General features: G+C 69.1%; 102 protein-coding genes, 6 tRNA genes and 3 pseudogenes (1 of these 111 only partly in view). 35 read left to right on the forward strand and 76 right to left on the reverse strand.

The features are described from left to right. Window positions 1–1,381: phosphate acyltransferase (locus HV701_RS13495; protein WP_254595174.1), on the forward strand; the 1,381-nt coding region annotated here is incomplete at its 5' end. A 98-nt stretch (window positions 1,382–1,479) separates the two neighbouring features. On the opposite strand, the gene HV701_RS13500 is transcribed toward HV701_RS13495, so the two are convergent. The 3 genes from HV701_RS13500 to HV701_RS13510 form a co-directional block, all read right to left on the reverse strand. Further along, window positions 1,480–1,854: a hypothetical protein gene (locus tag HV701_RS13500; protein WP_175133534.1), complete on the reverse strand. Its 375-nt coding sequence runs from the start codon at window positions 1,852–1,854 to the stop codon at window positions 1,480–1,482. A gap of 195 nt (window positions 1,855–2,049) precedes the next feature. Next, a complete protein-coding gene (locus HV701_RS13505; protein ID WP_175133535.1) occupies window positions 2,050–2,409 on the reverse strand; it encodes a DUF4148 domain-containing protein in 360 nt (119 codons plus the stop codon). Window positions 2,410–2,762: 353 nt separating this feature from the next. Then, window positions 2,763–2,981 carry a SlyX family protein gene (locus tag HV701_RS13510; protein ID WP_175133536.1) on the reverse strand — a complete coding sequence of 73 codons (219 nt, stop codon included), beginning with the start codon at window positions 2,979–2,981 and terminating at the stop codon, window positions 2,763–2,765. Window positions 2,982–3,156: 175 nt separating this feature from the next. On the opposite strand from HV701_RS13510, the pseudogene HV701_RS13515 reads away from it, so the two are divergent. Further along, window positions 3,157–5,212, forward strand: a pseudogene (locus HV701_RS13515) (TonB-dependent receptor domain-containing protein). Window positions 5,213–5,231: 19 nt separating this feature from the next. Here HV701_RS13515 and HV701_RS13520 read toward each other — a convergent pair. Next, the gene (locus tag HV701_RS13520) at window positions 5,232–5,834 is read right to left on the reverse strand and encodes a nitrogen fixation protein NifQ (protein WP_175133537.1); all 603 of its coding nucleotides are present in this window, start codon (window positions 5,832–5,834) and stop codon (window positions 5,232–5,234) included. Window positions 5,835–5,996: 162 nt separating this feature from the next. Here HV701_RS13520 and HV701_RS13525 point away from each other — a divergent pair, with 162 nt between their 5' ends. Next, window positions 5,997–8,513 carry an ankyrin repeat domain-containing protein gene (locus HV701_RS13525; protein ID WP_254595175.1) on the forward strand — a complete coding sequence of 839 codons (2,517 nt, stop codon included), beginning with the start codon at window positions 5,997–5,999 and terminating at the stop codon, window positions 8,511–8,513. 176 nt (window positions 8,514–8,689) lie between these two features. On the opposite strand, the gene cyoD is transcribed toward HV701_RS13525, so the two are convergent. The 11 genes from cyoD to HV701_RS13580 form a co-directional block, all read right to left on the reverse strand. After that, window positions 8,690–9,040: a cytochrome o ubiquinol oxidase subunit IV gene (cyoD, locus tag HV701_RS13530; RefSeq protein ID WP_175133538.1), complete on the reverse strand. Its 351-nt coding sequence runs from the start codon at window positions 9,038–9,040 to the stop codon at window positions 8,690–8,692. Next, window positions 9,040–9,654, reverse strand: coding sequence for a cytochrome o ubiquinol oxidase subunit III (gene cyoC / locus HV701_RS13535; protein ID WP_175133539.1), 615 nt, complete (start codon window positions 9,652–9,654; stop codon window positions 9,040–9,042). Before cyoC ends, cyoD begins: the two co-directional genes overlap by 1 nt. Before the next feature lie 3 nt (window positions 9,655–9,657). After that, the gene (gene cyoB / locus HV701_RS13540; RefSeq protein WP_175133540.1) at window positions 9,658–11,634 is read right to left on the reverse strand and encodes a cytochrome o ubiquinol oxidase subunit I; all 1,977 of its coding nucleotides are present in this window, start codon (window positions 11,632–11,634) and stop codon (window positions 9,658–9,660) included. After that, entirely contained in the window at window positions 11,634–12,545 is a 912-nt protein-coding gene (cyoA, locus tag HV701_RS13545; RefSeq protein WP_175133541.1) for a ubiquinol oxidase subunit II, read from the reverse strand. The genes cyoB and cyoA overlap by 1 nt, the downstream gene beginning before the upstream one ends. Window positions 12,546–12,803: 258 nt before the next feature. Further along, window positions 12,804–13,358 carry a response regulator transcription factor gene (locus tag HV701_RS13550; RefSeq protein ID WP_419761601.1) on the reverse strand — a complete coding sequence of 185 codons (555 nt, stop codon included), beginning with the start codon at window positions 13,356–13,358 and terminating at the stop codon, window positions 12,804–12,806. A 1-nt stretch (window position 13,359) separates the two neighbouring features. Then, window positions 13,360–14,562 (reverse strand): ATP-binding protein, encoded by a 1,203-nt coding sequence (locus HV701_RS13555; protein ID WP_175133542.1) that lies wholly within the window; start codon window positions 14,560–14,562, stop codon window positions 13,360–13,362. Between the two features lie 243 nt (window positions 14,563–14,805). Then, entirely contained in the window at window positions 14,806–15,294 is a 489-nt protein-coding gene (locus HV701_RS13560) for a copper chaperone PCu(A)C (RefSeq protein ID WP_175133543.1), read from the reverse strand. Window positions 15,295–15,322: 28 nt separating this feature from the next. Next, window positions 15,323–15,940 (reverse strand): SCO family protein, encoded by a 618-nt coding sequence (locus tag HV701_RS13565; RefSeq protein ID WP_175133544.1) that lies wholly within the window; start codon window positions 15,938–15,940, stop codon window positions 15,323–15,325. 59 nt (window positions 15,941–15,999) lie between these two features. Beyond that, window positions 16,000–16,437 carry a DUF2946 family protein gene (locus tag HV701_RS13570; RefSeq protein WP_175133545.1) on the reverse strand — a complete coding sequence of 146 codons (438 nt, stop codon included), beginning with the start codon at window positions 16,435–16,437 and terminating at the stop codon, window positions 16,000–16,002. 35 nt (window positions 16,438–16,472) lie between these two features. Beyond that, the gene (locus HV701_RS13575; protein WP_175133546.1) at window positions 16,473–17,990 is read right to left on the reverse strand and encodes an acyl-CoA-binding protein; all 1,518 of its coding nucleotides are present in this window, start codon (window positions 17,988–17,990) and stop codon (window positions 16,473–16,475) included. Continuing rightward, window positions 17,980–19,263, reverse strand: coding sequence for an MASE1 domain-containing protein (locus HV701_RS13580; RefSeq protein WP_175133547.1), 1,284 nt, complete (start codon window positions 19,261–19,263; stop codon window positions 17,980–17,982). Before HV701_RS13580 ends, HV701_RS13575 begins: the two co-directional genes overlap by 11 nt. A gap of 256 nt (window positions 19,264–19,519) precedes the next feature. Between HV701_RS13580 and HV701_RS13585 the strand changes: the two genes are divergently transcribed. After that, a complete protein-coding gene (locus tag HV701_RS13585) occupies window positions 19,520–20,221 on the forward strand; it encodes a peptidoglycan DD-metalloendopeptidase family protein (RefSeq protein ID WP_175133651.1) in 702 nt (233 codons plus the stop codon). An 81-nt stretch (window positions 20,222–20,302) separates the two neighbouring features. Here the strand turns inward: HV701_RS13585 and HV701_RS13590 are convergent, their stop codons facing one another. From HV701_RS13590 to HV701_RS13600, 3 genes are all read right to left on the reverse strand, one after another. Then, on the reverse strand, window positions 20,303–21,064 hold the full coding sequence (locus HV701_RS13590) for an amino acid ABC transporter ATP-binding protein (RefSeq protein WP_175133548.1): 762 nt from the start codon (window positions 21,062–21,064) through the stop codon (window positions 20,303–20,305). Beyond that, entirely contained in the window at window positions 21,061–21,741 is a 681-nt protein-coding gene (locus tag HV701_RS13595) for an amino acid ABC transporter permease (protein ID WP_175133652.1), read from the reverse strand. The genes HV701_RS13590 and HV701_RS13595 overlap by 4 nt, the downstream gene beginning before the upstream one ends. Before the next feature lie 81 nt (window positions 21,742–21,822). Continuing rightward, window positions 21,823–22,608, reverse strand: a complete 786-nt coding sequence (locus tag HV701_RS13600) for an amino acid ABC transporter substrate-binding protein (RefSeq protein ID WP_175133549.1) — start codon at window positions 22,606–22,608, stop codon at window positions 21,823–21,825. 189 nt (window positions 22,609–22,797) lie between these two features. Between HV701_RS13600 and HV701_RS13605 the strand changes: the two genes are divergently transcribed. After that, window positions 22,798–23,886 carry a P1 family peptidase gene (locus HV701_RS13605; protein ID WP_175133550.1) on the forward strand — a complete coding sequence of 363 codons (1,089 nt, stop codon included), beginning with the start codon at window positions 22,798–22,800 and terminating at the stop codon, window positions 23,884–23,886. Between the two features lie 153 nt (window positions 23,887–24,039). Then, window positions 24,040–24,663 carry a PAQR family membrane homeostasis protein TrhA gene (gene trhA, locus HV701_RS13610; protein WP_175133551.1) on the forward strand — a complete coding sequence of 208 codons (624 nt, stop codon included), beginning with the start codon at window positions 24,040–24,042 and terminating at the stop codon, window positions 24,661–24,663. A gap of 17 nt (window positions 24,664–24,680) precedes the next feature. Here trhA and HV701_RS13615 read toward each other — a convergent pair whose 3' ends face one another. Then, complete coding sequence (locus HV701_RS13615; protein ID WP_175133552.1) at window positions 24,681–25,154, reverse strand: Lrp/AsnC family transcriptional regulator; 474 nt, start codon at window positions 25,152–25,154, stop codon at window positions 24,681–24,683. Window positions 25,155–25,292: 138 nt separating this feature from the next. On the opposite strand from HV701_RS13615, the gene kynU reads away from it, so the two are divergent. Further along, complete coding sequence (kynU, locus tag HV701_RS13620; protein ID WP_175133553.1) at window positions 25,293–26,543, forward strand: kynureninase; 1,251 nt, start codon at window positions 25,293–25,295, stop codon at window positions 26,541–26,543. A gap of 58 nt (window positions 26,544–26,601) precedes the next feature. Beyond that, window positions 26,602–28,008: an amino acid permease gene (locus HV701_RS13625; protein ID WP_175133554.1), complete on the forward strand. Its 1,407-nt coding sequence runs from the start codon at window positions 26,602–26,604 to the stop codon at window positions 28,006–28,008. A 120-nt stretch (window positions 28,009–28,128) separates the two neighbouring features. On the opposite strand, the gene HV701_RS13630 is transcribed toward HV701_RS13625, so the two are convergent. From HV701_RS13630 to HV701_RS13645, 4 genes are all read right to left on the reverse strand, one after another. Next, window positions 28,129–28,551, reverse strand: a complete 423-nt coding sequence (locus tag HV701_RS13630) for a VOC family protein (protein WP_175133555.1) — start codon at window positions 28,549–28,551, stop codon at window positions 28,129–28,131. Between the two features lie 99 nt (window positions 28,552–28,650). Next, complete coding sequence (locus HV701_RS13635) at window positions 28,651–29,343, reverse strand: helix-turn-helix transcriptional regulator (RefSeq protein WP_175133556.1); 693 nt, start codon at window positions 29,341–29,343, stop codon at window positions 28,651–28,653. A gap of 145 nt (window positions 29,344–29,488) precedes the next feature. Further along, window positions 29,489–30,352, reverse strand: coding sequence for a hypothetical protein (locus HV701_RS13640; protein WP_175133557.1), 864 nt, complete (start codon window positions 30,350–30,352; stop codon window positions 29,489–29,491). A gap of 139 nt (window positions 30,353–30,491) precedes the next feature. Beyond that, window positions 30,492–30,959, reverse strand: coding sequence for a CopD family protein (locus HV701_RS13645; protein WP_175133558.1), 468 nt, complete (start codon window positions 30,957–30,959; stop codon window positions 30,492–30,494). 174 nt (window positions 30,960–31,133) lie between these two features. On the opposite strand from HV701_RS13645, the pseudogene HV701_RS13650 reads away from it, so the two are divergent. The 7 genes and pseudogenes from HV701_RS13650 to HV701_RS13680 form a co-directional block, all read left to right on the forward strand. Next, window positions 31,134–31,601, forward strand: a pseudogene (locus HV701_RS13650) (sigma-70 family RNA polymerase sigma factor); the annotation flags it as partial. Window positions 31,602–32,066: 465 nt separating this feature from the next. After that, window positions 32,067–32,279, forward strand: a pseudogene (locus tag HV701_RS13655) (hypothetical protein); the annotation flags it as partial. Between the two features lie 68 nt (window positions 32,280–32,347). Then, window positions 32,348–33,406, forward strand: a complete 1,059-nt coding sequence (locus HV701_RS13660; protein WP_272909294.1) for a hemin-degrading factor — start codon at window positions 32,348–32,350, stop codon at window positions 33,404–33,406. Window positions 33,407–33,416: 10 nt separating this feature from the next. Further along, window positions 33,417–34,250 carry a heme/hemin ABC transporter substrate-binding protein gene (locus HV701_RS13665; protein WP_175133559.1) on the forward strand — a complete coding sequence of 278 codons (834 nt, stop codon included), beginning with the start codon at window positions 33,417–33,419 and terminating at the stop codon, window positions 34,248–34,250. Beyond that, complete coding sequence (locus HV701_RS13670; protein ID WP_175133560.1) at window positions 34,234–35,232, forward strand: FecCD family ABC transporter permease; 999 nt, start codon at window positions 34,234–34,236, stop codon at window positions 35,230–35,232. Before HV701_RS13665 ends, HV701_RS13670 begins: the two co-directional genes overlap by 17 nt. Then, window positions 35,229–36,017, forward strand: a complete 789-nt coding sequence (locus tag HV701_RS13675) for a heme ABC transporter ATP-binding protein (RefSeq protein ID WP_175133561.1) — start codon at window positions 35,229–35,231, stop codon at window positions 36,015–36,017. The genes HV701_RS13670 and HV701_RS13675 overlap by 4 nt, the downstream gene beginning before the upstream one ends. A gap of 81 nt (window positions 36,018–36,098) precedes the next feature. Next, entirely contained in the window at window positions 36,099–36,581 is a 483-nt protein-coding gene (locus HV701_RS13680) for a YajQ family cyclic di-GMP-binding protein (protein WP_006386723.1), read from the forward strand. 102 nt (window positions 36,582–36,683) lie between these two features. On the opposite strand, the gene HV701_RS13685 is transcribed toward HV701_RS13680, so the two are convergent. Next, window positions 36,684–38,132, reverse strand: coding sequence for an AlkA N-terminal domain-containing protein (locus HV701_RS13685; protein ID WP_175133654.1), 1,449 nt, complete (start codon window positions 38,130–38,132; stop codon window positions 36,684–36,686). A 145-nt stretch (window positions 38,133–38,277) separates the two neighbouring features. Between HV701_RS13685 and HV701_RS13690 the strand changes: the two genes are divergently transcribed. Beyond that, entirely contained in the window at window positions 38,278–38,829 is a 552-nt protein-coding gene (locus HV701_RS13690; RefSeq protein WP_175133562.1) for a methylated-DNA--[protein]-cysteine S-methyltransferase, read from the forward strand. Between the two features lie 58 nt (window positions 38,830–38,887). Here HV701_RS13690 and HV701_RS13695 read toward each other — a convergent pair whose 3' ends face one another. From HV701_RS13695 to urtA, 10 genes are all read right to left on the reverse strand, one after another. After that, complete coding sequence (locus tag HV701_RS13695; protein WP_175133563.1) at window positions 38,888–39,493, reverse strand: phosphatase PAP2 family protein; 606 nt, start codon at window positions 39,491–39,493, stop codon at window positions 38,888–38,890. Window positions 39,494–39,584: 91 nt separating this feature from the next. Then, the gene (arsC, locus tag HV701_RS13700) at window positions 39,585–40,013 is read right to left on the reverse strand and encodes an arsenate reductase (glutaredoxin) (RefSeq protein ID WP_175133564.1); all 429 of its coding nucleotides are present in this window, start codon (window positions 40,011–40,013) and stop codon (window positions 39,585–39,587) included. 74 nt (window positions 40,014–40,087) lie between these two features. After that, complete coding sequence (locus HV701_RS13705) at window positions 40,088–41,623, reverse strand: PepSY domain-containing protein (protein ID WP_175133565.1); 1,536 nt, start codon at window positions 41,621–41,623, stop codon at window positions 40,088–40,090. An 8-nt stretch (window positions 41,624–41,631) separates the two neighbouring features. Beyond that, the gene (locus tag HV701_RS13710; RefSeq protein WP_175133566.1) at window positions 41,632–43,833 is read right to left on the reverse strand and encodes a TonB-dependent receptor; all 2,202 of its coding nucleotides are present in this window, start codon (window positions 43,831–43,833) and stop codon (window positions 41,632–41,634) included. A gap of 158 nt (window positions 43,834–43,991) precedes the next feature. Then, window positions 43,992–44,390, reverse strand: a complete 399-nt coding sequence (locus HV701_RS13715; RefSeq protein WP_175133567.1) for a DUF2946 domain-containing protein — start codon at window positions 44,388–44,390, stop codon at window positions 43,992–43,994. A gap of 25 nt (window positions 44,391–44,415) precedes the next feature. Beyond that, window positions 44,416–45,114, reverse strand: coding sequence for an urea ABC transporter ATP-binding subunit UrtE (gene urtE, locus HV701_RS13720; RefSeq protein ID WP_175133568.1), 699 nt, complete (start codon window positions 45,112–45,114; stop codon window positions 44,416–44,418). Window position 45,115: 1 nt separating this feature from the next. Then, a complete protein-coding gene (gene urtD / locus HV701_RS13725; RefSeq protein WP_175133569.1) occupies window positions 45,116–45,955 on the reverse strand; it encodes an urea ABC transporter ATP-binding protein UrtD in 840 nt (279 codons plus the stop codon). Beyond that, window positions 45,952–47,079, reverse strand: a complete 1,128-nt coding sequence (gene urtC, locus HV701_RS13730; protein WP_175133570.1) for an urea ABC transporter permease subunit UrtC — start codon at window positions 47,077–47,079, stop codon at window positions 45,952–45,954. Before urtC ends, urtD begins: the two co-directional genes overlap by 4 nt. Then, complete coding sequence (gene urtB / locus HV701_RS13735) at window positions 47,076–48,701, reverse strand: urea ABC transporter permease subunit UrtB (protein WP_175133571.1); 1,626 nt, start codon at window positions 48,699–48,701, stop codon at window positions 47,076–47,078. Before urtB ends, urtC begins: the two co-directional genes overlap by 4 nt. Window positions 48,702–48,722: 21 nt before the next feature. After that, window positions 48,723–49,976 carry an urea ABC transporter substrate-binding protein gene (urtA, locus tag HV701_RS13740; protein ID WP_175133572.1) on the reverse strand — a complete coding sequence of 418 codons (1,254 nt, stop codon included), beginning with the start codon at window positions 49,974–49,976 and terminating at the stop codon, window positions 48,723–48,725. 403 nt (window positions 49,977–50,379) lie between these two features. On the opposite strand from urtA, the gene atzF reads away from it, so the two are divergent. From atzF to HV701_RS13755, 3 genes are read left to right on the forward strand one after another with little or no spacing between them, the layout of a single operon-like run. Beyond that, window positions 50,380–52,209, forward strand: coding sequence for an allophanate hydrolase (gene atzF, locus HV701_RS13745; RefSeq protein ID WP_175133573.1), 1,830 nt, complete (start codon window positions 50,380–50,382; stop codon window positions 52,207–52,209). Between the two features lie 26 nt (window positions 52,210–52,235). Beyond that, entirely contained in the window at window positions 52,236–55,871 is a 3,636-nt protein-coding gene (gene uca / locus HV701_RS13750; RefSeq protein ID WP_175133574.1) for an urea carboxylase, read from the forward strand. A gap of 2 nt (window positions 55,872–55,873) precedes the next feature. Next, window positions 55,874–56,593, forward strand: coding sequence for a GntR family transcriptional regulator (locus HV701_RS13755; RefSeq protein ID WP_175133575.1), 720 nt, complete (start codon window positions 55,874–55,876; stop codon window positions 56,591–56,593). Between the two features lie 126 nt (window positions 56,594–56,719). Here HV701_RS13755 and HV701_RS13760 read toward each other — a convergent pair whose 3' ends face one another. The 5 genes from HV701_RS13760 to HV701_RS13780 form a co-directional block, all read right to left on the reverse strand. Then, window positions 56,720–57,535 carry an anti-sigma factor family protein gene (locus HV701_RS13760; RefSeq protein ID WP_175133576.1) on the reverse strand — a complete coding sequence of 272 codons (816 nt, stop codon included), beginning with the start codon at window positions 57,533–57,535 and terminating at the stop codon, window positions 56,720–56,722. Between the two features lies 1 nt (window position 57,536). Next, window positions 57,537–58,049, reverse strand: coding sequence for an RNA polymerase sigma factor (locus HV701_RS13765; RefSeq protein ID WP_175133577.1), 513 nt, complete (start codon window positions 58,047–58,049; stop codon window positions 57,537–57,539). 30 nt (window positions 58,050–58,079) lie between these two features. Next, the gene (locus tag HV701_RS13770; RefSeq protein ID WP_175133578.1) at window positions 58,080–58,448 is read right to left on the reverse strand and encodes a COG4315 family predicted lipoprotein; all 369 of its coding nucleotides are present in this window, start codon (window positions 58,446–58,448) and stop codon (window positions 58,080–58,082) included. Between the two features lie 166 nt (window positions 58,449–58,614). Further along, window positions 58,615–59,079 (reverse strand): GNAT family N-acetyltransferase, encoded by a 465-nt coding sequence (locus HV701_RS13775; RefSeq protein WP_175133579.1) that lies wholly within the window; start codon window positions 59,077–59,079, stop codon window positions 58,615–58,617. A 9-nt stretch (window positions 59,080–59,088) separates the two neighbouring features. Continuing rightward, window positions 59,089–60,018, reverse strand: a complete 930-nt coding sequence (locus tag HV701_RS13780) for a LysR family transcriptional regulator (RefSeq protein ID WP_175133580.1) — start codon at window positions 60,016–60,018, stop codon at window positions 59,089–59,091. A 61-nt stretch (window positions 60,019–60,079) separates the two neighbouring features. Between HV701_RS13780 and HV701_RS13785 the strand changes: the two genes are divergently transcribed. Both HV701_RS13785 and HV701_RS13790 read left to right on the forward strand, forming a co-directional pair. Continuing rightward, complete coding sequence (locus HV701_RS13785) at window positions 60,080–61,213, forward strand: 4-oxalomesaconate tautomerase (protein ID WP_175133581.1); 1,134 nt, start codon at window positions 60,080–60,082, stop codon at window positions 61,211–61,213. Window positions 61,214–61,351: 138 nt separating this feature from the next. Then, window positions 61,352–62,320, forward strand: a complete 969-nt coding sequence (locus tag HV701_RS13790; RefSeq protein WP_175133582.1) for a Bug family tripartite tricarboxylate transporter substrate binding protein — start codon at window positions 61,352–61,354, stop codon at window positions 62,318–62,320. Here the strand turns inward: HV701_RS13790 and HV701_RS13795 are convergent. The 7 genes from HV701_RS13795 to HV701_RS13825 form a co-directional block, all read right to left on the reverse strand. Next, complete coding sequence (locus HV701_RS13795; RefSeq protein WP_175133583.1) at window positions 62,277–63,677, reverse strand: DUF1501 domain-containing protein; 1,401 nt, start codon at window positions 63,675–63,677, stop codon at window positions 62,277–62,279. The two genes, HV701_RS13790 and HV701_RS13795, sit on opposite strands and share 44 nt — an antisense overlap. After that, window positions 63,674–65,236, reverse strand: a complete 1,563-nt coding sequence (locus HV701_RS13800; protein ID WP_175133584.1) for a DUF1800 domain-containing protein — start codon at window positions 65,234–65,236, stop codon at window positions 63,674–63,676. Before HV701_RS13800 ends, HV701_RS13795 begins: the two co-directional genes overlap by 4 nt. 154 nt (window positions 65,237–65,390) lie before the next feature. Next, complete coding sequence (locus HV701_RS13805; protein WP_175133585.1) at window positions 65,391–66,095, reverse strand: SDR family oxidoreductase; 705 nt, start codon at window positions 66,093–66,095, stop codon at window positions 65,391–65,393. A gap of 91 nt (window positions 66,096–66,186) precedes the next feature. Continuing rightward, window positions 66,187–66,639 (reverse strand): azurin, encoded by a 453-nt coding sequence (gene azu / locus HV701_RS13810; RefSeq protein ID WP_175133586.1) that lies wholly within the window; start codon window positions 66,637–66,639, stop codon window positions 66,187–66,189. Between the two features lie 191 nt (window positions 66,640–66,830). After that, the gene (locus tag HV701_RS13815) at window positions 66,831–68,156 is read right to left on the reverse strand and encodes a PQQ-dependent sugar dehydrogenase (RefSeq protein ID WP_175133587.1); all 1,326 of its coding nucleotides are present in this window, start codon (window positions 68,154–68,156) and stop codon (window positions 66,831–66,833) included. 72 nt (window positions 68,157–68,228) lie between these two features. After that, window positions 68,229–69,563 (reverse strand): ferredoxin reductase family protein, encoded by a 1,335-nt coding sequence (locus HV701_RS13820; RefSeq protein ID WP_175133588.1) that lies wholly within the window; start codon window positions 69,561–69,563, stop codon window positions 68,229–68,231. 10 nt (window positions 69,564–69,573) lie between these two features. Then, window positions 69,574–69,894: a PepSY domain-containing protein gene (locus HV701_RS13825; RefSeq protein WP_175133589.1), complete on the reverse strand. Its 321-nt coding sequence runs from the start codon at window positions 69,892–69,894 to the stop codon at window positions 69,574–69,576. A 194-nt stretch (window positions 69,895–70,088) separates the two neighbouring features. Between HV701_RS13825 and HV701_RS13830 the strand changes: the two genes are divergently transcribed. From HV701_RS13830 to HV701_RS13840, 3 genes are read left to right on the forward strand one after another with little or no spacing between them, the layout of a single operon-like run. Continuing rightward, window positions 70,089–70,436: a PepSY domain-containing protein gene (locus tag HV701_RS13830; protein ID WP_175133590.1), complete on the forward strand. Its 348-nt coding sequence runs from the start codon at window positions 70,089–70,091 to the stop codon at window positions 70,434–70,436. Then, the gene (locus HV701_RS13835; RefSeq protein WP_175133591.1) at window positions 70,436–71,098 is read left to right on the forward strand and encodes a response regulator transcription factor; all 663 of its coding nucleotides are present in this window, start codon (window positions 70,436–70,438) and stop codon (window positions 71,096–71,098) included. The genes HV701_RS13830 and HV701_RS13835 overlap by 1 nt, the downstream gene beginning before the upstream one ends. Then, window positions 71,095–72,477, forward strand: coding sequence for an ATP-binding protein (locus HV701_RS13840; protein ID WP_175133592.1), 1,383 nt, complete (start codon window positions 71,095–71,097; stop codon window positions 72,475–72,477). Before HV701_RS13835 ends, HV701_RS13840 begins: the two co-directional genes overlap by 4 nt. A gap of 28 nt (window positions 72,478–72,505) precedes the next feature. On the opposite strand, the gene HV701_RS13845 is transcribed toward HV701_RS13840, so the two are convergent. From HV701_RS13845 to HV701_RS13860, 4 genes are all read right to left on the reverse strand, one after another. Then, window positions 72,506–72,934: a universal stress protein gene (locus tag HV701_RS13845; RefSeq protein WP_175133593.1), complete on the reverse strand. Its 429-nt coding sequence runs from the start codon at window positions 72,932–72,934 to the stop codon at window positions 72,506–72,508. Window positions 72,935–72,944: 10 nt separating this feature from the next. Continuing rightward, entirely contained in the window at window positions 72,945–73,370 is a 426-nt protein-coding gene (locus tag HV701_RS13850) for a universal stress protein (RefSeq protein ID WP_175133594.1), read from the reverse strand. 134 nt (window positions 73,371–73,504) lie between these two features. Further along, window positions 73,505–74,308: a glutamate racemase gene (murI, locus tag HV701_RS13855; protein ID WP_175133595.1), complete on the reverse strand. Its 804-nt coding sequence runs from the start codon at window positions 74,306–74,308 to the stop codon at window positions 73,505–73,507. 57 nt (window positions 74,309–74,365) lie between these two features. After that, window positions 74,366–75,316: a LysR family transcriptional regulator gene (locus HV701_RS13860; protein ID WP_175133596.1), complete on the reverse strand. Its 951-nt coding sequence runs from the start codon at window positions 75,314–75,316 to the stop codon at window positions 74,366–74,368. Window positions 75,317–75,450: 134 nt separating this feature from the next. Between HV701_RS13860 and HV701_RS13865 the strand changes: the two genes are divergently transcribed. From HV701_RS13865 to HV701_RS13875, 3 genes are read left to right on the forward strand one after another with little or no spacing between them, the layout of a single operon-like run. After that, entirely contained in the window at window positions 75,451–76,029 is a 579-nt protein-coding gene (locus tag HV701_RS13865) for a chromate transporter (RefSeq protein ID WP_175133597.1), read from the forward strand. Then, the gene (locus HV701_RS13870) at window positions 76,026–76,550 is read left to right on the forward strand and encodes a chromate transporter (protein WP_175133598.1); all 525 of its coding nucleotides are present in this window, start codon (window positions 76,026–76,028) and stop codon (window positions 76,548–76,550) included. Before HV701_RS13865 ends, HV701_RS13870 begins: the two co-directional genes overlap by 4 nt. Window positions 76,551–76,582: 32 nt before the next feature. Then, on the forward strand, window positions 76,583–77,272 hold the full coding sequence (locus HV701_RS13875; protein WP_175133599.1) for a DUF1345 domain-containing protein: 690 nt from the start codon (window positions 76,583–76,585) through the stop codon (window positions 77,270–77,272). Window positions 77,273–77,327: 55 nt separating this feature from the next. Here HV701_RS13875 and HV701_RS13880 read toward each other — a convergent pair whose 3' ends face one another. From HV701_RS13880 to HV701_RS13910, 7 genes are all read right to left on the reverse strand, one after another. Further along, entirely contained in the window at window positions 77,328–78,458 is a 1,131-nt protein-coding gene (locus HV701_RS13880; RefSeq protein ID WP_175133600.1) for a methyltransferase, read from the reverse strand. A 151-nt stretch (window positions 78,459–78,609) separates the two neighbouring features. Next, the gene (locus HV701_RS13885) at window positions 78,610–80,277 is read right to left on the reverse strand and encodes an OFA family MFS transporter (protein WP_175133601.1); all 1,668 of its coding nucleotides are present in this window, start codon (window positions 80,275–80,277) and stop codon (window positions 78,610–78,612) included. Window positions 80,278–80,424: 147 nt separating this feature from the next. Beyond that, a complete protein-coding gene (locus HV701_RS13890; RefSeq protein ID WP_175133602.1) occupies window positions 80,425–80,682 on the reverse strand; it encodes a formate dehydrogenase subunit delta in 258 nt (85 codons plus the stop codon). Between the two features lie 18 nt (window positions 80,683–80,700). Beyond that, on the reverse strand, window positions 80,701–81,531 hold the full coding sequence (gene fdhD / locus HV701_RS13895; protein WP_175133603.1) for a formate dehydrogenase accessory sulfurtransferase FdhD: 831 nt from the start codon (window positions 81,529–81,531) through the stop codon (window positions 80,701–80,703). 20 nt (window positions 81,532–81,551) lie between these two features. Next, window positions 81,552–84,428 (reverse strand): formate dehydrogenase subunit alpha, encoded by a 2,877-nt coding sequence (gene fdhF, locus HV701_RS13900; RefSeq protein WP_175133604.1) that lies wholly within the window; start codon window positions 84,426–84,428, stop codon window positions 81,552–81,554. A 13-nt stretch (window positions 84,429–84,441) separates the two neighbouring features. After that, window positions 84,442–86,013 (reverse strand): formate dehydrogenase beta subunit, encoded by a 1,572-nt coding sequence (locus HV701_RS13905; protein WP_175133605.1) that lies wholly within the window; start codon window positions 86,011–86,013, stop codon window positions 84,442–84,444. Next, window positions 86,010–86,567, reverse strand: a complete 558-nt coding sequence (locus tag HV701_RS13910; protein WP_175133606.1) for a formate dehydrogenase subunit gamma — start codon at window positions 86,565–86,567, stop codon at window positions 86,010–86,012. Before HV701_RS13910 ends, HV701_RS13905 begins: the two co-directional genes overlap by 4 nt. 160 nt (window positions 86,568–86,727) lie before the next feature. Between HV701_RS13910 and HV701_RS13915 the strand changes: the two genes are divergently transcribed. From HV701_RS13915 to mobA, 3 genes are read left to right on the forward strand one after another with little or no spacing between them, the layout of a single operon-like run. Beyond that, window positions 86,728–87,804: a substrate-binding domain-containing protein gene (locus HV701_RS13915; protein ID WP_175133607.1), complete on the forward strand. Its 1,077-nt coding sequence runs from the start codon at window positions 86,728–86,730 to the stop codon at window positions 87,802–87,804. Between the two features lie 35 nt (window positions 87,805–87,839). Next, the gene (gene moaA, locus HV701_RS13920) at window positions 87,840–88,934 is read left to right on the forward strand and encodes a GTP 3',8-cyclase MoaA (protein ID WP_175133608.1); all 1,095 of its coding nucleotides are present in this window, start codon (window positions 87,840–87,842) and stop codon (window positions 88,932–88,934) included. Further along, entirely contained in the window at window positions 88,927–89,550 is a 624-nt protein-coding gene (gene mobA, locus HV701_RS13925) for a molybdenum cofactor guanylyltransferase MobA (protein WP_175133609.1), read from the forward strand. Before moaA ends, mobA begins: the two co-directional genes overlap by 8 nt. Here the strand turns inward: mobA and HV701_RS13930 are convergent. The 5 genes from HV701_RS13930 to moaC are packed head-to-tail and all read right to left on the reverse strand — an operon-like array spanning window position 89,535 to window position 92,472. After that, complete coding sequence (locus HV701_RS13930; RefSeq protein ID WP_175133610.1) at window positions 89,535–90,740, reverse strand: molybdopterin molybdotransferase MoeA; 1,206 nt, start codon at window positions 90,738–90,740, stop codon at window positions 89,535–89,537. The two genes, mobA and HV701_RS13930, sit on opposite strands and share 16 nt — an antisense overlap. 5 nt (window positions 90,741–90,745) lie before the next feature. After that, a complete protein-coding gene (gene moaB / locus HV701_RS13935) occupies window positions 90,746–91,267 on the reverse strand; it encodes a molybdenum cofactor biosynthesis protein B (RefSeq protein ID WP_175133611.1) in 522 nt (173 codons plus the stop codon). Then, window positions 91,264–91,746 carry a molybdenum cofactor biosynthesis protein MoaE gene (locus HV701_RS13940; RefSeq protein ID WP_049075647.1) on the reverse strand — a complete coding sequence of 161 codons (483 nt, stop codon included), beginning with the start codon at window positions 91,744–91,746 and terminating at the stop codon, window positions 91,264–91,266. The genes moaB and HV701_RS13940 overlap by 4 nt, the downstream gene beginning before the upstream one ends. Before the next feature lie 5 nt (window positions 91,747–91,751). Then, on the reverse strand, window positions 91,752–92,003 hold the full coding sequence (locus tag HV701_RS13945; RefSeq protein WP_175133612.1) for a MoaD/ThiS family protein: 252 nt from the start codon (window positions 92,001–92,003) through the stop codon (window positions 91,752–91,754). Then, a complete protein-coding gene (gene moaC / locus HV701_RS13950) occupies window positions 91,984–92,472 on the reverse strand; it encodes a cyclic pyranopterin monophosphate synthase MoaC (protein WP_175133613.1) in 489 nt (162 codons plus the stop codon). Before moaC ends, HV701_RS13945 begins: the two co-directional genes overlap by 20 nt. Window positions 92,473–92,800: 328 nt before the next feature. On the opposite strand from moaC, the gene HV701_RS13955 reads away from it, so the two are divergent. Together HV701_RS13955 and HV701_RS13960 are read left to right on the forward strand one after the other, a co-directional pair. Further along, window positions 92,801–96,325 (forward strand): DUF748 domain-containing protein, encoded by a 3,525-nt coding sequence (locus HV701_RS13955; protein ID WP_175133614.1) that lies wholly within the window; start codon window positions 92,801–92,803, stop codon window positions 96,323–96,325. 61 nt (window positions 96,326–96,386) lie between these two features. Further along, a complete protein-coding gene (locus tag HV701_RS13960) occupies window positions 96,387–97,271 on the forward strand; it encodes a dienelactone hydrolase family protein (protein ID WP_175133655.1) in 885 nt (294 codons plus the stop codon). A gap of 229 nt (window positions 97,272–97,500) precedes the next feature. Here the strand turns inward: HV701_RS13960 and HV701_RS13965 are convergent, their stop codons facing one another. Continuing rightward, window positions 97,501–97,926 (reverse strand): hypothetical protein, encoded by a 426-nt coding sequence (locus tag HV701_RS13965; protein ID WP_175133615.1) that lies wholly within the window; start codon window positions 97,924–97,926, stop codon window positions 97,501–97,503. A 227-nt stretch (window positions 97,927–98,153) separates the two neighbouring features. On the opposite strand from HV701_RS13965, the gene HV701_RS13970 reads away from it, so the two are divergent. Both HV701_RS13970 and HV701_RS13975 read left to right on the forward strand, forming a co-directional pair. Further along, a complete protein-coding gene (locus tag HV701_RS13970; RefSeq protein WP_175133616.1) occupies window positions 98,154–98,657 on the forward strand; it encodes a peroxiredoxin in 504 nt (167 codons plus the stop codon). A gap of 81 nt (window positions 98,658–98,738) precedes the next feature. After that, window positions 98,739–100,157: an MFS transporter gene (locus tag HV701_RS13975; RefSeq protein WP_175133617.1), complete on the forward strand. Its 1,419-nt coding sequence runs from the start codon at window positions 98,739–98,741 to the stop codon at window positions 100,155–100,157. Between the two features lie 12 nt (window positions 100,158–100,169). Here the strand turns inward: HV701_RS13975 and HV701_RS13980 are convergent, their stop codons facing one another. From HV701_RS13980 to HV701_RS14020, 9 genes are all read right to left on the reverse strand, one after another. Then, entirely contained in the window at window positions 100,170–101,054 is an 885-nt protein-coding gene (locus HV701_RS13980) for an EamA family transporter (RefSeq protein WP_175133656.1), read from the reverse strand. Window positions 101,055–101,056: 2 nt separating this feature from the next. Further along, window positions 101,057–102,082, reverse strand: coding sequence for a biotin synthase BioB (bioB, locus tag HV701_RS13985; RefSeq protein ID WP_175133618.1), 1,026 nt, complete (start codon window positions 102,080–102,082; stop codon window positions 101,057–101,059). Between the two features lie 235 nt (window positions 102,083–102,317). Further along, the gene (locus HV701_RS13990) at window positions 102,318–103,817 is read right to left on the reverse strand and encodes a helix-turn-helix transcriptional regulator (RefSeq protein ID WP_175133619.1); all 1,500 of its coding nucleotides are present in this window, start codon (window positions 103,815–103,817) and stop codon (window positions 102,318–102,320) included. 231 nt (window positions 103,818–104,048) lie between these two features. Next, window positions 104,049–104,125: transfer RNA gene (locus tag HV701_RS13995), tRNA-Asp, on the reverse strand. A gap of 77 nt (window positions 104,126–104,202) precedes the next feature. Continuing rightward, window positions 104,203–104,278 (reverse strand) — tRNA-Glu (locus HV701_RS14000). Between the two features lie 45 nt (window positions 104,279–104,323). Continuing rightward, window positions 104,324–104,399: transfer RNA gene (locus tag HV701_RS14005), tRNA-Ala, on the reverse strand. 103 nt (window positions 104,400–104,502) lie between these two features. Further along, window positions 104,503–104,579: transfer RNA gene (locus HV701_RS14010), tRNA-Asp, on the reverse strand. Between the two features lie 61 nt (window positions 104,580–104,640). Beyond that, window positions 104,641–104,716: transfer RNA gene (locus HV701_RS14015), tRNA-Glu, on the reverse strand. 47 nt (window positions 104,717–104,763) lie between these two features. Continuing rightward, window positions 104,764–104,839: transfer RNA gene (locus HV701_RS14020), tRNA-Ala, on the reverse strand. A gap of 419 nt (window positions 104,840–105,258) precedes the next feature. Between HV701_RS14020 and HV701_RS14025 the strand changes: the two genes are divergently transcribed. After that, entirely contained in the window at window positions 105,259–106,314 is a 1,056-nt protein-coding gene (locus tag HV701_RS14025) for an aldo/keto reductase (protein ID WP_175133620.1), read from the forward strand. A 92-nt stretch (window positions 106,315–106,406) separates the two neighbouring features. On the opposite strand, the gene lnt is transcribed toward HV701_RS14025, so the two are convergent. The 4 genes from lnt to HV701_RS14045 all read right to left on the reverse strand — a co-directional run. Beyond that, entirely contained in the window at window positions 106,407–108,035 is a 1,629-nt protein-coding gene (gene lnt, locus HV701_RS14030; RefSeq protein ID WP_175133621.1) for an apolipoprotein N-acyltransferase, read from the reverse strand. After that, complete coding sequence (locus tag HV701_RS14035; RefSeq protein ID WP_175133622.1) at window positions 108,032–108,922, reverse strand: HlyC/CorC family transporter; 891 nt, start codon at window positions 108,920–108,922, stop codon at window positions 108,032–108,034. Before HV701_RS14035 ends, lnt begins: the two co-directional genes overlap by 4 nt. 154 nt (window positions 108,923–109,076) lie before the next feature. Next, window positions 109,077–109,550 (reverse strand): rRNA maturation RNase YbeY, encoded by a 474-nt coding sequence (gene ybeY, locus HV701_RS14040; protein WP_175133623.1) that lies wholly within the window; start codon window positions 109,548–109,550, stop codon window positions 109,077–109,079. Then, window positions 109,540–110,412: the 3' portion of a PhoH family protein gene (locus tag HV701_RS14045; protein WP_175133624.1), read on the reverse strand. It continues 153 nt past the right edge of the window; 873 of the gene's 1,026 nt are visible here — the last part of the coding sequence; its start codon lies beyond the right edge, outside the window — the gene reads right to left on this strand; its stop codon occupies window positions 109,540–109,542. Before HV701_RS14045 ends, ybeY begins: the two co-directional genes overlap by 11 nt.

The raw sequence follows: 110,412 nt of genomic DNA on the forward strand, positions 1-110,412 counted from the left end.
GGTGATGGCGACTGGCCGTTCGGACTACCCGAACCAGGTCAACAACGTGCTGTGCTTTCCGTACATCTTCCGCGGCGCGCTGGACGTGGGCGCCACGACCATCACGCGCGACATGGAAAAGGCGGCGGTCTACGCCATCGCCGAGTTGGCCGAGGAAGAACAGAACGAAGTGGTGGCCGCGGCCTATGGCACCTACGACATCTCGTTCGGCCCCGACTACCTGATTCCCAAGCCGTTCGATCCGCGCCTGATCGTGCGCATCGCGCCGGCGGTGGCCAAGGCCGCCATGGAGGGCGGCGTGGCCACGCGTCCGCTGGCCGACCTGGAAGCCTACGAAGAGCAACTGCAGCAGTTCGTGTACCACTCCGGCGCCTTCATGAAGCCGCTGTTCTCGGCCGCCAAGCGCATCGTGCGCGGCGGCGGCAAATCGCGCATCGTCTTCACCGAGGGCGAAGACGAACGCGTGCTGCGCGCGGTGCAGGTGGTGGTGGATGAAGGCCTGGCGCGCCCTATCCTGGTGGGCCGCCCTGCGGTGCTGCTGTCGCGCATCGAGAAATTCGGCCTGCGCCTGCGCCTGGGCGAGGACGTCGAGGTCACCAACCCCGAATACGACGAACGCTTCCACCAGTACTGGACCACGTACTGGGAGCTGATGTGCCGCCGCGGCATCACCAAGGAAATGGCGCGCGTGGAAATGCGCCGCCGCCTGACCCTGATCGGCGCGATGATGGTGCATCTGGGCGATGCCGACGGCATGGTCTGCGGCACGGTCGGCGCTTACCACGACCACCTGCGCTTCATCGACGAAGTGATCGGCCGCCGTCCTGGCGCCAACGTCTATGCCGCGATGAACATCCTGCTGCTCAACGAGCGCACCGTGGTGCTGGTGGACACGCACGTCAACGATGAGCCCACGGCCGAGCAGATCGCCGAGTTCACCATCGCTGCCGCGCGCGAAATGGGCCGCATGTTCCTGGCGCCCAAGGTGGCGCTGCTGTCGCGCTCGAACTTCGGTTCGGGCAGTTCGGCATCGGGCGCCAAGATGCGTCGCGCGCTGGAGCTGGTGCGCGAGGCTGCACCTGACCTGGAGATCGACGGCGAGATGCACGGCGATTGCGCGCTGGACGAGGCGCTGCGCCTGCGCATCCTGCCGTCCTCGACGCTCAAGGGCGAGGCCAACTTGTTGGTGTGCCCGAACGTGGACGCCGGCAACATCGCCTACAACCTGCTCAAGACGGCCGCCGGCGGCAACGTGGCGGTGGGCCCGATCCTGCTGGGCGCCAATGCGCCGGTGCACATCCTGACTTCCAGCTCGACCGTGCGCCGCATCATCAACATGACGGCCATGACGGTGCTGGACGCCAACCGCATCGAAGGCTGATCGGCGCGCGGTCCCGCGCGGCCGCAAGGCAAAACGCCCGCGTCATCGCATGATGACGCGGGCGTTTTTTCATGGGGCTGACCAGGCCGGCAGGCGACTCAGTTGGCGCTGGCCTTCCAGGTGCCGTCGGATTGCTTGCAGAACCAGAACTTCCAGGTTTCGGTGGTGCTGGTGCGGGCGAAATCGCCTTCCAGCAGGCGACAGGTGCGATCGCCCGCCGTGCTGGTCTGCAGCGGTGTGATCTTGGCGGTGATCGGCGCGGCCTTGCGCTTGGGCGTGCTCGACCAGTTGACGCTGCGGCCATCGGCAGTGTTGTTCAGCGCTTCCGCGACGGCCTGGTGGAACGCGGGCTTGTCGGCCTTGGAAATCTGCGTGATGAGGGCGTTGTTCAGCATCACGGCGGGAGCCGCCAGGACCGGTCCGGAAGCGGCGCCGGCGGCGAGTGCGAATGCGATGAGTCGGATGGTTTTCATTGCGGGGTCCCTCGTTGTTGTCAGGGCTGCGCGCGCAGCCTTTTGATGGTCAGGTACCGATGGTACGCGAAGCCCGCGCTTCTTGTCTCGACCGCCCCGCGACATGCGCCGGCGTGTTTGCGCGGGCACAAAAAAGGCCGCCCGGAGGGCGGCCAAGGTACAACAAGGGGAGGGGTAAATCCGTGCGGCGGGCGCTCAGTTGGCGCTGAGATACACGCCGGCGAATGGCGTGTCGTCGGGTTCGACACCCGAGACTTGGCCGGCGGCCTTGGCGGCGGCCAGGTCGGCCCGCACTTGGGTGCGCGTCAGGCCGGATTGGGGGGCGCCATAAACGCCCTGGAAGGGCATGTCGTTGGGCTCGACGTTCGAGACCTGGCCGGCGATCTTGGCGGTGGCCAGGTCGGCCTGCACCTGGGCGCGGGTCGGGCCTTCATAGGGGGTGCCGTAGACGCCCTGGAAGGGCATGTCGTTCGGTTCGACGTCCTGCCCGGCGTAGGCGCCGGCGCTCAAGGCGGCCAGGGACATCAACAGGGCAGAGGCAAGGGTCTTTTTCATGGTGAATCTCCGATTTCAGAAGCCGGGGAGCGAATCCGGCGGCTTGTCCGTCGTGGTTCGTTGTTGTTTCCCGATGGCTCAATACTGCGCGCAATCGAGATACGGATAAACCCTGATATCGGTAAAAGATTTTTCCATGAATGGAAAGAATTCGCAGGAAGCTGGAATTAGATTCAATCTATGGAATTAATAGCCGTTGCGTGATGGCTCGGCATGCGGGCGGCAAGGCATGCGTCCCCCCGCCCGCGAGGCGCCCATGGCCTGGGTCAGGCGCGCCGTCGCCGGCAGGCCCAGGCCCGCCAGACGCGTCGGCGCGAATCGCGCCAGGACCCTGCCCCTGTTGGGGGGGCGGTTCAGTAGTGCGGCGGCAGCTCGTCGCGCAGGCTGCGCCACTGCGCGCCGCCCTCGGGCGCCTGCTGCTGGCGCAGGTCGGCAAGCTCGCGCTGCAGGCGGTCGATCTGCTGCTGTTGGCGCACGATGATCTGGTTCAACTGTTCCAGCAGGTCGTCGGCGAAACTGGCCTTGACCTCCAGGTCCAGCAACCGGCGTTCGATGTCTTGCGAATTTTCCATGACGCTATTAGAACCCATTGTCCTGCGTCCATTCCCCGCGCGCCGGGCCGTATCGACATTGCCGACGTCCTGTGCGAGGCTGCGGGGCACGGTGGCATATCGGGGAATTCGATTGACGCGGGAGCGATACTGGCGCGGCGCCCTGGCCCGCCCCTTTCTGCATGGCCTGCTGGGCATGGCGCCGGCGGTGACGGCGTTGGCGCAATCCGCGGCGCCGCAGGCGCTGGCGCCGGTGGTGGTGAGCGGTACCCGTATCGGCGTGCCGCTGCTCGAGACGCCGGCCTCGGTCGATATCGTCGACGGCGCGGGAATGCGCCGTGGCCAGCCGGGGATCAACTTGTCCGAAGGCCTGGCCGGCGTCCCCGGCTTGCAAATCCAGAACCGCCAGAACTACGCGCAGGACCTGCAGATATCCAGCCGGGGATTCGGCGCGCGCTCCACCTTCGGCGTGCGCGGGGTGCGGCTATACGTGGACGGCATCCCGGCGACCATGCCCGACGGGCAGGGCCAGACTTCGAACATCGACATCGGCTCGCTCGATCGGGTGGAGGTGCTGCGCGGGCCGTTCTCGGCGCTGTACGGCAATTCCTCGGGCGGCGTGATCCTGGCTTATACCGAAGACGGCGCCGTGCCCTCGGCAATCGGCGCCTCGGCCTGGGCTGGCAGCGGCCACACCTGGCGCTATGGCGCCAAGGCTTCCGGCACGTCCGGCGACATGGACTACGTGCTGGACCTGTCGCGCATGACCACCGACGGCTACCGCGACCACAGCGCCGCGCGCAAGAACCTGGGCAACGCCAAGCTGGGCGTGCAACTGGACGATGCCAGCCGGCTGACGATCGTGGCCAACCGCGTGGACCTGAGAGCCCAGGACCCGCTCGGCCTGACCTACGCACAGTTCCAGGACGCGCCGCGCAGCGCCGGCCTGGCGGCGCAGTACGACACCCGCAAGACCGTGCGCCAGACCCAGGGGGGGCTGGTCTACGAGCGCCACATCGACGGCGCCAACACGCTGCGCCTGATGGTCTACTACGGCCAGCGTGACACCACGCAGTTCCAGGCCATCCCACCCGCGGCGCAGGCGGCCCCGACCCAGTCGGGCGGCGTCATCGACCTGCGCCGGCGCTATGGCGGCGCGGACCTGCGCTGGACCGCGGAACTGGGGCCGGCGGACCGGCCCTTGATCCTGGTCGGCGGCTTTGCCTACGACACGCTGCGCGAGAACCGCAAGGGCTACCAGAATTACACGGACGACGGCGCCACCCGCCAGCTCGGCGTGCAAGGGACGCTGCGGCGCGACGAGACCAATACGGTCTCCAACGCCGATCCCTACCTGCAGGCCTCGTGGCGCGTGGCGCCGCGCTGGACACTGGACGCGGGCCTGCGCTACAGCACGGTCGCGTTCCGTTCGCGCGATCATTACATCGTGCCTGGCAACGGCGATGACAGCGGCGACGCCCGCTACCGTCGCGCCCTGCCGGTGGCCGCGCTACGTTACCAGCCCGACACGCGCACCAGCCTGTATGTGTCTTATGGCCGCGGTTTCGAAACCCCCACGTTCAACGAGCTGTCGTACCGGCCGGGCGGACAGCCCGGCCTGAACTTCGGCCTGGCGCCCGCGCTCAGCGACAACGCCGAGGCGGGCCTGAAGACGGACCTGGCGGGCGGGCAACTGAGCGCCGCCGTGTTCCGGGTGTCGACGCGCGACGAGATCGTGGCGGCCGGCAGCACGGGCGGGCGCGCCACGTTCCGCAACGCCGGGCGCACCCGGCGCGATGGCGTGGAGCTGGGCTGGTCGGCCGGTTTCGCCAGGCACGGGCGAGCGCAACTGGCGTATACCTGGCTGGATGCGCGCTACCGCGATGAGGGCGGCGGCGCGATCCGCGCCGGCAGCCGTATCCCGGGCATCGCGCGCCAGTCGGCCTACGCCGCGCTGGCCTGGGCCCCGCCGCAAGGGTGGCAGGCCGGCATCGAGGCTCGCTATCTCGGCCGTCTGTACGCCAACGATGCCAACGACGCCGCCGCGCCTGCCTATGTGGTGGCGGCGCTGTCGGCCGGCTATGTGAAGCGCCTGGGCAACTGGGAGGTGAATGCCTATGCCCGCGTCGACAATCTGTTCGACCGGCGTTACGCCGGTTCGGTCATTGTCAACGAGAGCAATGGCCGCTATTACGAACCGGCCCCGGGGCGTGGCCTGGGTGGGGGGGCTGGGGGTGACCTACCGGTACTGAGCCGGACGTCCGGGCCCATTCAGCGTTCGCGCTGATCCCCATAGCAGAAGGCGTGGTCCTCGCAGGCGCCGCAACCCGGCGCGGCCTGCGGCGGCAGGCCGGCATGCTCGAAAGCGGAATACGCCAGGAATTGCTTCCAGCGCAGGTTGCGGCTGTTGCGCGCCACCAGGCCGGGGTAGTGGCGGGTCAGCAGCGCGGTGACGTCCTCGCGCCCGCTCAGGCCGAGGTCGCGCCACAGGTGGTCCGGCCGCAGGCAGGCGTGCGCCAGCACGCTGGTGACCCAGGCGGTCGTCATGGCCTGGCCGCTGCAGGCGTCGAGCAGCACGCGCAGCCGCCGCGTGAAATCCGGTTGCGGGCTGGCCAGGCCGCGCGCGGCGTAGGCCGGCAGTTGCGCCCGCAGGCCGGCGCCGGCCGGCGCGCCAGGGAACAGGTTGGCCAGCACCTCGACCAGCTCGGCGGGAGACAGGCCGGTGCGGGCCAGATCGCGGTGCGCCAGGCTCTTGCCGATCACCGTGGCGAAAAAGCGGGCGTCGGGATGGTCGGGCGCGGCCTGCTCCAGCAGGCTATCGGTCAGGGCATCGATGTCCCGGGCGAGCGGGGCGGCGGTCAGGACGGCATCCATGGCGGTTCGCGGCAAGCAAGGTTCTAAGGAATCGTTATATGCCGCAATATATAACGAAGGAGGATACCCCTGTCTGCGATCGGTCAAGGCGGCCGGGCCGGGCAGGGCGGCGGACAAATGGGGGCGGTATCATCGGCGGGCTTCCCACCACAGGTTCATGCGATGCCCCGTCTTGCCCCTCTTGCGGTTCCCCGCCATCTCGGCGCCGTTGCGCTGGCGCTGGCCGGCCTGTTCGCCCTGTCCGCGCCGCCGCCCGCGGCGGCGCACGACATCGGCGCCTTCATCGAGGCCACGCGGCTGGGCCGCTACCCGTTGCGCGAGCCGGAGCGCCGCGTCTGGGGCACCGAAAATGTCAGGGATGCCGTGCTGGTGGGGCAGGTGGAGAACCGGCTGTACCTGTACCACTACCTGCGCCAGGGTGGCGCTGGCACGCCGTCCGAACTGGCATTCCGTTCGCGGCCACTGGTGATCGATCCGGCCGCCTGGAACCCGGCGCGCGAGGAGGATGTCAGCGTGTCGGCGCCGCGCGACGGGCTGGGGTTCTATTGGGTGACCTACACCTATCCCGATGCCGATGGCCGGCAGGCCCACGGCTTCCTGGTGGACGAGAGTGGCGCCGTGGTGACGGTGCGCGCCGATGCCACCCGGGTGGTGGCGACGGCCGAGCAGCCTTGGGACGAGGCGCGCCGCGCCCGGGCGCTGGCCACGCTCAAACCGGCGCTGGCGGGGTTTCCCTGGCGCCTGCCGGCTTTTCCCGCCGATGTGCGTTTCGAGACGCGGCCGCCGGTCGAGACGACCGCGGCCTTCCGCAAGCTGCATCAGGCGGTGCGCGCCATCCCGCGCGCCCGGGCGGCCGACTTCAACCGGGCCTTCGCCGCGCTGCGCCGCTTCGTGCTGGAGCACGACTACCGCGAGATCGATCCGCAGAACAAGGACGCCGAGATGCTGACGGCCCTGAACGACTATGGCTTCTGGCTGGCCGAGGCGGGCGAGGCGGTCGAGGCCGAGCGGGTGCTGGACGAGGTGCTGCGCCGCGATCCGGCACGCACGCCGGCCTACTTGAACCGCGCCGACGCGCGCATCAAACTGCGCGACCGCCAGCGCGAGCAGCGCGATGTGCACGCAACGCGGGCCCAGGAAGACTATCGCCGATATTGCTCGCGCAGGCTGGCGGCCGGCGAGGCGATCCCGGCGAACGTGGCCGCGCGCATCGGCGCGGCGTTGGGCGTCAAGGCGCTCGATGCGGCGGCGTGCCGGCCGCGGTTGGTGATTTTCGAGGCGATCCGCGCTGGCGACCTGAACGCCGTGCGCGCCGAACTGGCGCAGGGCCAGGACCCGAATGGCGTCAACGAGTACGGCGTGTCGGCATTGAGCATTGCCACCCACAACCGGCAACTCGAGATGGTGCGGGCGCTGCTGGCCGCCGGCGCCAAGGTCGATGGCCCCAATCGCGGCGCGCCGCTGCTGGCCTCGGCGCTGCCGCAGGCGCGCGACACCCGTCCGGCCGCCGAGCGCTATGCGCTGGCCGACACGCTGATCGCCGCGGGCGCCTCGCTGGAGGCGCTCGACGCCAATGGCACGCCGCTGCTGCTGCGGCGTGTCTCGTACTACGCCGAGGATAGGGACACGCTCGACTACCTGCTGGCCAAGGGCGCCGATCCGAATGGCCGCGAGAAGAATGGCCGCTCGGTGCTGCACGCGGCCATGAGCAGTCCGTCGAAATTCTGGTTCGCGGAAAAACTGCTGGCCAAGGGCGCGGACATCAATGCCGCCTATATCCGCATGTACTACGGCCGCCAGGCCATGTGGGAAACACCGCTGCTGGAAGCGCTGCGTGAATCGCCCGGCGGCGAGCCCAAGCCGCAGGTGTTTGAGCGCGTGGCGTTCGCGCTGGCCAGGGGCGCCGATCCGGCCGTGGGCGGCTATGGGCCGAAGGCGGGGCAGCAGCGCGCCGGGCTGGACGAAGCCTTGAGCCTGGCGGCGCGGCAGATGTCGCCGGAACTGGTGGACCGGTTGGCGCAGGCCGCCGCCGGCAAGCCGCGCGCGCCGTTGACGACGGCGGCACTGTCGAGCCTGCTGCGGCAATGGAACGAGGTCGAGAACCGCGCCGATGCGCAGGCCAAGGGGGCGCAGTGGGACGATCTGCGGGCGCGCCTGCGCGCCACCGCCGAGCGCCTGCTGGCGGCGGGCGTGCCGCTGGCGTATTCCGGCAACGCCACCGGCGAATCAACTGACCAGATCGCGCCGCTGTCGCTGCCCTGGTTGCCCGACGATCTTTACCAGGCGTGGCTGCTGGCGGGCGCGAACCCGTCGGATCGCAGCGATCGCGGCACGCGGCTGCGTGGCGTGGTGGATGCCGATGCCCTGCCGCTGGTCATCATGCTGCGGCTGGGCAACGACGCCAAGGCGCGCATGCTGTTGGCGCACGACGGCGGCCTGTATGCCACGCCCGCGCGCTGCGGCATGGCGGTGGCGGACATGCTGGCCTGGTGCCTGAGCGACAACGGCCCGCTCGGGCCGTCCGCCGCGCGCGCTTTGCAGCAGGTGCTGGATGGCGCGGCCAAGGCGCCGGCCTGCGACCTGGCGCAGGGGGCGCGGGTGAAGCCGTTCGTCGGGGTCAGCGCGCGCGACCTGGCGCAGCGCGCCGGCGTGACGCTGGCGGTGAAGGCGCCGGGCTGAGGCTCAGGCCGTGCCTGGCCAACTGGCCCGCGCCGCGCCCGCCGACAGGGGCAGGCTCAGCGCAGAATAGACGCGGGCGTCGCGGCGGGCGAAGGGATCTTCGCCCTTGCGCTTGAGAATATGCCAAAAAAACAGGCGCCTCTCGGCGCCTGTCTGTCGTCATGGAATGACGGGTCTTACATGGCGTGGCCCATGTTGACGTTCATGTTGTACAGCACCCAGGCCGAACCCCCGACGATGATGGCGATGATCATCACGGTGAAGACGAACGTGGCCAGGTTGTCACGGGCCGATTTCGAAGCGCCCATGTGCAGGAAGTACACCAGCTGCACCAGCAGCTGGAGCACGCACAGCGCCACCACACCGGCGATGGTGATGGTGTGGGACAGCGCGCCGCTCATCACCAGGCCGAACGAGCCGAAGGTGAGCAGGAGCGAAAGCACGAAACCGATGATGTAGGACTTCACGGTGCCGTGGTCGGCGGCGTGATCGTCGTGGCCGTGGGCGGCCGCAGCGGAGTGCGACATCAGAGGGCTCCCAGAAGATAGACGAAGGTGAAGACGCAGATCCAGACGATGTCCAGGAAGTGCCAGAACAGGCTCAGGCACGCCAGGCGGCGCTTGTTGACCGAGTCCAGGCCATGGCGGCGGACCATGTCGATCATGACGACGATCCAGATCAGGCCGAACGTCACGTGCAGGCCGTGCGTGCCGATCAGCGTGAAGAACGCCGACAGGTAGGCGCTGCGGCCGGGGCCGGCGCCTTCGGTGATCAGGTGATGGAATTCATAGACTTCCATCGCGATGAAGCCCGCGCCGAACAGGAACGTGACCATCAACCAGCCGATTGCGCGGCTCTTGTTGTTGGCGTGGACGTTCAGGTTGGCCATGCCGAAGGTGAAGCTCGAGAACAGCAGCAACAGGGTTTCGACCAGCACGAACTTCAGGTCGAACAGTTCCTTGCCGGTGGGACCGCCCGCGGTGGCGTTGGACAACACCGCGAACGTCGCGAACAGCACCGAAAAGATCAGCAAGTCGCTCATGAGGTAGACCCAGAAACCGAAAACGGTCTTGGATCCATCGTCATGGTGCGCGTGATCGTCGTGACCCGCGTGGGGGTGAGTGGCTACGGCTTGAATCATGGCTCAGGCGGCCTTCTGCATTTTTTCAAAATGGGCGTTTTCGATGCGTTCGACTTCCGCGGCCGGGACCCAGTAGTCGACGTCGCGGTCATAGGCGCGGACGATGAACGAACCGATCATGCCGACGAAACCGACAATCGCCAGCCACCAGATGTGCCAGATCAGGGCAAAGCACATGACCAGGCCGAACGCGCCGATGAAGACGCCGGCGGCGGTGTTCTTCGGCATGTGGATGTCTTCGTACTTGGCCGGGCGCTTGTAGGCCTTGCCGTTCTGCTTGTCTTCCCAGAACTGGTCCAGTTCATCGACGTGAGGAACATGGGCGAAGTTGTAGAAAGGCGCGGGCGAGGCGATCGACCATTCCAGGGTACGGCCATCCCAGGGGTCGCCCGTGATGTCCAGGTTCTGCTTGCGCTGGCGCACCGACACGAACACTTGCTGCAGCAGGAACCAGATGCCCAGCATGATCAGCGCGGCACCGGCCAGCGCCACCAGCAGGTAGGGCTGCCATTCGGGGTTGTCGTAGTGGTTCAGGCGACGCGTCATGCCCTTGAAGCCCAGGATGTACAGGGGCATGAAGGCCAGGAAGAAGCCGACGAACCAGCAGTAGAACGAGTAGCGGCCCAGGCGTTCGTTCAGCTTGAAGCCGAAAGCCTTGGGGAACCAGTAGGTCATGCCGGCGATACACCCGAACACCACGCCACCGATGATGGTGTTATGGAAGTGGGCGATCAGGAACAGGCTGTTGTGCAGCACGAACGACACGCCGGGGATGGCCAGCATCACGCCGGTCATGCCGCCGATGACGAACACCAGCATGAAGCCCAGCGTCCACAGCACCGGCGTGGTGATGCGCAGGCGGCCGCGGTAGATGGTGAACAGCCAGTTGAAGATCTTCGCGCCCGTCGGGATCGAGATGATCATTGTGGCGATGCCGAAGAACGCGTTGACGTTGGCCCCCGCGCCCATGGTGAAGAAGTGGTGCAGCCAGACCAGGAACGACAGCACGCCAATGGCGGCCGTGGCGTAGACCATGGACTTGTAGCCGAACAAGGTCTTGCGGGCGAACGTGGCGACCACTTCGGAGTACACGCCGAAGGCCGGCAGCACCAGGATGTAGACCTCGGGGTGGCCCCAGATCCAGATCAGGTTCACGTACATCATGACGTTGCCGCCCATGTCGTTCGTGAAGAAGTGCGTGCCCAGGTAGCGGTCCATCGTCAGCAGCGCCAGCGTGGCGGCCAGCACCGGGAAGGCGGCCACGATCAGGACGTTGGTGACCAGCGAGGTCCAGGTGAAGATCGGCATCTTCATCAGGCTCATGCCCGGCGCGCGCATGCGCAGGATGGTCACGATGAAGTTGATGCCGCTGAGGGTTGTTCCCAGCCCGGAGATCTGCAGCGCCCAGATGTAGTAGTCCACCCCGACACTTGGGCTGTAATCGAGCCCGGACAGCGGCGGATAGGCGAGCCAGCCGGTCGCGGCGAATTCACCGACGAACAGCGAGATCATCATCAGCGCGACGCCGGCGCCGAACAGCCAGAAGCTCAGCGAGTTCAGGAACGGGTAGGCCACGTCGCGGGCGCCGATCTGCAGCGGCACCACGATGTTCATCAGCCCGGTGATGAAAGGCATCGCCATGAAGAAGATCATGATGACGCCGTGGGCGGTGAAGATCTGGTCGTAGTGGTGCGGCGGCAGGAAGCCGGCGGAGTCGGCCGATGCCACGGCCAACTGGGTGCGCATCATGATGGCGTCGGCGAAGCCGCGCAGCAGCATGATCAGCGCGACGATGATGTACATCACGCCGATGCGCTTGTGGTCGACCGAGGTCAGCCATTCGGTCCAGAGATACTTCCACTTGCGGAAGTAGGTGATGGCGCCGAAGACCGCTAGGCCTCCCAGGCACACGGCGGCCAGCGTAACCATGACGATGGGTTCATGGTACGGAATGGCCTCGAGGGTAAGTTTCCCGAGCATTATTGAGTCAATCCTGCAACAAGATTATTCGACGTGGGGGTGCACGTGGCGTCTTCGACGCCGGCCATCTTGGACATGGTGCTGCCCAGGATGTAGTCGAACATGGACGGCGGCACCGAGGCGTACCTGGCGACCGGGTTGTGTTCGCTGCGCTTGGTCAGTTCCTGGTACACGGCCGGGGTCAGCGCGGTGCCGGAAGCCTTGGCTTGCTTGACCCAGTTGTCGAAGCCTTCCTGGGACGTGGCGATGGCCTTGAAGCGCATGCCGGAGAAGCCGGCGCCGCTGTAGTTGGCCGAGATGCCGGCGTAGGTGCCGGGTTCGCGCGCGTTCAGGTGCAGCTTGGTCTCCATGCCGGCCATCGAGTAGATCTGGCTACCCAGCTGGGGAATGAAGAACGAGTTCATGACCGAGGCCGAGGTGATCCGGAAATTGACCGGGACGTCGACCGGGAACGCGATCTCGTTGACCGTGGCGATGTCGTACTCGGGGTAGATGAACAGCCACTTCCAATCCAGCGACACCACTTCGATGGTGACCGGCTTGTGCTCGGAGACGAGCGGCTTGTAGGGATCGAGCGCGTGGGTGGAGCGCCAGGTGATCACGGCCAGGATCGCCACGATGACACACGGGATGGTCCAGACCACGACTTCGATCGCCGTGGAGTGGGCCCACTTGGGCTGGTAGTCGGCTTTGGTATTGGATGCGCGGTATTTCCAGGCAAACGTCAGGACCATGATGATGACCGGGATCACCACCAGGAGCATCAGACCGGTTGCCGTGAACAGCAGGGTCTTTTCCTGAGCGCCAATATCTCCCTTGGGGGAGAGGATTTCCATGTTGCAGCCGCCAAGCAGCATGACCGCGCCGACGCCAAAAATGCGCGTAAGGGTCGCAAGGAGGGGGTGTTTCACGTACAGCCTTGGATGGAAGGTGGGAAATGCTGCGGAGCAGCAGACTGGAATGCTGCTAGGCAGCAACGTCCATCCTATCGGTTTGACCTGGGTCAAGCGTGCGACGAATGGTCGCATTGCCCTGTGGGCTTTTGCCCTCAATGCGGCCGGTCTAGGGTTTTCCCAGGCGGGAGCGGGCGTTGTGGAGAGGAAGTGGGTGCGACGATATGTCGCACCTGCACAAAAAGAGATTGTTGCGATGTGTGGCGTCCGCGCCAATCAGTCGACCAGGACCTCGCGTTCCGGCCCCGGTTTTTTGGCCAGCTTGCGCTGCAGGGAGCGCCGGTGCATGCCCAGCAGGCGGGCGGCGGCCGAGACGTTGCCGCCGGTCTCGTGCAGGGCCTGGTGGATGTGCTCCCATTCCAGGCGGTGCAAGGGCGTCATGGTGCTCTCGATGGTAACGGATTCCGGCTTCACCAGGCCCAGGGTGCGCAGGATCATGGGCGCGGTGGCGGGCTTGGGCAGGTAGTCGTCGGCGCCGCGCTTGATGGCTTCGACCGCGGTGGCCACGCTGGCGTAGCCGGTGACCAGCAGGATGCGCATGTCGGCGCGCAGGGCGCGCAGGGGGCGGATCAGGGTCAGGCCGGAGTCTTCGCCCAGGCGCAGGTCGACCAGCGCGAAGGCGGGGCGGATTTCTTCGGCCACGCGCAGCGCCTCGGCGATGCTGGTGGCGGTGCGGGTTTCCAGGCCGCGGCGCGACAGGCTGCGCTGCAGGGTGCGCACGTAGAGCTCGTCGTCGTCGATCAGCAGGCCAAGGTCGGTGGGATTCAACATATCAGGTCCCGGAGCTACCGAGAGGTAAATAAAAGCGGATGCGGGTGCCGCCGCCATCGGCGGCCGTCATGGTCATTTCACCGCCCATCTGCTCGACGGTGGCGTGCGACAGGGCCAGGCCGACGCCCAGCCCGCCGGGCTTGCCGCTGTTGAACAGGCTGGTGGCCGGCAGCAGCGTGTGGTCGGGGTCGAAGCCGTGGCCGTAGTCGCGCACTTCCCCGCGCAGGGCGCCATAGCCGTATTCCAGGTGCAGGTCGACGCGCGGCTCGCTGGCGGCCTCGCCGGCGTCGGCCGCGTTGTTCAGCAGGGCCTGCAGCAGGTGGGCGATGGCCGGATCGACCCGCAGGCTGGCCGGCAGTGTGCCCGATCGCCGCAGGTCGATGGTCGGGCGGATCAGGCGCCACTGCCCCACCACGCGCACCAGGTCCACGGCGGTTGGGACCGCCAGATTGCGGATACGTTCCCGGCACAGGGCCAGCAGTTGGCTGAGGGTGGCGACGTCCTGCTTGAGTTCGGGTTCCTTGACCTCGGCGGCGATCTCGTCGGCCAGCAGGGTCATGGTGGCCAGCGGGGTGTTCAGTTCGTGCGCCATGGCCGCGGCGTGGGTGGCCAGCGCGACGATGCCCTCGTTGCGGGTGAAGCGTTCGCGCAGCCGCGCCAGCTCGCGTTCGCGCGCCCGCAGGTCCGCCGCCAGGCGGGTGCTGAACACCAGCACCACCACCACGGAGATCAGGAAGTTGGCGCCCAGGCCCCACAACAGCAGCGTATGGGTGTTGAGGTCGCCGCGCAGCGGCTGGCCGAAGATGGCGGCGGCGAAATAGCCGGAGATGCCCGCCAGCGCCGCCGCCAGCGCCCAGTTGCGCGGCAGCGCCAGCGCCGCCAGGGCGGTGAGGATCAGGAACATCATGCCGAACGGATTGCTCAGGCCGCCGCTCCAGCCCACCATCCAGGCCAGCACCGCCATGTCCACCAGCAGGTGGCCGAAGGCGGTGGCGGGCGACAGGTCGCGGCTGTGGCGCAGGCGCAGGCTGGCGTAGACGTTGAAGCCGATCAGCACGCCCACGCCGATCCATAGCGGTTCGAGCGGCAGGGCCAGGCCGAGCACGGCGCTGGCCACCAGGATGGTGGCAGCCTGGCCCGCGATGGCGAGCCAGCGCAGGCTGCAGAGGGTACGCAGGAAGGAGAAGGCGGAACTACCGGGCATATCCAGACACAGGGTTGCCGGTCTATCGCCGGCGGATCGGGCGCCCGGCTGCGCGGAACGCTGGCATCCAGGGCGGCGTGGGGCGCCGCACTGCCGCCGGGCCCCGGGAGGCCGCCGGCGGCGGATGTGTGCAGGCATTGTATGAGGAATCAGGACGGGCCGCAGGCTGCGGTGCGTCCCTATTATCAAATGCCGGACACGCCGCCAGGGCCCGGGCGGCGGCGCGGTTTCCGTGCGGGGATCTCAGTGTTTGTGGCCGGCGGCGGGAGCGGCGGCCAGCGGGCGGGCCTCGGCCGTCACCGGCACGCGCCGCTGCTTGCCATCGGCGTCCTGCACCAGCAGCGTCAGGGTCACCGGGTCGCCCACGGAGATCTGTTTCGCCAGGTCGATCAGCATGACGTGGTAGCCGCCCGGCTTGAGTTCCACCGGCTTGCCGGCCGGCAGGTCGATGGCGGGCACCTGGCGCATCTTCATGACGTTGTCCTGCATCGCCATTTCGTGCACCTCGGCATGCTTGGCGGCGGCGGATTCGACGCCGACCAGACGGCTCGCGGTCGACGAGGTCAGGCGCATGAAGACGCCGGTGGCATGTTGGTTGGGCACCGTGGCGCGGACCCAGGCGTCCTCGACCTTGAGGGTGGCGTCCTGCGCCGAGGCGGGCGCGCTGGCCAGCATCAGGGCGCCCAGGGAGAAGGCGCAGGCAAGGGACTTGAAGGTGGTGGTCATGGTCATTGGAAATTCCTTTGGAGTTGGCGGGGGATCAGAGCACGGTGCGCAGGTCGGCGGCGCATTCCTCGGCGCTCTGCTGGTGTCGCAGGGCCAGGCGCAGCTTGCCCTGGGCGTCGATGACGTAGGTCAGCGCGGTGTGATCCATGGTGTAGGACGAGCCGGTCGGCACCTTCTGGTAGAACACCTTGAAGGATTGCGCGGCCGCGCGGGTCTGCTCGGCGTCGCCGCGCAGGCCCACGAACGCGGGGTCGAAGGCCTGCATGTAGGCGCGCAGGATGTCCGGCGTGTCGCGTTCCGGGTCCACGGTGATGAACAGCACCTGCAACTTGGCGGCGTCGGCCCCGAGCAGGCTTTTGATTTCCAGCGCGCGGGTCAGCGCGGTGGGGCAGATGTCGGGGCATTGGGTGAAGCCGAAGAACAGCATCACGGTCTTGCCGCGATAGTCGGCCAGTTGGCGCGGATGGCCGTCGGTATCGCGCAGCTGGAAATCGCCGGTGGGCATGCTGGACAGATCCATGCCGTTGATCTTGGGGGCGTCGGGGCCGCAGCCGGCCAGGGGCAGCAGGGCCAGGGCCGACAGCAGGCGGCGCCGATGACGGTCGGGCGCCGGCGGCGCGCCCAGGGGGGCGCGCATGGGAAGAGCATGCATTGAAACCTCGTTGCTTGACGGTTCGCACAGGCGCGGCGGCGCCGCGCGGGAGGGCGGGGTCAGGCGGCGCGAGGCGGGGCGCGCGATCCCAGTGGCGGCCCTTGGGCCGGCTGCACGGGCAGCGCGAGCGGGACCGGCGCGAGCAGGAGCGCGGGCCCGGCAGCGGCGAGCGCCAGCGGCGCCAGGAACGAGGCGGGGGCGGGCGTGAGGTGCGCCAGCAGCCCGAACGGGCACTGCGCGCCGGTATCGGCGCCGGAGTGGGAGCCGGACCCCGCGTCGTGCCTGCCCGCGGGTGACAGCGCCAGCTGCAGCGAGGACAGGTCGCCGGCGGCCGAGCAGAAGGTGACTTCGATCCGGCCATCGTGCAGCGCGCGGGCGTCGGGCATGTACCCCTGCGGCACCGCGGCGCGCAGCAATACCGCCAGGAACGCCAGCCACAGCACGACGCGCACGCTCAGGGCGTTGCGGGTTCGCGGAGGTCGGATCGGGGCGGACATGGCGCGATTGTAGGCCGAGCGGCGGCGAGCGTGCTTCAGGTGTCCGGATCCAGGCGTCGGATCAGGGCGATATAGCGGCGCCGGGCCTGGTCCGCGGGCAGGCCTGCCAGCAGGCGCCAGGCGGCCAGATCGATCCGGGCGCGCAGGGGCGCGTCGGGGGCGTCCTGCGGCGGGGCATCGCCCCGCCGCGCCTGCTGCTCGTAGGCGTGCAGGCGGATGGCGACGTTCAGGGAAGGGGCTTGCGGCAGGGCGCGCAGTGCGATCACCGCAGCCTCGAAGGCGTCTTCCAGGGCGTCGGCCGCGATGGCCTGGGTGGCCGGGTCCATGGCGTCGCCTTCGGGTTCCAGGCCGCTGGCCACGGCCAGCCGCCGCCACAGGGCGTCGGCGGCGGCCGGATCGACGGCCTGCGAGGTGACCCTGGCGATGCTGTCGTTGCGCAGGCGCAGCGTGTGGGTGGCGGCGCCGTGGCAGGGCGTGGCGCCGTCGCGCACCTGGAAGGCCAGCGGCATCGCGAAGCCGCGTCCGGCCGGCGCCGGCGGGCCGACGCTGGCAACCGTGAAGGTATTGCGCGAGTAGTCCATCACGCGCGAGAACAGGTCGATCAATCCGCCGCGGCCGTGGTAGACGCCGCTCAGGGGGTTGTCGCCGCCTTCCTGCCAGACGACGTCCTCGGCAAACAGCGGGAACAGGTCCTCGAAGCGGCCCGACAGCATTGCCTCGCGGTATTGGCCCAGCAAGCGCTCGGCCTGGTCCGCGCTCATGGCGGCGGCGCGGCCCGCACGCGCGGGGGCGGGGGACCGGTCCATGAACTGCAGGATGTCGGCGGCGACCTGATCGCGGTCGTTGTCCACGCAGATCATGTGATAGCTGTTGTCCAGCAGAACCATGCGGCTGTCGGCAATGGCGTCGTTCAGGAAGCGGGCCGACCGCACCGAGGTCAGCTCGTCCTCGTGCGCGTGGATGATCAGGCTGGGGCAGGCGATGGCGTCAAGGCCGCGCTGCACGAAGCGGCGCAGCCGGTCCACCTCGCGGATGCAGGCCAGCGGCACCCAGCGGTAATGGAAATTTTCGCCGCGCTCGAACTTGGCCTTGACGATGGAGCGGACCAGTTCATTCTTGATGCCGTAAGGTTCTTCTTCCTCGACCCGCATGCGCGCCGCCAGGCCTGGGATGCGGTAAACCAGCTTGCGCAGGCCGCGGTACCAGGGGGTGCTCCAGCCGTCGATGAAGACGGGCGCCGCCAGGCTCACCAGTTTGCCCTGGCGGTGCCGCACGCGCTTGCACAACTCCACCGCCAGCAGCGCGCCCAGGCACATGCCGATCACGTGCAGGGTGTCGTGGCGGGCGGCCACTTCGCGGTAGCGGGCGGTGACGGCGTCGATCCAGTCCTCGGCGCGCACCGGCAGCAGATCTTCGGGCGTGGTGCCATGGCCGGGCAGGGTCAGCGTGTGCGTCTCGATGCCGGCGCGCTTGAGGGTCTTGTGCAGCGATCCCAGGTCGTACTGGGTGCCGCCCAGGCCATGGATGAGCAGGGCGCCCGTGCTAGTGGACATCGGCCTGCTCGATGTCACCGAGACGCCACATGCCCGCCACCACGGCCACGCTGCCGTCGAAATCCTCCAGCGGCGAGCCGCGGTCGCTGACCACGCGCCAGCCGCCGCCGGCATGAGCCATGCGGAACAACAGCGGCGTGCGGTCTTGGGCGCCGGCGCGGCGCGCGGCCCAGTGCAGCGTCAGGCGCGCGCGGTCGTCGGGGTGCGCGAGGGCCAGCAACGCATCCAGGTTGGCCAGCGCGGCAGCCTGCACGCCGAAGGCGCCCTGCACATCGCCGGCCAGTTCGAGCGAGCCGTCAAACGGGCTGTAGCGGTACATCAGCTGGTGGCTGCCCGCCAGCGCCAGGTCGAAGCGGCCGCGCCACTGCTCGGCGTTTTCGAGTTCCTGCGCGCGGGCGCCGCGCAGGGTGTTGACCAGCAGGATCAGCAGCGCCGTGACCACCAGATAGACCTGGGTGGCCAGCAGCACGTGCCAGGGGTCATTGGCCTCGACGAAAGGGCCTTCGCCCTGCGCGCTCTGGTACAACGCCATCCCGGTCAGGGTGACGACGGCGAGGGTGCCGCCCAGCGGCCCCCATACCAAGGCGGCCAGCACCGCGAACACCAGCGGCAGATAGGTCAGTTCGAACGTGACGACATAGGGCAGGTTCCTGATCATTTCGCCGTCGAAGGTCATGAAGGTCGATACGATCAGGCCGGTGTAGGCGATCACGCCCAGCGCCAGGTCGCGCATGCGCGGGCCACCCGAACGGCGCGGCCGGAAATGGGCCCACCCGGTCAGCGCCGGCGCCAGGATCAGGATGCCGGCCAGATAGGCCGCGACCCAGGTGCGCAGCCGGACCAGGGCGTCGCTGGCCTGCGTCAGCCAGAGCCAGCCGCCGCCCAGCAGCGCCGAGAGCGCGGCGCCGGCCACCGCGCCGGCCAGCAGCGCCGCCACCAGTCCCAGTCCGCCTTCGCGCGGCGTCAGGCGCCGGACTGTCCAGGCCGCCAGCAGGCTGGACACGCTGGCGTTGATGGCGAACACCAGCGCCGTGGCGGGCTGGCCCCGAGTGAAGCTGGTGAGCGCCAGCTGGGCGCAGAAGAAGGCGGCCAGCAGCAGCGGCCAGTTCTGGCGCCGGGTCAGCAGATAGGCGCCGACGGCCACGCCCGGTGGCAGCCAGACGAATACGGCATGGCTGACCGGATCGTTGAGCAGGCGCGAGAAGACCCCGCACAGCAGATACGGGACGGCCCATAGCAGGCAGTATGGATTTCTTCGCGGTGCTTGGGGCATTCCCATATGGTTCCTTGCAGACGCTGTGGCACAGGGCGAGCCGGGGCTCGCGGCGATCAGCGGGTTATACACGGCACCGCCCGGTCCGCGAAAGCTGGCGCGCGCGTACCGCCATCCGAAAATCTTGGTACCCTTGGACGCAGTCGATTCCACTCCGTTCCAGGACTCAGTGCACTCCTTGCCCGCCCAGACCCTGCCCGCCTTCGATTCCACCGCCGTTTCCGGCCTCGCCCGGGCATGTCCGCCCGCCCGCGGCATCCTGCGCCGGGTCCGGCTGGTGTTGCTGGCCGCATTGCTGGCATTGCTGACGGCCTGCGGCACGACGCCCAAGGTCCAGCCCGGCTATTACCGGGTGCAGTCGGGCGACACGCTGACGCAGATCGCGCGCAAGCACGGCACCAGCGTATCCAACCTGGCGCGCTGGAACAAGCTGTCGAACACCAATGCCATCGAGGTCGGTCAGATGCTGCGGGTGGCGCCGCCGGCCGGCCAGGCCAGCGGTTCGGCACGCTCCAAGTCACGTCCCAAGGCCTCGGGCGGGTCGCGCGCGTCGGCGTCGTCCATGGGCAAGCGGCGCACCGCGCCGCCAGGGGCGATCTCGCTGGTGTGGCCGGCGCAGGGCAAGGTGACGCGCGGCTACGACGGGTCGGGCTCGAACGGCATTGTCATCTCCAATGCCTCGGGCACGCCGGTGGTGGCCGCCGCCGCCGGGACCGTCGCCTATTCCGGCAGCGGCCTGCGGGGCTATGGGCATCTGGTGATCGTCAAGCACAACGCCAGTTTCCTCAGCATCTATGCGCACAATCGCAAGCTGCTGGTCAAGGAAGGCCAGCGGGTGAGCCAGGGCCAGAAGATCGCCGAAATGGGCAACAGCGACAGCAAGCAGGTCGGGCTGTACTTCGAGTTGCGGTACGACGGCCAGGCGGTCGATCCGGCGGGATCCCTGCCGGGGCGGTGATAGGCCCCCACGCGGCGCGCGCGTTGCGCGCTTGCTGCCCCCCGAGGGGGCTGCCCGGCCTTCGGGCGGCCGGGCGCCGCCTCAACCGATCTGGCCGGTCTCCTGCGTCAGCGTCGAGATGAACGTTGCGGTGCGCGGGTCGCGCGGCCGGGTGAACAGGTCGCGCGAGGCGCCGGATTCGACCACGTTGCCATCGAGCAGGAACACCGCTTCGCGCGAGACGCTGGCGGCCAGGCGCAGGTCGTGGGTGGCCATCAGCATGGTCATGCCCTCGGTGGCCAACTGCCGCAGCACGTCCACCACTTCGGCCGCCAGGCCGGGGTCGAGCGCCGAGGTCGGCTCATCGCACAGCAGCACGCGGGGGGCGGGCGCCAAGGCACGGGCGATGGCCACGCGCTGCTGCTGGCCGCCCGACAGGTTGGCGGGCCAGGCTTCGGCCTTGTCCAACATGCCGACCTTGCGCAGCAGTTCCTCGGCGCGCGCGCGGGCGCGGTCGGCCGGCCACTTCTGCACCGTCACCAGCCCTTCCATCACATTGCCGATCACGGTCTGGTGCGGGAACAACTGGAAGTTCTGGAACACCATGCCGGTCTGCTTGCGCACCCGCTGCACCTGGTCGCGCGCCAGCTTCAGGCCGGGTTCGAAATCGACCCGCTCGGGGCCGATTTCGAGCGTGCCGCGGTCGGGCACTTCCAGCAGGTTGACGCAACGCAGCAGGGTGCTCTTGCCGCTGCCGGACGGGCCGATCAGGGCGGTGACGCTGCCCTCGGCGATGGCCACGTCGACGCGCTTGAGCACCAGGTTGCCGCCGAAGGATTTTTCGATCTGTTCCAGGCGGATCATCGGTTGTTCTCGGAAAACACCGCATGCCGGCCGAAGCGCCGTTCCAGGCGCACCTGGGCGGCGGACAGCGCCGAACTGAACACCAGGTAGATCAGCGCGGCCTCGGTGTACAGGATCAGCGGTTCATAGGTGACGGCGGCGATGCGCTGGGCCGCCTGGAAGATCTCGGGCACCGTCAGCACGGCGGCCAGCGAGGTGTCCTTGACCAGGGCGATGAAGGCGTTCGACAGCGGCGGCACCGCCACCCGCGCGGCCTGCGGCAGCACGGTGCGGCGCAGGGCCTGGCCGCGCGTCATGCTCAGTGAATAGGCGGCTTCCCACTGGCCCTTGGAAATCGACTCGATGGCGCCGCGGATCACTTCGGAGTTGTAGGCGCCGACGTTCAGGGTGAAGCCGATCAACGCCGCCGGCAGCGGGTCGAGCACCACGCCGACGCTGGGCAGGCCATAGAAGATCACGAACAACTGCACCAGCAGCGGCGTGCCGCGGATCAGCCAGACGTAGAAGCGCACCAGCGCCACCAGCGGCGCCGGTCCGAACAGCCGGATCAGCGCCACTACGAAGGCCAGCGCCAGCCCCAGCGCGAACGACATCAGCGTCAGCGGCACGGTGAACACCAGCCCGGCGTGCAGCAGGGGCCAGAACGAGTCGGCCATCAACTGCACCCAGGCCGGCACCGTCAGGGCGTCGAGCTGGGCCAGGATCCAGTCGGGCAGGGCGTCGCGCAGCCAGATGGGGAGCGTCATGGAACGGCCCGCTTATTGCTGCGCCGACAGGTCCGTGCCGAAGTACTTGACCGAGATGGTCTTGTAGGTGCCATCGGCCTTGATGTCGGCCAGCGCCTTGTTGATGGCGGCCACCAGTTCGGGATTGTTCTTGCGCAGCAGCACGCCGGAGTTGCTGAATTCGGCGGCCTTGTCGGTGGCGGCGATCCTGACCTTGGCGTTGGGCTTGTGCTTCTTGAAATCCAGGAACGACAGGTTGTCGTTGACGGTGGCTTCGACGCGGCCCGAGGTCAGCAGGTCGATGGCTTCGTTGAAACCCTGCACCGCGACCACCTCGGCGCCGTGGCGCTGCGCCAGCTTGCCGAAGTTGCTGGTGAGCGTGTTGGCGGACTTCTTGCCCTTGAGGTCGGCGAATGACTTGATGGTGGTGTTGTCGTCGCGCACGATCAGCACCGCGGCCGACGAGATGTAGGGGTCGGAGAAGTCGTACTTGGCGCGGCGCGCGTCGGTGATGCCGACCTGGTTGATGACGGCGTCGTAGCGCTTGGCGTCGAGCCCGGCGATCAGGCCGTCCCACTTGCCTTCGACGAATTCGGCCTTGACGCCCAGGCGCTGGGCGATGGCGCGGCCGATGTCGACGTCAAACCCGGTAAGCTGTCCGGAGGCGTCGTGGTAGGTGAAGGGCGCGTAGGTGCCTTCGGTGCCGATCTTGAACACGCCGGCGGACTTGATCTGGTCCAGCCCCGACTGGGCATGGGCGGCGGACAGGGCGGCGGCCTGGATCAGGCCGGCGATGAACAACGAGCGCAAGAGTTTCATGGCAATGCTCCACGGATGAGAGATCACTGCGAAAGGCCCGCGCAGCGCGCCGCCTTCCGGTGTAGCCGCACTCTAACAACGCGTCTATTTTTCCACAAAGCATAAGGAATAGTAAAAATATAGCGGCAAGTCATATGCGGCATTCGCGCCCCGGGCCGCCTGGCCCGGGGGCATCCAGGTGATATCCAGATGGAGACAGGCGTGCAACAACAATGGAACAGGCGGGCTTTCATGATGGCGGCGGCGGGCGTCGCGGCATCCGCGGGCGTGATGCCGGCGCAGGGCGCCAGCGGTTTGCGCCGGGTGCCCGGCGGCGGCAGCATTACCGACGTGGCCGGCCTCAAGGTGGGGCACTACACCGACACCCGGCGGCCGACCGGCTGCACCGTCATCATCGCCGAGGCGGGGGCCACCGGGGGCGTGGATGTGCGCGGCGCCGCGCCCGGCACGCGCGAGACCGACCTGCTCAACCCGGTCAACATGGTGGAGAAAGTGCACGCGGTGATGCTGGCCGGCGGCAGCGCCTTTGGCCTGGAGGCCGCCACCGGCGTCATGCGCTATCTGGAAGAGCGCAAGATCGGCTTCGACGTGGGCGTGGCGCACGTGCCGATCGTGCCGGCCGCCATCCTGTTCGACCTGGGCGTGGGCGACGCCTCGATCCGGCCCGACGCGGCGGCCGGCTACCAGGCCTGCAAGGCGGCCAGCGCCAAGCCGCCGCAGGAGGGCAATGTCGGCGCCGGGGCCGGCGCCACGGTCGGCAAGCTGTACGGCGCCAAGCGCGCCATGAAGGGCGGCCTGGGCAGCGCTTCGCTGACCGTGGCGGGCGTCACCGTGGGCGCGATCGTGGCGGTCAACGCGGTCGGCGACGTGGTCGATCCGGCCACTGGCCACGTGCTGGCCGGCGCCCGCAGCGCCGACGGCAAGACCTTGCTGGACACGCGCGCGGCGATCCTGGCGGGCGACCTGCCGACCTCGATGCGCGAGGGCGCGGCCACCACCATCGGGCTGGTGGCGACCGATGTCAGGCTGACCAAGGCCCAGGCGCAGAAGATGGCGCAGAGCGCGCATGACGGCCTGGCGCGCACCATCAACCCGATCCACACCATGCTCGATGGCGATACCGTGTTCGCGCTGGGCACGGGCGCCGTCAACAAACCCGCCAACATGATGCTGCTGGGCGTGATGGCGGCCGAGGCCATGGCGATCGCGGTGCAGCGCGCCATCCTGGCGGCGCGCGCGCTGGAAGGCTACCCGGCGGCGGTCGACTTCATCGCCTGAGCCGCCGCCGCTTCGCGGCGCCGCGCCCGGATGACGCGGCTTTTCACGCCGCGTCTGGCGGCGCCCCTCCCGGACCCCTGACCCCAGGCTGTCACATGGCGTGGGCAAGATGGAAAGCGTCGGCGCCACGCCTGCGCGCGGGAGAGGGACAGCATGTACCAGGGAGAGCGTTTCAACGGGGCCACGCATCTGGCCGGCCTGGCCTTGGCGGTGGCCGCCTCGGCCGCGCTGATCGCCCGGGCCGCGGAACTCCGGGTGGACGCGCGCCAGATCGCGGCCTGCGCCGTGTTCGCGGCGTCGATGATCGCGGTCTACGCGTCCTCGGTGCTGTATCACTGCTCGCGCGGGCGCCGCAAGGCGCTGTGGGCCAAGGCCGACCATTGCGCTATTTATCTATTGATCGCCGGCACCTATACGCCGCTGGCCTTCGTCCCGCCGGAACTGGGATGGGGCGCCGCCATGGCGGTGGCGATCTGGCTGCTGGCGCTGTATGGCATTGGCCGCGAATTGTGGTGGGCCCGCGGCGCCCCGCCGGCCCTGCCGCTGTACCTGGCGATGGGCTGGCTGGGGGTGATGTGCGCCGCGCCCATTGCCGGCGCGCTGTCGGGCGCCGGGCTGGCCTGGCTGCTGGCCGGGGCCGCGCTCTATACGGTGGGCACGGTGTTCTACGCCAATGACAAGCGCTGGCGCCATGCCCATGGCATCTGGCACCTGTTCGTCATGGGCGGATCGGCCTGCCATTTCGTCACGGTGTTCGGCTTCCTGCGATACGCCTGAACGCCGCGGGGGGGCCGTCAGCGCCAGGGCGCCAGCGGCAGCATACCGCCGCGATCCTTGATCTTGCGCATGACGATATGCGAACACAGATCGCGCACGCCGGCGAGCTTGCTGAGCTTGTCCTCGACGAACTGCGAGAACGCCGCCAGGTTGCGGGTGCGCACGGTCAGGATGTAGTTCGAGGCGCCCGTGACGATGCTGGCTTCGGTGATTTCGTCATGCAGGGCGATGCCGGCCAGGAATTCCTCGTGCCAGCCCGGCCGCGACTGGTCCAGCGACACGTGCACGATGGCTTCCAGTTCGAAACCCAGCCGTTCGGCGTCGAGCACGGCGCGGTAGCCGCGCACGAAGCCACCTTCTTCCAGCGCCCGCACCCGCCGCAGGCAGGCTGAGGGCGACAGGGCCACCTGCTCGGCCAGGTCCTGGTTGCTGAGCTGGCTGTTCTCCTGCAGGCGGTAGAGGATGCGATGGTCGATGGTGTCCAGCTGCATGATGCAATCCAATTCTGAAAAATGGCCGATGGCGCAATTTAATGCGAAATTCCAGGGTAAGTCACGCCTGATTTTGCAAGTTTTCGGCTGGTTCACGCTGATAGTATGTAGCCAGCCCATTGCCTCAAGGAGCCGTGAATGAACACCCGCGAAGCCTGCGTCGCCGCCGACCGGCAGGACCCCCTTGCGCCGCTGAAGGCGCGTTTCGATCTGCCGCCCGGCGTGCTGTACATGGACGGCAACTCGCTGGGCGTGATGCCGCGCGCCGCCGCCGCGCGCGCCGCCGAAGTCATCACCCAGGAATGGGGCACGGGCCTGATCCGCAGCTGGAACACCGCCGGCTGGTTCGAGCTGCCGTCGCGGCTGGGCGACAAGCTGGCCGGCCTGCTGGGCGCGAAGGAAGGCGAGCTGGTCATCACCGACACCACCTCGCTGAACATCTTCAAGGCGCTGGCGGCCAGCCTGCGCATCCAGCAGAAGCGCCACCCCGAGCGCCGCGTGATCCTGTCCGAGCGCGACAATTTCCCCACCGACCTGTACATGATCCAGGGCATGATCGACCTGCTGCAGCAGGGCTACGAGATGCGCCTGATCGACGACGAACTGCCGCTGGACCGCGCCCTGGACGAGGACGTGGCGGTGGTGCTGTTGTCGCACGTCAACTACCGCAGTGGCCAGATGCACGACATGGCGGCGGTCACGCGCCAGGCGCACGCGCGCGGCGCGCTGGTCATCTGGGACCTGGCGCACGCCGCCGGCGCGGTGCCGGTGGACCTGAACGGCGCCGACGCCGACTATGCCGTGGGCTGCACCTATAAATACCTGAACGGCGGCCCGGGCTCGCCGGCCTTCATCTGGGTCGCGCCGCGCCATATTCCCGACTTCTGGCAGCCGCTGTCGGGCTGGTGGGGCCACCAGCGGCCGTTCGACATGACCGTCGCCTATGAACCCGCCGGCGGCATCCGCCGCTACCTGTGCGGCACCCAGCCGATCGTGTCGCTGGCCATGGTCGAGTGCGGCCTGGACGTGGCGCGCGAGGCCGACATGGCCGAGGTGCGCAGGAAGTCGCTGGCGCTGGGCGACCTGTTCATCGCCCTGGTCGAGGAACGCTGCGCCGGCCATCCGCTGACGCTGGTGACGCCGCGCGAACACGCCGCGCGCGGCAGCCATGTCAGCCTGCGCCATCCCAACGGCTACGAGGTCATGCAGGCGCTGATCGCGCGCGGCCTGATCGGCGACTACCGCGAACCCGAGGTGCTGCGCTTCGGCCTGACGCCGCTGTATTTCGGCTATGCCGATGTCTGGGACGCGGTGGAAATCCTCAAGGATGTGCTCGACAGCAAGGCTTGGGACACGCCCGAGTTCAAGCAGCGCTCGGCCGTGACCTGACCCGCCGCGCACCGGCCCAAGCGACATCCAGCAAGAGCGCGCAGTACCGGAGGAGACAATGAATCAACAACAAGGCTTCGGCAAGATCGCCGAACGGGAGCAGGGGCTCAAGCGCCGTCTGACGTCCGGCCAGATGAGCATGATCGCGATCGGCGGGGCCATCGGCACCGGCCTGTTCCTGGGCAGCAAGTTCGCGATCGGCTTTGCCGGCCCCAGCGTCATCATCAGCTACGCCATCGGCGGGCTGATCACGCTGCTGCTGATGGGCTGCCTGGCCGAGATGACGGTGGCGCATTCCACCTCGGGCTCGTTCGGCGCCTACGCTGAGCACTACATCGGCCCGCTGGCGGGCTTTCTGGTGCGCTACGCGTACTGGTCGTGCGTGGTGCTGGCGGTGGGCACCGAGGTCACCGCGGTGGCCGAGTACATGAAGTTCTGGTTCCCGGCGGTACCGGGCTGGCAATGGGTCTGCCTGTTCTCGGCGGCGCTGATCTTCATCAACGCCATGAGCGTGAAGGCGTTCGGCACCATCGAATACGGGTTCTCGACCATCAAGATCAGCGCCATCGTGGCGTTCATCATCCTGGGCGCCTATGTGGTCTGGGGCAACCCGCAGTACGGCGCGGCGCAGTACACGGCACACGGCGGCTTCTTCCCCAACGGCGTGTGGGGCATGTGGATCGCGGTGGTCATCTCGATCTTCAGCTACCTGAGCGTGGAGATGATCGCGGTGGCGGCGGGCGAAGCCGAAGACCCCGAGCGCGCGGTGAAACAGGCGTTTCGCGCCACCATCGTGCGGCTGGTGGTGTTCTACCTGCTGACGCTGGCGCTGATCCTGGCCATCGTGCCGTGGGACCAGGCCGGCAAGGGCGGCAGCCCGTTCGTGACGGTGATGGCAGCGGTGAAGGTGCCGTACGCGGCCGGCGTCATCAATTTCATCGTGCTGGTGGCGGCGCTTTCGGCCATGAACAGCCAGCTGTATATCACCACCCGCATGATGTTCAGCCTGTCGCGCGCCGGCCATGCGCCGGCGGCGCTGGGCCGGCTGACGCGCAGCGGCACGCCGCTGAACGCGCTGCTGCTGTCGACCAGCGGCATCGCCATCGCCACCGTGCTGAACGTGCTGTATCCGGAAACCTCGTTCACGCTGATGATGGCGATCTCGATGTTCGGCGCGCTGTTCACGTGGATGATGATCTTCGTCACGCATTACTTCTTTCGCCGCCGCTGGGCGCGCGAGGGCGGCGCCGCGCTGTCGTTCCGCATGCCGGGCTTTCCGCTGCTGACGCTGCTGGGCGCCGGCGCGATGCTGGCGATCCTGGTGACGACCTCCTTCACTGGCGTGTTCAAGATGACGTTGGTGTTCGGCGTGCCGTTCCTGCTGGTGCTGGCGGCGTTGTACCTGCTGCTGTTCCGCAAGCGCGCCGCGGCGGTGGTGCTGCAAGCGCGCGGGCAGCGCTCCTAGTTCACGGAAAGCGCATCGCGCAGGCCGGCAGTCGGCCGCCGCGTCGGCGCCGCCCTGCGCAACCGGCGCATGCCGTGGGGGCCGGCCACGTTCGTGGCGCTGGCTGCGCCGGCCCGGGGATCAGGCCCCTGGGAAGGCCGGGATCGTGACCGGTTCGTCGGCGGCGGGCACGGTGTCGGGCGCCGGCGAGAACACGCGCAGGCGATGGCCGTCGGGGTCGAGCGCGACGAAGGTGCGGCCGAAGTCCATGTTGGTGGGGGCCTGCAGGATGGCCAGCCCGCGCAGGCTCCAGTCGCGATGGCATTGGCCGAGGGCTTCGGCGTCGGGGACGGTGAAGGCCAGTTCGGTGCAGCCGCCGCGGCCGGCCGCCGCCGGCTCGACGGTGTGGCGCGACCACAGCCCCAGCATCAGGCCGGAGTCGAGCGCGAACAGCGCGAAGGTGGGCGAGCTTTCGACCGGCGGACGGTTCAGCAGCGCGCTATAGAACGCCGCGCTGGCCTCGGGTTTGTCGACGTAGAAGATGACGAAGTTCTTGGCGGACATGATGCGCTCCTGGTTGAATGAGCGCTCATCTTAGAGAGGCATGCTGTCAGATTTTGTCAGTAGTCCGCGCGCCGATGTCGCACCGCGCCGGCGGCCGCGTCAGCAGCCGTCGCAATGAGCCGCATTGATGACGCGCCACTCCTTGAGCAGGGCATGGCGGCGGCGCGGGTAGCGCGGTCCGGGGTCGAGCGTGGCGATGCGGTCGGTGCGGAAATGGCGGTAGTCCTGGCGCAGCTCGCACCAGGCCATGACGATACGCACGCTATCGAAGAACCCCAGCGCGAACGGCCAGATGACGCGTTGCGAGTCGGCGCCCTTGTCGTCGCGGTAGGTGATGGCGATTTTCTGTTCGCCGCGTATCGCCTGGCGGATCTGGGACAGGTCGACCCGGTCGGCCACCGCCCAACTGCTGGGGCCGACCAGCAATGGGATGGCGTCGAGTTCGTCGCGCAGTTCCTGGGGCAGGACCGCGCTGATCTTGGCCAGCGCGTTGGCCGCAGCCTGGCCCAGGCGCGGGTCGGAGCGCCCGGCGACCCAGCGCGTGCCCAGCACCAGCGCTTCGATCTCTTCGGTGCTGAACATCAGCGGCGGCAGCATGAAGCCGGGCCGCAGCACGTAGCCGACGCCGGGCTCGCCCTCGATCCCGGCGCCCTGGGCCTGCAGCGTGGCGATATCGCGGTACAGCGTGCGCAGGCTGATCCCCAGGTCGGCCGCCAGGCGCTGGCCGCTGATGGGCAGGCGATGGCGCCGCAGGATCTGCAGCAGGTCGAGGAGTCGTTCGGCGCGGGACATGGGACGGGGCGGAGAGGGCGGCGGGCGGGACGGCCCAATGCTGCCACGGAATGGCAGCAGCGGGAAGTCTCGCCCGCCGCCCTCTCCGCCCCGCAGGCCGCGCCGCCAGTCAGACGCGCGCGGCCCGCGGGGCGAACCGTCCGGCTCAGCGGTTGACCGGCTTGCCGCTGGCCACGTCGAGGGTCGAGCCGTCTTCCAGGCTGACACGGTAGATTTCGCGCAGCACGTTACCGGCAAAGCCGATCTCGACGATGGACACGTCCTTGAACGTGGTGGCGATGCCGTCGGGCAGCGCGGCGTTGAACTTGGCGGCTTCCTGTTTCATGGCGTCGGCCAGGCGTTCGTCATACCGCGCCATGCTGTAGACCAGCGTGGTGTGCGGGTTGTGGGCGCGCACTTCCTGGCCGTCGCGCATGACGTTGACGCCGCTCACGCCGACCGACTTGACCAGGGCGCGGCCGGCCTCCGACATCTTGGCGTAGACCGGGCCGGTCACGCGCGGCAGCGGGCCGTCGCGCAGCGGCGCCAGGGCAGCGGTGGCCACGGTGTTATAGGCCATCATGGCCTCGAAGCCCGGGCCGCTCTTGACCACGCCCAGGTCCAGCCACCACGGATGGCCCGCGCCCTTGGCGGCTTCGGTCGGATAGAAGCCCTTGAGCGTGATGGCCAGCGGCGCCGGCGGTTTGGGCAGCGCCTGCAGCATGCGTTGCGGGGTGGCGGGGTCGGCGCTATGGATGTGGACCACCGTGACGTGGGGCATGTTGGGCGTTTCGGCCTCGGTCTTCAGGCCCAGCGCCAGCAGGTCCTGTTTGAGCGTGGCGTTGACCTTGGCGTCCAGCACGGCGTTGACTTCCTGGGGCAGGCGGTACACCACGCCATAGGTGGCCTTGTGCGGGCGGAACGCGGATTGTTCCAGCGCGCTGTTGTCGATGGGGGCGGCGGCGTGGGCGGCGGCGAGGGTGGCGAAGGACAGGCCGAGGGCGGCCAGGGGCAGGATACGCTTGATCATGGATTTTCCTTTTATGTGGGACCCGCGAGAGTCCGCTCAAGTGTCGCCACGCCGGATGTAAGGCGTATTGCACCAGTCCAAAGAAATCCGATAGCCAACCCCGGTTGGCCGATAGCTGCGACGTAGGCGGCCGATACCCCTAGAGCAGGAAAACGGCCGCGACGATGGCCAGCCCCAATAGCAGATTGACGCCGACCCAACGGCGGATGCTGGCCATGGCCAGGCCGCCGCGCGGCCATTCCGAAGCGGCCACCGCCGCGCGCAGGCGCGGATAGAGCGCCGCGCGGATGTAGGCGTAGATGGCCGTCATCAGCAGCCCGCCCGCGGCCATCACGGTCCACGCGCGCGGCATGAAGAAGGCGCCGCCACTGCGCGCGGCCTGGGCCGCCTCCTGGCCGATCATTGCCGCGCCGGTGGCAAGAATCAGTACGACGGCGGCCAGCACGGCGTTCAGGAATGGGCCCAGCACTGCGTTCATCAGCCGTAGCCGTTGCGGCGGCTCCAGTTGCGCCGCCGCCGGCCGCAGGAAACAGTGGGCGAACAGCATGCCGCCGACCCAGAGGATCACGGCCAGCAGGTGGATGAGCTTGAAGGCGCTATAGGACATGGCAGGGAACCGTTGATATTGCGGGGGGCCGGCACGGGCCGGGGCCGGCCGCCGCTCGCGGCGGCCAAGTCCGTCCCCATCATATCGTCAAGGCGGCGCTTGACCTGCGGCCGGATTTTCCATTTAGAATGAGATTGATTTGTATTTGTGATCGAGCCTGTTCGGGAGTCCACCGTGTCCAACCTTGCGCCAGCCTCCGGCGACGCTGTCCACTTGCTTTACCGCGCGCACCACGGATGGCTGCACAGCTGGCTGCGGAGCAGGCTGGGCAATCCGTCGGATGCCGCCGACCTGGCCCAGGACACCTTCGTGCGCGTGCTGCGCCATCGCCACGAACTCGCTGCGTTGCGCGAGCCGCGCGCCTACCTGACCACCGTCGCCAAGCGGCTGGTGCTGAACCTGTACCGGCGCCGCTCGCTCGAACAGGCCTACCTCGACGCGCTGGCCGCCATGCCCGAGGCGCAGGCGCCGTCGCCGGAGCAGCGCCTGCTGATCCTCGAGGCGCTCCAGGAAATCGACGCCATGCTGGCGGGCCTGCCGCGGCCCGCGCGCGTGGTGCGCACGCGGCAGGGCGACATCCAGGCCCAGGCGGCGCGATTCTGCGTGCAGGAAACGGGCGCGGCCTGCCGGGTCAGCGTGCAAGAAGGCCGTGTGATGCTGGGCCGGGCCGATACCTGGGCGGCGCTGTCGGCCGGCGAGCAGGCCTGGTTGCGCGGCGATGATGTGCCCCGCCCCGAGCCCGCCGATCCGCACGCCGCCGACTGGACGCGCGGCGTGCTGCACGCCAGCGCCTGGCGCCTGGACGCATTCGCGGCCGAGCTGGGCCGCTATCGGCCAGGGGTGTTGCGTTGCGACCCGGAGGTGGCCGGGCTGCGGATCTCCGGGGCGTTCCAATTGCACGACACCGACGCGGTGCTGGCGGCCTTGCCGTCCACGCTGCCGGTACAGGTGCGCTACCGCAGCGCGTATTGGGTGACGATCCTGCCGCGCGCGGCTATTCACTCGACCGAGAGGCCCTATGCCGACTGACCCGCCTGGCCCTGGCGCTGCGTATTGCCACCGCACTGGCCGCCCCGGCCGTGGCGCTGTGGCCGGCCGCCGCCGCCGCCGGGCTATGGCGTGGTGGACCTGATGGGCTACTGGCGCCCGGCCTCGGTGAAGGGCCTGCAGGTGCAGGCCGGTGTGTTCAACCTGTTCGACAAGAAGTACTGGGAAGCCATCAATGTGCCGACCGCCGGCGCCACGGCGCTGCCGCGGCCGGTGGACGAGTACACGGAACCGGGACGCAGCCTGCGCGTCTCACTGACGTATCAATATTGACCCGCGCTGCCGCCGCCGCGCGCCAGCGGTGGCAGCCCCGATTTTCCTTTCCGGCCGGAGAGCCCGCGATGAGCAACGAAGTGAAGCAACCCGATTTCGACACCCGCGCCGCCGAGCTGCGCGCCCGCCACGAAGCGCTGGCAGCGTCCCATCCCGGCCTGCGCGCCCGCAACCTGGCCCGGGAACTCGGCGTGTCCGAGGCCGAATGGCTCGCCGCCGGCAGCGGCGGCGTCAAGGCGATCGAGCTGCATGGCGAGCCGCAGGCGATCTTTCGCGAACTGGGCACGCTCGGACGCGTGATGGCCTTGACGCGCAACGACTGGTGCGTGCACGAGCGCCATGGCGCGTACCTGGACATCCAGGCCGATGGCCCGGTCGGCCTGGTGCTGGGGCCCGACATCGACCTGCGGGTGTTCTTCTCTTGCTGGAAGTCCGCCTGGGCGGTCGAGCAGGACGGCCGTCACAGCCTGCAGTTCTTCGACGGCGCGGGCGTGGCGGTGCACAAGGTCTACCGTACCGAGGCCACCGACGTGGCCGCGTACGACGCGCTGGTGGCCCGGTTCGCCGGCGCCTCGCGCTGGCCCGAGACCACGCCCTACATGCCCGCTGACGAAGCGCCGCGGGTCGAGGACAGCGCGCAATGGCGCCAGGCCTGGCTGGGCATGCAGGACACGCACGAGTTCTTTCCGCTGCTGCGCAAGTTCAAGGTGTCGCGGCTGGCGGCGCTGGCCGCGGCCGGCGAGGACCTGGCGCAGACGGTGCCGGCCGACTCGGTGGAACGGATGCTGGAGTCGGCGGCGGCCAGCGGCCTGTCGATCATGTGCTTCGTGGGCAACCGCGGCATGATCCAGATTCACACCGGCCCGGTGCGGCAGCTGCGCCGCACCGGCCCCTGGTTCAACGTGCTGGATCCGGCCTTCAACCTGCACCTGGACACCAGCGCCATCGCTTCGGCCTGGGTGGTGAACAAACCCACCAGCGATGGCTGGGTGACGTCGCTGGAACTGTACGCGTCCAGCGGCGACCTGATCGCGCAGTTCTTCGGCGAGCGCAAGCCGGGCAAGCCGGAACTGCAAGGCTGGCGTGCGTTGATGCTGGGCCTGTGCCGCGTGCCTTTGGCCGCGTGAGGACGAAACCATGAAGAAATGGCTGATGGTGGTGGCGGGATGGCTGCTGGTGGCGGGCGCGCAGGCGGCGCCGCCCACGCGCGTGGTGACCCTGGGCGGCACCGTGACGGAGATCGTGTACGGCCTGGGGCAGGGCGACCGGCTGGTCGGCGACGACCTGTCCAGCCTGTATCCGGAGGCCGCGACCCGCCTGCCGCGGGTCGGCTATTACCGCGCCGTGCCGGTCGAGGGCGTGCTCGCGCTCAAGCCGGATCTGGTGCTGGCCTCGGAGCAGGCCGGTCCGCCCGACGCGCTCAAGCGGTTGGGCGAGGTCGGCGTGCGGGTGGTGAGTGTGCCGGACGCGCCGTCGGTCGATTCGCTCAAGGCGCGCATCCGCGCCGTGGCCGCGGCGCTGGACGCAGCGCCGGCGGGCGAGCAGATGGTGCGGGACGTGACGCGCGCGCTGGCCAAGGCCGAGGCCATGCCGGCCACGCGCGCGCGGGCGCTGCTGCTGATCAACCGCAGCGGCGCGCCGCAAGGCGCGGGGCGCGGCACCGCGGCGGCCGAAATCATGCATTTGGCCGGGCTGGACAACGTGCTGGACGCGCAGCAGGGCTACAAGCCGCTGTCGCCCGAGGCCATCGGCGCGCTGGCGCCCGACCTGATCATCGTCACGCGCGAATCGGTGCAGGCCAGCGGCGGGCTGGAGGGCTTCGCGCGACTGCCCGGTATCGCCGTCACGCAGGCCGCGGCCAAGCAGCGCATCATCGTGATGGACGATCTGCTGATCCTGGGCCTGGGCCCGCGCCTGCCGCAGGCGCTGGCCCAGCTCAAGCAGGAGGCCGCGCATGCCATGGCGCGTTAGGACGCCGTGGGCGCTGGCGCTGCTGGCCGTGGCGCTGCTGCTGGCGATGGCGGCGGCCAGCGCCAGCGGCGCGGTGTCGATTCCGTTGCGCGACTTGCCGTCGCTGTTGTGGGGCGCGCCCGCGCCCGAACAGGCCTTGTGGCGCAACGTGCTGATCGACATCCGCCTGCCGCGCGTGCTGCTGGCGGTGGTGATGGGCGCCGGCCTGGCGATCTCGGGGGCGGCGTTGCAGGCGCTGTTCCGCAATCCGCTGGCCGAGCCGGGGCTGATCGGCATTTCCGCCGGCGCTTCGCTGGGCGCGGTCATCGCCATCGTGATGACGCAAGGCGGCTTCTGGTACACGGCGCCGGGCGCCTTCATCGGCAGCCTGGCCGCGACGCTGTCGGCCTATCTGGTCGGCCGGCGGGTGCCGGGCGTGGCGGGGCTGTTGCTGGCGGGAGTGGCGATCACAGCCATCGCGTTCAGCCTGATCGGCCTGTTCACCTTCATGGCCAGCGATGCCCAGCTGCGCGACCTGACCTTCTGGAACATGGGCAGCCTGGCCGGCGCCAACTGGAAGCTGCTGGCGTTCCTGGGACCGTGGGTGCTGTTGCTGTCATGCTGGCTGTTGCGGCAATGGCGCGTGATGAATGCGCTGCTGCTGGGCGAGCGCGAGGCCCAGCACCTGGGCTATTCGCTCGGGCAGGCGCGGGCCCGGCTGGTGCTGGCCTGCACCTTGATCGTCGGGCCGCTGGTGGCCGCCAGCGGCACCATCGTGTTCGTCGGCCTGGTGGTGCCGCACCTGGCGCGCATGACGCTGGGCGCCAACCACCGGCTGCTGTTGCCGGCCTGCCTGCTGGGCGGCGCGCTGGTGATGACGCTGGCGGACTGGCTGGCGCGCATCGTGGTGGTGCCTGCCGAATTACCGATCGGCCTGGTGACCGGGCTGGTGGGCGGTCCTTTCTTTCTGTGGCTGCTGGCGCGCGGCCGGAGGCATGGTTGATGCTGGCCGCCGAGAACCTGACGTTGGCGCGCGGCGGCAAACGCATCCTCGACCGGGTGTCGCTGGCGATCCCGGCGGGCGAGGTGGTGGGCCTGCTGGGCAGCAATGGCGCGGGCAAGTCGACCCTGCTGGGCGCGCTGTCGGCCGAACTGGCTGCCGACAGCGGCAGCCTGACGCTGGATGGCCGCCCGCTGGGCGCGATGCGGCCGCGCGAGCAGGCGCGCAAGCGCGCGGTGCTGCCGCAGAAGCCCGGGCTGACCTTCGACCTGGGCGTGCGCGAAGTGGTGGCGATGGGCGCGTATCCGTTTCCGGAGCTGTCGCCGGATGCGGTCGACGAACTGGCGCGGCAGGCGCTGGCGTGGGCCGATGCCGGCCACCTGGACGGGCGCCGCTATCCGCAACTGTCGGGCGGCGAACAGCAGCGGGTGCAGTTCGCGCGGGCGCTGGTGCAATGCCGCGCGGCGCGCGCAGAGGGCGAGGCCCGCTACCTGCTGCTGGACGAACCGACCGCCAGCCTCGATCCCAAGCATCAGGCCGAGTTGATGCGACGGGCGGCGCACCTGGCGCACGAGGGCAACACGGGCGTGCTGGTGATCCTGCACGACATGAATCTGGCGGCACGCTGGTGCGACCGCCTGTTGCTGCTGGGCAGTGGCCAGGCGATCGCGCAGGGCACGCCGGCGCAGGTGCTGACGCCGGCCAACCTGTATCTGGCCTACGGCATCGAGGCGCGGGTGATGCCGCATCCGTTGCAGGCGGACCGGTTGCTGGTGCTGATGGCTTGATGGGCGCCAGCCCCGGTAAAATGGGGCAATCCGCGGCGGCCGCGGCCGCCTTTTTTTTCTCTATCGACAGGACCCAGTGTCATGCCTACTTTCGACGTCGTCTCCGAAGTCGACAAACACGAACTCACCAACGCCATCGACCAGGCCAACCGCGAACTCGCCACCCGTTTCGATTTCAAGGGCACGGATGCCAAGTTCGAGCTGGAAGGCTTCGTGGTGACGCAGGTGGCGTCGAGCGCGTTCCAGCTCAAGCAGATGCTGGACATCCTGCGCGGCCGGCTGTCGGCGCGCGGCATCGATGTGCGGTGCCTGGATGTGGCGGACCCGCTGGAGAACCTGGGCGGGGCGCGGCAGAAGATCACCGTGAAGCAGGGGATCGAACAGCCGGTGGCCAAGAAGCTGATCGCGGCGATCAAGAACGCGAAGCTCAAGGTCGAGAGCCAGATCAACGGCGACAAGCTGCGCATCAGCGGCAAGAAGCGGGATGACCTGCAGACGGCGATTGCGTTGCTGAAGAAGACGGATGTGGACTTGCCGTTGCAGTTCGAGAATTTTCGCGACTGACTTTTGATGCGGCGGGGGGCTTCGCAGGCCGCCCGTTGCGCGGGGGGCCGGGCGGGGCTGAGAGGCGCGCGCCGCGGCATTGCGTAACGCCATCCGGCTGACTCAATACGCTGCCCACAGATGCTGGGCCGCATACGCGCGCCAGGGGCGCCAGGCTTCGGCGCGGGCCAGGAGCTGGGCCGGGGTGTATGCGCGGTTTTCGAGTTTTTCCAGGGCGCGGATCAGGCCGATGTCGGAGGCGGGGAAGGCATCGGGTTCGCGCAGTTGGCGCAGGGCGATGTACTGGGCGGTCCATTCGCCGACACCGCGGAGGGCACGCAACCGAGTGACGGCGCTGTCCAGGTTGTCGCTGGCTTCGAACCGCTGCGGGTCGGCCAGGGCCGCGGCGGCGACGGCGCTGAGCGTGGCGGCGCGGCTGCGGGGCATGCCGAGGGGGGCGAGGTCGACGGGGGCGATGGCGGCCGGTGTCGGGAACAGGTGGCTCAGGTCGCCGTCGGGCTGGTCCAGCGGCTGGCCGTGGGCGGCGACGAGTTTGCCGGCCAGCTTGATGGCCGCGCCCACCGTGATCTGCTGGCCGAGGACGGCGCGCAGGGCGAGCTCGAAGCCATCCCAGGCGCCGGGCACGCGCAGGCCGGGGCGGGCGGCGGTCAGCGCGGCCATGACGGGATCATGCGCCAACTGGGCGGCGAGCGCGGCGGGATCGCTGTCCAGGTCGAAGACGCGCCGCAGCCGGGCGATGAGGGCGGGCAGGGCGTGCAGCCGGGGGAACCGCAAGGTGGCTTGCAGCGCGTTGCCGGCGCCGGGTTCGACCCGCACGGTGCCCTGGGCGCCGTCCAGGCCGATGGTGCGCGTGTAGCGGTTGTCCGTGACCCGTTCGATGCCGGGAATGGCGCGCACGCGCAGGAAATCCAGCATGGCGGGCCAGTCATAGGGCGGGCGGTAGCGCAGCAGCAGCCTGATTTCGCCTTGCGGGCCGGCCGAGACGTCGGGCTTGCCGGAACGGCGCAGTTCGCCCGGCGCGCGGCCGAACAGGGCCAGGAAGATCTCGTTGAAGCGGCGGATGCTGCCGAAGCCGGCGGCAAACGCGATCTCGGCCATGGGCAGCCGGGTTTCGTGGATCAGCTGCTTGGCCAGCAGCACGCGCCGGGTTTGCGCCACCGCCACGGGCGAGGCGCCCAGGTGCTGGCGGAACTGGCGCCGCAGCTGGCGTTCGCCGACGCCCAGGCGCGCGGCCAGGGCGTCGACCCCGGCGTCGTCGAGCGCGCCGAGTTCGATCATGCCGAGGGCGCGCGCGACACTGTCGGGCAGCTCGCGGGCGCGGCCGGCGGCGGGCGCGGTTTCGGGCCGGCAGCGCAGGCAGGGGTGGAAACCCGCTTCCTGGGCGGCGGCGGCCGTGGGGTAGAAGACGACATTGCGCGACAGCGGCGTGCGCGCCGGGCATACCGGGCGGCAGTAGATGCGCGTGGTCTTGACGGCGGTGAAGAAGCGTCCGTCGTAGCGGGCATCGCGCACGCGGATGGCGCTGTAGCAGGCGTCGTGGTCGAGGTTCATGAGGGTCATGCTAGCGCCGTCGGTCGCCCTGATCTAGCGGATTCCGGACATTGTTGTCACGACGACTGCCATGTCCGGAATCCGCCAGCGAAGGTCCGCCGACGCGCCTATATTGGTCCCGTCACCGCCGCCTCCGGAGCCTGTCATGCCCGTCCAGACTTTCACCCTTGAACGCATCGCCACGCCCATCGGGCAAATGCTCGTGCTGATCGATGCCGGGCAATGCCTGCGCGCCGTCGATTGGGCGGACTACGAACCCCGCATGCATGATTTGCTGCGCCGCCAGTATGGCAAGGGCGCGGTAAAGGTGGAGGACGCCGCGCGCGCCTCGGCGGCCAGCCGCGCCTTGCAGGCGTATTTCGAGGGTGAAGTCGATGCGATCGACCGGCTGCGGGTGGCGCAGGGCGGCACCGATTTCCAGCGGCAGGTGTGGCGGGCGCTGCGCGCTATCGGGCCAGGCGACACGGTCAGCTATGGCGTGCTGGCCGGGCGTATCGGCCGCGCCTCGGCGGTACGCGCCGTGGGCCTGGCCAACGGCGCCAATCCGGTGGGAATCGTGGTGCCGTGCCACCGGGTGATCGGCGCCGATGCGTCGCTGACCGGCTACGGCGGCGGGCTGCACCGCAAGCGTTGGCTGTTGGCGCACGAGGCCCGCTGGCGCGCCGCCCGGGACCGCTCGTTGGCGGGGGCCGCCTGACCCGGCCGCAACGGTAAGGCGATGCCCGCGGCGCATCGGCGCGGGCGGTCAGGCGCGGTCAGGCGCGGATCCAGCCGCGCGCGATGGGCAGGGCCAGCAGCTTGCGGTAGATGCCCTGCAGCAAGGCCGTCAGCGGCGCGCCGACACGGTGCCATACCGGCACGGCCAGTCCGGCGGCCACGGGCGCCAGCAACAGGCCGCCGGCGATGTCCAGCGGGAAGTGCACGCCCAGATAGACGCGCGACAGGCCGACCACGGCCGCCAGCAGCAGCGTGGCGTAGCCCCAGCCGGCCCAGCGCCGGTCGAAGATCAGCGTGAACGCCAGCGTGGCGATGATGATCGTGTGGTTGCTGGGGAAAGACGAGGTCGGCTTGTGGACGAAGAAGGCATGGCCCAGCCCCAACACGAAGGGGCGCGCGTGCGGCCACAGGGCGCCGCACAGATAGCTCAGGCACAGTCCCACGCCAATGCTGGCCAGCGCCTTGAGCGCCAGGCTGCGCTGGGCAGGTCCGCCCCACAGCCACAGCGCGGCAAGCGTGGCGGGCACCAGCAGGATCAGCTTGTTGGCGACCAGCAGCGCCAGGTGGATCTGCCACGCCGGCGTGGCCGGGGCGGCGTTGATCTGTAGAAAAAGAGACTGGTTGAAAGCTTCAAGGAAATCCATGACCTGTCATCGTGGCGTAATAATTGATCAGCCGCGATGGTAATGGGGTTTCCCGTCAGTCCGCTTACAAATCGTGCCTAAAACCCGGCATTTACTTCTGGATGCGTTTGCCCTGCGCATCCACCACCGCTTCGCCGTCTTCCTTGGTGAAGGCGCCCTGCTGCGGCGCCGGCAGGATGTCCAGCACCCGTTCGGACGGGCGGCACAGGCACGCGCCCAGCGGGGTGGTGACGAAGGGCCGGTTCAACAGGATCGGGTGGGCCTCGATGGCATCCAGCAGGGCGTCGTCGCTCAGCGAGGTGTCATCCAGGCCGAGTTCGGCATAGGGCGTGCCCTTTTCGCGCAGGGCATCGCGCACGGTGATGCCGGCGCGCTTGAACAGCGCCTGCAGTTCCGCGCGTGAGGGCGGCGTCTCCAGGTACAGGACGACGCTCGGCTCGATGCCGGCGTTGCGGATCATGGCGAGCGTGTTGCGCGAGGTGCCGCACTTGGGGTTGTGGTAGATGGTGACGTCGGACATGGGCGCTTCCTTGAGGTGTTGCGGGAACAGGGAGGAGCATAGTGCATTCCCGACCAGTCCCCGCCACGCCGGCCTCAGGCGCGTAGCTTGCGCCCCAGCCGGCGCCAGCCGATCACCACGCCGGTCAGGCTGAGCGCCGCGCCACCCAGGCTCAGGAACACCAGCAGGATGTCCCACAGCGGCCGGCGCGCCAGCAGGCCGGTCCAGTCCCAGCTGTGCAGGAAGGCGAACAGCCAGCGGCTGGCGCGGTTGCCCCGGTCCTGCCGGCTCAGCACCTGGCCGGTGCGCGGGTCCAGGTAGATCCAGCTGGCCTGTGGGTCGTCGAACACCAGGCGCCAGGCCGGCAGCGGCTTTTCGATATGGCCCAGCATGGCGTGCTCGTCGCGGCCGTAATAGTAGAAGTCGTAGTGGTCCAGCACCTGCACGTCGGTGAGGGCGGCGCCGGGCAGCAGCCGGGCGGCGGCGGCGCGCAGGGCGGCCGGATCGAGCGTGACCGGCCGCGCGTCGGCGGCCGACAGCAGTTGCGGCGCGCCCGGGCCGCTGCGGGCCAGCACCAGATCCTGGCCGTCCACGCGTTGCCAGCGCAGTTCGCGCGGCGGCGCGAGCAGGGCGCGGATCAGCGCGGCGGGGGACGCTTGCGGCGCGTCGGCGGCGTAGGCGCCGCCGGCGTAGGCCTGTTGCGCCATCGGCGCCGCGTTGCTGCTGAATACCTTCCACGGATTCATCGACATCAATCCGCTGAAAATCCAGGTGAGGGTGATGCCGGCGAACAGCAGGCCGGCCAGGTGATGCCAGCGCATCATGTTCTCGCGGTAGGGCGAGCGGCTGCCGCTGGCGTAGGGACGCGAGAAGCGCCAGCGCAGGATGCCCACCACCGTGCCCGTCAGCGCCACGGCCACGCCAGCCAGCGACAGCCAGACCACGATGTCGTGCCACCACGGATCGAAGACGTTGCCGCGAAACGGGTACAGCCAGTGGATCCAGGCGCCGGCGTAGTTCCACAGCCGTTCGCGGCGGGTGGCGTCCAGCACCACCGCGCCGGTGGCGGACGAGACATACAGCCGCGTGTGGTCGGGGTCGTCCATGTCGATACGGTGCAGCGGCCGGTGCATGTCGAGCGCGCCGGAATGCGTATAGACGTCCTCGCCCACCTCGCCCTGGTAGTGCGCGGCGTAGCGGCCATCGAACCAGGCCGCGGCGCTGGCGGTGGCGACCGTGGCATCGGCGCGCGGCAGCGGCATGCCGCTGGCGGCGTCCACCACTTTGGGCGCGCGGCCACGGCCCATCGGCACCAGGTAGACCGGCGCGCCGCCGCGCAGCGCGGCCAGACTCAGCCCCGCCATGTCGCCCGCGCCGGCTGCCGCCAGCGCCTGGGCCGGCGTGGCCGTGACCCGGGCCGGGTCCAGGGGCGCCAGGTGCGTCATGCGTTCCTGCGGCGTGAGCTTGGGGTAGCCCACGTACATCATCACCACGCCCGAGATGAACCACATGGCGAAGAACAGGCACAGCACGATGCCGGCCCAACGGTGCGTCAGGTACAGCCAGCGCTTGGCGCGGGCGGACCACGGCACGGGCGCGGGCCGGCGGCGGGCGGAGGGGATCGCGTCCATGGCGGTCCTCAGTAGCGCGCCTGCAGCGTCAGTTCGAACGAGCGCGGCGCGCCCAGGTAGAACATCGGCGTGCCGCTGACATTGGCCGCGTACACCTTGTCGGTCAGGTTGCGGACCCGGCCGGTGACGGTGAAGTGGCGGTCGATGCGGTGCGACAGCGCCGCGTCGAACACGGTGTACGACGGCGCCCAGACGGTGTTGGCGGCATCGGCGTAGGCGCGGCCGACGTAGCGCGCGGCGATGCTGGCGTTCCAGTCCGGCAGGAAGGCGTAGTCGATCCAGGCATTGGCCACGCGCCGCGGCGTGTTGGCCGGCACCTTGCCGTTGCGCGATACCGCGACACCGTTGACCGTCTGCGAGAAGTCGTCATACCTGGGATCGACGAAGGCGATGTTGGCCTGTAGCGACAGCGCGCGCGTCAGGCGCAGCCCGCCCGCCAGTTCCAGGCCGCGCGCCGACTGCTGGCCCACGGGCAGGCTGACCCCGGGATTGTCGGGGTCGGGCGTCGCGATGTTCTTGCGGATGATCTCGTAGGCGGCGACGGTGGCCGAGCCGCGGCCGTCCCAGAACTCGAACTTGCCGCCCACTTCCTTCTGCGTGCCAGTGGTCAGTTTGTCGTTGTTGAGCACGTCGGCGAACGAGGCCGTGGCCATGATGCCGGACGGGGGATCGGCGGCGGTGGCGTACTGCGCGTAGAGCGAGGCCTGCGGCGTGATGGCCCAGTTCAACGCCAACCGGCCGGTGGTGGGGGCGTAGCGGCGCGAGGCCGAGGCCGGCGAACTGGCCGTGACCGCGCGGCGGTTGGTCAGGTCCAGGTCGATGAAGTCCTTGCGCAGGGCAGACACGATGGCCACGCCGGGCAGCACTTCGGTGCGGTTTTCCAGCGTAAAGGCCAGCGTGCGGATGCGGTTGTCGCGGTCCGGATTATGGCCGCGCGTCATGCCGGGGATGTCGTAGAAATCGCCCGGCTGGAACGTATACGGATTGACCGCGTCCACCGTGGCCGGCAGGCTGGTGGGGTAGCGGGTCTGCTTGTTCACGCTCAGGTCGGCGCCGAACGACCAACGGCTCGGCAGCCCGGCCAGGGTCGATTCGACCAGGCCTTCGACGCGGTTGCCGATCAGGCTTTGCTCATGCCGTTGCAGCAGCGCGCCCGAGCGCAGCACGCGGCTGTTGGCGGCGTTGTAGCGGTAGGTTTCCAGGTTGCGGAAATCGCGCTCGGCCCGATAGTAGTAGAGCGTGTTCTTGAACGTCACGCCCGGCGCCGCGCGCCATTGCGTCAGCGAGCGGGCCCACAGCACCGACTGCGCGTACTGGCCATCGTCGACGTTGTAGTTCTTGAACCGGGTGCCGCCGCGGATGTGGCCCTCGCCGCTGACCTTGCCGTTCGCGTCCACCGTCAGTGGCGTGCCCCAGTAGGGGCGGTCGACCCGCTCGCGCTGGTATTCGAAGGCCCAGGTCTGGGTGACGTCCTCGCCCAGGTCGGACAGCAGCGAGGCCGCCACCTGCGTGGCGCGCGAACGTTCGCCGTCGACCCAGCCATTGCTGGCGGTGGTATTGGCGTCGATGCGCAGGTAATGGCCGCGTCCGCCGGGCGAACCGGACAGTTGCTGGTTGATGCCGGCCGATGCCTGGCGCGTATCGAACGAGCCCAGCCGCAACTGGCCTTCGTAGAAGGTGTCGCGCTCGGCCAGCTTGGTGACGTAATTGATGGCGCCGCCGACCGCGCCGGCGCCGAACAGGAAGGTCGAGGGGCCGCCGATGGCTTCGACCCGGTCGTAGATCCAGCTGTTGACCGGCCGCGCCGCGACTGCGTCGTACTGCACCGAAATGCCGTTGAACAGTTGCGACACCTGGCTGCCGCCGAAGCCGCGGTAACTGACCGCGCCAGCCATGCCTGGCGGCGAGGCGGCCGTCACGCCCGGGATGCCGCGGGCGATGTCCTGGGTATCGACGGCGCCGCGGGCCTCGATCTGGCGGCGCGAGACCACGGTGACGGAGGCCGGCGTGTCTTTCAAGCTAAGGCCGAGACGGCTGCCGGTGGCGTCGATGCGCGTCAGGTCGAGCGGGCCATTGGGCTGTTCGTCGGCGTCGTCGCCTTCGACCACGGTGGGCGCCAGGGTTTCGATGGCGGGCTCGCTGGTCAGGGCGAGCGCCGGATTGGCGGCGCAGGCGCCGGCCAGCAAAGAGGCTGCGTAGGTTTTTTTCATGATCGGTGCCGGCGCTGGCCGGCATGCACGCTCGCGCCGATGCCGCGATGCAGGGCGGCGAAGGCACGGACGCAGGGTTCCGCGGAGGCGCCGCCAAGGGGCGGACGGCGCCGGTTCTGGCGGGCGCGGCGGCCGTCGCGAGGACGGCGCCAGCGCGGTCAGGCCGCGGGCGGGGCGCGCGGCTGAGGCGCGCGCCAGGCATGGAGCGGATGGGCGGCGCGGTAGAACAGCGCCGGATAGGTGACGCCGCCGGCGGCGGGCGCGGGCAGCACGATCAGGGGCGCGGGCAGGATGCCGGGACCGGCCTGGGGATTGCGGCAGAACGGGCAGTGTGTGCCGTCGCCGTGGTGGGCGGCGTGGTCGCCGGCCGCGTCATCGCCCTGAACCTCGATGGTCAGGGAGGACCGGCCCTCGGGGGCGCAGTAGTCCAGCGTGACCTGGCGGCTGGCGCCGGCCTGGGGAGCGCCATGCGCCAGCGACGGAACCACGGACGCCCACAGGATCGCGATCAGGGCGATCCAGGCGTAGCCGCGGTTCAGGAAGTGGGCAAGGTGCATGACGGCGCATTATATCCAAGCCGTTTCAGACGGAAAGATGGCGCCGCACCTCCTCGCCGTGGATGGTGGCGCGGTCGCCGCTGGCCACCACCTCGCCGCGTGACAGCACCACGTAGCGATCGGCCAGCTCGCGGGCGAAGTCGAAGTACTGTTCGCACAGCAGGATGGCGATGTCGCCGCGCTGGCGCAGCATGTGGATGACGCGGCCGATGTCCTTGATGATGGATGGCTGGATGCCTTCGGTCGGCTCATCCAGGATGATCAGCTTGGGTTCGGCCACCAGCGCGCGGGCAATCGCCAATTGCTGTTGCTGGCCGCCGGACAGGTCGCCGCCGCGCCGCGCCAGCATGCTCTTGAGCACCGGGAACAGCTCGAATACGTCTTCCTTGATGCGGCGCGCGCGCGCCGCCGGCTTGGTCGCCATCCCCATCAGGATGTTCTCTTCCACCGTCAGCCGGGCGAAGATATCGCGGCCTTGCGGCACATAGGCCATGCCGCGCGCGGCGCGCTGGTGCGGCGCCAGCCGGGTGACGTCGGCGCCGTCGAAACCGATGGCGCCGCGCGCCACCGGCAGCACGCCCATCACGCATTTGAGCAGGGTGGTCTTGCCGACGCCGTTGCGGCCCAGCAGCGCCAGGCATTCGCCCTGGTTGACCGCCAGGGACACGCCGCGCAGGGTATGGCTGCCGCCGTAGTACTGGTCGATGGTGTTCACGTTCAGCATGTCAGCGCCCCAGGTAGACTTCGATCACGCGCGGGTCGGCCTGCACCTTGGCCATCGGCCCCTCGGCCAGCACCGAGCCTTCGTGCAGCACCGTCACCTTGCCGTCGCCGGCGATCTGGTTGACGAAATCCATGTCGTGCTCGACCACCATCAGTGAATGGCGGCCGCGCAGTTCATTGAGCAGTTCGCCGGTGCGTTCGGTTTCGGCATCGGTCATGCCGGCCACCGGCTCGTCCAGCAGCAGCAACTGCGGTTCCTGCATCAGCAGCATGCCGATCTCCAGCCATTGTTTCTGGCCGTGCGACAGCAGGCCGGCGGGGCGGAAGGCCTCGGGCCGCAGCCGGATCAGGTCGAGCGTCTCGCCGATGCGGTCGGCCTGCGCGCCGGTCAGGCGCGCGAACAGCGTGGGCCGCACGCGCTTGTCGGTCTTCATGGCCAGCTCCAGGTTCTCGAACACGGTGTGCTGCTCGAACACGGTGGGGCGCTGGAACTTGCGGCCGATGCCGGCGTGCGCGATCTGCGCCTCGTTCAGCGTGGTCAGGTCGATGCTCTGGCCGAAGTAGGCGCTGCCGGCGCTGGGGCGGGTCTTGCCGGTGATGACGTCCATCATGGTGGTCTTGCCGGCGCCGTTGGGGCCGATGATGCAGCGCAGTTCGCCGACGCCGATGTCCAGCGTCAGGTCATTGAGCGCCTTGAAACCGTCGAAGCTCACGGTGATGCCTTCCAGGTACAGGATGGCGCCGTGGCTGGTGTCCAGTCCCTTGGGGCTGACGCGGCCGTAGCCGGCGTCGCCGCTGGGGCCGCCGTCGAGCATGGCGGTTTCGGAATGGGTGCTGGTCATGCGCGTCGCTCCTGATAGCGGGCGGCCAGGCGCCGGGCCAGGCCGACGATGCCGGTGGGCAGGAAGAGGGTCACCAGCACGAAGATCAGGCCCAGCGCGTACAGCCAGAACTCGGGCAGCACGCTGGTGAACCAGGTCTTCAGGCCGTTCACGGCGCCGGCGCCGATGATGGGGCCGATCAGCGTGCCGCGCCCTCCGGTGGCCACCCAGATCACCATCTCGATGGAGTTCTCGGTGGACATCTCGCTGGGGTTGATGATGCCGACCTGCGGCACGTACAGCGCGCCGGCGATGCCGCACAGCACGGCCGACAGCGTCCACACGAATAGCTTGAAGCCGAGCGGGTCGTAGCCGATGAAGCGCAGCCGGCTCTCGGCATCGCGCACCGCCGTCAGCACCCGGCCCAGCTTGGACTGGGTGACGGCGCGCGCCAGCACCAGCGCGCCGGCCAGCGCCGCCAGCGTGATCCAGTAGAGCGCGGCGCGGGTGCCGGGCGCGGTGATATCGAAACCCAGGATGCGCTTGAAATCGGTGAAGCCATTGTTGCCGCCAAAGCCCGTGTCGTTGCGGAAGAACAGCAGCATGGCGGCAAAGGTCAGCGCCTGGGTGATGATGGAGAAATACACGCCCTTGATGCGCGAGCGGAAGGCGAAGTAGCCGAACACGAAGGCCAGCACGCCCGGCACCAGCACCACCAGCAGCATGGCGTACCAGAAGTGGTCGGTGAACGACCAGTACCAGGGGTAGTCCTTCCAGTCCAGAAACACCATGAAGTCCGGCAGGTTGCTCTGGTAGACGCCGTCGCGGCCGATGGCGCGCATCAGATACATGCCGTGGGCGTAGCCGCCCAGCGCGAAGAACAGGCCGTGGCCCAGCGACAGGATGCCGGCGTAGCCCCACACCAGGTCCAGCGCCAGCGCCGCCATGGCGTAGCACATGAACTTGCCCAGCAGCGCCACGGCGTAGGCCGAGACGTGCAGCGGATGGCCGGCGGGAAACACCAGGTTCAGCAGCGGCACCAGCGCCAGCAGCAGCACGCCCGCGCCCAGCGCGGCCCAGGCGCGGCCGTTGAACAAGGGCCGGCGCGCCAGCAGGTTGAGATCGGTCAGCGCGGTCTGTTTCATTCGACGCTCCGACCGCGCGGGGCGAACAGGCCTTGCGGCCGCTTTTGCACGAAAAGCACGATGAGCACCAGGATGGTGATCTTGGCCATGACCGCTCCGGCGTAAGGCTCCAGGAATTTGTTGACACCGCCCAGGCCGAGCGCGGCGATGACGGTGCCGGCCAGTTGGCCGACGCCGCCCAGCACCACCACCATGAAGGAATCGACGATGTAGCCGCGGCCCAGGTCCGGGCCCACATTGCCCAGCTGCGACAGCGCCACGCCCGCCAGCCCGGCGATGCCCGAGCCCAGGCCGAAGGCCAGCATGTCGACGCGTCCGGTAGGTACGCCGACGCAATCGGCCATGCGCCGGTTCTGCGTGATGGCGCGCACGAACAGGCCCAGCCGCGTGTGGTTCAGCAGCGCCCACACCAGGAACACCACGAACAGCGCGAAGCCGATGATGACCAGCCGGTTGTAGGTCAGCACCAGGCCGCCCAGCACGGTGACGCCGCCAGACATCCAGCTGGGGTTGCCCACCTCGACGTTCTGCGCGCCGAACAGCGTGCGCACGCCCTGCATCAGCATCAGGCTGATGCCCCAGGTGGCCAGCAGCGTCTCCAGCGGCCGGCCGTAGAGCCAGCGGATCACGGTGCGTTCCAGCGCCATGCCGACCAGCGCGGTCACCAGGAAGGCCAGTGGCAGCGCCGCCGCCACGTACCAGTCGAGCCAGCCCGGCAGCCAGGCGCGGAAAAAGGTCTGCACCAGGTAGGTGACATAGGCGCCGATCATCAGCAGCTCGCCGTGCGCCATGTTGATGACGCCCATCAGGCCGAAGGTGATGGCCAGGCCCAGCGCCGCCAGCAGCAGCACGCTGCCCAGGCTGAGACCGTAGAACAGGTTGCCGGCCCACTCGATGGTGGCCAGATGGCGGTCGATGCGTTTGACCGCGTTGGCCGCCGCCTCGCGCACCGCGGCGTCCGGTTCGGCGTAGACGCCGTCGCGCTGTTGCGTCAGTGCCAGCAGCGTGGGCCGGAATGTAGCGTTGTCGGTGCGTCCCAGCAGTTCGACCGCATGGCGCCGCACGGCCGGGTCGGTGCTCTTGAGTTCGAGGTTGGCCTGCGCGATTTCCAGCGCGGCGCGCACCGCGGTGTCTTTTTCGGCGGCCAGCGCTTTTTCCAGCAGCGGCAGGCGCGCCGGATCGCCGGTCTGTTGCAGGCGGCGGGCCGCGTCCAGGCGCTCGCGCGCATCCTCGGAAAACAGCCTCGATCCGGCCAGCGCGGCCCCGATCGCGCGCCGCAGCCGGTTGTTGATGCCGATGGTGTCGGCCTGCGGCGGCAGCGCCATGGTCGCGCCGCTGACCGGATCGGTGCCCTGGCCGTTGCCGTCGCCGATCAGCACGCGGCCGTCCGGCAGCGCATACAGTAGATCGTTGCCGAGGGCTTGCAGCACCGCTTGCGCGCCGGGCTGGCGGCCCAGGGCGGCGATGGCCTGCAGCTTGGCGTCGGTGTCGTCGCCGGCCAGGGGCGCCAGCAGCGCCGGGTCCACGCCGGGCGCGGCCGCGTGGGCGGCCAGCGCCGGCGCGGCCAGCAGCCATGCAAGCAGGAGGTGACGCAGGAATTTCGCGATGACCGCATTGAGCATGGCTGCGCTTCCGGTTCAGGTTTAAAGGCCTTGCTTGCTTTCGTTGCCCGGGATGTACGGGCTCCACGGTTGCGCGCGGATCGGGCCCTTGCTCTTCCAGACCACGTTGAACTGGCCGTCCGCCTTGATCTCGCCGATATAGACCGGCTTGTGCAGGTGGTGGTTGGTCTTGTCCATCTCGATGGTGAAGCCGCTCGGCGAATTGAACTTCTGGCCGCCCATGGCCGCGATCACCTTGTCCACATCGGTGGTCTTGGCCTGCTCGACCGCCTGCTTCCACATGTGGATGCCGATATAGGTGGCTTCCATCGGGTCATTGGTGACCACGGTGCTGGCGTTGGGCAGGTTCTTGGCCTTGGCGTAGGCCTGCCACTTCTTGATGAATTCCGCGTTGACCGGATTCTTGATCGACTCGAAGTAGTTCCAGGCGGCCAGGTGGCCCACCAGCGGCTTGGTGTCGACGCCTCGCAGTTCTTCCTCGCCCACCGAGAAAGCCACCACCGGCACGTCGGTGGCTTTCAGGCCGGCGTTGCCCAGCTCCTTGTAGAACGGCACGTTGGAGTCGCCGTTGATGGTGGAGATGACGGCGGTCTTGCCGCCGGCCGCGAACTTCTTGATATTGGCGACGATGGTCTGGTAGTCGGAATGGCCGAAAGGCGTGTAGACCTCGTCGATGTCGCTGTCCTTGACGCCCTTGGAATGCAGGAAGGCGCGCAGGATCTTGTTGGTGGTGCGCGGGTATACATAGTCGGTGCCCAGCAGCACGAAGCGCTTGGCGCCGCCGCCGTCTTCGCTCATCAGGTATTCCACCGCCGGGATGGCCTGCTGGTTGGGCGCGGCGCCGGTGTAGAAGACGTTCTTCTCCAGTTCCTCGCCTTCGTACTGCACCGGGTAGAACAGCAGCCCGTTCAATTCCTTGAACACCGGCAGCACCGACTTGCGCGATACCGAGGTCCAGCAGCCGAACACCACCGCCACCTTGTCCTGCGACAGCAGCTGGCGCGACTTTTCGGCGAACAGCGGCCAGTTCGAGGCGGGATCGACCACCACGGCTTCGAGCTTCTTGCCCATCACGCCGCCGTTGGCATTGATCTCGTCGATGGTCATCAGGGCGACGTCCTTGAGCGACGTTTCCGAGATGGCCATGGTGCCCGACAGCGAATGCAGGATGCCGACCTTGATGGTGTCTTCGGCGGCGAACAGCTGCGGCGTCCAGCCCGACATGGCCAATAGGCTCGCGGCGGTCAATTGCTTGAGGACTAGTCTGCGTTTCATGGTGACTCCTGGATGGGAAGAGGCCGGCGGCGCCGGCGATAACGGTCTCAATGCCTGAACTACATCCAACTACCTCTGCGCGCGGCCCTGCCGGAGCAGGGGCGTGACCAGGACTTCAAAGCAAGAGCCGTGCCAACTGCGTGGCGAGGACGGAGGCGCCGCAGGGAGCCGTGGCGTCAAGAGGGGCGGGACGGCGGCGGGCGGCGTGGCATGGCGTGGTTCAATCTGGTGCCGCGCGCACAAGATCGGTGCGCGGGTTGCCCGTTGGGAGTGCGCGCGCGGCGGCGGTGCGGGCGGCGCCGCCGCCGCGGCGTGGGTGCGCAAGGGGAAGGCGGGCGGCGCGGCGCACATGGCACGCGTATTGCTTGGGTATCCGGACTTGTATACAAGAAAGGATTCCAGCATGAATGCCGTAGCAACGCCGCAGGCCCCTCTCGGTTGGACCATCGCGCAATGGCTGTCCGCCTATCAGGATGGCGCCACGCCCGAAGCGCTGTTGATGCCCCTGGCCGCCGCGCCGGACGATCCGGCCGACAATGCCTGGATCACGCGCGCCAGCGCCGCGGTGCTGGCGCGCCAGCTCGACGATCTGCGCTTGTTGCTGGCCGCGGCCGGCGGTGACCGCTCGCGTCTGCCGCTCTACGGCGTGCCGTTCGCCATCAAGGACAACATCGACGCGGCGGGCTGGCCCACCACGGCGGCCTGCCCGGCATTCGCCTACACCCCGGACGAGGACGCCACCGTGGTGCGGCGCCTGCGCGCGGCCGGCGCCATCCTGATCGGCAAGACCAATCTCGACCAGTTCGCCACGGGCCTGGTCGGCACCCGTTCGCCGCACGGCGCGGTGGCCAACAGTTTCCAGCCCGAGTACATCAGCGGCGGCTCCAGTTCCGGTTCGGCCTCGGTGGTGGCGCGCGGGCTGGCGGCGTTTTCGCTGGGCACCGACACGGCGGGCTCGGGCCGGGTGCCGGCAGGTTTCAACAATATCGTCGGCCTCAAGCCGACCAAGGGGTGGCTCAGTACCGCCGGCGTGGTGCCGGCCTGCCGCACGCAGGACTGCGTATCGATCTTCGCGCTGACGGTGGACGATGCCGAGCGCGTCGCGGGCATCGCCGGCGGCTATGACGCGCGCGATGCCTATTCGCGCGCGCAGCCGGCCGGCGCCGCCGCGCCCTGGCCCGCGACGCCGCGCTTGGCCGTGCCGGACCGGCTGGAGTTCTTCGGCGATACGCAGGCCGCCGCGGCATTCGAGGCGGCGGTGCAGGCGCTCAAGGCCAGTGGCGCCCAGGTCGACAGCATCGACTTCGCGCCCTTTGCCGAACTGGCGGCCCTGCTGTACCAGGGGCCCTGGGTGGCCGAGCGCTTCGCCGCCGTCGAGCCGCTGTGGCGCCGCGATCCCGATGCCATCCACCCGGTGGTGCGCGGCATCGTGGAAGGCGCGGCGCATTACGATGCGCTGGATGCCTTCAAGGCGGAGTACCGCCGCGCCGAGCTGACGCACCGCATCCATCAGTCGCTGCAGGGCTTTGACGCGCTGGTGGTGCCGACCGCGCCGTCGATCTACACCATCGCGCAGTTGCAGGCCGACCCGGTGCGGCTCAATTCGCAATTGGGCATCTATACCAACTTCGCCAACCTCGCCGATCTGTCGGCGCTGGCGCTGCCGGCCGGCATGCGCGAGGACGGCCTGCCGGCCGGCATCACCCTGATCGGCATGGCCTGGCAGGACCGCGCGCTGGCGTGCTTTGGCCGCCAATGGCAGGCGCAGCGCGGGCTGCCATTGGGCGCCACGGGCCTGCCGCTGCCGCCCCAGGGACCGCCGCCGGCCGATCCGGGCTTGCTGCGCGTGGCGGTCGTGGGCGCGCACCTGAGCGGCATGCCCTTGAATCACCAGCTGACCTCGCGCCGCGCGGTGCTGGTCGAAAAAACCCACACCGCCGCCGACTACCGGCTCTATGCGTTGGCCAATACCACCCCGCCCAAACCCGGCCTGGTGAAGTCCGACAGCGGCGCGCCGATCGAGGTGGAACTGTGGGACATCCCGCTGGCGGCGTTCGGCGCCTTCGTGGCCGAGATCCCGGCGCCGCTGGGCATCGGCACGTTGACGCTGCACGACGGCCGCCAGGTCAAGGGCTTTATCTGCGAGCCGCGCGGCCTGGCCGGCGCGCGCGACATCACCGCCTTCGGCGGCTGGCGCGCCTATCTCGCCAGCCTGAACGCCACCCCCCGCTAATTCCAATCGCCCCTGGGAGCCGAACCGTGTTCGATACCGTCCTGATCGCCAACCGTGGCGAAATCGCCGTCCGCGCCATCCGTACCCTCAAACGCCTGGGCATCCGCAGTGTTGCCGTGTATTCCGATCCCGACCGCAACGCGGCCCATGTGCGCGAGGCCGACGTGGCCGTGGCGCTGGGCGGCGAGAAGGCCGCCGACAGCTATCTGCGCATGGACCTGTTGCTGGCGGCCGCGCGCGAGCACGGCGCCCAGGCCATCTACCCTGGCTATGGCTTCCTGTCGGAAAGCGCCGAGTTCGCCGAGGCCTGCGAGGCCGCCGGCATCGCCTTCGTCGGCCCGACGCCGCTGCAGATCCGCGAGTTCGGCTTGAAGCACCGGTCGCGCGAGCTGGCGGCGGCGGCCGGCGTGCCCATGACGCCGGGCACCGGCCTGCTGGCCAGCCTGGGCGAGGCGCTGACGCAGGCCGAGCGCATCGGCTATCCGGTGATGCTCAAGAGCACCGCCGGTGGCGGCGGCATCGGCCTGTCGCGCTGCGACAACGAGGCCGAGCTGACGGTGGCGTTCGACAGCGTGCAGCGCATGGGCGAGCATTTCTTCCGCGACGGCGGCGCCTTCATCGAACGCTACGTGGACAATGCCCGCCATGTCGAGGTGCAGATCTTCGGTGACGGCATGGGCCGCGTGCTGGCGCTGGGCGAGCGCGACTGCTCGGTGCAGCGGCGCAACCAGAAGGTGATCGAGGAAACCCCCGCGCCGCACCTGCCGGCCGCGACCCGCGCGGCGCTGCTGGACGCCGCGGTCAAGCTGGGCGAGTCGGTGGCCTACCGCTCGGCCGGCACGGTCGAATTCATCTACGATCCGGCGCGCGACAGTTTCTATTTCCTGGAGGTCAATACCCGCCTGCAGGTGGAACACCCGGTGACCGAGGCCGTGACCGGCCTGGACCTGGTCGAATGCATGCTGCGCGTGGCGGCGGGCGAGCCGCTGGACCTGGCCGCGATGTCGCGCGCGCCGCGGGGCGCGTCGATCGAGGTGCGGCTGTATGCCGAGGACCCGCTGCGCCAGTTTCAGCCCTCGCCCGGCGTGCTGACCGAGGTGTATTTTCCCGACGGCGTGCGCCTGGACGGCTGGGTCTCGACCGGCACCGAGGTGCCGGCGTTCTACGACCCGATGCTGGCCAAGCTGATCGTGCACGCCGACACGCGCGAGGCGGCGCTCGACAAGCTGGCCGATGCGCTGGCGCATACGCGCCTGCACGGCATCGCCACCAACCTGGATTACCTGCGCCAGATTGTGGCCGACGCGCGTTTCCGCGCCGGCCAGCTGTCGACCCGCTTCCTGGAGAGTTTCGTCTATCGCCCCGCGGCGATCGAGGTGCTGGAGGCCGGCACCTACACCAGCGTGCAGGATTACCCGGGCCGCACCGGTTATTGGGATATCGGCGTGCCGCCGTCGGGGCCGATGGACGATTATGCGTTCCGCCTGGCCAATCGCATCGTCGGCAACGCGCCCGATGCGGCGGGCATCGAGGCCACGTTGGTCGGGCCGACGTTGCGTTTCCATGGCGATGCCATCATCGCGCTGACGGGCGCCGAATGCGCCGCCACGCTGGACGGCGCGCCGGTGCCGATGTGGCAGCCGGTCACGGTGCGTTCGGGCCAGGTGCTGGCCACCGGCCGCGCGCTGTCCGGCTGCCGCACCTACCTGGCGGTGCGCAATGGACTGGACGTGCCGGTCTACCTGGGCAGCCGCTCGACCTTCGCGCTGGGCCAGTTCGGCGGCCATGCCGGCCGCACGCTGCGGGTTGGCGACATGCTGGCGCTGGTTCGTCCAGCGCTGGCCGCCGCGAACGCTGCGGCGCCCGTGAGCGCGCCGCAGGCGGCGCCGGCCGAGCTGATCCCGGCCTATGGCAACACCTGGGAAATCGGCGTGTTGTACGGCCCGCACGGCGCGCCGGACTTCTTCCGTCCCGAAGCCATCGAGGCCTTCTTCGCCGCCGACTGGGAGGTGCACTACAACTCCAACCGCCTGGGCGTGCGCCTGACCGGCCCCAAGCCGACCTGGGCGCGCGAGAACGGCGGCGAGGCCGGCCTGCATCCGTCCAATATCCATGACTGCGAATACGCCATCGGCAGCATCAACTTCACCGGCGACAGCCCGGTGATCCTGACGCGCGACGGCCCCAGCCTGGGCGGCTTCGTCTGCCCGGTGACGATCGCGCGCGCCGAGCTGTGGAAGGTGGGGCAGGTCAAGCCGGGCGACCGCATCCGCTTCGTGCGCATCGACTACGCCGACGCGGTGGCGCGCGAGGCGGCGCAGGATCGCAGCGTGGCGCTGCTCCAGGCAGTGGCGCCACAGGCCACCACGCCGTCGGCGGCGCCGGCCACGGCCTCGGAGACCATCGTCGCCGCCTTGCCGGCGGCTGGCTCGCGTCCGTCGGTGTCCTACCGCCAGGCGGGCGACGGCTATCTGTTGCTGGAATACGGCGACAACGTGCTCGACCTGGCGTTGCGCATGCGCATCCATCTGTTGATGGAGGCGCTGGCGGCGCAGCCGATCGACGGGGTATGCGAGCTGTCGCCGGGGGTGCGTTCGCTGCAGATCCGCTACGACAGCCGCGTGATCCTGCAGCAGGCGCTGATCGCGCGGCTGCTGGAAATCGAGGCGGGGCTGGCCGACGTGGCCACGCTGAAGGTGCCAACCCGCGTGGTCTACCTGCCGATGGCGTTCGAGGATTCGGCCACGCTGGGCGCGGTGCAGCGCTATCAGGAAACCGTGCGCGCCAGCGCGCCGTGGCTGCCGAACAATGTGGACTTCATCCAGCGCATCAACGGCCTGGCCAGCCGCGAGGACGTGCGCCGCATCGTGTTCGACGCCAGCTATCTCATCATGGGCCTGGGCGACGTCTACCTGGGTGCGCCGTGCGCGGTGCCGATCGACCCGCGCCACCGGCTGCTGACGTCCAAATACAACCCGGCGCGCACCTTCACGGCCGAAGGCACGGTGGGCATCGGCGGCGTCTACATGTGCATCTACGGCATGGACTCGCCCGGCGGCTACCAGTTGGTGGGCCGCACGCTGCCGATCTGGAACAAGTTCCTGAAGAACCCGGTGTTCCAGGATGGCAAGCCGTGGCTGCTGCGCTTTTTCGACCAGGTGCGCTTCTATCCGGTGAGCGAGGCCGAACTCGATACGCTGCGCGAGGACTTCCGCGAAGGCCGCGCCACGGTTCGCATCGAGGAAGAAGTGTTCGACTTCGCCGCCCACCAGCGCTTCCTGGCCGAACAGGCCGACAGCATCGGTGCGTTCCAGGCGCGCCAGAAAACGGCGTTCGACGCCGAGGTGGCGCTGTGGAAGCACGAGGATGTGGCGGCGGCGCCGGTCGAGGCTGCGCCGGAAGTGGAGACCGCGCTGCGCGAGGGCGAACGCCTGGTCAGCGCCGACATGTGCGGCAACATCTGGAAGATCCCGGTGCAGGTGGGCCAGAGCGTGGCGGCCGGCGACACGCTGGTGGTGGTCGAGGCCATGAAGATGGAGCTGTCGGTGATCGCGCCGGTGTCGGGCACGGTGACGGCGATCCGCTGCGTGCCGGGCAAGCCGGTGAACGCGGGCGACGCGCTGATCGTGCTGGCCGAGGATGCCACCTGCCCGGTGACCTGATCATGCGCGATTCGGTACGCATCGGGCCGGCGCTGCGGCAGGCGCCGGCGCTCGCGGGGTCGCTGGCGGACCAGGTCTACCAGCGGATCAAGGACGAGCTGTTCGACTTCCGGCTGCTGCCCGGCGACCGCTTCACCGAGGCGGAGCTGGCGCTGCGGCTGGGGGTGAGCCGCACGCCGGTGCGGCTGGGACTGGCGCGGCTGGAGCGCGAGGGCTTCGTGCTGCCCAGTCCGCGCAGCGGCTGGCAGGTGCGGCCGTTCGATTTCGAGCGCTTCGAGGCGCTGTATGACGTGCGCGTGGTGCTGGAGCTGGCGGCGGTGGAGCGGCTGTGCGCGCGTGAGCAGATGGATGAACGCGGGCTGCTGGGGGCGCTGGCGCAGGTGTGGCTGGTGCCGCCGGCGCAGCGCATTCTGGATGGGCGGATGGTGGCGCAGCTGGATGAGGCGTTTCACTGCTCACTGGTGGCGGCGGCGGGCAATGCGGAGATGGCGCTGATCCACCGCGAGGTGACGGAGAAGATCCGGATCGTGCGGCGCCTGGATTTCACCAAGGATTTCCGGGTGGATGCGACGTATGAGGAGCATGGGGCCATCTTGCGTGCGGTGCTTGCCCGGCGAGGGGAGGCGGCCGGGAGGATGTTGCGCGGGCATATCGAGATGAGCAAGGCCGAGGTGAGGAAGATCACGCTGCATATGTTGCATGTGGCGCGGGAGGGTTCTTGAGGCGCGGCGGGCTGCGGCGGATGGCAGGCAGGCGGTTTGCTTGGCGTTCTGCTCAGCGTCGGGGCGGTGGTCGCTGCGCGCGGTGGCGGCGATAAGGGCGCGCCCGCGTTCTCTCTCGCGCCCGGGTCAGCCCTGCAGTTGTTTGTAGACGTCTTCGGAGACGCGTTGCAGTTCTTCGCGGCTGACGGCGCCGGAGAGGGCGTAGCCGAATTGGCCTTCGACCCAGTAGAAGACGCGCACGGGGCCTTCCTGGGTGAACTGGAAGGCGGTCTGGCCGCCGGCGGCTTCGCGGGTGACGTAGAGGGTCAGGCGTTGGCCGTCGGGGGCGCCGTACATGAAGAGGGCGACGGGACCGCTGCCGCCCGGCAGCAGGCGGCCGCCGACGAGGTCGTAGCCGGCCTGGGTCAGCGAGGGGGCGCGCACGGGGGCGCCGAGGCGCTTGGTGAGCCAGGTGACCAGGGCCTTTTCGTTGTCGCCGCTGACTTCGACGGGGCGGCCCATGTCGGGGGCGTAGACGGCGTGGGCGATGGCGGCGCGCTGGGCGTAGCCGCCGGCGGCGCGGTCGGGTGCGGCGGTGGCCAACACGGTCTGCAGATGGCGGGCGTCCAGGGCGCCGCGCGCCAGCCAGGCGCTGCTGGCGCTGATAACGGCGATGGCGATGCCGGCGGCAACGGCGCGCCAGGGCAGGCGGCGGGCGGGCGGCGACAGCGGCAGGCGCAGGGGCAGGGGTTCGTCCAGCACCGGGTCCAGCAGCGCGTGCAGCGCGCGGCGCTGGGCCTGCCAGGCGTGCACGCGAGCCAGGTCCTGCGGATGGGCGGCGAGGAAGGCGTCGACCTCGGCGTGGCGGCCGGGCGGCAACTGGCCGTCGGCGTAGGCATGCAGGTCGGCTTCGGTGATCGGGTTGCCGGCGGTGGGGACGGCGTGGAGGCGTTTGTCGTTCATGTCATTTCACGCGATGGAGCCGGCTGGCGGGTTGCTGGCCTTGCATCAGGGCGCCCAGCCGTTCGCGGGCGCGCGACAGCCGCGACATGACCGTGCCCATCGGCACGCCCAGCACCTGCGCGGTTTCCTGGTACGACAGGTCTTCCACGCATACCAGCAGCAGCACTTCGCGCTGCTCGGCCGGCAGGCCTTGCAGGCAGCGGTCCAGGTCGCGCACCTCCAGGTGGTCGGTCTGCGTGGCGCGCACCGGCACGTCGGGCAGGTCGCCCGCGCCGGCCTGTTCGGCCTGCCGGTGGTTGGCGCGCACGCCGTCGATAAAATGGTTATGCATGATGCCGAACATCCACGCCCGCAATTCGCCGCGCCGCTGCCAGCGCGAGTAGCGGCTCCAGGCGCGTTCGAGCGTGTCCTGCACCAGGTCGTCGGCCCGGTGCAGGTCGCCCGTCAGCCCGCGGGCGTAGCGCCGCAGGCTGGGGATGCAGGCCAGGATCGCGGCTTCGTCGTCGGCGCGCATGGTCGGGCGTGGATGGGCGGCGAACCCGGTTCAGGGCTTGATCACGTGCCAGACGTCCTTGACGTTGTCGCCGGTCTTGTCGCCCGGTTTGGCGTCCTTGGCGAACAGGTAGATCGGCTTGCCCTTGTAGGCCCACTGCTTGGAGCCGTCGTCGCGGGTGATGATGCTCAGGTCGCCCGAGGCCTTGGCGTCGGCGGCGGCCATGACCGGCGGCCAGATCTTGGCGCACTGGTCGTTGCAGGCGCTCTTGCCGCCGGCATCCTTGTCGAAGGTGTAGAGGGTCATGCCGGCGCTGTTGACCAGGATGCCGTTCTGGGTCTTGACGGCCTGGGCGTGGGCGCCGGCCGAGAACAGGGCGGCGCAGGAGAGGGCCAGGGTGGCGGCGATTTGAGTACGCATGTCGTGCCTCGCAGGTAGGAAGGTGGGGAACTGCCGACTACAGACGCCGGGCGAAACGGGAATATTCCGCCGCGGGGAAAAAAAAGTGGAGGGCCGGCAACCGCATATCCGGCCGCGCCGCGCGCCACCCGTGAACGCCCGTGCCCGACGGCGCTGGCGAATCGGGTCAGGCGTGGCCGGCGGCGGGCGGGGCCGGGTCGTAGCGCATTTCTATTTCCTGGGCGGTCTCCTGGACGGGGGTGAAACCCAGCGACTGGTAGAGCCGGCGGGCGGGGTTGCCCTTGAGCACCGACAGGGTCACCGGCGCGCCTTCCTGGTCGGCCTGCCGCAGCAGTCCCGCCAGCAGGCGCCGGCCCAGCCCCTGGCCCTGGAAGGCGGGGTCGATCTGGATCTGCACCACGCGCCAGCCATCCGGATCGCGGTGGGTCTTGAACAGGCCGGCCGGACGCCCGTGCAGCCAGACGATCCGGGCGTCATCGAAGTGATGGCGGATACGGGTCAGGTGATGGGCATCGTCGCGCGGCGCGCCCACGCGCGCCAGGTGCTCGGTCATGGTCGCCTTGCGCAGCGCCAGCAGGAACGGCAGGTCATCTTCGGTGGCGGCTTGCAACGCCAGGGAATGGAGAGTCATGGTGCGGCCTCAGGGTTGCTTGGGGGAAGAACCACGCTTGGCGCTCTTGCCGGTTTGGTGGATAAGGTTATAGAGCTGTTGAGCCGCCGGCGCCAGGGGGCGGCCGCGGCGCGAGATCAAGCCCAGGCTGCGGGTGACGCGCGGATGTTCGAGCTTGACGCCCGCCAGGGTGGCGTGGCCGGCCGGCGGCATCGCCAGCTGCGGCACCGCCGCCACGCCCAGGCCGGCCTCCACCAGCCCCAGCAGGGTCATGACGTGGCTGACCTCGAAGGCGCTGACGGTGCGCTTGCCGCTCTTGGCCAGCGCATCGTCGATCAGCAGGCGGTTGCCGCTTTCCTTGGCCACGGTCATGAAACGTTCCTGCGACAGCTCTTCCCACGATACGCTGCGGCGCGCGGCCAGCGGATGATCGCGGCGCACCGCCAGCACGAAGTCCTCGCGCAGCACCGCCTTGAAGTCCACGTCCGGCTCCTGGGTGCCGAAAAAACTGATGCCGAAATCGGCGCGGCCCGTCACTACGCTGTTGAGCACGGTGTGGGCGGTTTCGTCGATGATGCGCACGCGGATGCGCGGAAAACGTTCGGCGTAGTCGCGGATGATGGCCGGCAGGAAGTAATAGGCCACCGATGGCACGCAGGCCACGGTCACCAGCCCGCCGCGCTGCGCCGCCAGGTCGCCGATGCTGAGCACCGCGCGCTCCAGTTCGTCGATGGCGCCGCGGGCCCGCTCCAGGAAGATGCGGCCGACGTGCGTCAGCGCCACGCGGCGGGTGGTGCGTTCCAGCAGGCGTGCGCCCAGCAGGTCTTCCAGTTTGTCGATGCGCCGGCTCAGCGCCGGCTGCGACAGGCTCAGGTCTTCGGCCGCGGCGCGGAAACTGGCGCGTTCGGCCACGGCCACGAAGGCCTGTAATTCCTGTAAATCGAAATTGATGCGTGCCATGCATTAATCCATCCGTAAGTTGCAATTCAAATAATAGCCGCGTCGTCGCAGAATGCACCGCATGGAAACGATCATCCCTTGCGTACTGATGCGCGGCGGCACTTCCCGCGGCCCCTTTTTTCTGGGCGACTGGCTGCCCGCGGACCCCGCCGAGCGCGACCGGCTGCTGCTGCAGGCGATGGGCTCGCCGCATGCGTTGCAGGTCGACGGCCTGGGCGGCGGCAACTCGCTGACCAGCAAGGTCGCGATCGTGTCGCGCTCGACCTGGCCCGGCTGCGACATCGACTATCTGTTCGCCCAGGTGTCGGTGGACCGCGCCAGCGTCGACACCCGTCCCAACTGCGGCAACATGCTGTCGGGCGCCGCGCCCTTCGCCATCGACGAGGGCCTGATCCCGGCCGCCGACGGCGAGACGTCGGTGCGGGTGCACAACGTCAATACCGGCGCCGTCATCGAGGCGGTGGTGCAGACGCCCGGCGGCCGGCTGACCTACGAAGGCGATGCGCGCATCGATGGCGTGCCGGGCGCCGCCGCGCCGGTGCGGCTGAACTTCCTGGACGCCTGGGGCGCGCTCACCGGACGCCTGTTCCCGACCGGCCTGCGCCAGGAGACCGTGGATGGCGTGGCCGCCACGCTGATCGACGCGGCCATGCCGATGGTGCTGCTGCGCGCCGCCGACTTCGGCCTGCGCGGCGACGAATCGCCGGCCGAGCTGGACGCCAACCCGGCGTTGCTGGCGCGCCTGGAGCGTATCCGCCGCGAGGCCGGCGCCCGCATGGGGTTGGGGGACGTATCGAACAGCGTGATTCCCAAGCCGGTACTGCTGGCGCCCGGGAGCGACCCGGCGGTTCTGTCGGTGCGTTCGCGTTACTTCACGCCGCACGCCTGCCACCGCGCGCACGCCGCCACGGGCGCGGTGGGCGTGGCCGCCGCTTTCCTGATGGCGGGCACCGTGGCGCACGATTGCGGCGGGCCAGCCCCGCGCCCGGGCTATCGTGGCGTGCGCATCGAGCATCCGTCGGGCGGCATGGACATCGACGTCAGGCTGGACCCGGACAGCGGCGAGGTGCGGGCCGCCGGCCTGGTGCGCACCGCGCGCAAGATCATGAAGGGCCTGTTATACGTGCCGGGACGCTACGTGCCGGCGCGGGAGGAACCGGCCATGCGGCCGGCGCACGCCGCGATGGCGGCCTAGACCGGCGTCACCGATTCCACACCCGGAAGCCGTTCACGGCCTGCCGAACCGAAACAAGAAGGCAGCGGGCCGACCCGCTTCCGAACCGAGACACAGCGGTCCACAGAGACCGTCCCCATAACCGTCAGGAGACATGACATGGCTTTCCCCTCTCGCGGCGCGCTGTGCGCCGCCGCGCTTTGCCTGGCCCTGGGCGGCCAGGCCGCGCATGCCGAATTCCCCGAACGTCCCATCACCATGGTGGTGCCCACCGCCGCCGGTGGCGGCAACGACACCCTGGCCCGGGTCATCGGACAGAAGATGGGCGAACTGCTGGGCCAGACCGTCATCGTGGTCAACAAACCCGGCGCGCAGGGGGCCATCGCGTCCGACTACGTGGCGCGCCAGCCGGCCGACGGCTATACGCTGATACTGGGCTACATCGGCACGCACGGCATCAACCCCGCGCTGCAGAAGCTCAACTACGACCCGGTGCGTGATTTCACCGCCATCGGCATGGTGGCCGATTCACCCACGCTCATGGTGGTGTCCAGCAGCATCGGTGTGCAGGACGTGCCCGGCCTGCTCAAGTACGGCCAGGCCCATCCCGACGGGCTGAGCTACGCCACCGCCGGCCCGGGCACCGCGCCGGCGGTGGCGGGCGAACTGTTCAACCGCGCCACTGGCGCCGCCATGCTCGAAATTCCCTACAAGGGATCGGCGCCCGCCATGACGGATACGCTGGCCGGCGTCACCCAGGTCATGTTTCCCAGCCTGTTCAGCGCCTATCCGCACTTGAAGTCAGGCAAGATCCGCGCGCTCGGGGTGGCCGGCGCGCGGCGCGCCAAGGTGCTGCCGGACATGCCGACGCTGGCGGAACTGGGCGTGCAGGGCGTGGACGTGGCGCAGTGGTATGCCGTGTTCGCGCCCGCCAACGCCGATCCTAAGGTCGTCGCCAAGCTCAATGGCGCGCTCAATGGCGCGCTCAATGATCCGGCCGTGGCCGCCAAGATCGACGACCAGGGCGCCGAGGTACGCACCAGCACGCCGGCCGAGCTGGCGGCGTTCGTGCGCGAAGAAGCGGTCAAGTGGAAGCGGCTGGCGTCGACGATCCACGCGGCGCTGTAAACAGCGCCAGCGGCGCGGCGTCGAAGTGGCGCAGGTTCGGAAACACCAGGCGCAGGTCGTCGGCGCTGGCGCCGAACCAGCCGCCCAGCGCCGCGCCTAGTTGTTCCACCGCCAGCGTCGGCAGCAGCCGGCCGTTGTCGACGAAACCGGGGCCATCGGGCGCGATCGCCGGATGCGTGCCGTAGCAGCGGCCGCCGTTGACGGCGCCGCCCAGGACGAAATGGTGCGCGCCCCAGCCGTGATCCGAGCCGTTGCCGTTCGAGCCCAGCGTGCGGCCGAATTCCGATGCGGTGAAGGTGGTGACCTGGCGCGCCACGCCCAGGCCCGCCAGCGCCTCCTGGAACGTGGCCAGCGCCTGGCCCAGTTCCTGCAACAGGGCGGGGTGGGTGTCGTTCAGGCCGGTGTGATTGTCATAGCCATTCTGCGACACGAAGAACACCTGGCGGCGGGCGCCCAGCGCCTGGCGCGCGGCGATGATGCGCGCCACGATCCTGAGCTGCTGCGCCAGCGGCGAGGCGAAGTCGCCGGGCACCGCCACGCCCGCCAAGGCTGCCCGCAGCTGTGTGTCGGCGTCGATCGACTGGGCGGCGATGCGCGACAGTTCGCGTTCCATCAAGTGCTCGCGCGGTTGCGTGATTAGTTGCCGCAGCAGCGCGGTGCAGGCGCTGGAACCATACAGGTCGCGCGTCAGCAGCTCGATGCGGGTCGAGCCGTTCACGCCGACCCGGTAGCCGGCGACATGGCGGCCCGCCAGCAGCACGGTGTTGCCGCCGGCGGTGATGCCGGTGAAGCTGCGCCGCGTGTTGATGCCGGCGTACAGGTCCGTCAGGCGCCCGGCCCAGCCGGACGACGCGCCTTCCGGCGCCAGCGCCTGCCAGTATGACTGCTGGTCGTTGTGCGAGAACAGCTTCGGCGGCAGCGGCACCCGCGCGCCGAGGTAGTCCGCCTTGCTGGTGGGGACCACCAGCGGGCCGACGTTCAGCACCGCCGCCATGTCTGCGCGCGCGAACAGCGGCGCCAGCGGCGCCAGGGACGGGGCCAGCGCGAACGACATGCCGTCGGTGGCGGGCGTCGGGTCGCGCAGCGCCGTGGCCCGCAGCGCCTCGCGCGGCAACGCGATGTCGGTTCGCGCCGCGGCGTAGGCGCGATAGGCGGCCGGATCGAAAGGCACCAGGGTGTTGAACGGGTCATTGCCGCCGTACAGGAAGACGCACACCAGCGCCTTGTAGTCCCCCGGCGGCGCGGACTGCGCCGCCGCCGCGCCCAGCGCCGCCAGGTTCAGCGCCAGCGGCGCCGCCGCGCGGCTCGCGCCCAGGGCGCAGGCGCGCAGCAGGAATTCGCGGCGGTCGGCGTTCATTTCTGCACCAGGTATTCGGGGCTGGCCGCCACCAGCATGATGGCGGCGCGCACGCGGTCGCGGGGCCGCGCGCGCGGCAGGGTGTCGACCGCCTGCGCAATGGCGCGCGCGGTCGTCGCGCTGAAAGCGTCGCCGGCCAGCAGCAGCGACACCCGCGCCACCAGCGCCTCGGCGTCGCCGGCCACGGCGATCTCGGCGTCATAGCGCGTCTGCAGATCCTCCCAGCCGCGATCGACGTAGATGGCCAGGAAGTTCAGATAGCCGGCGACGCTGGTTTCGTCGGTGATCTGCAATTCCGGCGCCACCAGCCCACGCCGCGCCAGTTCGGTGACCGGCGGGGTGTAGCGCGGCCGGAAGAAATTGAACACGCTGGCCGAGCGCATCGGGCTCTGCGCCAGCCGGATCGTGTTGTCGGTGGTGTCGGGCATGGCCCAGGCGCCGTTGGTGGAAGTCGCGCCGAAGGCCCGCGCCCAGCCGGAAAAGCGCAGGATGGGCTCGCGCACCTTGCCCCAGCCGGGCGCCGAAAGGTCGGGATGGCGCGCCTCGTCATCGAGCAGTATGGCGCGCACCACGGCCTTGAGGTTGCCGCGGGCGCCATGGCCGTCGTTGTCGAACACGGCCGCCACCCGGTCGACGTACGCGGGGCTCGGGTTGCTGGTGACCAGCCGCTGGATCAGCTGCGTGCCGAGGAACGGGCCGACATTGGGGTGGGCGCTGATCACCGTCATCGCCCGTTCAAGCGACAGGTAGCCGTCGGTGCCGGGCGGAATCACCGCGCCCAGGAAGCGCTTTTCGGCCAGCGAATGCAGTGCCGGGTTCAGAGCCATCGGACGGCGGTGGAATTGCACGTCGGTCTCCGGTCCGTCCAGGTCCCAGCCGGTGAATACCTTGGCCAGGCCCTGCACGTCGGCGTTGCCATAGGTCTCTACCGGCGCGCCATGCGCCAGCCGGGGGCTGCCGTCGCGATTCAATTCAATCAGGCCGATGCTGAACAGCTGCATCACCTCGCGCGCATAGTTCTCGTCGGGATGGCGGCCGGTGCGGGGGTCTTCCTTGCGGTTGCCGCGATAGGTCAGCATGCAGCCCATCGACAGGTTGCGCGTGACGGCGGTGAGCAGGTCCTGGTAGCGGCCGAAAGCGTGCTCGGCCAGCAAGTCCATGAAGCCGGCCGCGCCGAACAGCGGCCAGTTGGCGGTGATCGACGCCACGCCCACCACGAAGATCTCCGACAGCGCGAACGCCACGCGCGTGCGCACTTGGTCCTCGGCGCTGATGAACTTGCGCCACAGCGTGGATTCGAGCGGCGCATTGATGCCGTTGCCCTTGTAGGCCTCGGTGTCCTTGCCCTGCTGCAAGAGCCAGTCGAAATGGCTTTGTGACGGCGGCAGCGCCAGTTGCGCGTCGAGCCAGGCGGCATAGCCGTCGCGCACCACGGCGTCGATCTGCGCCGGGGTCGGGCCGAAGGTGGCCTGGGCCAGGAAGCGCGAGGCCTGGCCGGGCGTGGGAGGCGGGCGAGGGGAGGAAGCGGCCGGCGCCGCTTCGGACGGCAACGCGGACATGCAGGCAGCCCCGGGGGGTCGAATGCGAGCCCCTACGGTACCGAAGCGCCGGGGGGCGCTTCAAGACCGTCATTCGGATGAGAGACTAAGCCATTCGCATGAGCGCGCGCCGGGGAGAAAGACCGGCCCGCGGTGGCGGGCCGGGCGGCGCGGACTACACCGAACGGGTGATGCCGCCGTCGATGCGGATGTTCTGTCCGGTGATGTACGACGAGGCGTCGGATGCCAGGAAAGCGATCAGGTCGGCCACTTCCGCGGCGGTGCCGTAGCGGCCCATCGGGATGCGCGCGCGCCGGTCTTCCTTTTCCGGCAGGCTGTCGATGAAGCCGGGCAACACGTTGTTCATGCGTACATTGTGCTGGGCGTATTCGTCCGCGAACACCTTGGTGAACGCAGCCAGGCCGGCGCGGAACACGCCGGACGTGGGGAACAGCGCTTCCGGCTCGAAGGTCGCGTAGGTCGAGATGTTGACGATGGCGCCGGACTTCTGCTGCTTCATGACCGGCGCCACCAGGCGCGCGATGCGCACCACATTGAGCAGGTAGAACTCCATGCCCAGGTGCCAGTCGTCGTCGCTGATTTCCAGCAGCGGGCCCTTGGGGCCGTGGCCGGCGCTGTTGACCACCGCGTCGACGCGGCCCCATTGCTGCAGGGTCGTGTCCACCAGCCGCGACAGGTCTTCGGGCGAGCGGTTCGATCCGGTCACGCCCAGGCCGCCCAGCTCGGCGGCCAGCGCCTCGCCCTTGCCGGACGAGGACAGGATCGCCACGCGGAAGCCATCGGCCGCCAGTTTGCGTGCCGCCGCCGCGCCCATGCCGCTGCCGCCGGCGGTGATGATGGCCACTTTATCCGTGCTCATGCGTCGTTCCCCAAGAGTATTGGCAAAAAAGCCATTGTAGGGGTGGGCACGGCGGCCCCGCGAGGATCCCGCGAGGCCGTCAGGGCAAGGCTCAGTCGACCAGCTTGAGCACGCCCTTCATCAGCGCGAAGTGGCCGGGGAACGAGCAGAAAAAGGCGTAGTCCTGGCCGGCGGCCAGCTTGCTGACGTCGAAGGTGACGGAATCGCTTTCGCCGCCGCCGATCACCTTGGTGTGGGCGATGACGCGGGCGTCGTCCTTCTTGACATAGTTGTTGTCCAGGCCGGCGGCCATGCCGTCGTTGACGGCGCCCTGCATGTCGGCCTGCTTGGTCAACACCCAGTTGTGGCCCATGACGTTCCTGGCCAGCTTGCCGGGGTGCGTGAGATTCACGGTGAACTGCTTGCAGCTCTTGCTGACCGTGATTTCCTTCTTGTCGAACTGCATCTGGTCGTTGCCGGCGATATCGACCGAACATTCGGCCGCCAGCACCGGGGCCGAGGCCAGGGCCAGGATGGTCGCGGCGCAGAGATTCTTCAACAGCATGTTCATGCCTCCAGGGATCGGGGGAAGGGGAACCGCATGCTCCGCCGGACGGAGCCTCGCGGCCGTTGCGGTATTCTCGCCCCAGTCTACTCCCGGCGGCGCACGCGCGCCCGCAAGCGGCTTGACGCAACGCAAGCGGGCGCCAGTGAATTGCGCGGCGCGGCCCTGGGCGTGCCGTTGCCGGCGTGGTTTCAGCGCGCCGGGGCCGCGGCGGTGACGCGCCAGATCGCGTTGCCGACATCATCGGCCACCAGCAGCGCGCCTTGCCGGTCCAGCGCCACGCCCACCGGCCGGCCACGCGCCTGGCCGGCCTCATCGAGGAACCCCGTCAGCACGTCGCGCGCCTGGCCGTCGGCGCGCGCGCCGGTGAAGGGCACGAAGATGACCTTGTAGCCGCTGCGCGGATCGCGGTTCCAGGAGCCGTGCTGACCGACGAACATGCCGTGCAGGAACGGCGCCGGCAGATTGGCGCCGCCGGACCAGGCCAGCCCCAGCGAGGCGGTGTGCGGCCCGAGCGCGTAATCGGGCACGAGCGCCCGCGCCACCAGGTCCGGGCGCGGCGGCTTGACCCGGGTGTCGACATGCTGGCCGAAGTAGCTGTAGGGCCAGCCATAGAAGCCGCCGTCGCGCACCGAGGTCATGTAGTCGGGCACCAGATCGCTGCCCAGTTCGTCGCGTTCGTTCACCGCGGTCCAGAGCGTCCGGCCGTCCGGCCCCCAGGCCATGCCCACCGGATTGCGCAGGCCGGTGGCGTAGAGGCGCTTGGCGCCGCTGGCGATGTCGATTTCCCAGATGGCGGCGCGGCCTTCCTCCTCGGCCATGCCGTTTTCGCCCACGTTGCTGTTCGAACCGACCGTCGCATACAGCTTGGCGCCATCCGGGCTGGCAATGAGGTTCTTGGTCCAGTGATGGTTGCGGCCCGCCGGCAAGTCGGTCACCTTGACCCCCGGCGCGCTGATGCGGGTCTGGCCGGTCTGGTAGGGAAAGCGCAGCACCGCGTCGGCGTTGGCGATATACAGCTGGTCGCCGACCAGGGCCATGCCGAACGGCGAATTCAGGCCTTCCAGGAACACCGTGCGCGTCTGCGCCGCGCCGTCGGGCCCCAGGCCGCGCAGCAGGGTGATGCGGTTGGCGCTGGGTGTGCGCGCGCCGGCACGCTTCATGACGACGCCGGCGACCCAGTCCTTGAGCCCGCCGGAGGCCTCGGGCGGCTTGGGCGGGGCGTTGGTCTCGGCCACCAGCACATCGCCGTTCGGCAGCACATGGAGCCAGCGGGGATGATCCAGGCCTCGGGCATAGGCGCTCACCGCCAGGCCGCTGGCCGGGGTGGGCAGGCCGGACTCGGGCCAGCCCACCGCCCTGGCCGTGTTGACCGTGGGGATCAGGGTGGCGTTGGGGGCGGGCAGCTCGGGGCGCGGCCCCATGCCGGCCTCGACCGGCAGGCGCGCGACTTCGCCGCAGGCGGCCACCAGGCCGGTGGCCGCGGCCAGCGCCACCAGCAGATATCGAATGCGCATGAGGCGGCTCCAGTCGCGTGGGGTAGGCAAGCCTTCATCATACGATGAGGCGGCGCGCCGTTGCGCCGCCGGCTAGCGCATGTCGAAGGCTTCCTGGTGCCAATGGACCCGGCCACGGCCCAGGCGCCGCAAACCCTTTCGCAACGCCGCCGCCAGGCCTGCCGGGCCGCAGTACCAGACGTCGGCGACCCGGCCGGCGGCCACTTCGCCCTGCGCCAGGGCGGTGGCATCCAGCCGCTGGCCCTGCGCCGCGCTGTGCACGTGCAGCGTGACGTTGTCGAGCCGTTCGCAGCGTTGCCGCAGCTCCTCGACGAAGGGGTCGGCGCCGGCGTCGCGCACGCAGTAGTGCAGCCATACGGGCGGGTGGCCGCCGGGCGCGTCGCGGGCCGCTTCCAGCCAGGCCAGGAACGGCGTGATGCCGATGCCGCCCGCGACCCACACCTGCGGACCCGCGGCGGGATCGGCGGGACGTTCGAAGCGGCCGTAGGGGCCTTCGACCGTGACCGGCGCGCCCGCGCGCAGCGTGGCGGCCAGGCGCCGGGTGTAGTCGCCCAGCGCCTTGATCTGGAACGTGACGTCGTGGCGGCCGGGGTGCGGTGCGCTGGCGATGGTGAACGGATGCGCGCCTTCGCGCCGGTCGAAAGTGACAAAGGCGAACTGCCCGGCGGCGTGGCCCGGCCAGCGGGGGCCGAGTTCGCAGGTGACTTCGAGGATGTCGCCGGGCCGCTGCACCAACCGCGTCACCCGGCCCGCAATGCGCCGGCCGCGGCCGATGCGGCCAGCCAGCGCCAGCAGCGCGGCCCCGGCGCCGCCCGCCATCAGCGGCAGCAGCAGTGCGCCGGTCGGTCCGGTCCAGTAATAGGCCGGCGCCAGCGCCAGGGTGTGAAACACCAGCACCAGGTAGGCCAGCGGCATGGCGCGATGGACAATGCGCCAGGCGTGGTACGGAAAACGGCGCCACAGGGTGATCGCCAGCATCGCCAGCAAGGCATAGAGCGTCCATTCGCCCAGGTCCTTGGCCAGCCCGCGCGAATCCGCCAGCATGGTCAGCACCGCGTCGCGCGCGGGCCGGCCCTCGGTGCCGACCAGCGCCTTCAGCGGCGTGCTGGCCAGCTTGATCAGCCAGTGCGCCGCGCCGGCGCCGATGGCCAGGATGCCGGCCCATTTGTGCAGCCGGTAGATCTTGTCCATGCCGCCCAGCGGCCCTTCCAGCCAGGCCGGGCGCAGCGCCAGCAGCATGATCAGGGACATCAGGCCGATCGACCAGACGCCCGTCAGGTACAGCGCCTGCTGGCGCAGCACCCAGGGCCAGGCGGCGGAGGCCGCTGGCTGCAGCACGATGGCGTCGACAGCCCAGGCGCCGGTCAGCGCCAGCAGGAAGAGACCCAAGGCGGAACGGGTTTTCATGGCGTCGGCCTCAATCCTTGATGCGGCTGCGCAACACCGCGCCAGTCTGCGCGTCCACGCGCAGCTTCACGCGCTGGCCTTGTGCGTTCTCGGCCTTGACGTCATAGGCGCGCTGATGTTCGAGTTCGATCTCGGTGATGTTGCGATAGCCCGCGGCGGTCAGCGTGTCATAGACCTGGCGCACCGTTAGGATCGGCGCGGCGGGCGCGGACTGGGCGGGCGCGGCGGCGGCCGGCGCAGGTTGCGGCGCGGTCTGCGCCAGCGCGGCGGCGCCGGCAACGGTGGCGGCGCCAAGGGTCAGGACGGACAGGGTCTTGCGGATGCGGTTCATGCTGCTTTCTCCTTAGGGTTGCGTCAGGCCGTGGATCGGCCATGACGTCATTATTCGGGGGGGCGCATGAACCCGTTCTGAAGGGCGCGTTCACCCGAGGTTCATGTTTGACGCGCTATAAATGGGGCGCTTGCACACCCTGTTTTTCCCCCGCGCGCCGGGTTACCCTGACGTGACCGTCCCATAGAATGCCCATGACCGCACGCTCTCGTATCGCAATCTGGCTGACCGGCCTGGCACTGGCGCTGGGGCTGGCCGTGGGGCCGGGCGCCGGACAGGCCGACGAGCGCGATCACGACCGGGCCCGCGAGGCCCTGCAGGCGGGCAAGGTGCTGCCGCTGCGGTCGGTGCTGGACATCGTCGAACGGGATTTCCCCGGCCAGGTGGTCAAGGTGGAATTCGAAGAGGACGATGGCCTGTTCCTGTACGAAATCCGCCTGCTGCAGCCCGGCGGCAGCCTGGTCAAGCTCAAGATCGACGCGCGCGACGGCAGGGTGCTGGGCATGAAGGGGCGCGACATCCAAATCCGGAACCGACACTGATGCGCATACTTGTCGTCGAAGACGAACCGACCCTGGCCTCGCAACTGGCCGAGGCGCTGCGCCACGCCGGCTATACCGTCGATACCGCGGCGGACGGCGGCACCGCCCACTACCTGGGCGAGGTCGAGACCTACGAAGTGGTGGTGCTGGACCTGGGCCTGCCGGTGATGGACGGCCTGACGGTGCTCAAGCAGTGGCGCGCGGCCGGGCGCGGCATGCCGGTGCTGATCCTGACCGCGCGCGCCAACTGGCACGAGAAGGTCGCCGGCATCGACGCCGGCGCCGATGACTACCTCACCAAGCCCTTCCACATGGAGGAACTGCTGGCGCGCGTGCGGGCGCTGCTGCGCCGATACAGCACCCATGCCAGCGCGCAATGGCGCTGCGGTCCGCTGATGCTCGATACGCGGCTGGCGCGGGCCACCGTCGATGGCGTGCCGCTGAACCTCACCAGCCACGAGTTCAAGGTGCTGGCCGTGCTGATGCAGCACGCCGGCGAAGTCGTGTCACGCAGCGAACTGATCGAGCACATCTACGCCCAGGACCACGATCGCGATTCCAACACCATCGACGTATTCATCGGCCGCCTGCGCAAGAAGCTGCCGGCCGACACCATCGAGACCGTGCGCGGACTCGGCTACCGGCTCACCTGTCCGCCATGACCTCGCCGCGCGCACCGGGGTCGCTGCGCTGGCGCATGCTGGCCGGCACGCTTGCCTGGATCGCGGCGATCATCGTGCTGGCCGGATGGGGACTGGGCAGCCTGTTCCGCCAGCACATCGCCGAACAGTTGCGGGCCGAACTGGCGCTGCACATGAACCAGTTGACGGCGGCGGTCAGCGTGGCGCCGGACGGCCGTCCCACGGTGGCCTCGCCGCTGAGCGATCCGCGTCTGGAGCAGCCGCTGTCGGGGCTGTATTGGCAGATCGACCGCCTCGATGACCAGGGGCGCGTGGTGGCCGCCGGGGTGGCGCGCTCGCGCTCGCTGTGGGATCAGGTGTTGGCGCTGCCCGCGGCCGACAATGCCGATGGCCTTCATGACATCGTCGGTCCCGAGAAGCACCGCCTGAGCGCGGTGACGCGCCTGCTTAAGCCGGAGGACAGCAACGCCGGCACGCTGCGGCTGGTGGTGGCCGCCGACCGCGCGGTGCTGGCCGAGCCGATCGAACGCTTCGATCACATGCTGTTGCTGTCGCTGGGCGCGCTGGCGGCCGGCCTGGTGGCGGCGGCGGTGGTGCAGGTGGTGGTGGGGCTGCGGCCGCTGGGGCGGCTGCGGCGTCAGTTGGCCGCACAGCAGGGCCGCAACAGTGTGCGGATAGAGGGCCGCTTTCCCAGCGAGATCCAGCCGCTGGTCGATGATTTCAACCGGGTATTGGCGGTCAACGCCGACATCGTGCAACGCGCGCGGACCCAGGCCGGCAACCTGGCGCACGCGGTCAAGACGCCGCTGACCATCATGGGCAATGCGGCGGCGGGCGAGGACGGCGCCTTCGCCCGCCTGGTGCGCGAACAGGTGGCGATGGCGCTGCGCCAGATCGATTACCACCTGGCGCGCGCGCGGGCCGCGGCCGCCTCGGGCACGGCGGGCGGGCGCACGCCGCTGCGGGCGCCGGTGCAGGCGCTGTTGCGGGTCATGCAGCGCTTGTATGCGGCGCGCGGGCTGGCGCTGGAGATGGACGAATTCCCTGCCGGGCTCGAATTTCGCGGCGAGGAGCAGGATCTGCAGGAGATGGTCGGCAACCTGCTCGACAACGCCTGCAAGTGGGCGGCGCGGCGCGTGCGGATCGGCGCCGGGGCGGCCGCGCCGGACCGCCTGCGGATCGTGATCGACGACGACGGCCCGGGCATCGCCGAGGACGAGCGCGAACGCATCTTCGAGCGTGGCGTGCGCATGGACGAGCAGCGTCCCGGCTCCGGCCTGGGGCTGGACATCGTGCGCGATCTGGCCGGCACCTACGGCGGCGAGGTCAGCGCCGGGCAGTCGCCGCTGGGCGGGCTGCGCGTGACGCTGACCCTGCCGGCATTGCCGGCCAGCGCCTAACGGGCCGGCCCGCGCCCGCCGGCGGGGTTCAGCGCACCAGCGTCACCGGCACCTCGGCCAACTGCACCACCTGGTTGGCGACCGAGCCGATCAGCATGCCGGCCAGCGCGCCGTGGCCGCGCGTGCCCATGACGATGCGGGCGCAATGGTGGTCCCGCGCGTAGGCCTGGATCTCCACCGCCGGGTTGCCGAACTCGACATGGCAGGTGTGGTCGGTGCCGGTCACTTCGAGCAGCTTGCGGGCCGCGTCGGCGGCCTGCCGGCCTTCGCGTTCGTAGTATTCGTCGATCATGTCCTGGGTGACCAGGCGCGACAGGCCGGCGCGGCCGTGCGGCGGCGTCTGCACATTGAGCAGGTGGACGCGCGCCGCGGGCGCGCCCTGGGCCAGCTGGCGCGCATGCAGCACGGCGCGATTGGCATTGTCGGAACCGTCGACGGGGACGAGGATGTTCAGCATGGCGGCTCCTTTACTTGACCAGGGTGACGGGCAGTTCCGTCAGGTGCAGGATTTTGGTGGCCACCGAGCCCATGAACAGCGAGGCCACCGAGCCCAGGCCGCGCGTGCCCATGTAGATCTCGTCGGCATCGATCTCGTCGGCGATGCGCGCGATGGTCTCGGCCACCGCGCCGGTTTCGATGCGCGAGGTGAACGGCACGCCGGCCGCCGTCAGCAGCGCGCGGGCCTCGCCCAGCGCGGCTTCGCCTTCTTCCTGGTGATAGGCGTCGATATCGGCCTGCGACAGGCCGCGGCCGATCTTGCCGGCCAGCAGCGGGATCTGCACGGTCAGCAGCGCCACCTGTTCGACGGGATCGTAGCTGCGCGCCTCGAGCATGGCGCGCACGGCGTGGACGGCATGCTGCGAGCCATCCACCGGGATCAGAATGCGTTTCATCGACGTCTCCTTGTTGTCCGCGAGCGCGCGGCGGCCCGTTCCTGGCGGCGCCGCGACAACTCCACTGTACGCAATTATTCCGCCGGGCGGGGGCCGGCGGGATGCGCGCAATCAAAGGAAGCGGGATTGGCCGGTCAACACCAGTCGGCGGGCACCTGCGCGGCCGCGGCCGGCAGGTCCAGCAACAAGGCGGCCATGCGGCCGAGCCGGGCGGCATCGCCGGTGGTCAGCAGTTCCACGGCGCCGGCGCCCGCGGCCGCCAACCGGCCGTGCTGCTGCAATTGGTGGCGCAGGCGCCGCGCCACCGGCCCGCCGGTCTCCAGCAAGGGCACCGCCGGGCCTGCCGCCGCCTGGATCGCGTCGTGCAGGAACGGGAAATGGGTACAGCCCAGCACCAGGGTATCCGCGCCCTGGGCCAGCAGTTCGCGCACCGGCTCCTGCGCCACGCGGGCGGCGGCCGCGCCATGGATGTCGCCGCGCTCCACCTGCAGCACCCATTCGGGGCAGGGGCGAAAGAGGATGCGGATCTCGGGCGCCTCGCGTTGCACCAGGGCCGCGAACTTGGCGCTGGCGAGCGTGCCGGTGGTGGCGAACACGCCCACCACGCCGCTGCGCGTCAGGTGCGCGGCCGGCTTGATGGCCGGTTCCACGCCGATGATGACCAGTCCGGGATGGCGGGCGCGCAGCGCGGCGATGGCGGCGGCGGTGGCGGTATTGCAGGCGACCACCATGGCCTTGGCCTGGCGCGACACCAGGTAATCGGCGATGGCCAGCGCGCGCTGCCGCACGTATTCCGGCGTTTTCTCGCCATAAGGCACGTGGGCGGAATCGGCCACGTACAGCAGGTGTTCGCGCGGCAGGGTCTGGCCGATGGCGCGCAGCACGCTCAGCCCGCCGACGCCGGAGTCATATACACCTATGGGAGCGAGGTCCTGCATGGGATGCGGTAAAGACAGGAAAAGGCGCCCAGTGTAGCGCCGCCGCGCCAGGGAAACTCAGCCGCGCGCGCGCGGCGGCTGCTTGAGCGCGTCCCCGGCCGCCGCGCGATGCGCCCGCACTTCCTCGATCAAGCGGCGGATCGCGCCGCTGAGCGGCGCGTCGCGCCAGATCAAGGTCAGCGGCGCGCGCATGGCCACGGGGCCGGTGACATTGACGTACACCACGCCTTCGATGTTGACCCGGCGCAGCGAGGCCGGCACCAGCGACACCCCCAGGCCAGCCGCCACCAGGCTGAGGGTGGACAGCATGCGTGGCGCTTCCTGCGCCACCCGCGGGCTGAAGCCGGCGGCGCGGCAGGCGGAGATGATGGCGTCGTAGAGCCCGGGGCCGCTGTGGCGGCGATACAGGATCAACGATTCCTCGGCCAGTTCGGCCAGCGCGATGCGCTTGCGCGGGCGCCCCTTGACCATGGGATGGTCGGCCGGAAAGGCCGCCAGCATGCTTTCCTCCAGCACGGTCTCCACCGCCACGCCGCGGTCGACGCCATGGGCGCCGCGCACGAAGGCCACGTCGACACGGCCGTCGCGCACGGCTTGCATCAGTTCGCCCGTGCTGCTTTCTTCCAGCACCAGCCGCACCTGCGGCGCGCTCTCGCGAAAGCGCCGGATCACCGAGGGCACGAAAGGGTGGAACGCCGCCGAGCCGGTAAAGCCGACGGTCAGCCGGCCGGCCTCGCCCAACGACACGCGCCGCACGCCGTCGACCGCCTGATCGACCAGCGCCAGGATGCTGCGGGCATCGGCCAGCAGGGCATGGCCGCTTTCGGTCAGCTCCATGCCGCGCGGCAGGCGGTGGAACAGCGTGACGCCCAGTTCCTGTTCCAGCACGCGGATCTGCTGGCTCAGGGGCGGCTGGCGAATGCCCAGGCGGGCGGCGGCCTTGGTCAAGTGGGATTCCTCGGCCACCGCGAGGAAGTAGCGCAACAGCCGCAGGTCGACGGATGCCATATGTAATGGATATGTTTGTTTAAGCAGTCATATATTAGACATTATCTGATCGCGGGAGTAGGCTGCGAGCTGTCCTTATCCCCCCGGCGCTGGCGCGCCGGCGCCTCCCGACCGGCCGCCGCGGCCGCACCACCATGAACGCAGCAGCACCTGATTCCCCCGACGCCGCGACCCGGCCGCCCCCCACTTGCGGGCAATTGTTCTCCGGATTCCTCATGCTCGGCCTGACCGCTTTCGGCGGCGCGCTGCCCCTGGCGCGCCGCATGGTGGTGGAAAAGCACCGCTGGCTGTCCGGCTCCGAATTCTCCGACCTGCTGGGCCTGTGCCAGTTCCTGCCGGGCGGCAACATCATCAATCTGTCGGTGGCCCTGGGCATGAAGTTCCGTGGCCCGCGCGGCGCCTTCGCGGCGCTGATGGGCCTGATCCTGGCGCCTTCGGCCATCGTGGTGCTGCTGGGCATGGTCTATGACCGCTTCCAGAACGATCCCCACATCCAGCACTTGTTCGCCGGACTGGCCGCCGCCGCCGCGGGCCTGCTGATTTCGATGGCGGTCAAGGTCGGGGTGCCGGTGTTCAAGCGCCGCGACTGGCTGGCCGGCCTGGTGGCCACCGCCTGTTTCATCGCCATCGCGGTGCTGCGCGTTCCGCTGCTGCCGACCATGGCGGTGCTGACGCCCCTGAGCATCCTGCTGGTCTGGAGGCAACGTCGATGATGCAGACGCTGATCTCCCTGGCCATCATCTTCTCGCAACTGTCGGTGCTGGCGTTCGGCGGCGGCAACACCATCCTGCCCGAAATGCAGCGGCAGGTCGTGGACGTGCACGGCTGGATGACCGCCGCCGATTTCTCCGCGCTGTTCGCCCTGGGCCAGGCGGCGCCCGGCCCCAACCTGATGGTGGTCACGCTGGTCGGCTGGCATGTGGCCGGCTGGGCCGGCATGCTGGTGACCACGCTGGCCAAGTTCGGGCCGTCATCGCTCATCACCATCATCGCGCTGGGGTTGTGGGAACGCTTCAAGGACCGGCCCTGGCGCGGCGTGATCCAGGCCGGGATCTTCCCCATGACGGTGGGCCTGGTGGCCGCCAGCGCCGCGCTGATCACCGAGGCGTCGGCCCACACCTGGCTGCTGGGGGCGATCACGGCGGTGGTGGCGCTGCTGGGCAGCTTCACCCGCATCCACCCGCTATGGCTGTTGTTCGGCGGGGCGCTGGTGGGATTGCTCGCGATCGGTTAGCGTGAAGGCTCCTGCCACGCTGGGAGTCCGCCATGAAGCTGCCGCTCAAGGAGCCGGAGATCGAATCGTCGCCCGCCGAGGTCGCCGCGCTTCCGTTCTACCACGCGCACCGGCGGCTGGTGTTGTGCGGCGCGCTGTTCGTGGTGCTGGCCGGAGTGCTGTGGCGCGTCGGGCTGTCGCCCAGCCGCGCCGGCCTGCTGGCCTTCGATGTGGCGGCGCTGCTGTTCCTGCTGCTGACGGGGGCCGCCTTCGGCAAGGCCACGCCGGCCATGATGCGGGTCCGCGCGCAGCAGGTCGACGTCGGGCGCACGGCCGTGCTCTGGAGCAGCGTGGCGCTGTCATGCCTGGTGATGGTGGCGCTTTGGACCGAGCTGCGCGCGGCCGGCGGCCTCGAGGGCGTGGCCGACCTGGTGGCTGCCGCGGTCAGCATCGTGCTGTCGTGGCTCTACCTGAACATGATCTTCGCGCTGCATTACGCGCACGGCTATTACAGCCACCGCAACGCCATGCACAAGGGCCTGGACTTTCCGGGCAAGGAAGATCCCGACTATTGGGACTTCGCCTATTTCGCCCTGGTGCTGGGCATGACGTTCCAGGTGTCGGATGTGCAGATCGTCAGCCGCCGGGTGCGGCGCACGGCGCTGGTGCACAGCGTGATCGCGTTCTTCTTCAACGTCTTCATCATCGCCATCAGCGTCAACGTGGCTGCGGGGCGGGCCTGAGGCCATGGCCTGAGGCCACGGCCTCAGGCCGCCCGCCGGCCTGGGCGGGCGGCGTTCAGGCCGCTGCCAGCCGCCACAGCGACGTGACTTCCTTCGAGCGCGCCGCGTGCAGCGGGTCGCTGGGGTCCTTGGCGCGGCCGTGCGTGGGCCGCGTGTCGATGCGCTCCACCACGCGCAGGCCGGCCTGCTGGATCATGTCCAGCAATTGCTCGCGCGTGCGCAGGCCCAGATGCTCGGCCAAGTCCGACAGGATCAGCCAGCCCTCGCCGTTGGGCGTCAGGTGCGCCGTCAGGCCATTGAGGAAGCCACGCAGCATGCGGCTGTCGGGGTCGTAGACGGCGTGCTCGACGGGCGAGCTGGGACGGGCCGGCAGCCACGGCGGATTGCAGACGGCCAGCGACACCCGGCCCTCGGGGAACAGGTCGGCCTGCACCACCTCGACCTGCCTGGACAGCCCCAGACGCTCCAGGTTGTCGCGGGCGCAGGCCAGCGCCCGCGGCTCCGTGTCGGTGGCGATGACGCGCTTGCCGCCGCGGCGCGCCAGCACGGCCGCCAGCACGCCGGTGCCGGTGCCGATATCGAACGCCACGCTGCCGCGCGGCATCGGGGTGCGCGCCACCAGATCGATGTACTCGCCGCGCACCGGCGAAAACACGCCGTAGTGCGGGTGGATGCGGTTGTCCAGCGCGGGAATCTCGATGCCTTTCCTGCGCCATTCGAAGGCGCCGATCAGGCCCAGCAGTTCACGCAGCGAGGCCACGTACGGTTCGTGCGCGGGGCCGTGGGCCGCTTCGCAGGCTTGCCGCGCATCCGGCGCGCGGCGTAGCGAAATGCCATGCCCGGCATCGAATGGAATCAGCAGCATGCCGAGGATGCGGGCGCGCTGCGACTGGATCTGACGGTGTTGGTTGAAGGCCTCCAACATCGTCTCGACCGGCTTGCGCGGGCGCTTGTCGACCCGGCGCGTCATGGCCTGCAGCAATTGGCGCGCGTTCTGGAAGTCGCCGCGCCACAGCAGGCCGACGCCTTCGCAGGCCAGGCGATAGGCCGCGTCCGCCGTGGTGCGGTCGTCGGCCAGCACCACGCGCTTGGGCGGGGTGGCGCCGGATTCCGAGCGCCAGCGGGCGGTATGGCGGGTCTGGTCGGGGCCGTCGCCCTCCGTCCAATGCAGTTCAGGCGGGGTCAACGGAGCGCTCCGGCGAAGGCGGGCATCAGGGGCAGGGCGAACATGAGGGGGGAAATCCTGGGGAAGAAAAACAAAGGGCGCGGGCTGCCAATGTAGCAGCTTCGCGCCCCGGGGGCGGCGGACGGCGCCGCCGCCGCCCGCCCGGCCGGACTCAGTGGAACAGGACCACTGCCTTTTGCAGGGTGATCCAGATGCCCCAGGCCAGCGGGATGCCGACGCAGGCCCAGGCGAACAGCACCAGCACGGCCGGCGTGCGGAAAGTCGAGGCGCCCACGCCGTGGGTTTCGGCGGCGACGGCGCGTTCGTGGGCCAAGGCCTTTTCGCGCGCCAATTCCTCGTCGTTCATGAAGTACTTGGGATTGACCGGACGGATCGCCAGGTTGCAGAGGAAGCCCAGCACCAGCATGCCCGCCAGGATGTACATGGTGATGTCGTACACCTGCGCCCGCGGCACGCCCATGGACAACTGGTATTCGCGGATGTAGTTGACCAGCACCGGGCCGAAGATGCCGGCCGCCGACCACGCCGTCAGCAGGCGGCCATGGATGGCGCCGACCATCTGCGTGCCGAACAGGTCCGCCAGGTAGGCCGGCACCGTGGCGAAGCCGCCGCCATACATCGACAGGATGACGCAGAAGGCCGCCACGAACAGCGCCAGCGCGCCCATGTGCGCAGTCCAGGGAATGGCGGCGTACAGCACGAAGCCGAGCACGAAGAAGATCAGGTAGGTCATCTTGCGGCCGAGCTTGTCCGACAGGCTGGCCCAGAAGAAGCGGCCGCCGATGTTGAACAGGCTGAGCAGCCCGGTGAAGCCCGCGGCGATGGCGGCGATGGCGGCCAACTGGTCTTTGTCGAGCTGGCCGTAGCCCAGCTCCGGCTTGTTGATCAGACCGCCGCCGAACACCTCTTGCAGCAGCGGCGAGGCCATGCCCAGGATGCCGATGCCGGCGGTCACGTTCAGGCACAGCACCAGCCACACCAGCCAGAACTGCGGCACGCCCCAGACCCGTTTCACATGCACGTGGCCCTTGGTGATCATGACGTTGTTGGCATGCTTGGCCGGCGCGGTCCAGCCTTCCGGCTTCCAGCCGGTGGGCGGCACGCGATAGCCGAGCGCGCCCGACATCATGAAGATGAAGTACACCAGCGCCATGCTCAGGAAGGTCTGCCACACGCCTGGCGAGGTGGGCGTGGCGAAGTGGCGCATCAGCAGGTCGGCCAGCGGCGCGCCGATCATGGCGCCGCCGCCGAAGCCCATGATGGCCATGCCGGTCGCCATGCCGCGGCGGTCGGGGAACCACTTGATCAGCGTGCTGACCGGCGAGATGTAGCCCAGGCCCAGGCCGATGCCGCCGATGACGCCGGAGCCCAGCCACAGCATCCACATCTGGTGCAGGTAGACGCCGAAGGCCGAAATCACCAGGCCGCCGCACCAGCACAATGCCGACACCACGCCGGCCTTGCGCGGACCGGCGCGTTCCAGCCAGCCGCCCCACAGCGCCGCCGAGCAGCCCAGCAGCACGAAGAACAGCGTGTACATCCACCCCATGGTGGAGATCTTCCAGTCGCAACTGGTGGTGAACAGCTCGGCGGCCAGGCTCATGTCGGCCGGGCAGGCCAGCGGCTTGGCGCCGCCGATGGCCTTGGACAACGGCAGCCAGAAAACCGAGAAGCCATAGGCCATGCCGATGCACAGGTGGATGGCCAGGGCGGCCGGGGGTACCAGCCAGCGGGAAAAACCCGGCCCGGCGATGGTGCGTTCCTTGTCCAGGAAGCCAGGCTTGGCGCCGGGCAGGTCTAGCGTTGCAGTGCTTTCCATGAGGTCTCCTCGGGGTGCGGCTTTATAGCGTGCGTTGGCTGGAGAAATCCAGTCCCGCCGTCTCTTGTTGAACCCTTTGCTGCGGTAAAGCTTGCTGCGCCCGCGTGCCGTTGCCGGCTCGCGGATCGGCGCGGGCGTGGCGGCCGGTCAGGGCACGCGGGCCCGCGGCGTCAGCCGTTCGCGGTTTTGCGTGACGGCCTCCAGCACCAGCGGATGCAATTGTTCCTGGCCGGCGTCGCCATCGGGCTGGCGCGCCAGGAAGTCCAGCAGCTCGTTGCGCATGCGGGGCTCCCAGAATTTATGAATATGGTTGGCCACGCCTTCGATCGCTTCCGGCCTTACCGGCATGGCTTCGAAGAATTGGCCGATGCGGTTGGCCATGCGGATCAGATTGCCGATTTCCATGCGTGTGTCGGGTCCGGTCTAGGAGGTGATGCGTTCAGGGTGGGAATACAGGGTGGCGTCATCGTCGCGCAGAAAACCCAGCAGCGCGATGCCGGCGCTGTCGGCCAGGCGCACGGCCAGCGCGGTCGGCGCCGAGACTGCCGCCAGCACACCGACGCCGGCGGCGGCGGTTTTCTGCACCATCTCGAAACTGGCGCGGCTCGACACCAGCGCCATGCCGCCCGTGGCGGGCAAGGCCTGGCGCGCCAGTGCGCCGATCAGCTTGTCGAGCGCGTTGTGGCGGCCCACGTCCTCGCGCACCAGGGCCACCGCGCCGCTGGCGTCGGCCCAGCCGGCGGCGTGGGTGGCGCCCGTCAGGTCATGCAGCGCCTGGCGTGCGCGCATGGCGCGCATCGCCCGCAGCACCGCGCCTACCGGCAGCGGCGCGCCGGCCGGTACGGGCGCCACCGGCCGCAGCACCTCGGGCAGCGTCTCCACGCCGCACAGTCCGCAGCCGGTGCGTCCGGCCATGGCGCGGCGGCGCGATTTCAGGCGCGCCTCGCAGGCGCTGGAAATCTCGATCTGCACCACGATGCCGTCGCATTGCGGCAGCACATCGATGCCGCGCACGTCGGCGAGGCGGTCGATGATGCCTTCGGACAGCGAAAAGCCGACGGCGAAGTCCTCCAGGTCGGCGGGCGTGGCCAGCATGGTGGCGTGGCTGATGCCGTTGAACTCCAGCGCCACCGGCGTTTCCTCGGCCAGGCGATCGGCTTCGGCGCCGGGCACGATGGCGCCGGCCCGCACACGGGTCACCTGGGCCGCCGCGTAGTCGGGGCGGGAGGGCGGGGGAGGGGCGCTGTGGTCCATGGCGGGCTCGGCTGTCGGGGTTATTTCCCCGAGGTCACGGCTTCGCTTTCGCGCGAGCGTTCACGCAGCAGCTTCTGCTGGATGTCCGCGAAGCGCGACCATTGCCGTTGCCATTCCGACGGCTGGGACACGCGCGTGACCTGCACGGCCGTGACCTTGTACTCGGGGCAGTTGGTGGCCCAGTCGGAACTGTCGGTGGTGACGACGTTGGCGCCGGACTCCGGGAAGTGGAAGGTGGTATATACCACGCCCGGCTGCACCCGGTCGGTCAGGGTCGCGCGCAGCACCGTTTCGCCCGCGCGGCTCTGGATGCCGACCCAATCGCCTTCATTGACGCCGCGGTCCTCGGCATCCTGCGGATGGATCTCCAGCACATCCTCGCTGTGCCACATGACGTTGGGTGTGCGGCGGGTCTGCGCGCCCACGTTGTATTGCGACAGGATGCGGCCGGTGGTCAGCAACAGCGGGAAGCGGCGCGTGCTGCGTTCGTCGGTCGGCACATACTTGGTGATCATGAACTTGCCCTTGCCGCGCACGAAGCTGTCGATGTGCATGATCGGCGTGCCCTCGGGCGCGTCGTCGTTGCAGGGCCATTGCAGGCTGCCGAGCTTGTCCAGCTTGTCGTAGCTGACGCCGCTGAAGGTCGGCGTCAGGCGCGCGATTTCTTCCATGATCTCGCGCGGATGGCGGTAGTTCATGGGGTAGCCCAGCGCGTTGGACAGCGCCACGGTCACTTCCCAGTCGGACTTGCCGTTCTTCGGTTCCATCACCTTGCGCACGCGCGAGATGCGGCGCTCGGCGTTGGTGAAGGTGCCGTCCTTTTCCAGGAACGACGAACCCGGCAGGAACACATGCGCGTACTTGGCGGTCTCGTTCAGGAACAGATCCTGCACCACGATGCATTCCATGGCCGCCAGCGAGGCCGCCACGTGCTGCGTGTTGGGATCGGACTGCACGATGTCCTCGCCCTGGCAGTACAGGCCCTTGAAGGTGCCGCCCAGCGCGGCCTCGAACATGTTGGGAATGCGCAGGCCGGGCTCGGGTTGCAGCGTCACGCCCCAGTCCCGCTCGAACTGCGCCCGCACCGAGTCGTCGGAGATGTGGCGGTACCCCGGCAGTTCGTGCGGGAACGAGCCCATGTCGCACGAACCCTGCACGTTGTTCTGGCCGCGCAGCGGGTTCACGCCCACGCCTTCGCGGCCGACGTTTCCGGTGGCCATGGCCAGGTTGGCGATCGCCATCACGGTAGTCGAGCCCTGGCTGTGCTCGGTCACGCCCAGGCCGTAGTAGATCGAGCCGTTGCCGCCAGTGGCGAACAGGCGCGCCGCGCCGCGCACCGCCTGGGCTGGCACGCCGGTGATCTCGGCCATGGCCTCGGGCGAGTTCTCGGGCAGCGACACGAAGTCGCGCCATTCCTGGAAGGCCTTGGCCTCGCAGCGCTCGGCCACATAGGCCTCGTCGATCAGGCCTTCGGTGGCGATCACGTGGGCCATTGACGACAGCAGCGCGGTGTTGGTGCCGGGCCGCACCTGCAGGTGGAAGTCGGCCTTGATGTGCGGCGAGCTCACCAGTTCGATGCGGCGCGGGTCGATCACGATCAGCCGCGCGCCCTGGCGCAGGCGGCGCTTCAGGCGCGAGGCGAACACCGGGTGGCCGCTGGACGGGTTGGCGCCCATGACGATCACCACGTCGGTGTGCATCACCGAGTCGAAGGTCTGGGTGCCGGCGGATTCACCGAGGGTCTGCTTCAGGCCGTAGCCGGTGGGCGAATGGCAGACGCGGGCGCAGGTGTCGACGTTGTTGGTGCCGAAGGCGGCGCGCACCAGCTTCTGCACCAGCCAGGTTTCTTCGTTGGTGCAGCGCGACGAGGTGATGCCGCCGACCGCGTCGCGGCCGTACTGGCCCTGGATGCGGCGGAATTCCGAGGCGGCGTAGTCGATCGCCTCTTCCCACGACACTTCCTTCCAGGAGTCGGTGATGTGCTTGCGGATCATCGGCTTGAGCACGCGTTCCTTGTGGGTCGCGTAGCCCCAGGCGAAACGGCCCTTGACGCAGGAGTGGCCGCGGTTGGCCTGGCCGTCCTTCCACGGCACCATGCGCACCACTTCCTGGCCCTTCATCTCGGCCTTGAAGCCGCAGCCCACGCCGCAATAGGCACAGGTGGTGACCACCGAATGCTCGGCCTGGCCCATCATGATGACGGTCTTTTCCTGCAGGGTGGAGGTCGGACAGGCCTGCACGCAGGCGCCGCAGGACACGCATTCGCTGTCCAGGAACGGCTGGTCCTGCCCCGGCGACACGCGCGACTCGAAGCCCTTGCCGGAAATGGTCAGCGCGAAGGTGCCCTGGGTTTCCTCGCAGGCGCGCACGCAGCGGTTGCAGACGATGCACTTGGACGGGTCATAGGTGAAGTACGGGTTGGATTCGTCTTTCTCGCTCTTGAGGTGGTTGGCGCCGTCGTAGCCGTAGCGCACGTTGCGCAGGCCCACCACGCCGGCCATGTCCTGCAACTCGCAGTCGCCATTGGCCGGACAGGTCAGGCAGTCCAGCGGGTGGTCGGAGATGTACAGCTCCATCACGCCGCGCCGCAGGTCGTGCAGCTTGGGCGTTTCGGTAAAGACCACCATGCCGTTCTCGGCCGGCGTGGTGCACGAGGCGGGATAGCCGCGGCGGCCCTCGATCTGCACCAGGCACAGGCGGCAAGAGCCGAACGGCTCCAGGCTGTCGGTGGCGCACAGCTTGGGGATGTTGATGCCGGCCTCGGCGGCCGCGCGCATCAGCGAGGTGCCCTCGGCCACGGTGATCTCCTGGCCGTCGATGGTCAGGGTGACGGTTTTTTCGGACACCCGCGCCGGGGTGCCCAGATCGCGGTCGCGCTTGATGACGGTTTCTAGCATGGCGGTCTCGGATTCAGGCGGGGTGGGCGGCGGATTGCGAGGACTCGATGCCGAAGTCCTGCGGGAAGTGGTTCAGCGCCGACAGCACCGGGTAGGGCGCCATGCCCCCCAGCGCGCACAGCGATCCGCCCAGCATGGTGTCGCACAGGTCGCGCAGCAGATGCACCTGCTGTTCGCGTCCCGGGCCGCCGGCGGCGATCTTGTCGATGGTTTCCACGCCGCGGGTCGAACCGATGCGACAGGGCGTGCACTTGCCACAGGACTCGATGGCGCAAAATTCCATGGCATAGCGCGCCATGCGCGCCATGTCGACGCTGTCGTCGAACGCCACCAGGCCGCCGTGGCCGATCATGGCCGAGATCTGCACATAAGCTTCGTAGTCCAGCGGCACGTCCCACTGCGATTCCGGCAGGTAGGCGCCGAGCGGGCCGCCGACCTGCACCGCGCGCAGCGGCCGGCCCGAGGCGCTGCCGCCGCCGAAGGTGTACAGCAGGTCGCGCAGGCTCAGGCCGAAGGCTTTTTCCACCAGCCCGCCCCGCTTTAGGTTGCCGGCCAGCTGGAACGGCAGCGTGCCGTGCGAGCGGCCCACGCCATAGTCGCGGTAATAGGCCGCGCCCTTGGCCAGGATGATCGGCACGGAGGCCAGCGAGATCACGTTGTTGATCACGGTGGGCTTGCCGAACAGGCCCGAGATTGCCGGCAGCGGCGGCTTGGCGCGCACCACGCCGCGCTTGCCCTCGATGCTTTCGAGCAGCGAGGTTTCCTCGCCACAGATATAGGCGCCGGCGCCCTTGCGCACTTCCAGGTCGAAGCGGCGGCCGCTGCCGTGCACGTCGTCGCCCAGCCAGCCGACACCGCGCGCGCGTTCGATGGCGGCTTCGAGCGTGGCGATGGCGTGCGGGTACTCGGAGCGCACGTAGATATAGCCGTAGGTCGCGCCCACCGCCAGGCCGGCGATGGTCATGCCCTCGATCAGCACGTAGGGGTCGCCTTCCATCAGCAGGCGGTCGGCGAAGGTGCCTGAATCGCCCTCGTCGGCGTTGCAGACGATGTATTTGCGGTCGGCCGGCGAGCCCAGCACGGTCTGCCACTTGATGCCGGTGGGGAAGGCCGCGCCGCCGCGCCCGCGCAGGCCCGAGCTGATCATCTCCTGGACAATGGCGGCCGGCTCCATGGCCAGCGCGCGCTTCAGGCCCTGCAGGCCGCCGTGCGCGGCGTAGTCCTGCAGCGACAGCGGATCGATCACGCCGACGCGGGCGAAGGTCAGGCGTTCCTGCTGCTTGAGATAGGGGATTTCCTCGGTCAGGCCCTGGCGCAGCGGGTGGTCGCCGCCGCCGAGCCAGCCGGCGTCGAACAGCGCCGGCACGTCCTCGGGCTGCACCGGACCGTAGGCCAGGCGGCCTTCGGGCGTGGCGATCTCCACCAGCGGTTCCAGCCACAGCAGGCCGCGCGAACCGTTGCGCACCACCTGCACGGCCAGGCCGCGTTCATCGGCGGCCAGCTCGATGGCGGCGGCCACGGCATCGGCGTCCATGGCCAGCGCCGCGGCGTCGCGCGGCACGTAGATCAGGGTAGGGGCGGTCATTGGCCGGCCTCCCGGACGCGATGCAGCAGGCGGTCGAGCTTGGCCGGCGTGACGCGGGCATGCGGCTGGCCATCCAGCATCACCGCCGGCGACTGGGCGCACAGGCCCAGGCAGTACACCGGCTCCAGCGTGAAGTCGCCATCGCGCGTGCTGGCGTGGAAATCACAGCCCAGCGCCTGGCGCGCGTGGTCGGCCAGTTGTTCGCCGCCCATCGCCTGGCAGGATTCGGCGCGGCACACTTCCAGGGTATGACGGCCGGCGGGTTCGCTGCGGAAATGCGGGTAGAAGGTGATAACGCCGTGGACCTCGGCGCGGGACAGGTTCAGGGCCTCGGCGATGGTCTGCACCGCCTCGGCCGGAATACAGCCCAGTTCATGCTGCACCGCATGCAGCACCGGCAGCAGGGGGCCGGGCTGGTCTTGCAGGCGGGCCAGGATGCGGGCGGTAACCGCCACCGCGGGGCGGGCGGACGCCTGGGCGGCGTCCAGGGCCATGGCGCCGCCACGGGCGCCGCCGGTGGAAGCCAGATCGGATTTTGCCTCGCGCTGACGCATGGCGGTCTCCTCCAGTAGTGCTGGGACCCCGTAGGGAGGGGGTTCTGTTGCGATGGGGCGTCAGGTCGATTTATATGAAAAGAAAAACATATTAATTTCCTGCGCCCTGCGTTATTTGTGTACTCTAAACAGGTAATTAATCGCCTTCAATAAGAAATAAATGACATATAAGTTCCGACTCGGTCTGCGGCCGCAATGGACGTTGGGTGGAGACGACGGGGCGCCGGTGCCGCTGCAGGACATGCTGGCGCTGCTGGCCGCCATTGATGCCACCGGTAATATCGCTGGCGCCTGTCGCGCCTGCGATCTGTCATACCGCCACGCCTGGGGCGTGCTGCGGCGGTTCGAAGGCATCTTCGGCACCCAATTGCTGATCACCAACCGCCGCCAGGGCACGCAGCTGTCGCCGTTCGCGCAGCGCCTGCTGTGGGCCAACCGCCGCATCGAGGCGCGGCTGATGCCCACGCTCGACAGCATGGCGTCCGAACTGCAGGAGGAATTGGCGCGGCTGCTGCCCGAAAACGGCCCCCATCTGCGGCTGCACGCCAGCCACGGTTTCGCGGTCGAGTCCCTGATGGAACACATGGGCGGGCGCAAGCCCGGGCTGGAACTGCGCTACCGCACCGCGATCGAGGCGCTGGCCTCGCTTGAACGGCACGAGTGCGACCTGGCCGGCTTCCAGGTGCCGCTGGGCGACTTCGAGGCGCCCATCATGGACCGCTACGCACAGTGGCTGCACGCAGACGAATACCTGCTGATCCACCTGGCGGTGCGCAATACCGGACTGTTCGTCATGGCCGGCAACCCCAAGCGCATCGCCGGCATGGCCGATCTGGCACGCCAGGACGTGCGCTTCGTCAACCGCCAGATCGGCTCCAGCACCCGCTACCTGGTCAGCCTGATGCTGCAGCGCGCCGGGGTTTCGATCAGCGAGGTGCAGGGTTATGAAACCAACGAATTCACTCACATGGCGATCGCCGCGCACATCGCCAGCGGCATGGCCGACACGGGCGTCGGCGTGGAGACCGCCGCCTGCCGTTTCGGCCTGGACTTCATTCCGCTGGTGCGCGAGCGCTATTTCTTCGCCATCCGCAAGGGCGCGCTGGAAACCCCCGCCATGCAGGACCTGCTGTCCATCATGCGCAGCCCCGACTACGTCGGTTATGTCGGCCAATTGGTCGGCTACGACGCCCGCGACACCGGTCGGCTGCAGACCCTGGAAGAGGCTTTCGCCTGAGCGCGCCGCCGCGGGCGCCGGGCTATGATGTTCCCATGAGCAAAGTGATCCTCCTTGCCGATCGCCGCACCGAACGGCCGGCGCCCGTCGCGCCGCCGGCCGCGGGCCAGCCCGCGCTCGACCGGCGCGCGCGCCCGCTGCGCGACCTGCGCATCTCGGTCACGGACCGCTGCAATTTCCGCTGTACCTACTGCATGCCGCGCGAGGTGTTCGACACCGACTACGTCTTCATGCGCCACTCGGACCTGCTGTCGTTCGAAGAGATTGCGCGCCTGGCCGGTGTCTTCACCCGCCTGGGCGTCGAGAAGATCCGCCTGACGGGCGGCGAACCGTTGCTGCGCAAGCATGTGGAAAACCTGGTCGGCCTGCTGTCGCAGCTGCGCACGCCCGCCGGCCGGCCGCTCGAGCTGACGCTCACCACCAATGGCAGCCTGCTCGAACGCAAGGCCGCGGTGCTCAAGGAAGCGGGGCTGAACCGGGTCACGGTCAGCCTGGACGCGCTGGATGCGGCCATGTTCCAGGACATGAGCGACAGCGGCTTCACCCCCGACGACGTGCTGCGTGGCGTCGATGCCGCCGCCGCGGCCGGGCTGGCGCCGGTAAAAGTGAACATGGTGGTGCGGCGCGGCCTGAACGACGCGCAGATCCTGCCGATGGCCGAGCGCTTTCGCGGCAGCGGCCACATCCTGCGCTTTATCGAATACATGGATGTGGGCAACACCAACGGCTGGAACCTGACCGAAGTGGTGCCCAGCGCGCAAGTGCTGGCGCGCATCGGCGAGGTCTACCCGCTCGAACCGATAGCCGCCGATGGCATGGGCCGCGTCGCCGAACGCTGGCGCTATCGCGACGGCGCCGGCGAGATCGGCGTCATCTCCAGCGTCACCCAGGCCTTCTGCGGCGGTTGTACGCGCGTGCGCCTGTCGCCGGAAGGCAAGCTGTTCCTGTGCCTGTTCGGGCACGAAGGCCACGACCTGCGCGCGCCGCTGCGCGACGGCGCCAGCGACGACGAGCTGGCCGCCATCCTCACGGGCATCTGGGCCGTCCGCGGCGACAACTATTCCGAGCAGCGCGGCCGCAACATGGCCGACCCCGCGCGCAAAGTCGAGATGAGCTACATCGGTGGCTGAGACGTTCCCCGCGCTCGACCGGCAACAGGTGGCCGGCCTGATCCTGGCCGGCGGCCAGGGTTCGCGCATGCAGGGCAACGACAAGGGACTGGCCACGCTGCGCGGCGAACCGCTGGTGGCGCACGTGGCGCGGCGCCTGGCGCCGCAGGTCGGGACGCTCATCGTCAGCGCCAATCGCAATGCCGATCGCTACGCCCGCTATGGCCGGGTGGTGGCCGACGATACCGATGCGCTGGGCGCGTGGCAGGGGCCGCTGGCCGGCCTTGCCGCCGGCCTGGCTGCCGCCGCGTCATGCGCATGGCTCGTGGTGACGCCGTGCGACACCCCGTTCCTGCCTGCCGACCTGGCCCAACGCCTGATCGCGGCGGCGCAAGCGGCGGGCGCGCCCCTGGCCTATGCGATGGCTGGCGGCCAGCGCCATCCGGCCTGCATGGCGTTGCGCACCTCGCTGCTGCCGACGCTGCGCGACTATCTCGCGGCCGGCGAACGCAAGGTCGGCCTGTGGCAGTCACGCGTGGGAGGCGTGGGCGCGCCGTTCGATGACGCGCCCGGCGCATTCATGAACCTGAACACGCCCGAGGAACTGGCGGCCGCCGAGCGCTACGCCAGCCAGTGACGCAGGTCGTAGTAGGGCACGCGGTCGCCGTCCTGCACCTGCACGCCCGCGGGCAGGCGCGCCAGCCCGGTCGACCACGGCAATGAACTGATCACCCCGGAACCCTGGTGGCCGTACGGCACCAGTTCGGCGTTGCCGTCATCGGCGGCGCGGCGCTGCACGCGCAGGAATTCCTCGCGGCTGTCCTGGCGCGGATGCTCGGTGCGCAGCGGCAGCCGGCTGACCGGCGGGAACAGCTCGGCGCGGCCCTGCATGCGGCGCACCAGCGGCGACACCAGCATGGCGAACACCGCATAGGCCGAGACCGGATTGCCCGGCAGGCTCACCACCGGTTTGTCGCCGATCATCGCCAGCGCCACCGGCTTGCCCGGTTTCATGCGCACCTTCCACAACGACAGCTCGCCGCCGAGCGCGGCCAGCGCCGGCTTGACCAGGTCGCGCTCGCCGACCGACACGCCGCCCACGCTCAGTACCAGGTCGCATTCGGCCAACAGCGCCTTGAAGGCGCCGCGCAGGTCGTCCTCGGTGTCGCGCGCATGCAGCACCAGGGCGGGTTCGGCGCCCATGCCGCGCACCAGCGCGGCCAGCATCGGGCCGTTCGAGTTGTAGATCTGCGCCGGCTCGCGCGGGCCGCCAGGGGCGACAAGTTCGTCGCCAGTGGTCAGGATGCCGACCCGCAGGCGGCCATACACCGGCACGCTGGCCAGGCCTTGGGAGGCCAGCAGCGCCACATGGGCGGCGTGCAACGGCGTGCCAGCGGCCAGCAGCGGGGCGCCGGCCAGGGTGTCCTCGCCGCGCCGGCGGATATGCTGGCCGGGACGCGGCTCGCGCGTGATCTCAACCTGCTCGTCGGCCTCGTGCGTGTCTTCCTGCATCACCACCACGTCGGCGCCGTCGGGAATCAGGCTGCCGGTGAACAGGCGGATGACGTGGCCGGGTTTGAGCGGCTGTGGCGTGTCGCCGGCGTAGCAGCGCTGCTGGACCGGCAGGCGCGCGCCCGGCCGCCAATCGGCCAGGCGCAAGGCATAGCCGTCCATGGCGCTGTTATCGGCCGGGGGAATGTCCACGGTGGCGGCGAGGTCGGCTGCCAGCACGCGACCCGGCGCTTCGTCCAGGCCGACATGTTCACGGCGCGCGAGAGGGGCGGCCGCGTTGGCCAGCAAGGTCTGGGCTTGGTCGAAATCCAGCATGGGTATCAGTGGTCTTGGTCGCGGGGTTGGAGATGCGTGGCGAAATTGCAGGGGCGGTGGCTGCTGTCGAGCTGTTCGCGGATGATGCGGTTCCAGGCGGTGTCGCAGGCATTGTTCGAGCCGGGCAGGCAGAACAGCAGCGTCTGGTTGGCCGAGCCGGCGAAGGCGCGCGACTGGATGGTCGAGCTGCCGATTTCCTCGTACGAGATCTGGCGGAACAATTCGCCGAAGCCGGGAATCTCGCGGTCCAGCAGCGGCAGGATGGCCTGCGGCACGTGATCGCCGTGCGAGAAGCCGGTGCCGCCGGTGGTCAGGATGACCTGCACCTCGGGGTCCGCGATCCAGTCGCTGATGACGCGGCGGATCTGGTAGACGTTGTCCTTGGATATGTCGCGCCGCACGCACTGGTGGCCCGCCTGCGCCAGGCTGTTGGCCAGCAGGTTGCCGGACGTGTCGTCGCCGGCGCTGCGGGTGTCGCTGACCGTCAGCACGGCGCAGGCCAGCGAAACGGGGGAGGCGTCGTTCATGGAGTCTCCTTGGGGGGCGGGGTGTCGGCGTCCCAGGACTGCGTGCGGTCCTGGTCGGATTGGCGCTGTTCCACCCAGAAGCTGTCGCCACCCGCGAGGGTTTCGCGCTTCCAGAAGGGCGCGCGGGTCTTGAGCGCGTCGATGATGAATTCGCAGCCGCGGAAGGCATCGCCGCGATGGGCGCTGGCGGCGGCCACGAACACGATCTGGGCATTGCGGGCGAGGGCGCCGACCCGGTGCACGATCACGGTGCCGTCCAGGTTCCAGCGCGCGCGGGCGGTGGCGGCGATGTCTTCGAGCTCGCGCTCGCACATGCCGGGGTAGTGTTCCAGGTAGAGCGTGTCGGTGGGCGTGTCCGGCGCGTAGTCGCGCACATAGCCCACGAAGGTGACGATGCCGCCCACGCCCGGCCCGGCGCTGGCGCGCAGGGCGGCGGTGAGCGCGGCGCCGTCGAAGTCGGCTTCCTGCACGATGACCATGGCGTTCAGCCTCCGGTGACCGGTTCGAACACCGCGACCTCGTCGCCCGCGCGGATCGGCGCCGACGGCTTGGCGTGGGTCTGGTTGATGGCCAGCTTCAGGCGCGCGGCCGGGGCCAGCTGCGGATAGCGCTCGCCGAGCGCGGCCAGCAACTGCGCGCCGGTGGACGCGCCGTCCAGCGGCCAGGCTTCGGCGCGCTTGCCGACCAGTTCGGCCACGCGGGCGAAATACAGCAGGTTAATCGTTGCGCCATTCACCGCTTTTACCTCCCGCCTTGTACTTCAGGCGAACTTGTTCGATCACGATGCCCTTGTCGGCGGCCTTGCACATGTCGTAGATGGTGAGCGCGGCGACGCTGCAGGCGGTCATGGCTTCCATTTCGACGCCGGTCTTGTAGCTGGTGCGGCAGGTGGCCAGGACGTCGATGCGGTGCGACGCGTCGTCCAGCGCGAATTCGACGCCGACGAACGACAGCGGCAGGCTGTGGCACAGGGGGATGAGCTCGGCGCAGCGCTTGGCCGCCAGGATGGCGGCGACGCGCGCGGTGTTGAGCACTTCGCCCTTGCCCTGGCCGGGCTGGGTCAGCAGGCCATAGGCGACCGCGTTCATGCGGACGCTGGCGGTGGCGATGGCGACGCGCTCGGTGTCGGTCTTGCCGATGACGTCGACCATGCGGACCTGGCCGGCTTCATCCAGGTGGCTCAGGGTGGGGGCGGGCGTGGACATGAGGAATCGGGATCGAGAATTGTTAATGATTGAAAAGAGCGGTCCCGGCAGGCCGTGGCGGGCCGCTGATACGCCTATGATAGACGAGCCGCCGCCCGCCGCGCCTTGAGAAAAGCCAAGCGCGGCGGCATCGGCCGCGCCGCGCCTGGCGCGGCCAGCCACCCCGGCCGCGAGACCGGCGCCCGGTGCGCATCGCCGCACGGTGCCGGCGGCGCGCGCTTTCGTGCCCCCGCGGGGGCATTTTCGTTGCCGGCGGCCGACTGCAAAAAGCCCCAAATTTGTTCGAAGGACGCGATAATGGCCTTCAATTCGTACCAGGAGACGCACAATGCCCTTGCGGATGCCCAAGTTCCGGTTCACCCGCCGCTTAGGCAAGATCCTCTTGGGCGTCGTGGCCACGGTGCTGGTCCTCTGTGGCATCGCCGCCTGGCAGGTGCCCAAGGTGCTGCACAACGTCCTGACGCAGGACGTGGCCGGGATGCTGGGACGCGACGTCAGCGTCGGCAAGATCAGCTTCAATCCCTTCACCCTGACCGTGCGCGCCCGCGATCTCGCCGTGGCGCAGCCCGGTTCGCAGACGCCGCTGTTCACCGCCTCGGAACTGAATGTCAGCGCGGCCTGGAGTTCGTTGTTCTGGTTCGCGCCGGTAGTCGACCATTTCACGCTGCGTGCGCCCACGCTGTCGATCGTGCGCGAGGACGTCACCCGCTTCAACTTCTCCGACGTGCAGCAGCGCGTGGCCGAGATGACGGCCCCCAAACCGGACGAGCCGCCCAAGCCCGATGAGGGCCTGCCGCGCTTTTCCCTGAACAACATGGTGATCGAAGGCGGCATCGTGAGGCTGGACGACAAGGTTACCGGCCGCAAGCAGGTGATCGACGAACTGGCGGTGGGCGTGCCGTTCATCTCCACCTTCGGCTACGCCACCGACATCGACGTGCAGCCGCGGCTGCACCTGCGCATCAACGGCAGCCCGTTCGACCTGACCGGCGTGGCGCGGCCCTTCGACAAGGTGCCGTCGTCGACGCTGCGGGTCGCCTTCACCGGCCTGCAACTGGAAAAGTGGGCCGACGTCTGGCCCATGCCGCTGCCGTTCAAGCTGGAACGCGGGCTGCTCGACTCGAACTTGCAGGTCGTGTTCGAGCAACCGAAGGATGCGCCGCCCAAGATCCGCGTGGTCGGCGACCTGGGCCTGCGCCAGTTCGACCTGCGCGACAGCGCTGGCGACAGCCTGGCGGCCTGGAGCGCCCTGACCGTCAACCGCCTCGAACTCGAACCCATCGCGCGCCAGGTCTACGTGGGCGATGTCGGCCTGTGGGCGCCGCAGGTCTACGCGCGCCGCTACGGCAACCAACGCCTGAACTGGCAGGATGTGGCCGACAAGCTCAAGCAGCTCGGCGGCCCGGCGCCGGCGGCCCAGCCTGCGCCGGCGCCGAAACCGGAACCCGCTGCCACGCCCGCACCGGAGCAGGGGGCCCGCACCGCGAACCCCGCGGCCGCGGCAACGGTCAAGCCTGCCGCAGCCACGCAGCCCGCCCTCGTCACGGCCGGCGGCCAGGCGTCCGCGCCCGTCGCGGCTGCCCCGCCCAAGCCCACCGCGCCCGCCGAATGGAAGGTGACGCTTGACGCCTTCAACATCCATGAAGGCGAGCTCTACGTCACCGACGCCATCAGCAAGCTCGACTACACCCTGACCGGCCTGGGCGTCACCGTCGAGGGCGTGGCGCTGCCGCAGGTCCAGGGCGAGCCCATCAATCTGTGGCTGACCGTGGACAACAGCACTGACGGCGGCTGGATCCGCGCAAAGGGGCCGCTGGTGCTGCAACCGCTGTCGCTGGAGCTGGCGCTGCGCATGGGCAACGTGGCGCTGGCGCCGTTCGCGCCGGCCGTGCGCAGCCTGTCGCCGATCCTGTTGCAGGACGGCCGCCTGGGGCTGACGGCGCAAGTGCACGTGCAGGACAGGAACGGCGCCATCGATGCCTCCGCCACGGGCGTGCGGGCCGAACTGGCCCAGTTCAAGGCGCGTGACGAAACCCTGAATCCCGCGCTCGACGTCGCCCTGCAACAGCTGGTGGTCACCGCCGACCGTCTGGCCATGGGGCCCGGCGCCAGCAATTTCACGCTGGCGGCGGCCGGCATCCAGGGTGGCGGCAAGCTCGACCTGAAAGGCGCCTTCACGCCGCAGCCCCTCAGCGTCAGGACCTCGGTCGACCTGTCCGGCCTGAACGTCGCCTCGTTCGCGCCGTATTTCGCCTCCAGCCTGAATGCCACCGTGCGCGCCATCACGCTGGGCGCCAAGGGCGACGCCGAATTCGCGGCCGCCAACGGCAGCGCGCCGATGAAGGCCGGCTGGAAGGGCGGCGTCGAGATTACCGACGTCGACCTGCAGGACCGTGTCAACAAAGACGACTTCCTCAACTGGAAGCGCCTGGGCCTGGCCGGCATGAACATCTCGGTGGCCGGCGAGAAGATCGTCGCCGGCCTGGGCGACATCGCGCTCGACGACTTCTATGGCCGCATTCTGTTGAATGCGCAGGGCCGCTTGAACGTCATGGATCTGGTTGCCGCGCCCGGCCAGGCCGGCGGCTCCATCACCCAGGATACGCAGACCCCCGGGCGCCGCGCCGCGCCTCCCGCGCCGGCGGCCAAGGGCGGCGGCATGCCCGACATCTCGCTCAACAGCGTCACGCTGTCGCGCGGCCGCATGACCTTCACCGACCGCTTCGTCAAGCCCAACTACGTGGCCGAGCTGTCCAGTATCGACGGTTCCATCACGGCGGTGTCGTCCACCAATCCGCAGCCCGCCAAGGTCAAGGTCAGCGGCCGGGTGTACACCACCGCGCCCCTGGCCATCAGCGGCGTGGTGCAACCCTTCGCCAAGTTTCTGTCGCTCGACCTGAAAGCCTCGGCCAAGGGGGTCGACCTGCCGCGCTTCAATACCTATTCGGCCAAGTACGTCGGCTACCCGATCAAGCGCGGCAAGCTGTCGGTGGACCTGGAATACAAAATCAAGGACCGCGCGCTGCAGGCCTCCAACCACGTGGTGCTGAACCAGCTCACCTTCGGCGACAAGACCAACAGCCCCGACGCCACCAAGCTGCCGGTGCTGCTGGCCGTGGCGCTGCTGAAGGATTCGCGCGGCAACATCGACATCAACCTGCCGATCTCGGGTTCGCTGGACGATCCGGAGTTCTCGGTCGGCGGCATCGTCGTGCGGGTGCTGCTGAACCTGGTGGTCAAGGCCGTCACCTCGCCGTTCAGCCTGCTGGCCTCCGCCTTCGGCGGCGGCGAGGAACTGTCGTACGTGGAATTCGCGCCGGGCAGCGCCGTACTCACCGAAGACACGTTGCAGCGCATCGCAACCCTTTCCAAGGCCCTGGCCGACCGCCCCGCGCTCAGGATGGATCTGAGCGGCCGCGCCGATCCCAAGACCGACCTGGAAGGCCTGCGCCAGGCCTGGGTCGACGCCCAGATCCGCCTGGCCAAGGCCCGCGACGTCGCGCCACGCGGCAAAAAGCCGAATCCGGCTGGCGTCGAGGTTTCGGGCGCCGAACGCGCCAAGTACCTGGAAGAGGTCTACGACGACACCGACATCAAGGACAAGCCGCGCAATTTCATCGGCATGGCCAAGTCGGTGCCGCCAGCACAGATGGAGGAGATGCTGCGCGCCGCGGCCCCGGTGGGCGATGAGCAATTGCGCCGATTGGCCGACGCGCGCGCGCAGGCGGTCTATGAAAAGCTGCAAGCCCAGGAAGGACTCGCGGATCGCGTGTTCATCGTCGCCCCGCAACTGGACGCCGATGGCATCAAGGACGAGGGCCTGCCCTCGCGCGTGGACTTCTCCCTGAAGTGAACCCCGGCGGCCCGCCAGGACGTGCCCGCGTCCACCGGCCGTCCCTGCCCGGAGATGCATGATGAAAGACCAGGACGCGCATTTCGACAGCCTGCTGCCGCCGCTGAAGCTGAATCGGCGCGGCTTCATCGCCACCACCGTGGCGGCGGGCTTCTCGCTGGCCGCCGGCCCCGCCGTGGCCCAGACCGCCATCAAGACCGACGCCAACGGCCTGACCGCCGGCAAGGTCGACATTCCCACCTCCGACGGCAAGATGCCGGCCTATCGCGCCGCGCCCGCCGGCAAGAAGAACCTGCCGACGCTGCTGGTGGTGTCCGAGATCTTCGGCGTGCATGAGTACATCCAGGATGTCTGCCGCCGCCTGGCCCACCTGGGCTATATGGCTATCGCGCCGGAACTGTTCGCGCGCCAGGGCGATCCGTCCAAATACACCGAGATCCCCAAGCTGCAGGCCGAGATCATCGGCAAGGTGCCGGACCAGCAGGTCCAGGGCGACCTCGACGCCACCGTGGCCTGGGCCGCCGCCCATGGCGGCAGCGACGACAGGCTCGGCATCCTCGGCTTCTGCTGGGGCGGCCGCCAGGTCTGGCTCTACGCCGCCCACAATCCCAAACTCAAGGCCGGCGCCGCCTGGTATGGCCAGTTGGGCGGCGAGCCGAGCGAACTCAAGCCCAGATCCGTCCTGAGCCTGGTCAACGACCTCAAGGCCCCCGTCCTCGGCGCGTACGGCGGCAAGGACGCCGGCATCCCCCAGGCCGACGTCGACAAGATGCGCATCGCACTGGCCAAGGGCCCTGCCGCCGCCAGGGCTTCCCGCATCGACGTCTACCCTGACGCTCCCCACGCCTTCCACGCGGACTACCGGCCGAGCTATCGCAAGGCCGAAGCGGAGCAGGCGTGGCAGAGGATGCTCGACTGGTTCAAGCAGAACGGCCTGGGCGCCTGACCCGGCGCAGGGCGGGAGGTAGCCGCCTGTCCGCATACCCGCCGGCGCGCAACGTCCATCGCCAGCCGCGAGACTCCCTGTAAGCCCAAAGAGGCCGCCCGCGCGGCCGACTTTGGTGGGCCTCGCAAACGCCTCCCGTCCTTCCGTAGCGGCCGGCCAGCATGCCGCCGTTCCACCGCGCGGCTCAAGAACGCAATCGGCCGCCCGCAAAAAGCACGCCCCGGAGAATTCACTTCTCCGCGCTTTCTCCCGGCAGCCCGTCGCTGACCTCGGCCAACGCCGCCTTCATCTCCTCATAAGAACTCACCCGCTCATTCTGAAAGCTACCCAGCACTCCCCGGCAGCCATCGACGCCGGAGCGCTTCATCTCTTCCATCATCCGCGCCCCATCCGCGAGCCCCTTCCGGTACAACCCGTCATACCCCGCCGCCGAAAACCCATACTCCTTGGCATAGCGCTCCAGGTTCGCGCGCGAGGCCGCCTGGTGCTGCGCCAGGTCGGGTTCGGACGCCCCGCATGAGCGGGCCGCGCCGTTGGAGGCGCCCGCCGCCACCACGAAGGATTCGAACTGGGCCTGTTCGGCCGCATCGGGCGCGGCCCCGGCCGGGGCGGCCACGGCCATCGTCCAGGCCAGGCCGATCAGCATCTTGCGCATTGGTTTGTCTCCGCGAAGCGCCCGCGCGCGCAGTCCGCACGGGCGTTGATTACCACGACATTATGGCAATGATCTCCTGGCCGTCCCGCGTGTGGAGTCGTTTCAGACTGTGCGGTTTCTTTTCCCGCCGGTCGGTGCTGGCCAGCAAGCGCCACGCGCAGGAACTATGATGAGGGCTGTGGGGCACGTCCGCCCCAATGCAACACCCCAACACTGGAGATTCCCCCATGAGCATCAAAGTCGGCGATCGCGTGCCCGACGGCACCCTGACCGAATTCATCGAAACCGAAAGCGAAGGCTGCTCGCTCGGCCCCAACGCTTTCCAGGTCGCCGACCTGACCCGTGGCAAGACCATCGCGCTGTTCGCGCTGCCCGGCGCCTTCACCCCGACCTGCTCGGCCAAGCACCTGCCCGGCTACGTCGAGCAGGCCGACGCCCTCAAGGCCAAGGGCGTGGACGAAATCTGGTGCGTGTCGGTCAATGATGCCTTCGTCATGGGCGCCTGGGGCCGCGAACAGAAAACCGCCGGCAAGGTCCGCATGCTGGCCGATGGTTCCGCCCTCTGGACCCAGGCCCTGGGCCTGGAACTGGACCTGATTCAGCGCGGCATGGGTGTGCGCTCGCAGCGCTACTCGGCCCTGATCGTCGACGGCGTGGTCAAGCAGCTCAACGTCGAAGGCCCCGGCAAGTTCGAAGTCAGCGACGCCGCGACTCTGCTGTCGCAAATCTGATCCAGTCCCTGTTTCATCGCTCAATGCGCGGGCCGCCCGGCGGCCCGCGCCGCTACTTCCCGGCAGGAGTAGCCAGACGCCATGCTCACAACCATTTCCTCTTTTTCGTCGCTGTATGTCGCGACCCTGCTGATGCTCATCGGCACCGGTCTGTTCAACACCTACATGGGGTTGAGGCTGACCGCGCAATCGGTCAGCGAGATCTGGATCGGCGCCCTGATTGCCGGCTACTACCTGGGCCTGGTGTGCGGCGCACGGCTGGGACACAAACTCATCATCCGCGTCGGCCACATCCGCGCCTTCGTCGCCTGCGCCGCCGTCGCCACCAGCATGATCCTGGCGCAGACGCTGGTCGATTCCATGCCGCTGTGGCTGGTGTTCCGCGTCATCTCCGGCATCGTCATGGTGACCGAATTCATGGTCATCGAAAGCTGGCTCAATGAACAAACCGAAAACCACCAGCGCGGCCGCGTGTTCTCGGTCTACATGGTGGTGTCCGGGCTGGGCACCGTGCTGGGGCAACTGGCCCTGACCGCCTATGCCACGCTCGACCTGCGGCCGCTGACCCTGGTGGCCATGTGCCTGGTGCTGTGCCTGGTGCCGATCGCCGTCACGGCCCGCTCGCACCCGCCCACCCCGCTGCCGGCCGCGCTCGACATCCGCTTCTTCATGCGCCGCGTGCCGCTGTCCATGACCGTGCTGTTCGTGGCCGGCAACCTGTCCGGCGCCTTCTATGGCCTGGCGGCCGTGTACGGCGCCAAGCACGGCATGAGCACTTCGCAGGCCGCCATCTTCGTGGCCGCCGCGGTCACCGCCGGACTGTTGTCGCAATGGCCCATGGGCTGGCTGTCAGACCGAATCAACCGCGCCGGGCTGATCCGCTTCAATGCCCTGTTGCTGGTGGTGCTGCCGGCCGTGATGTGGGGCTGGCTGACGCTGCCGTTCTGGGCGCTGGTGCTGCTGTCGTGCGTCTTCGGCGTGCTGCAGTTCACGCTGTATCCGCTGGGCGCCGCCTTCGCCAACGATCACGTCGAATCCGAACGCCGCGTCAGCCTGTCGGCGGTATTGCTCATGACCTACGGCGTGGGCGCCTGCGTCGGCCCCATGATCGCGGGGGTGCTGATGTCGGTGGCCGGGCACAGCATGTACTACGTGTTCATCTCGGCCTGCGCCCTGATCCTGGTGTGGCATGTGCGTCCCACCCGCGTGACCGGCGTGCACCAGGTCGAGGAAGCGCCGGTGCACTTCGTGCCGATGCCTGATTCCCTGCAAAGCTCGCCGGCCGCTGCGGTGCTCGATCCGCGCGTCGATGTGGAAAACGACATCGGCATCGAGATGGTGCAGCCTGACCCGTCGGCCGCGCCCGCGCCAGTGGAAGGGGCCGGCGCCGTGGACCCGCCGGGCGGCTCGCTCGATCCGGCCGCCGTGCCCGTGGACGCCGCTGCGGTCGAGACGGTCGAGGCCGACGAGCCGGCGCGCCAGCCGCGCACCGGCACCTGAGGCCGGCACCCCCTACCAGGGCGCCATCAGCAGGATGGCCGCCAGCGCCAGCGCCAGGCCGAGTCCGTTGACGCGGCCGAGCGGTTCGCGGAACACCAGCGCCCCGACCAGCGTGCCCAGCGTGATCACGCCCATGTTCATGGCGGCGAACACCAGCGCGGGATGGTCCGGCAGCGCCTGGTGCGCGCGGATATAGGTAATGATGTTGCCGAAATTCACCACGCCCAGCGCAACGCCGGCGGCCAGGTGGCGTGGCGCCCAGCGCGCGCGGCGCCACAGCAGGTAGGCCAGCATCAGCATGCTGGCCAGCGCGAACGCCAACAGCAGCCCGCCGGCGAACGCGGTGCCGGCACGCGCCACCTGCTTGAACAGGATATCCACCAGGCCATAGGCCACCCATACCGCCAGCGGCCACAGCCATAGCGCGCGGCGTTGCCCGGTGTCGGCCGGATCGGCGGTATCGGCGGCGCGCGCCGGGGGCGGACGCCGCAGCAGGCAGAACAGCGCGGCAAAGGCCAGTGCGATGGCGCCCAGCTTGCGGCCGCTGACCGGCTCGCCGAACAGCAGGAAGGCCGCCAGCAGCGGGATGAAGAGCGACAGCCGCTGCGCCGCGTCGCTGCGCACCACGCCGGCGTGGCGCACGGCCAGCGCCATTGCCATGAAGCCGCTGGGCAGCAGCACGCCCAGCGCCGCCAGCACCAGCCATGGCGTTCGCGGCGTCAGCAGCGCGGCCGGGTCCGGCCGCAGCACGATCCAGCAAAGCAGGGCGGCCACGGCGTGGTTCACCATGATGGCCTGGCGCACGTCCACCTGCCAGCGCCGCGCCAGCTTGAGCATCGCTGCCACGGCGACGCTGCAGGCGACGCTGGCCACCAGGTAGGACGGACCGGAAGACAGCGTCACGCCGGCTCGTCCTGCCGCGGGTGATGATGCGGCTGCTGGCGGGCGTCGATACGCATGCCCAGGCGCTGCAGCAGACGCTGGTCGGCCTCCATGCGCGGGTTGCCGGTGGTCAGCAGCACATCGCCGTAGAACATCGAATTGGCGCCCGCCATGAAGCACAATGCCTGCATCGCGTCGTCCATGGCCTCGCGCCCGGCCGACAGGCGCACCATGGCGCGCGGCATGGTGATGCGCGCCACCGCGATGGTGCGCACGAACTCGAACGGATCAAGCGTTTCGGCATCGGCCAGCGGCGTGCCTTCCACCCGCATCAGGTTGTTGATCGGCACCGATTCCGGATAGGGCGCCATATTGGCCAACTGCGCGATCAGGCCGGCGCGCTCCTGGCGCGATTCGCCCATGCCGACGATGCCGCCGCAGCAGACGTTGATGCCGGCGCCGCGCACCCGTTCCAGGGTGTCCAGACGGTCCTGGTAGGTGCGGGTGGTGACGACCTTGCCGTAGAACTCGGGCGCGGTGTCCAGGTTGTGGTTGTAGTAGTCCAGGCCGGCGTCCCTGAGCTGTTCGGCCTGGCCTTCGCGCAGCATGCCCAGGGTGACGCAGGTCTCCAGGCCCAACGCCTTGACCGCGCTGACCATTTCGGCCACGGCCTCCAGGTGGTGCGGCTTGGGGCTGCGCCAGGCCGCGCCCATGCAGAAGCGTTGCGCGCCGCCGGCCTGGGCCGCGCGCGCCGCGGCCAGCACTTCCTCCAGCGGCATCAGTTTTTCCGCTTCCAGGCCGGTGTCGTAGCGCGAGGACTGCGAGCAGTAGCCGCAGTCCTCGGGACAGCCGCCGGTCTTGATCGACAGCAGGCTCGACAGCTGGATGCCGTTGGGATCGAAGTGGGCGCGGTGGGTCTGCTGCGCGCGGTACACCAGGTCCATGAACGGCAGGTCATAGAGTTCCATCACGGCGGCGCTGCTCCAGGCAGGCGCCAGCGGCGTCTTGGGCGGTTTCGGAACGGGTATGTAGGCGGTCTGCATGAACGGACTCCAGAAGGCTCGCGAGGATCGCGCCGGGCGCCCGTGGTGGGCGGCTCGACCGGCGGATCGTATGAAGCTGCGCAGGGTTTGCGCAATCTGGTGCCAGTCCCCGATATAGCAGGGACGTTGCCGACGTTTTTGCTGGAAATGACGATTTTTAGGCGTGGGCGGAGTCGAACGCGGCGGCATCTTCGCGCAGTCGGCCGCCCCGATTATTTTGCTTCAATTTGTAAGATCAGGAGGCGCCGCCCGGCGCGGACTTGCCGCGGGTCTTCGGTTTCTCGTGGCCGGTGATGCCGCGGTCGCGCGCCCAGACGATGGCCGCGCTGCGCCGGTGTACGCCGATCTTGCTGTAGATGGTCGCCACGTGGTTGCGCACCGTATTGCGCGACAGGCGCAACTGGCGCGCGATGCCATCGTCGTCATGGCCCTGGCACAACAGCCCGAGCACCTCGCGCTCACGCGCCGTCAACTGCGCCAGCTCGGCCACGTCGCGGCTCGCCGGCGCCGGCGCGCGCAATTGCGCCAGCTTCTCGATGATGCCGCGGCTGAACCAGGAGGTGTCCTGCATCACGGCTTCGATCGCGGTCAAGAGTTCGGTTTCGGTGCGCTTGCGTTCGCTGATGTCCTGCAGCACCAGCAGCACGCGCTGCTCGCCGCCGATCATGACGGGCTCGGCCGACAGCAGGCAGTCGAGCTGGGCGCCGTCCGCCGTGACCAGCGCGGTCTCGCGATTGCGCACGCTTTCGCCGCGCGCCAGCGCGGCCGTCAAGTCTTCGTCCGGGCGCAGTCCGAAGGCGGTCAGCTCCTGGCCCACGGCCTCCTCTGGCGCCACGTCCACGGCCTGGGCGTAGGCGTCGTTGATATCCAGCGCGTGCAATGAACTGCCCTCGCACAGCGCCATGGGCACGGGCGCCAGGCGGAACGCCTTGGAAAACCGTTCCTCGCTTTGCTGCAAGGCTTCTTCGGCGCGCTTGCGCTTTTCCAGGTCGATGAAGGTGAACAGCATGCAGGGCTCATCCTGCATGTCTATCGGCTGGCCGGCGACGATCACGAATTTGGCGCCGCCGTCGGCCAGCCGCAGCACGCCCTCGCGCTGGCCGATGGTCTGGCCCGCGTTGAGCTTGGCCACCGCGTCTTCCCGGTCGTCGCCGCCTTCCAGCACATCCAGTTCGTAGGCCGATTTGCCCAGCACCGCGTCGCGCGCCAGGCCGGTCATGTCCAGGAATCCCTGGTTCACTTTCACGTAGCGCAGGTCGGATAGCCGGCAGATCAGCGCGGGCGCCGGGTTGGCCGCGAAGGTGCGCTCGAAGCGCTGCTCGGCGTTGAGCTGGTCGGTCTGGTCATCCAGGATCAGCACGCGATAGTCGGCGTCTTCATTTTCGAGCAGCAGGCCGCGCGCGCGGATGTGGCGCTGGAAGTCCGGGTCGTCCTTGCGGGTCAGGTCCAACAGCAGATCGTCGAAGGCAAGGCCAGCGGCCAGCCGGTCCAGCGGATACTGCCGGGCCGGCACACGGTGGTGATTGCGGTAGGTCAGCGCGTAGCGCTTGCGGTAGCCGGCCGGTGTCTGCCCCAGCGCCTGCGCCGTGTCGGCCCCATGCAGCGCCAGGGCGCTGGCGTTGGCCCAGGCGATGGCGCCATCGGCTTCGAGCAGGATGATGCCTTCGTTCAGGCCAGCGATGATGCGTTGCAGGTGCTGGCGATGCGTGTGCGGGGCGGCGTTGCTGGCGGTCACGTGGGCCTCTTGGCTTGGCTGGCACAAGCCCACAGGATGCGTTGCGATGGGCGGCCTGTCCAGAGGATAAACGGACGAGACGAGGGGATGGGAGCGGCATGGCGCCTGCCGCCGCGCAAAGCAAAAAAGCTCCGGAATCCGGAGCTTTTGGCGGGCGCCTTCTGGCGCAGTGCAGGAAGACTCCTGCGGAACAACTGGTCTTGCGGCTTGCTGGGATGCACACAAGATGCTTGGCGGAGCGGACGGGGCTCGAACCCGCGACCCCCGGCGTGACAGGCCGGTATTCTAACCAACTGAACTACCGCTCCGCAGCGGCTTACGAGATTTCAGAGCACACCGTCTTGTCAGGACAGCCTTGCAAAATCCGGTTGGCGAGCCAGCGAACTGGCGTCCCCTAGGGGATTCGAACCCCTGTACTCACCGTGAAAGGGTGATGTCCTAGGCCTCTAGACGAAGGGGACCGGAACTTGCAACTGCTCGAACTACTGTACTACTTACTGCTTTACTGGTGGAGGTAAGCGGGATCGAACCGCTGACCTCTTGCATGCCATGCAAGCGCTCTCCCAGCTGAGCTATACCCCCCAGAATCCCTGCTGTTCCAAGCTGCAAACAACAAGGCTTACACCCTATAAATGCAAAAAGCCCCGAGGACGGAGCTCTTGAAAGGCACTGCGTAGAGCGCTTTTGGCGGAGCGGACGGGGCTCGAACCCGCGACCCCCGGCGTGACAGGCCGGTATTCTAACCAACTGAACTACCGCTCCGCAGCGGCTTACTCAACTACTGTGTCACTTCAACTGCATCTGGTACTGCTGCCAGTAAGACTGGCGTCCCCTAGGGGATTCGAACCCCTGTACTCACCGTGAAAGGGTGATGTCCTAGGCCTCTAGACGAAGGGGACTTGGACTTGCCGTACTGCTGATCTTTACTGCATTCTTCGCTTTGGACTGGTGGAGGTAAGCGGGATCGAACCGCTGACCTCTTGCATGCCATGCAAGCGCTCTCCCAGCTGAGCTATACCCCCGTTCTTCTAATCAAGTCCCGCTACGTTCCACGCTTTTTCGAGCACTTTCGTGTTCGTTTCAGGTGTTTCGTTGCCGGTTTGTTTAGTGCCGTTGGCGAAGAAACGAGATTATGCACGAACTAATTTTGGTGTGCAAGTCGATTGCAGGCAAAAAATGAAAAAGTTGCGCCGAAATTGTTTTCAGAGGGACCGATGCGGGGCCGCCGCGACGCCGGCCGCTGATCGAGCCGCGGGTTGCCTGGGGGCGGGCAGGGCCTTTGCCGCGCGATGCACGGCCCTCGCGCCGGCAGCAGGCGGCGGTTCGCGCGGCATGCAACGGCCGGAAAATCAAAGGCTTGCGCGAGTGCTATCGTGAGGGACGGTTGCGGGCACGCGCGGCGTGTTCCGCCATGATGTCCTGCCGGCAGGAGATTTTTCGCATGAGCACCAAGACTTCCTTTCCCACGCGCCCGTTGGGGCGCAGCGACATGTCCATCACGCGGATCGGCCTGGGCGCCTGGGCCATGGGCGGCAATGCCTGGGCCATCGGCTGGGGGCCGCAGGATGACAGCGATTCGATCGATGCGATCCGCCTGGCGGTAGACCGTGGCATCAACTGGATCGATACCGCCGCGGTCTATGGGCTGGGCCATGCCGAGGAAGTGGTGGGACGGGCGCTGGCGCAGATGCCCCTCGGCGACCGGCCCTATGTCTTCACCAAGTGCGGCCTGACCTGGTCCGCCGACCAGCCTCGGGCGATGCCACGTCGCAGCGGCGCGCCGGACAGCATCCGCCGTGAAGTCGAGGCCTCGCTGCGGCGCCTGGGCGTGGAACGCATCGACCTTTATCAGATGCACTGGCCGGCCGGCGATGGCACGCCGCTCGACGTCTATTGGCAGACATTGCTGGACCTCAAGCGCGAGGGCAAAGTGCGCGCGGTGGGCCTGTCCAATCACAATCTGGCGCAGTTGCTGGACGCCGAGGCGCTGGGCCACGTGGAGTCGCTGCAGCCGCCGTTCTCGGCGATCCAGCGCGGCGCGGCCAGCGATCTGATCCCGTGGTGCGCGCAGAATGGCACGGGGGTCATCGTCTACAGCCCGATGCAGTCCGGCCTGCTCAGCGGCGGCTTCTCCGTCGAGCGCGCGCAAGCCCTGCCCGAGGACGACTGGCGTTCGCGCAACGCCGAATTCCAGGCGCCCAACCTGGCCCGCAATCTGGCGCTGGCCGAGGCCTTCAAGCCCATCGCCGAGCGCCATGGCACCACCCAGGCGGCGGTCGCCATCGCCTGGACGCTGGCATGGCCGGGAGTCACCGGCGCCATTGTCGGCATGCGCAATACGGCGCAGGTCAATGGCGTGCTGGGCGCGGCGGAGCTGGAACTGGACGGCGAAGACATGGCGCGCATCGCGGACGCGATCGAGCGTACCGGGGCGGGCGTGGGACCGCTGCGGCCGCTCGACGACAGCGGCGCGCTGCCCGCCGATCTGCTGCGTTGAGGCCGCGCCGGTAAAGCGCCCGGCCCGAGGCGCGCGGCCTGGCCGGATGACCCGGGATGGGAGGGCGCCGGGCGCAGGCGCCCGGTCCGTTGTCAGCCGCGGCGCGCGCGGCGGCCGAAGGCGGCGATGAGCGCCAGGCCGATCAGCGCCAGCGCCGACTTGTCGCCGAAACGCGCATAGGGCGTCAGGCCCGTCATGCCTTGCACCGATACCGGCAGCACGCCCGGCTGCAGCGGCGCCAGCTGAGCCGCCACATGGCCCTTGGCGTCGATGGCCGCGGTGATGCCGGTGTTGGTGGCGGTCAGCATGGGGCGCGCGGTTTCGATCGTGCGCAGGCGGCCGATCTGCAGATGCTGGCGCAACGCCCAGGTATCGCCGAACCAGCCCAGGTTGCTGACGTTGACCAGGATGGTGGCGCCCGGCTCGCCCTGGGGACCCGGTTGCAGCGCGGGCAGCAGGTCGGGGCCGAACAGGTCTTCGTAGCAGATGTTGAAGGCGATGTGCTGCCCGTCCACCGCGAACGGCGTCTGGCGCGCGGGACCGCGGTCGAAATCGCCCAGGGGAATGTTCAGCATGTCGACGAACCAGTGGAAGCCCGGCGGCACGTATTCGCCCCAAGGCACCAGATGGCGCTTGTCGTAGCGCATGGCGGTGCTGCCGCCGGTCAATTGTTCCAGCGGCGTCTTGCCGTCGAAGCCTATGACGCTGTTGGTATAGCGGTCGCGGCCATCGACCACGTCGTGGATCGGCACCCCCATGGCGATCACGGCGTCCCGGCGCGCGGCGACCTGGCGCCACACCTCCCAGGCGCGGGGATCGAGCTGGTCCTGGAAGATCGGCAGCACGGTTTCCGGCAGGATCACCAGTTGCGGGGGCGGCACGCCCGGCGCCGGCGCCATGGCGGTCAGTTCCAGGTGGCGGCGCAGGCTCTGGTCCAGCAGCGCCGGGTCGAATTTCTGCGACTGCTCGATATTGCCCTGGACCAGGCGCACGTTCAGCGCCTCGCCGCTGGGCGCGGACCAGTCGATGCGCGACAGCGGCCAGCCGGCGGCGGCCAGTGCCAGGGCCACGCCGGCGGCGAGCGCGCGGCGGCTGTCGCGGGCTGCGTTGCGATCGCCGGCCGGACGCCAGAGGCTGGCGATCGCGGCGGCGGCGAAGGCCGCCACCAGCGCCATGCCGTGTACGCCCAGCAGCGGCGCCCACCCGGCGATCGGGCCGTCGACCTGCGCGTAACCGATATTGAGCCAGGGGAAGCCGGTCAGGAGCACCGCGCGGATCCATTCGAAGCCGGCCCACAGCGCGCCCCAGGCCAGCGTCCCGGATAGCACGCGCGCCGGGGTCGAATCGGCCGCCAGCGGCGCATAGCGCCGCGCCAGCGCGCCCGCGGTGGCCGGAAACAGCGCCAGGAAGGCCGACAGCACCAGCACCGCGGCCACGGCCAGCGGCGCGGCCAGGTCGCCGTAGCGGTACAGGCTGATGAAGATCCAGTACAGGCCCAGGGCGTAGGTGGCGAAGCTGAACAGCCAGCCGCGCAGCCAGGCCTGGCGCGCCGAGGGCGCGTACAGCGTGACGCGGGCGGCCACCGCCAGCGCCAGGATCTGGGTGATGGCCAGGGCCCAGTCCGGCAGCGGGCCGGGCGCGAACGTGAGGGCGTGTACGGCGCCGGCCAGCGTCAGGCCGGCGGCGCCCAGCAGGACCGGACCGCGGGGGGCGCGGCTCATGCGCCGGCGTCGGCCGAGGTGCCGCGGGATGGCGCCACGCGCTTGACGCGCAGCCAGATGGCGCGGCGCGCGTCGCCGCGCGCCACTTCCAGCTTCAGGCCGTCGAATTCGGCGATGTCGCCGCGACGCGGGATGCGGCCCAGTTGGCCGCCCATCCAGCCGCCGACGCTGTCGTATTCGTCATCGGGCAACCGGCAGCCGAACACGTCGTTGAAGTGCGAGATGTCGGTGGCCGCCAGCACGCGCCACTGGTTCTCGCCCTCGGGGAAGATCGAGTCTTCCTCGGTTTCGTCGAACTCGTCTTCGATGTCGCCGACGATCTGTTCCAGCACGTCTTCCATCGTGACCAGGCCGGAGATGCCGCCATGCTCGTCGATGACGATGGCCTGGTGGTTGCGGCTGGCCCGGAACTCGTGCAGCAGCACGTTCAGGCGCTTGGATTCGGGAATGAACACGGCCGGGCGCACCAGCGAGCGCACCTCGATGTCGGGTTCCAGCATGCAGCGCAGCAGATCCTTGGCCAGCAGGATGCCGATGATGTTGTCGCGGTCGCCCTCGTAGACCGGGAACCGCGAGTGCGCGGTCTCGATCACGTTGGCCACCAAATAGGGGATGGGCTGCGTGACGTCGAGCAGGTCCATGCGCGAGCGCGGCACCATGATGTCGCCGACGGTGCCTTCGGACACGGCCAGCGCGCCCTTGATCATCTTGTAGGACTCCGCGTCCAGCAGGTTGCGGTCATGCGCGGCTTCCAGGATGGCCTTGATGCCTTCACGGTCCTCGGGCTCGCGGCGCACAAGGGAAAGCAGGCGGTCTAGAAGGGATTTGGTGGCGGGTTTGGATGAGCGAGCGGGGGTCGCTTCGGGAGCAGGGTAAGGGTCAGACATCGTCCGGGAGGACAAGTTATGGAGGGGCCAGCATAACCGAATCTGGCGCCCGATTTGTAACGCCGCCCCCCAAAATGGGGCCAACCGACGCGATCTGCGCCTTGCTGGACGCCATTTCGCGCCGATTGCTCAGGGTTGACCCCAAGCCTCCCGGTCAGGCGGCGGTATAGGGGTCGGCGATGCCCATGCGGGCCAGCGTGGCGGTTTCCAGCGCCTCCATGCGGCGGGCGTCGCGCGCCTTGATGTGGTCGTAGCCGAGCGAGTGCAGCACGCCGTGCAGCGTCAGGTGAGCGGCATGGTCGAGCAGCGCCTTGCGTTGCTCGCGCGCTTCGCGCACCAGCACCGGCACGCACATCACGATGTCGCCGCGCGCCACGCCCAGCGGGTCCACGCCATACTCGAACGTCAGCACGTTGGTCGCGTAGTCGCGCTGGCGGAAATCGCGGTTCAGGCGGCGCCCTTCGGCCGCGCCCACCAGGCGCAGGCTGAGTTCGGCGGCGGTGAAGTCCACCAGGCCGTCCTCGGCCGCGGCGGCCAGCGCGCGCTCGGCCCAGCGCCGCAGGCGCCAGCGCGGCAGGCGGGGTTCATCGACTCCGTACTGGACGGACAGGGACAGTTCAGGCGCCATTTTCCTCGGCCCGGTCGTAGGCATCGACGATGCGCGCCACCAGCGGATGGCGCACCACGTCGCGGCTGGTGAAGCGGGTGGTGGCGATGCCCTGCACCTCGTGCAGTACCTTCACGGCGTGCGCCAGGCCGCTTTCCTGGCCGCGCGGCAGGTCCACCTGCGAGGGGTCGCCGGTGATGACGGCCTTGCTGCCGAAGCCGATGCGCGTCAGGAACATCTTCATCTGCTCCGGCGTGGTGTTCTGCGCCTCGTCCAGGATGACGAAGGCGTGGTTCAGGGTGCGGCCGCGCATGTAGGCCAAGGGGGCGATCTCGATGGTCTGCTTCTCGAACAGGCGCTGCACCTTCTCGAAGCCCATCAGGTCGTACAGGGCGTCGTACAGCGGGCGCAGGTAGGGATCGACCTTCTGCGCCAGGTCGCCGGGCAGGAAGCCCAGGCGCTCGCCGGCCTCGACCGCCGGGCGCGTCAGCACCAGGCGCTGCACCGTGTCGCGTTCCATCGCGTCGATGGCGCAGGCCACCGCCAGCCAGGTCTTGCCGGTGCCGGCCGGGCCCACGCCGAAGGTGATGTCGTGCTTGAGGATGTTGTTCAGGTAGTCGCGCTGGCGCGGGGTGCGCGGACGCAGGTCGCTGCGCTTGGTGCGCAGGGCGATGGCATCGCTGTCGTCGTCCAGCGCGGGCAGCGGCTCGGCCTCGCGGGCGGGCGCTTCCTGCAGCTTGTCTTCCTGGCGGCCGATGCCGATCTCGACCAGCCCCAGCTGGATGTCGTCGACCGACAGGGCGCGGTGCACGGCCTGCTCATGGAAGCGGCGCAGCACGCGTCCGGCCAGCTCCGCCCGCTCGCCTTCGATGGTGACGCGGCT

Origin of the sequence: Achromobacter pulmonis (assembly GCF_902859765.1) — a bacterium.
Lineage (GTDB): Bacteria > Pseudomonadota > Gammaproteobacteria > Burkholderiales > Burkholderiaceae_B > Achromobacter > Achromobacter pulmonis.

What these genes read in the sequence shown, in the direction of transcription:
- lnt (WP_175133621.1), bottom strand. Translation starts at nt 108,035, where the DNA reads ATGAGCCGCGCCCCCCGCGGTCCGGTCCTGCTGGGCGCCGCCGGCCTG.
- HV701_RS13890 (WP_175133602.1), bottom strand. Translation starts at nt 80,682, where the DNA reads ATGGAAATCGGCAATCTGATCCGCATGGCCAACCGCATCGGCCAATTC.
- HV701_RS13645 (WP_175133558.1), bottom strand. Translation starts at nt 30,959, where the DNA reads ATGTCCTATAGCGCCTTCAAGCTCATCCACCTGCTGGCCGTGATCCTC.
- HV701_RS13790 (WP_175133582.1), top strand. Translation starts at nt 61,352, where the DNA reads ATGGCTTTCCCCTCTCGCGGCGCGCTGTGCGCCGCCGCGCTTTGCCTG.
- HV701_RS13665 (WP_175133559.1), top strand. Translation starts at nt 33,417, where the DNA reads ATGAAGAAATGGCTGATGGTGGTGGCGGGATGGCTGCTGGTGGCGGGC.
- HV701_RS13520 (WP_175133537.1), bottom strand. Translation starts at nt 5,834, where the DNA reads ATGGATGCCGTCCTGACCGCCGCCCCGCTCGCCCGGGACATCGATGCC.
- trhA (WP_175133551.1), top strand. Translation starts at nt 24,040, where the DNA reads ATGTACCAGGGAGAGCGTTTCAACGGGGCCACGCATCTGGCCGGCCTG.
- HV701_RS13915 (WP_175133607.1), top strand. Translation starts at nt 86,728, where the DNA reads ATGACATATAAGTTCCGACTCGGTCTGCGGCCGCAATGGACGTTGGGT.
- HV701_RS13680 (WP_006386723.1), top strand. Translation starts at nt 36,099, where the DNA reads ATGCCTACTTTCGACGTCGTCTCCGAAGTCGACAAACACGAACTCACC.
- murI (WP_175133595.1), bottom strand. Translation starts at nt 74,308, where the DNA reads ATGCAGGACCTCGCTCCCATAGGTGTATATGACTCCGGCGTCGGCGGG.
- HV701_RS13640 (WP_175133557.1), bottom strand. Translation starts at nt 30,352, where the DNA reads ATGATCAAGCGTATCCTGCCCCTGGCCGCCCTCGGCCTGTCCTTCGCC.
- HV701_RS13805 (WP_175133585.1), bottom strand. Translation starts at nt 66,095, where the DNA reads ATGAGCACGGATAAAGTGGCCATCATCACCGCCGGCGGCAGCGGCATG.
- HV701_RS13635 (WP_175133556.1), bottom strand. Translation starts at nt 29,343, where the DNA reads ATGTCCCGCGCCGAACGACTCCTCGACCTGCTGCAGATCCTGCGGCGC.
- HV701_RS13820 (WP_175133588.1), bottom strand. Translation starts at nt 69,563, where the DNA reads ATGAAAACCCGTTCCGCCTTGGGTCTCTTCCTGCTGGCGCTGACCGGC.
- HV701_RS13770 (WP_175133578.1), bottom strand. Translation starts at nt 58,448, where the DNA reads ATGCGTACTCAAATCGCCGCCACCCTGGCCCTCTCCTGCGCCGCCCTG.
- HV701_RS13500 (WP_175133534.1), bottom strand. Translation starts at nt 1,854, where the DNA reads ATGAAAACCATCCGACTCATCGCATTCGCACTCGCCGCCGGCGCCGCT.
- HV701_RS13705 (WP_175133565.1), bottom strand. Translation starts at nt 41,623, where the DNA reads ATGGACGCGATCCCCTCCGCCCGCCGCCGGCCCGCGCCCGTGCCGTGG.
- HV701_RS13505 (WP_175133535.1), bottom strand. Translation starts at nt 2,409, where the DNA reads ATGAAAAAGACCCTTGCCTCTGCCCTGTTGATGTCCCTGGCCGCCTTG.
- bioB (WP_175133618.1), bottom strand. Translation starts at nt 102,082, where the DNA reads ATGCAGACCGCCTACATACCCGTTCCGAAACCGCCCAAGACGCCGCTG.
- moaA (WP_175133608.1), top strand. Translation starts at nt 87,840, where the DNA reads ATGAGCAAAGTGATCCTCCTTGCCGATCGCCGCACCGAACGGCCGGCG.
- HV701_RS13550 (WP_419761601.1), bottom strand. Translation starts at nt 13,358, where the DNA reads ATGTTGAATCCCACCGACCTTGGCCTGCTGATCGACGACGACGAGCTC.
- ybeY (WP_175133623.1), bottom strand. Translation starts at nt 109,550, where the DNA reads ATGGCGCCTGAACTGTCCCTGTCCGTCCAGTACGGAGTCGATGAACCC.
- HV701_RS13510 (WP_175133536.1), bottom strand. Translation starts at nt 2,981, where the DNA reads ATGGAAAATTCGCAAGACATCGAACGCCGGTTGCTGGACCTGGAGGTC.
- HV701_RS13780 (WP_175133580.1), bottom strand. Translation starts at nt 60,018, where the DNA reads ATGGCACGCATCAATTTCGATTTACAGGAATTACAGGCCTTCGTGGCC.
- cyoB (WP_175133540.1), bottom strand. Translation starts at nt 11,634, where the DNA reads ATGCTCGGGAAACTTACCCTCGAGGCCATTCCGTACCATGAACCCATC.
- moaB (WP_175133611.1), bottom strand. Translation starts at nt 91,267, where the DNA reads ATGAACGACGCCTCCCCCGTTTCGCTGGCCTGCGCCGTGCTGACGGTC.
- HV701_RS13970 (WP_175133616.1), top strand. Translation starts at nt 98,154, where the DNA reads ATGAGCATCAAAGTCGGCGATCGCGTGCCCGACGGCACCCTGACCGAA.
- atzF (WP_175133573.1), top strand. Translation starts at nt 50,380, where the DNA reads ATGAATGCCGTAGCAACGCCGCAGGCCCCTCTCGGTTGGACCATCGCG.
- HV701_RS13960 (WP_175133655.1), top strand. Translation starts at nt 96,387, where the DNA reads ATGAAAGACCAGGACGCGCATTTCGACAGCCTGCTGCCGCCGCTGAAG.
- HV701_RS13785 (WP_175133581.1), top strand. Translation starts at nt 60,080, where the DNA reads ATGGAAACGATCATCCCTTGCGTACTGATGCGCGGCGGCACTTCCCGC.
- fdhD (WP_175133603.1), bottom strand. Translation starts at nt 81,531, where the DNA reads ATGGACCACAGCGCCCCTCCCCCGCCCTCCCGCCCCGACTACGCGGCG.
- cyoC (WP_175133539.1), bottom strand. Translation starts at nt 9,654, where the DNA reads ATGATTCAAGCCGTAGCCACTCACCCCCACGCGGGTCACGACGATCAC.
- urtE (WP_175133568.1), bottom strand. Translation starts at nt 45,114, where the DNA reads ATGCTGAACGTGAACACCATCGACCAGTACTACGGCGGCAGCCATACC.
- HV701_RS13580 (WP_175133547.1), bottom strand. Translation starts at nt 19,263, where the DNA reads ATGCCCCAAGCACCGCGAAGAAATCCATACTGCCTGCTATGGGCCGTC.
- HV701_RS13670 (WP_175133560.1), top strand. Translation starts at nt 34,234, where the DNA reads ATGCCATGGCGCGTTAGGACGCCGTGGGCGCTGGCGCTGCTGGCCGTG.
- HV701_RS13830 (WP_175133590.1), top strand. Translation starts at nt 70,089, where the DNA reads ATGACCGCACGCTCTCGTATCGCAATCTGGCTGACCGGCCTGGCACTG.
- HV701_RS13660 (WP_272909294.1), top strand. Translation starts at nt 32,348, where the DNA reads ATGAGCAACGAAGTGAAGCAACCCGATTTCGACACCCGCGCCGCCGAG.
- HV701_RS13760 (WP_175133576.1), bottom strand. Translation starts at nt 57,535, where the DNA reads ATGAACGACAAACGCCTCCACGCCGTCCCCACCGCCGGCAACCCGATC.
- HV701_RS14035 (WP_175133622.1), bottom strand. Translation starts at nt 108,922, where the DNA reads ATGTCTGACCCTTACCCTGCTCCCGAAGCGACCCCCGCTCGCTCATCC.
- HV701_RS13710 (WP_175133566.1), bottom strand. Translation starts at nt 43,833, where the DNA reads ATGAAAAAAACCTACGCAGCCTCTTTGCTGGCCGGCGCCTGCGCCGCC.
- urtA (WP_175133572.1), bottom strand. Translation starts at nt 49,976, where the DNA reads ATGAAACGCAGACTAGTCCTCAAGCAATTGACCGCCGCGAGCCTATTG.
- HV701_RS13575 (WP_175133546.1), bottom strand. Translation starts at nt 17,990, where the DNA reads ATGTCCACTAGCACGGGCGCCCTGCTCATCCATGGCCTGGGCGGCACC.
- HV701_RS13690 (WP_175133562.1), top strand. Translation starts at nt 38,278, where the DNA reads ATGCCCGTCCAGACTTTCACCCTTGAACGCATCGCCACGCCCATCGGG.
- fdhF (WP_175133604.1), bottom strand. Translation starts at nt 84,428, where the DNA reads ATGCTAGAAACCGTCATCAAGCGCGACCGCGATCTGGGCACCCCGGCG.
- HV701_RS13525 (WP_254595175.1), top strand. Translation starts at nt 5,997, where the DNA reads ATGCCCCGTCTTGCCCCTCTTGCGGTTCCCCGCCATCTCGGCGCCGTT.
- azu (WP_175133586.1), bottom strand. Translation starts at nt 66,639, where the DNA reads ATGCTGTTGAAGAATCTCTGCGCCGCGACCATCCTGGCCCTGGCCTCG.
- HV701_RS13605 (WP_175133550.1), top strand. Translation starts at nt 22,798, where the DNA reads ATGGAGACAGGCGTGCAACAACAATGGAACAGGCGGGCTTTCATGATG.
- HV701_RS13600 (WP_175133549.1), bottom strand. Translation starts at nt 22,608, where the DNA reads ATGAAACTCTTGCGCTCGTTGTTCATCGCCGGCCTGATCCAGGCCGCC.
- HV701_RS13870 (WP_175133598.1), top strand. Translation starts at nt 76,026, where the DNA reads ATGATGCAGACGCTGATCTCCCTGGCCATCATCTTCTCGCAACTGTCG.
- HV701_RS13885 (WP_175133601.1), bottom strand. Translation starts at nt 80,277, where the DNA reads ATGGAAAGCACTGCAACGCTAGACCTGCCCGGCGCCAAGCCTGGCTTC.
- HV701_RS13765 (WP_175133577.1), bottom strand. Translation starts at nt 58,049, where the DNA reads ATGCGCGCCGACGACGAAGCCGCGATCCTGGCCTGCATCCCCAGCCTG.
- HV701_RS13755 (WP_175133575.1), top strand. Translation starts at nt 55,874, where the DNA reads ATGCGCGATTCGGTACGCATCGGGCCGGCGCTGCGGCAGGCGCCGGCG.
- HV701_RS13965 (WP_175133615.1), bottom strand. Translation starts at nt 97,926, where the DNA reads ATGCGCAAGATGCTGATCGGCCTGGCCTGGACGATGGCCGTGGCCGCC.
- HV701_RS13940 (WP_049075647.1), bottom strand. Translation starts at nt 91,746, where the DNA reads ATGGTCATCGTGCAGGAAGCCGACTTCGACGGCGCCGCGCTCACCGCC.
- HV701_RS13715 (WP_175133567.1), bottom strand. Translation starts at nt 44,390, where the DNA reads ATGCACCTTGCCCACTTCCTGAACCGCGGCTACGCCTGGATCGCCCTG.
- HV701_RS14025 (WP_175133620.1), top strand. Translation starts at nt 105,259, where the DNA reads ATGAGCACCAAGACTTCCTTTCCCACGCGCCCGTTGGGGCGCAGCGAC.
- cyoD (WP_175133538.1), bottom strand. Translation starts at nt 9,040, where the DNA reads ATGTCGCACTCCGCTGCGGCCGCCCACGGCCACGACGATCACGCCGCC.
- HV701_RS13910 (WP_175133606.1), bottom strand. Translation starts at nt 86,567, where the DNA reads ATGCGTCAGCGCGAGGCAAAATCCGATCTGGCTTCCACCGGCGGCGCC.
- HV701_RS13825 (WP_175133589.1), bottom strand. Translation starts at nt 69,894, where the DNA reads ATGAACCGCATCCGCAAGACCCTGTCCGTCCTGACCCTTGGCGCCGCC.
- HV701_RS13630 (WP_175133555.1), bottom strand. Translation starts at nt 28,551, where the DNA reads ATGTCCGCCAAGAACTTCGTCATCTTCTACGTCGACAAACCCGAGGCC.
- HV701_RS13865 (WP_175133597.1), top strand. Translation starts at nt 75,451, where the DNA reads ATGAACGCAGCAGCACCTGATTCCCCCGACGCCGCGACCCGGCCGCCC.
- arsC (WP_175133564.1), bottom strand. Translation starts at nt 40,013, where the DNA reads ATGTCCGACGTCACCATCTACCACAACCCCAAGTGCGGCACCTCGCGC.
- HV701_RS13625 (WP_175133554.1), top strand. Translation starts at nt 26,602, where the DNA reads ATGAATCAACAACAAGGCTTCGGCAAGATCGCCGAACGGGAGCAGGGG.
- HV701_RS13615 (WP_175133552.1), bottom strand. Translation starts at nt 25,154, where the DNA reads ATGCAGCTGGACACCATCGACCATCGCATCCTCTACCGCCTGCAGGAG.
- HV701_RS13835 (WP_175133591.1), top strand. Translation starts at nt 70,436, where the DNA reads ATGCGCATACTTGTCGTCGAAGACGAACCGACCCTGGCCTCGCAACTG.
- HV701_RS13860 (WP_175133596.1), bottom strand. Translation starts at nt 75,316, where the DNA reads ATGGCATCCGTCGACCTGCGGCTGTTGCGCTACTTCCTCGCGGTGGCC.
- HV701_RS13795 (WP_175133583.1), bottom strand. Translation starts at nt 63,677, where the DNA reads ATGAACGCCGACCGCCGCGAATTCCTGCTGCGCGCCTGCGCCCTGGGC.
- HV701_RS13555 (WP_175133542.1), bottom strand. Translation starts at nt 14,562, where the DNA reads ATGCCCGGTAGTTCCGCCTTCTCCTTCCTGCGTACCCTCTGCAGCCTG.
- HV701_RS13875 (WP_175133599.1), top strand. Translation starts at nt 76,583, where the DNA reads ATGAAGCTGCCGCTCAAGGAGCCGGAGATCGAATCGTCGCCCGCCGAG.
- HV701_RS13565 (WP_175133544.1), bottom strand. Translation starts at nt 15,940, where the DNA reads ATGCATGCTCTTCCCATGCGCGCCCCCCTGGGCGCGCCGCCGGCGCCC.
- HV701_RS13840 (WP_175133592.1), top strand. Translation starts at nt 71,095, where the DNA reads ATGACCTCGCCGCGCGCACCGGGGTCGCTGCGCTGGCGCATGCTGGCC.
- HV701_RS13955 (WP_175133614.1), top strand. Translation starts at nt 92,801, where the DNA reads ATGCCCTTGCGGATGCCCAAGTTCCGGTTCACCCGCCGCTTAGGCAAG.
- HV701_RS13815 (WP_175133587.1), bottom strand. Translation starts at nt 68,156, where the DNA reads ATGCGCATTCGATATCTGCTGGTGGCGCTGGCCGCGGCCACCGGCCTG.
- urtD (WP_175133569.1), bottom strand. Translation starts at nt 45,955, where the DNA reads ATGACCAGCACCCATTCCGAAACCGCCATGCTCGACGGCGGCCCCAGC.
- HV701_RS13800 (WP_175133584.1), bottom strand. Translation starts at nt 65,236, where the DNA reads ATGTCCGCGTTGCCGTCCGAAGCGGCGCCGGCCGCTTCCTCCCCTCGC.
- HV701_RS13775 (WP_175133579.1), bottom strand. Translation starts at nt 59,079, where the DNA reads ATGACTCTCCATTCCCTGGCGTTGCAAGCCGCCACCGAAGATGACCTG.
- urtC (WP_175133570.1), bottom strand. Translation starts at nt 47,079, where the DNA reads ATGAAACAGACCGCGCTGACCGATCTCAACCTGCTGGCGCGCCGGCCC.
- HV701_RS13930 (WP_175133610.1), bottom strand. Translation starts at nt 90,740, where the DNA reads ATGCTGGATTTCGACCAAGCCCAGACCTTGCTGGCCAACGCGGCCGCC.
- kynU (WP_175133553.1), top strand. Translation starts at nt 25,293, where the DNA reads ATGAACACCCGCGAAGCCTGCGTCGCCGCCGACCGGCAGGACCCCCTT.
- moaC (WP_175133613.1), bottom strand. Translation starts at nt 92,472, where the DNA reads ATGTCCACGCCCGCCCCCACCCTGAGCCACCTGGATGAAGCCGGCCAG.
- HV701_RS13685 (WP_175133654.1), bottom strand. Translation starts at nt 38,132, where the DNA reads ATGAACCTCGACCACGACGCCTGCTACAGCGCCATCCGCGTGCGCGAT.
- HV701_RS13570 (WP_175133545.1), bottom strand. Translation starts at nt 16,437, where the DNA reads ATGTCCGCCCCGATCCGACCTCCGCGAACCCGCAACGCCCTGAGCGTG.
- urtB (WP_175133571.1), bottom strand. Translation starts at nt 48,701, where the DNA reads ATGCTCAATGCGGTCATCGCGAAATTCCTGCGTCACCTCCTGCTTGCA.
- HV701_RS13845 (WP_175133593.1), bottom strand. Translation starts at nt 72,934, where the DNA reads ATGCTGAACATCCTCGTCCCCGTCGACGGTTCCGACAATGCCAATCGC.
- HV701_RS13560 (WP_175133543.1), bottom strand. Translation starts at nt 15,294, where the DNA reads ATGACCATGACCACCACCTTCAAGTCCCTTGCCTGCGCCTTCTCCCTG.
- HV701_RS13695 (WP_175133563.1), bottom strand. Translation starts at nt 39,493, where the DNA reads ATGGATTTCCTTGAAGCTTTCAACCAGTCTCTTTTTCTACAGATCAAC.
- HV701_RS13590 (WP_175133548.1), bottom strand. Translation starts at nt 21,064, where the DNA reads ATGATCCGCCTGGAACAGATCGAAAAATCCTTCGGCGGCAACCTGGTG.
- HV701_RS13850 (WP_175133594.1), bottom strand. Translation starts at nt 73,370, where the DNA reads ATGAAACGCATTCTGATCCCGGTGGATGGCTCGCAGCATGCCGTCCAC.
- HV701_RS13905 (WP_175133605.1), bottom strand. Translation starts at nt 86,013, where the DNA reads ATGACCGCCCCTACCCTGATCTACGTGCCGCGCGACGCCGCGGCGCTG.
- HV701_RS13975 (WP_175133617.1), top strand. Translation starts at nt 98,739, where the DNA reads ATGCTCACAACCATTTCCTCTTTTTCGTCGCTGTATGTCGCGACCCTG.